90 protein-coding genes, 1 tRNA gene and 2 pseudogenes (1 of these 93 running past the window's edge) are annotated in these 115343 nt (G+C 66.3%); 53 read left to right on the top strand and 40 right to left on the bottom strand.

The window, feature by feature from the left end; genetic code table 11:
* The 4 genes from mqo to V3B30_RS10315 form a co-directional block, all read right to left on the bottom strand.
* Positions 1 to 1409 carry the 5' portion of a malate dehydrogenase (quinone) gene (gene mqo / locus V3B30_RS10330; RefSeq protein ID WP_262084604.1) on the bottom strand. 292 nt of this gene lie to the left of the window's left edge, so 1409 of the gene's 1701 nt are visible here — the first part of the coding sequence; it begins with the start codon at positions 1407 to 1409; its stop codon lies off the left edge, out of view.
* A 182-nt stretch (positions 1410 to 1591) separates the two neighbouring features.
* Positions 1592 to 2038 (bottom strand): GNAT family N-acetyltransferase, encoded by a 447-nt coding sequence (locus V3B30_RS10325; protein WP_262084603.1) that lies wholly within the window; start codon positions 2036 to 2038, stop codon positions 1592 to 1594.
* A 99-nt stretch (positions 2039 to 2137) separates the two neighbouring features.
* Positions 2138 to 2722, bottom strand: coding sequence for a hypothetical protein (locus tag V3B30_RS10320; RefSeq protein WP_087921858.1), 585 nt, complete (start codon positions 2720 to 2722; stop codon positions 2138 to 2140).
* Positions 2723 to 2892: 170 nt separating this feature from the next.
* A complete protein-coding gene (locus tag V3B30_RS10315; RefSeq protein WP_010483397.1) occupies positions 2893 to 3798 on the bottom strand; it encodes a LysR family transcriptional regulator ArgP in 906 nt (301 codons plus the stop codon).
* A gap of 138 nt (positions 3799 to 3936) precedes the next feature.
* Here V3B30_RS10315 and V3B30_RS10310 point away from each other — a divergent pair, with 138 nt between their 5' ends.
* Both V3B30_RS10310 and V3B30_RS10305 read left to right on the top strand, forming a co-directional pair.
* Positions 3937 to 4572, top strand: coding sequence for a LysE family transporter (locus V3B30_RS10310; protein ID WP_049422777.1), 636 nt, complete (start codon positions 3937 to 3939; stop codon positions 4570 to 4572).
* 163 nt (positions 4573 to 4735) lie between these two features.
* On the top strand, positions 4736 to 6724 hold the full coding sequence (locus tag V3B30_RS10305) for a prolyl oligopeptidase family serine peptidase (protein WP_262084602.1): 1989 nt from the start codon (positions 4736 to 4738) through the stop codon (positions 6722 to 6724).
* A gap of 56 nt (positions 6725 to 6780) precedes the next feature.
* Here the strand turns inward: V3B30_RS10305 and V3B30_RS10300 are convergent, their stop codons facing one another.
* Positions 6781 to 8535, bottom strand: coding sequence for an oligopeptide:H+ symporter (locus V3B30_RS10300; protein ID WP_262084601.1), 1755 nt, complete (start codon positions 8533 to 8535; stop codon positions 6781 to 6783).
* A 106-nt stretch (positions 8536 to 8641) separates the two neighbouring features.
* A complete protein-coding gene (locus V3B30_RS10295; RefSeq protein ID WP_100471617.1) occupies positions 8642 to 9790 on the bottom strand; it encodes a heparan-alpha-glucosaminide N-acetyltransferase domain-containing protein in 1149 nt (382 codons plus the stop codon).
* A 198-nt stretch (positions 9791 to 9988) separates the two neighbouring features.
* On the opposite strand from V3B30_RS10295, the gene V3B30_RS10290 reads away from it, so the two are divergent.
* The 3 genes from V3B30_RS10290 (at position 9989) to V3B30_RS10280 (ending at position 15676) form a co-directional block, all read left to right on the top strand.
* Positions 9989 to 11953, top strand: coding sequence for an oligopeptide transporter, OPT family (locus tag V3B30_RS10290; protein WP_262084600.1), 1965 nt, complete (start codon positions 9989 to 9991; stop codon positions 11951 to 11953).
* Positions 11954 to 12198: 245 nt separating this feature from the next.
* Positions 12199 to 14277, top strand: coding sequence for a S9 family peptidase (locus V3B30_RS10285; protein WP_262084599.1), 2079 nt, complete (start codon positions 12199 to 12201; stop codon positions 14275 to 14277).
* A gap of 154 nt (positions 14278 to 14431) precedes the next feature.
* Positions 14432 to 15676: a DUF819 family protein gene (locus V3B30_RS10280; RefSeq protein ID WP_100471620.1), complete on the top strand. Its 1245-nt coding sequence runs from the start codon at positions 14432 to 14434 to the stop codon at positions 15674 to 15676.
* A 61-nt stretch (positions 15677 to 15737) separates the two neighbouring features.
* On the opposite strand, the gene V3B30_RS10275 is transcribed toward V3B30_RS10280, so the two are convergent.
* From V3B30_RS10275 to V3B30_RS10255, 5 genes are read right to left on the bottom strand one after another with little or no spacing between them, the layout of a single operon-like run.
* Positions 15738 to 16217 carry a hypothetical protein gene (locus V3B30_RS10275; protein WP_032961355.1) on the bottom strand — a complete coding sequence of 160 codons (480 nt, stop codon included), beginning with the start codon at positions 16215 to 16217 and terminating at the stop codon, positions 15738 to 15740.
* 45 nt (positions 16218 to 16262) lie between these two features.
* Positions 16263 to 16523, bottom strand: a complete 261-nt coding sequence (minE, locus tag V3B30_RS10270; RefSeq protein WP_005408532.1) for a cell division topological specificity factor MinE — start codon at positions 16521 to 16523, stop codon at positions 16263 to 16265.
* A gap of 2 nt (positions 16524 to 16525) precedes the next feature.
* Positions 16526 to 17335: a septum site-determining protein MinD gene (gene minD, locus V3B30_RS10265; protein WP_005415682.1), complete on the bottom strand. Its 810-nt coding sequence runs from the start codon at positions 17333 to 17335 to the stop codon at positions 16526 to 16528.
* Between the two features lie 35 nt (positions 17336 to 17370).
* Complete coding sequence (gene minC / locus V3B30_RS10260; RefSeq protein WP_262084598.1) at positions 17371 to 18216, bottom strand: septum site-determining protein MinC; 846 nt, start codon at positions 18214 to 18216, stop codon at positions 17371 to 17373.
* The gene (locus tag V3B30_RS10255; RefSeq protein WP_014036357.1) at positions 18162 to 18758 is read right to left on the bottom strand and encodes a GNAT family N-acetyltransferase; all 597 of its coding nucleotides are present in this window, start codon (positions 18756 to 18758) and stop codon (positions 18162 to 18164) included. The genes minC and V3B30_RS10255 overlap by 55 nt, the downstream gene beginning before the upstream one ends.
* 150 nt (positions 18759 to 18908) lie before the next feature.
* Between V3B30_RS10255 and V3B30_RS10250 the strand changes: the two genes are divergently transcribed.
* The 4 genes from V3B30_RS10250 to V3B30_RS10235 all read left to right on the top strand — a co-directional run bounded on the left by V3B30_RS10250 (position 18909) and on the right by V3B30_RS10235 (position 22530).
* Positions 18909 to 20105, top strand: a complete 1197-nt coding sequence (locus V3B30_RS10250) for a sensor histidine kinase (protein ID WP_100471622.1) — start codon at positions 18909 to 18911, stop codon at positions 20103 to 20105.
* Positions 20105 to 20746 carry a response regulator transcription factor gene (locus tag V3B30_RS10245; protein WP_100471623.1) on the top strand — a complete coding sequence of 214 codons (642 nt, stop codon included), beginning with the start codon at positions 20105 to 20107 and terminating at the stop codon, positions 20744 to 20746. Before V3B30_RS10250 ends, V3B30_RS10245 begins: the two co-directional genes overlap by 1 nt.
* A 234-nt stretch (positions 20747 to 20980) precedes the next feature.
* Positions 20981 to 22054, top strand: coding sequence for an SRPBCC family protein (locus tag V3B30_RS10240; RefSeq protein ID WP_100471624.1), 1074 nt, complete (start codon positions 20981 to 20983; stop codon positions 22052 to 22054).
* Between the two features lie 104 nt (positions 22055 to 22158).
* On the top strand, positions 22159 to 22530 hold the full coding sequence (locus V3B30_RS10235; RefSeq protein ID WP_100471625.1) for a DUF423 domain-containing protein: 372 nt from the start codon (positions 22159 to 22161) through the stop codon (positions 22528 to 22530).
* A 373-nt stretch (positions 22531 to 22903) separates the two neighbouring features.
* Here the strand turns inward: V3B30_RS10235 and V3B30_RS10230 are convergent, their stop codons facing one another.
* Genes V3B30_RS10230 through V3B30_RS10210 form a run of 5 tightly spaced genes read right to left on the bottom strand, consistent with a single transcriptional unit; the run spans position 22904 to position 25602 of the window.
* Positions 22904 to 23713, bottom strand: coding sequence for a M15 family metallopeptidase (locus tag V3B30_RS10230; protein ID WP_100471626.1), 810 nt, complete (start codon positions 23711 to 23713; stop codon positions 22904 to 22906).
* A 9-nt stretch (positions 23714 to 23722) separates the two neighbouring features.
* Positions 23723 to 24316, bottom strand: coding sequence for a PH domain-containing protein (locus V3B30_RS10225; protein WP_262084597.1), 594 nt, complete (start codon positions 24314 to 24316; stop codon positions 23723 to 23725).
* A 3-nt stretch (positions 24317 to 24319) separates the two neighbouring features.
* Positions 24320 to 24499, bottom strand: coding sequence for a DUF4177 domain-containing protein (locus tag V3B30_RS10220; protein WP_100471628.1), 180 nt, complete (start codon positions 24497 to 24499; stop codon positions 24320 to 24322).
* The gene (locus V3B30_RS10215) at positions 24496 to 24675 is read right to left on the bottom strand and encodes an Arc family DNA binding domain-containing protein (RefSeq protein WP_100471629.1); all 180 of its coding nucleotides are present in this window, start codon (positions 24673 to 24675) and stop codon (positions 24496 to 24498) included. Before V3B30_RS10215 ends, V3B30_RS10220 begins: the two co-directional genes overlap by 4 nt.
* A gap of 45 nt (positions 24676 to 24720) precedes the next feature.
* The gene (locus tag V3B30_RS10210) at positions 24721 to 25602 is read right to left on the bottom strand and encodes an SPFH domain-containing protein (RefSeq protein ID WP_100471630.1); all 882 of its coding nucleotides are present in this window, start codon (positions 25600 to 25602) and stop codon (positions 24721 to 24723) included.
* A gap of 137 nt (positions 25603 to 25739) precedes the next feature.
* Here V3B30_RS10210 and purT point away from each other — a divergent pair, with 137 nt between their 5' ends.
* Positions 25740 to 26927: a formate-dependent phosphoribosylglycinamide formyltransferase gene (purT, locus tag V3B30_RS10205; protein ID WP_262084596.1), complete on the top strand. Its 1188-nt coding sequence runs from the start codon at positions 25740 to 25742 to the stop codon at positions 26925 to 26927.
* 80 nt (positions 26928 to 27007) lie between these two features.
* Here the strand turns inward: purT and V3B30_RS10200 are convergent, their stop codons facing one another.
* A complete protein-coding gene (locus V3B30_RS10200) occupies positions 27008 to 28216 on the bottom strand; it encodes an endonuclease/exonuclease/phosphatase family protein (RefSeq protein ID WP_262084595.1) in 1209 nt (402 codons plus the stop codon).
* A gap of 38 nt (positions 28217 to 28254) precedes the next feature.
* Complete coding sequence (locus tag V3B30_RS10195; protein ID WP_262084594.1) at positions 28255 to 29010, bottom strand: arginyltransferase; 756 nt, start codon at positions 29008 to 29010, stop codon at positions 28255 to 28257.
* A gap of 156 nt (positions 29011 to 29166) precedes the next feature.
* Here V3B30_RS10195 and V3B30_RS10190 point away from each other — a divergent pair, with 156 nt between their 5' ends.
* Positions 29167 to 29727, top strand: coding sequence for an EF-hand domain-containing protein (locus tag V3B30_RS10190; protein ID WP_262084593.1), 561 nt, complete (start codon positions 29167 to 29169; stop codon positions 29725 to 29727).
* Between the two features lie 51 nt (positions 29728 to 29778).
* Here the strand turns inward: V3B30_RS10190 and V3B30_RS10185 are convergent, their stop codons facing one another.
* The 4 genes from V3B30_RS10185 to V3B30_RS10170 all read right to left on the bottom strand — a co-directional run bounded on the left by V3B30_RS10185 (position 29779) and on the right by V3B30_RS10170 (position 33516).
* Positions 29779 to 30996, bottom strand: a complete 1218-nt coding sequence (locus tag V3B30_RS10185) for a sigma-70 family RNA polymerase sigma factor (protein WP_262084592.1) — start codon at positions 30994 to 30996, stop codon at positions 29779 to 29781.
* A 221-nt stretch (positions 30997 to 31217) separates the two neighbouring features.
* Positions 31218 to 31727, bottom strand: coding sequence for a pathogenicity-like protein (locus V3B30_RS10180; RefSeq protein ID WP_100471635.1), 510 nt, complete (start codon positions 31725 to 31727; stop codon positions 31218 to 31220).
* Positions 31728 to 31731: 4 nt separating this feature from the next.
* Positions 31732 to 32640, bottom strand: a complete 909-nt coding sequence (gene tesB, locus V3B30_RS10175; protein ID WP_008265305.1) for an acyl-CoA thioesterase II — start codon at positions 32638 to 32640, stop codon at positions 31732 to 31734.
* 99 nt (positions 32641 to 32739) lie between these two features.
* On the bottom strand, positions 32740 to 33516 hold the full coding sequence (locus V3B30_RS10170) for an enoyl-CoA hydratase/isomerase family protein (RefSeq protein ID WP_262084591.1): 777 nt from the start codon (positions 33514 to 33516) through the stop codon (positions 32740 to 32742).
* A 34-nt stretch (positions 33517 to 33550) separates the two neighbouring features.
* On the opposite strand from V3B30_RS10170, the gene V3B30_RS10165 reads away from it, so the two are divergent.
* The gene (locus tag V3B30_RS10165; protein WP_100471637.1) at positions 33551 to 33997 is read left to right on the top strand and encodes a copper chaperone PCu(A)C; all 447 of its coding nucleotides are present in this window, start codon (positions 33551 to 33553) and stop codon (positions 33995 to 33997) included.
* Between the two features lie 43 nt (positions 33998 to 34040).
* Here V3B30_RS10165 and V3B30_RS10160 read toward each other — a convergent pair whose 3' ends face one another.
* The 3 genes from V3B30_RS10160 to uvrA form a co-directional block, all read right to left on the bottom strand.
* On the bottom strand, positions 34041 to 34766 hold the full coding sequence (locus tag V3B30_RS10160) for an enolase (protein ID WP_262084590.1): 726 nt from the start codon (positions 34764 to 34766) through the stop codon (positions 34041 to 34043).
* 85 nt (positions 34767 to 34851) lie between these two features.
* Complete coding sequence (locus V3B30_RS10155; protein WP_025873855.1) at positions 34852 to 35259, bottom strand: thioesterase family protein; 408 nt, start codon at positions 35257 to 35259, stop codon at positions 34852 to 34854.
* Positions 35259 to 38252 carry an excinuclease ABC subunit UvrA gene (gene uvrA / locus V3B30_RS10150; protein WP_262084589.1) on the bottom strand — a complete coding sequence of 998 codons (2994 nt, stop codon included), beginning with the start codon at positions 38250 to 38252 and terminating at the stop codon, positions 35259 to 35261. Before uvrA ends, V3B30_RS10155 begins: the two co-directional genes overlap by 1 nt.
* A gap of 316 nt (positions 38253 to 38568) precedes the next feature.
* Here uvrA and rplU point away from each other — a divergent pair, with 316 nt between their 5' ends.
* The 3 genes from rplU (at position 38569) to cgtA (ending at position 40405) form a co-directional block, all read left to right on the top strand.
* Positions 38569 to 38877 (top strand): 50S ribosomal protein L21, encoded by a 309-nt coding sequence (rplU, locus tag V3B30_RS10145; protein WP_005408557.1) that lies wholly within the window; start codon positions 38569 to 38571, stop codon positions 38875 to 38877.
* 18 nt (positions 38878 to 38895) lie between these two features.
* Positions 38896 to 39159 (top strand): 50S ribosomal protein L27, encoded by a 264-nt coding sequence (gene rpmA / locus V3B30_RS10140; protein ID WP_005415704.1) that lies wholly within the window; start codon positions 38896 to 38898, stop codon positions 39157 to 39159.
* Between the two features lie 193 nt (positions 39160 to 39352).
* Positions 39353 to 40405, top strand: a complete 1053-nt coding sequence (cgtA, locus tag V3B30_RS10135; RefSeq protein WP_014036376.1) for an Obg family GTPase CgtA — start codon at positions 39353 to 39355, stop codon at positions 40403 to 40405.
* Between the two features lie 178 nt (positions 40406 to 40583).
* Here cgtA and rpsT read toward each other — a convergent pair whose 3' ends face one another.
* A complete protein-coding gene (gene rpsT, locus V3B30_RS10130) occupies positions 40584 to 40853 on the bottom strand; it encodes a 30S ribosomal protein S20 (protein WP_005408560.1) in 270 nt (89 codons plus the stop codon).
* Positions 40854 to 40970: 117 nt separating this feature from the next.
* Here rpsT and murJ point away from each other — a divergent pair, with 117 nt between their 5' ends.
* From murJ to V3B30_RS10095, 7 genes are all read left to right on the top strand, one after another.
* Entirely contained in the window at positions 40971 to 42575 is a 1605-nt protein-coding gene (gene murJ, locus V3B30_RS10125; RefSeq protein ID WP_262084680.1) for a murein biosynthesis integral membrane protein MurJ, read from the top strand.
* A 75-nt stretch (positions 42576 to 42650) separates the two neighbouring features.
* Positions 42651 to 43598, top strand: coding sequence for a bifunctional riboflavin kinase/FAD synthetase (locus tag V3B30_RS10120; RefSeq protein ID WP_100471641.1), 948 nt, complete (start codon positions 42651 to 42653; stop codon positions 43596 to 43598).
* Entirely contained in the window at positions 43595 to 46426 is a 2832-nt protein-coding gene (gene ileS / locus V3B30_RS10115) for an isoleucine--tRNA ligase (RefSeq protein ID WP_100471642.1), read from the top strand. The genes V3B30_RS10120 and ileS overlap by 4 nt, the downstream gene beginning before the upstream one ends.
* On the top strand, positions 46426 to 46950 hold the full coding sequence (lspA, locus tag V3B30_RS10110; RefSeq protein ID WP_100471643.1) for a signal peptidase II: 525 nt from the start codon (positions 46426 to 46428) through the stop codon (positions 46948 to 46950). Before ileS ends, lspA begins: the two co-directional genes overlap by 1 nt.
* A 27-nt stretch (positions 46951 to 46977) precedes the next feature.
* Complete coding sequence (gene ispH, locus V3B30_RS10105) at positions 46978 to 47928, top strand: 4-hydroxy-3-methylbut-2-enyl diphosphate reductase (protein ID WP_014036381.1); 951 nt, start codon at positions 46978 to 46980, stop codon at positions 47926 to 47928.
* 146 nt (positions 47929 to 48074) lie between these two features.
* Positions 48075 to 49958, top strand: coding sequence for a peptidase M61 (locus tag V3B30_RS10100; protein WP_262084588.1), 1884 nt, complete (start codon positions 48075 to 48077; stop codon positions 49956 to 49958).
* The gene (locus V3B30_RS10095) at positions 49955 to 50644 is read left to right on the top strand and encodes a lysoplasmalogenase (RefSeq protein ID WP_262084587.1); all 690 of its coding nucleotides are present in this window, start codon (positions 49955 to 49957) and stop codon (positions 50642 to 50644) included. Before V3B30_RS10100 ends, V3B30_RS10095 begins: the two co-directional genes overlap by 4 nt.
* Before the next feature lie 60 nt (positions 50645 to 50704).
* On the opposite strand, the gene V3B30_RS10090 is transcribed toward V3B30_RS10095, so the two are convergent.
* From V3B30_RS10090 to V3B30_RS10070, 5 genes are read right to left on the bottom strand one after another with little or no spacing between them, the layout of a single operon-like run.
* Entirely contained in the window at positions 50705 to 51424 is a 720-nt protein-coding gene (locus V3B30_RS10090; RefSeq protein WP_100471646.1) for a hypothetical protein, read from the bottom strand.
* A complete protein-coding gene (locus tag V3B30_RS10085; RefSeq protein ID WP_100471647.1) occupies positions 51421 to 52377 on the bottom strand; it encodes a hypothetical protein in 957 nt (318 codons plus the stop codon). Before V3B30_RS10085 ends, V3B30_RS10090 begins: the two co-directional genes overlap by 4 nt.
* A gap of 45 nt (positions 52378 to 52422) precedes the next feature.
* Positions 52423 to 55218, bottom strand: a complete 2796-nt coding sequence (locus V3B30_RS10080; protein ID WP_262084679.1) for a TonB-dependent receptor — start codon at positions 55216 to 55218, stop codon at positions 52423 to 52425.
* Between the two features lie 14 nt (positions 55219 to 55232).
* On the bottom strand, positions 55233 to 56201 hold the full coding sequence (locus V3B30_RS10075; RefSeq protein WP_262084586.1) for a FecR domain-containing protein: 969 nt from the start codon (positions 56199 to 56201) through the stop codon (positions 55233 to 55235).
* The gene (locus V3B30_RS10070) at positions 56198 to 56725 is read right to left on the bottom strand and encodes a sigma-70 family RNA polymerase sigma factor (RefSeq protein ID WP_100471650.1); all 528 of its coding nucleotides are present in this window, start codon (positions 56723 to 56725) and stop codon (positions 56198 to 56200) included. The genes V3B30_RS10075 and V3B30_RS10070 overlap by 4 nt, the downstream gene beginning before the upstream one ends.
* 236 nt (positions 56726 to 56961) lie before the next feature.
* Here V3B30_RS10070 and V3B30_RS10065 point away from each other — a divergent pair, with 236 nt between their 5' ends.
* The 7 genes and pseudogenes from V3B30_RS10065 (at position 56962) to V3B30_RS10035 (ending at position 68213) form a co-directional block, all read left to right on the top strand.
* The gene (locus V3B30_RS10065; protein WP_262084585.1) at positions 56962 to 59835 is read left to right on the top strand and encodes an autotransporter domain-containing protein; all 2874 of its coding nucleotides are present in this window, start codon (positions 56962 to 56964) and stop codon (positions 59833 to 59835) included.
* 97 nt (positions 59836 to 59932) lie between these two features.
* Positions 59933 to 60934 (top strand): 2-hydroxyacid dehydrogenase, encoded by a 1002-nt coding sequence (locus tag V3B30_RS10060; RefSeq protein WP_262084584.1) that lies wholly within the window; start codon positions 59933 to 59935, stop codon positions 60932 to 60934.
* A 224-nt stretch (positions 60935 to 61158) separates the two neighbouring features.
* Positions 61159 to 66546 carry a hypothetical protein gene (locus V3B30_RS10055; protein ID WP_262084583.1) on the top strand — a complete coding sequence of 1796 codons (5388 nt, stop codon included), beginning with the start codon at positions 61159 to 61161 and terminating at the stop codon, positions 66544 to 66546.
* Positions 66515 to 66904: pseudogene (locus V3B30_RS10050) on the top strand (RHS repeat-associated core domain-containing protein); the annotation flags it as partial. The gene V3B30_RS10055 and the pseudogene V3B30_RS10050, both read left to right, overlap by 32 nt.
* A gap of 25 nt (positions 66905 to 66929) precedes the next feature.
* A complete protein-coding gene (locus V3B30_RS10045) occupies positions 66930 to 67154 on the top strand; it encodes a hypothetical protein (RefSeq protein WP_262084681.1) in 225 nt (74 codons plus the stop codon).
* Between the two features lie 346 nt (positions 67155 to 67500).
* Positions 67501 to 67842 (top strand): hypothetical protein, encoded by a 342-nt coding sequence (locus tag V3B30_RS10040; protein WP_262084582.1) that lies wholly within the window; start codon positions 67501 to 67503, stop codon positions 67840 to 67842.
* Between the two features lie 295 nt (positions 67843 to 68137).
* A tRNA-Thr gene (locus V3B30_RS10035) sits at positions 68138 to 68213 on the top strand.
* A 65-nt stretch (positions 68214 to 68278) separates the two neighbouring features.
* On the opposite strand, the gene V3B30_RS10030 is transcribed toward V3B30_RS10035, so the two are convergent.
* Together V3B30_RS10030 and V3B30_RS10025 are read right to left on the bottom strand one after the other, a co-directional pair.
* Positions 68279 to 68611 carry a hypothetical protein gene (locus tag V3B30_RS10030; RefSeq protein ID WP_262084581.1) on the bottom strand — a complete coding sequence of 111 codons (333 nt, stop codon included), beginning with the start codon at positions 68609 to 68611 and terminating at the stop codon, positions 68279 to 68281.
* A gap of 13 nt (positions 68612 to 68624) precedes the next feature.
* Positions 68625 to 69260, bottom strand: coding sequence for a GyrI-like domain-containing protein (locus V3B30_RS10025; protein ID WP_262084580.1), 636 nt, complete (start codon positions 69258 to 69260; stop codon positions 68625 to 68627).
* Between the two features lie 352 nt (positions 69261 to 69612).
* Between V3B30_RS10025 and cyoA the strand changes: the two genes are divergently transcribed.
* Genes cyoA through cyoD form a run of 4 tightly spaced genes read left to right on the top strand, consistent with a single transcriptional unit; the run spans position 69613 to position 73629 of the window.
* Positions 69613 to 70653 (top strand): ubiquinol oxidase subunit II, encoded by a 1041-nt coding sequence (gene cyoA / locus V3B30_RS10020; protein ID WP_049446433.1) that lies wholly within the window; start codon positions 69613 to 69615, stop codon positions 70651 to 70653.
* A gap of 2 nt (positions 70654 to 70655) precedes the next feature.
* Positions 70656 to 72653, top strand: coding sequence for a cytochrome o ubiquinol oxidase subunit I (gene cyoB / locus V3B30_RS10015; protein WP_100471656.1), 1998 nt, complete (start codon positions 70656 to 70658; stop codon positions 72651 to 72653).
* Positions 72650 to 73288, top strand: coding sequence for a cytochrome o ubiquinol oxidase subunit III (cyoC, locus tag V3B30_RS10010; protein WP_005408583.1), 639 nt, complete (start codon positions 72650 to 72652; stop codon positions 73286 to 73288). Before cyoB ends, cyoC begins: the two co-directional genes overlap by 4 nt.
* Positions 73288 to 73629, top strand: a complete 342-nt coding sequence (gene cyoD, locus V3B30_RS10005; protein WP_100471657.1) for a cytochrome o ubiquinol oxidase subunit IV — start codon at positions 73288 to 73290, stop codon at positions 73627 to 73629. Before cyoC ends, cyoD begins: the two co-directional genes overlap by 1 nt.
* A gap of 199 nt (positions 73630 to 73828) precedes the next feature.
* Here the strand turns inward: cyoD and V3B30_RS10000 are convergent, their stop codons facing one another.
* Positions 73829 to 75886: a bifunctional diguanylate cyclase/phosphodiesterase gene (locus V3B30_RS10000; protein WP_262084579.1), complete on the bottom strand. Its 2058-nt coding sequence runs from the start codon at positions 75884 to 75886 to the stop codon at positions 73829 to 73831.
* Positions 75887 to 76034: 148 nt separating this feature from the next.
* On the opposite strand from V3B30_RS10000, the gene radA reads away from it, so the two are divergent.
* The 4 genes from radA (at position 76035) to V3B30_RS09980 (ending at position 82364) form a co-directional block, all read left to right on the top strand.
* Positions 76035 to 77411: a DNA repair protein RadA gene (radA, locus tag V3B30_RS09995; protein WP_014646395.1), complete on the top strand. Its 1377-nt coding sequence runs from the start codon at positions 76035 to 76037 to the stop codon at positions 77409 to 77411.
* Positions 77412 to 77531: 120 nt separating this feature from the next.
* A complete protein-coding gene (locus V3B30_RS09990; protein ID WP_262084578.1) occupies positions 77532 to 79391 on the top strand; it encodes an ATP-binding protein in 1860 nt (619 codons plus the stop codon).
* Positions 79392 to 79439: 48 nt separating this feature from the next.
* Positions 79440 to 81746: a tetratricopeptide repeat protein gene (locus tag V3B30_RS09985; protein WP_100471661.1), complete on the top strand. Its 2307-nt coding sequence runs from the start codon at positions 79440 to 79442 to the stop codon at positions 81744 to 81746.
* Between the two features lie 153 nt (positions 81747 to 81899).
* Positions 81900 to 82364, top strand: coding sequence for a YbjP/YqhG family protein (locus V3B30_RS09980; RefSeq protein WP_262084577.1), 465 nt, complete (start codon positions 81900 to 81902; stop codon positions 82362 to 82364).
* A gap of 90 nt (positions 82365 to 82454) precedes the next feature.
* On the opposite strand, the gene ccsA is transcribed toward V3B30_RS09980, so the two are convergent.
* Complete coding sequence (gene ccsA, locus V3B30_RS09975; protein WP_075675019.1) at positions 82455 to 83249, bottom strand: cytochrome c biogenesis protein CcsA; 795 nt, start codon at positions 83247 to 83249, stop codon at positions 82455 to 82457.
* A gap of 122 nt (positions 83250 to 83371) precedes the next feature.
* Between ccsA and ffh the strand changes: the two genes are divergently transcribed.
* The 10 genes from ffh (at position 83372) to V3B30_RS09925 (ending at position 90440) form a co-directional block, all read left to right on the top strand.
* A complete protein-coding gene (gene ffh, locus V3B30_RS09970; RefSeq protein WP_005408591.1) occupies positions 83372 to 84748 on the top strand; it encodes a signal recognition particle protein in 1377 nt (458 codons plus the stop codon).
* Positions 84749 to 84892: 144 nt separating this feature from the next.
* Complete coding sequence (locus V3B30_RS09965) at positions 84893 to 85969, top strand: nitronate monooxygenase (protein ID WP_262084576.1); 1077 nt, start codon at positions 84893 to 84895, stop codon at positions 85967 to 85969.
* On the top strand, positions 85966 to 86778 hold the full coding sequence (locus V3B30_RS09960) for an aminotransferase class IV family protein (RefSeq protein WP_262084575.1): 813 nt from the start codon (positions 85966 to 85968) through the stop codon (positions 86776 to 86778). Before V3B30_RS09965 ends, V3B30_RS09960 begins: the two co-directional genes overlap by 4 nt.
* Positions 86779 to 86875: 97 nt before the next feature.
* Positions 86876 to 87136: a 30S ribosomal protein S16 gene (rpsP, locus tag V3B30_RS09955; protein WP_005415733.1), complete on the top strand. Its 261-nt coding sequence runs from the start codon at positions 86876 to 86878 to the stop codon at positions 87134 to 87136.
* A gap of 44 nt (positions 87137 to 87180) precedes the next feature.
* Positions 87181 to 87693 carry a ribosome maturation factor RimM gene (rimM, locus tag V3B30_RS09950; protein WP_262084574.1) on the top strand — a complete coding sequence of 171 codons (513 nt, stop codon included), beginning with the start codon at positions 87181 to 87183 and terminating at the stop codon, positions 87691 to 87693.
* 8 nt (positions 87694 to 87701) lie between these two features.
* Positions 87702 to 88460 (top strand): tRNA (guanosine(37)-N1)-methyltransferase TrmD, encoded by a 759-nt coding sequence (trmD, locus tag V3B30_RS09945; protein WP_262084573.1) that lies wholly within the window; start codon positions 87702 to 87704, stop codon positions 88458 to 88460.
* Between the two features lie 154 nt (positions 88461 to 88614).
* Positions 88615 to 89016, top strand: coding sequence for a 50S ribosomal protein L19 (gene rplS / locus V3B30_RS09940; protein WP_005408597.1), 402 nt, complete (start codon positions 88615 to 88617; stop codon positions 89014 to 89016).
* An 82-nt stretch (positions 89017 to 89098) separates the two neighbouring features.
* The gene (locus V3B30_RS09935) at positions 89099 to 89479 is read left to right on the top strand and encodes a DUF6404 family protein (RefSeq protein ID WP_262084572.1); all 381 of its coding nucleotides are present in this window, start codon (positions 89099 to 89101) and stop codon (positions 89477 to 89479) included.
* Positions 89480 to 89558: 79 nt separating this feature from the next.
* Positions 89559 to 89993, top strand: a complete 435-nt coding sequence (locus tag V3B30_RS09930; protein WP_100471666.1) for a DUF1801 domain-containing protein — start codon at positions 89559 to 89561, stop codon at positions 89991 to 89993.
* Positions 89994 to 90032: 39 nt separating this feature from the next.
* Entirely contained in the window at positions 90033 to 90440 is a 408-nt protein-coding gene (locus V3B30_RS09925; protein ID WP_100475166.1) for a DUF1801 domain-containing protein, read from the top strand.
* A gap of 68 nt (positions 90441 to 90508) precedes the next feature.
* Here the strand turns inward: V3B30_RS09925 and V3B30_RS09920 are convergent, their stop codons facing one another.
* On the bottom strand, positions 90509 to 91981 hold the full coding sequence (locus V3B30_RS09920; protein WP_262084571.1) for an MATE family efflux transporter: 1473 nt from the start codon (positions 91979 to 91981) through the stop codon (positions 90509 to 90511).
* Positions 91982 to 92043: 62 nt separating this feature from the next.
* On the opposite strand from V3B30_RS09920, the gene V3B30_RS09915 reads away from it, so the two are divergent.
* Both V3B30_RS09915 and V3B30_RS09910 read left to right on the top strand, forming a co-directional pair.
* The gene (locus V3B30_RS09915; protein WP_262084570.1) at positions 92044 to 92283 is read left to right on the top strand and encodes a hypothetical protein; all 240 of its coding nucleotides are present in this window, start codon (positions 92044 to 92046) and stop codon (positions 92281 to 92283) included.
* A gap of 9 nt (positions 92284 to 92292) precedes the next feature.
* Positions 92293 to 92700 (top strand): RNA-binding S4 domain-containing protein, encoded by a 408-nt coding sequence (locus V3B30_RS09910; protein ID WP_100471669.1) that lies wholly within the window; start codon positions 92293 to 92295, stop codon positions 92698 to 92700.
* 33 nt (positions 92701 to 92733) lie between these two features.
* Here the strand turns inward: V3B30_RS09910 and V3B30_RS09905 are convergent, their stop codons facing one another.
* The 4 genes from V3B30_RS09905 to V3B30_RS09890 form a co-directional block, all read right to left on the bottom strand.
* Positions 92734 to 93336 (bottom strand): DUF937 domain-containing protein, encoded by a 603-nt coding sequence (locus tag V3B30_RS09905; RefSeq protein WP_262084569.1) that lies wholly within the window; start codon positions 93334 to 93336, stop codon positions 92734 to 92736.
* Between the two features lie 108 nt (positions 93337 to 93444).
* Positions 93445 to 94956, bottom strand: coding sequence for a catalase (locus V3B30_RS09900; RefSeq protein WP_182474429.1), 1512 nt, complete (start codon positions 94954 to 94956; stop codon positions 93445 to 93447).
* Between the two features lie 322 nt (positions 94957 to 95278).
* Positions 95279 to 97870 (bottom strand): DNA mismatch repair protein MutS, encoded by a 2592-nt coding sequence (gene mutS, locus V3B30_RS09895; RefSeq protein ID WP_262084568.1) that lies wholly within the window; start codon positions 97868 to 97870, stop codon positions 95279 to 95281.
* A 124-nt stretch (positions 97871 to 97994) separates the two neighbouring features.
* On the bottom strand, positions 97995 to 98387 hold the full coding sequence (locus tag V3B30_RS09890; RefSeq protein WP_262084567.1) for a ribonuclease inhibitor: 393 nt from the start codon (positions 98385 to 98387) through the stop codon (positions 97995 to 97997).
* A 353-nt stretch (positions 98388 to 98740) separates the two neighbouring features.
* Between V3B30_RS09890 and V3B30_RS09885 the strand changes: the two genes are divergently transcribed.
* The 4 genes and pseudogenes from V3B30_RS09885 to V3B30_RS09870 form a co-directional block, all read left to right on the top strand.
* Positions 98741 to 100417, top strand: a complete 1677-nt coding sequence (locus V3B30_RS09885) for a ShlB/FhaC/HecB family hemolysin secretion/activation protein (protein WP_262084566.1) — start codon at positions 98741 to 98743, stop codon at positions 100415 to 100417.
* Between the two features lie 21 nt (positions 100418 to 100438).
* On the top strand, positions 100439 to 111682 hold the full coding sequence (locus V3B30_RS09880; RefSeq protein ID WP_262084565.1) for a hemagglutinin repeat-containing protein: 11244 nt from the start codon (positions 100439 to 100441) through the stop codon (positions 111680 to 111682).
* The gene (locus tag V3B30_RS09875) at positions 111679 to 112227 is read left to right on the top strand and encodes a hypothetical protein (RefSeq protein WP_262084564.1); all 549 of its coding nucleotides are present in this window, start codon (positions 111679 to 111681) and stop codon (positions 112225 to 112227) included. The genes V3B30_RS09880 and V3B30_RS09875 overlap by 4 nt, the downstream gene beginning before the upstream one ends.
* A gap of 922 nt (positions 112228 to 113149) precedes the next feature.
* Positions 113150 to 115343 (top strand): annotated as a pseudogene (locus tag V3B30_RS09870) (hemagglutinin repeat-containing protein); the annotation flags it as partial.

Raw genomic sequence — 115343 nt, 5'->3', positions numbered from 1 at the left:
GTCGACGCACCCGGCGATGCGCCGAGCAGGGCGGCGAGGGTGTGGTCCTTGTCGGTCACGATCTCGGTACCGAACTGCAGCACCGGGCCCTTCAGCGGATCACGCTTGATGATCTGCACGCGCTGGCCGGCGGTGACCAGCTTCCAGTCGCCCGGCTTGGCATTGGGGAAGTACTTGACCAGTTCGGCCTGGCGATCGGCATCGTTCAGGCGTGCCTGGCCCATCAGGTACTGCACCAGGTCCAGGTTGTCCTTGCCCACTTCCAGCATCGGGCCGACGTTGTTGTGGGTGACCGAGGAGTACAGGTCCCACCACGAGCCGTGCTTGAGGAACTTGGTGCTGTACAGCGCGAACGGCCCGAACAGCACCACCGGCTTGCCGTCCAGCTTGCGTGCATCCAGGTGCGGCACTGACATCGGCGGCGAACCGGTCTCGGCCATGCCGTAGGCCTTCACGCCGTGGCGCGAGGTCACGTCCTGGCCCTGGAAGGCAAGGAACTGGCCACCGACCGGGAAGCCGGCGTAGTCCTTCGATTCCGGGATGCCCGACATCTGCAGCAGCTTCAGCGCAGCGCCACCGGCACCGATGAACACGAAGCGGGCGTGGGTGGTGGACTCGGTGCCGGCCTTGAGATCCTTAACCGTCACGTTCCAGCTCTTGTCGGCGTTCTGCCGCAGCGCGCTCACTTCGTGGTTCAGGTGCAGGCTGAAGTTCGGGCTGCGCTGCAGGCCGGCGGCCAGCTGGCGGGTGATCACGCCAAAGTTGACGTCGGTGCCGAGCGGCATCCAGGTCGCGGCGACCTTCTGCTTCGGGTCACGTCCTTCCATCAGCAGGGGGGCCCACTGCTTGATCTGCGCCGGATCCTCGGAGTACTGCATGCCGTAGAACAGCGGGTTCTTCACCAGGGCCTGCTGGCGCTTGTGCAGGTAGGCAATGTTGTCATCGCCCCAGACGAAGCTCATGTGCGGGGTCGGGTTGATGAAGTCGCTGGGCTGGCTCAACCGGCCTTGCTTCACCTGGTGCGACCAGAACTGGCGCGAGACCTCGAACGATTCGGCGATGCCGACCGCGCGCTTGGTCTCGATGCTGCCGTCGGGCAGTTCCGGGGTGTAGTTCAGTTCGGCGAACGCCGAATGGCCGGTGCCGGCGTTGTTCCAGCCGTCGGAGCTTTCGCCGGCGACGCCGTCGAGGCGTTCGTAGACCTGGATGTTCCAGTCCGGCTGCAGTTCCTGCAGGTAGGTGGCCAGAGTGATGCTCATGATGCCGGCGCCGACCAGCACAACATCGACGGGCTTGTCGTTGCTGGCGGCGGGCACCGAGCGCTGGGTCAGCGGCCAGTACAGGAACAGCGCGGCGGCCAGCAACAGCAGCACGAGCAGGGCGAGCAGGGCCTTGCCAAATTTCTTCATGGGGGCGGGATCGTTGGCGGAGGGGAAGGGGTCAGGATGCGCGTGGGGCAGGGAAAGGGCGTGAAGAAACAACGCCTTGCAGCATCCATCCGCAATTCTAACCGGATCCGGTCCGTTTTTGATGCAACGCAGCATCCGACGTTTCGCGGCCCCGTCAGGCGAAGCGCCGGGCCACGCCCGGCTCAGACCAGCTCAAGAATCTCGTCGCCGGCCTCGTCGACCTCCCCGGTCGGGCGCCAGCCCAGGCGCCGGTAGAAGCCATGCGAGCGTGACCGCGGGTCGGCCGAGCAGGCCAGGAACAGCCGGGTATGGCCGGCATCGCGGGTCAGGCTGACCACTTCCTGCAGCAGCTGGCGGCCGATGCCACGGCCCTCGTACTCCGGCAGCAGGGCCAGCACCAGCACCTCGCCGCTGTCGCGGTCGGCGAAGCAGTAGCCGGCCATGCGTTCGCCGTCCCAGGCGACGCGGCCGATCGAATCGCCCTGGGCGATGCCGGTCGCCCAACTTTCCGGCGTGATGCCCAGCTCCGCCAACTGCGCGGCACTGAAGGCGTTCTCGCGGGTGCGCCCGCGCAGGTCGATGCAGGCAGCGGCATCCTCGGGGCGCGCATCGCGGACGAATACAGGCATGCAGGGCATCCTTGCAGTGATCGGCCGGCCAGTATCCGCATCGCGCATGGACCCGGTGTGTAGGCCTGATGGAGAGTGTATGGAGCGCCTGCACCCGGGTCAGTCACTGCCAACGGTGAAGTACTCCACGACGAAGTAGCCGATCTGGTAGGCCAGCGTTGCCAGCACAAGGCGCAGCTGTGCGCGGCGGCTGCGCAGCCACCCGCCGAGCACCGCCACCGCCAGCATCAGCACGGCATGCAACGGGTACGCGGTTCCCAGCAGCTTCCAGCGGCTGCTGCCCTTGATGCCGGTATCGATCAGGTCGAGCAGGGTCAGCGCAGCAATCACGCTGAAGATCCAGCGCCGGCGCTGCATCAGGTAGTTTCCGTAGCTGCCGTATTCGCGCAGATCGTCGGGAAACAGCAGCGCGCACAGCAGGAACCAGGTCGCGCAGTAGACGATCACGAACAGGTAGGTTTCGAACGTCCAGCGGTGCACCTCGATGAGGCGGAATTCCCACCACCAGAAGGTCACCAGCGATATCAGCGTCCATGCCACCCAGCCAAGGTGCAGTGCAGAGCAGCCGCGGCGCTGGGGATGCTCGATGATCTGTGCCAGGCCCTTGAGCACGGTAGTGATCGACAGGCCGAGGATGATGCCCATCACCACCCGGATGTGCAGGAACAGCGGATCGGTCTGCATCGCGGCGCTCCGTGTCGGATGCCTCGATGCTGGCACAACAGGGCAGCCAGGAACGGACCCCGGTCACGCGGAGAAAAAAGGGGACGGAGGGGATTAAGTCGTATAAGGCCAATACGACCTGTAGGGCAGAAGCGACTTAATCCCCTCCGTCCCTTTTTTGCTGATCACCGTCAGCGCTTGCGCCGCACCAGGGCCGAGGAGGCGTCCAGCACGGCGCGGGTCAGCAGGGCCATGGTCTGCACGTCGCCCTTCCAGTGCTGCCAGTACAGCGGCACGTCTTCCCACGCGCGCTGGCGTACGTACACCAGGCGACCGGCATCCAGGTGCCGCTTGACCAGCGGCAGGGGGTTCATGGTCCAGCCCATGCCGCCCAGGTTGGCCTGCACGAAGGCGCGGGTGGAGGGAATCCACCAGGTCGGCGCGGTGCTGGGCAGGTCGTCGCCGGCCATGCGCCGGGCGAAGCGCGACTGCATTTCGTCCTTGCGGTTGAACACCAGTACCGGTGCCTGGGCCAGCGCCTGCGCGGTCACGCCCTTGGCAAAATGGCGCTCGCGGAACTCGGGGGTACAGGTCGCTGCGTAGCGGATGCTGCCCAGCGCGTGGATCTGGCAGCCCTGCACCGGCTCGTCCAGCGTGGTCACCGCGCCCAGCACCGTGCCCTGGCGCAGCAGTTCGACAGTGTGGTCCTGGTCCTCCACGCGCAGGTCCAGGGTGGTGCCGGTGCTCTGTGCGAACTGCGAGGCGGCCTGCGGAAACCAGGTTTCCAGGCTGTCGTGGTTCACCGCCACCGGGATGCTGGCCTGGGGCAGGTCTTCGTCGGCCAGGCCCATCCGGTGCAGGGCATCGTGTTCGAGCAGGGCGGTCTGCTCGGCCAGCTGCACCAGTACCTGGCCCTCGGCGGTGGCTGTGGCCGGGGTGCCGCGCTTGACCAGCAGGCGCCCGACCCGGTCCTCAAGCGCCTTGACCCGCTGCGAGATGGCCGAGGGCGTGACATTCAGCGACTGTGCGGCGCGGTCGAAGCTGCCTTCGCGGATCACCGCGGCCAAGGCGCGCAGCTGGGCATGGTCGATACGCATCGGATTAAGTTCCGCTAATGTTGGTTTAGGAAGTTTAGCTCGTCTTTTCCATGTTGCGGCGCGACAATAGCGCTCGTTCCGGTGCTGTCCGCCTTCGCGAGGCACCGTCCCCCCAAGCAATACAAGGCAGTGAATCCCATGTTCTCGGTCATCTCCGCCAGCACCGGCCTCGGTGCCTGGTTCTCTGGTGCAGCCACCGGCATCGGCCTGTTCGCCGTGGTCGGGGCCCAGAGCGCCTTCATTCTGCGCCAGGGCATCCTGCGCAAGCACATCGTGCCGGTGGTCGCCACCTGCGCGGCCATCGATGCCATCTTCATCTTCGCCAGCGTGGCCGGCCTGCGCACGCTCACCTCGGCGCTGCCGTGGCTGACCTCCGCCGTGCTGTGGACCGGCGTCGCGTTCCTGGCCTGGTATGCGATGAAGTCGGCACGCCGTGCGATCGCCGGTGGCGGTGGCATGGGCGAGGCCGACAGCGATGACGGCAGCCGCCGCGCGGTGCTGATGGCCGCGGTCGGCTTCTCGCTGATCAATCCGCACTTCTGGCTGGACATGATGGTGATCGGTTCCATCGCCGAGAACTTCGGCAACGCCCGCATGGCCTTCGCCGCCGGCGTGGTCACCGCCAGCTGCCTGTGGCTGACCGCGCAGGGCCTGGGCGCACGCCTGCTGGCGCCGCTGTTCACCAAGCCCGGCACCTGGCGCGTGCTTGACGGCACCATCGCCGTGATCCTCAGCATCCTGGCCCTCATGTTGGCGGTGCGCGGGGTCCACTGACCCGGCGCACGCCCCCCGAACCCACGTCCTGACTCTCTCTCCAAGGTAGTGGCAACGACGGCACCGGCAACGGTGCCGTCGTCTTTTCCGGCTCTGGCGGGAAGCGCATGGTGCTGCCTAGAATCGGCGACCAGGACAAGGTGTCCACAGGAGCAGGGGAAGGATGAACAAGACGATTCTGGCGGCTGCACTGGCCGTCATCGGGGGCGTTGCCGCAGGCAGCGTGGGCGCGGTGGACCTGACGCAGTACCTGCGTCGCGAGACCTTCACCGATATCAAGATTTCGCCGGGGGGCGAGTACGTGGCGGCAACGGTGCCGATGGAGGATGCCACCGCGATCGCCGTGCTTCGGTTGAAGGACAAGCAGATGGTCGGCAGTTTCCGGCCCCCCAGCCGCAACCACGCGCAGGAATTCGACTGGGTCAGCAACGAGCGCCTGCTGATCGGCCTGGCCCAGAAGTGGGGCTCGCTCGACCAGCCCAATCCCACCGGCGAACTGTACGCCATCGATGCCAATGGCAATCGCGGCGAGTTGCTGGTGGGCTACCGCGTGGAGAGCAACGGTCCGGGAACCCGCATGCAGCCGAAGAAGGTCGAGGCGGTTGCCGCCTTCCTGGCCGACGACCTGCCGGGCGATGAGCGCAACGTGCTGGTCACTGTGTGGCCGCTGGCCGAGGATCCGTTCACCCGCGTCGATCGCATGGACGTAACCAGCGGTCGTCGCTCGCGGGTGGCATCCTCGCCGGTACGGCGCGGCGAGTTCACCACCGACGGCGCGGGCGAGGTCCGCTTCGTGCACGGCTCGGGCAGCGACAACATCAACAAGCTGTATTTCCGCGAGCGCTCCGGCGACACCTGGAAGCTGATCAACGACGAGGCGGTCAGCAAGCGCATCGAAACCGCCATCGGCTTCTCGGCTGACGACAGCCTTGCCTATCTCAACGTCGAGCAGACCGAGGGGCCGGATGCGATCGTCAGCTGGAACTCGAAGACCGGCGAGCGCGCCACGCTGCTGCGCGACGAGGTGGTCAATCCGTACCGCATCATCCACCGGCCCGGCACCCATGTGCCGGTCGGCGCGCTGTACCTGGGCGATAAGCCGCGCACCCGCTTCTTCGATGAAGGCTCGGCCGATGCGCGCCTTTACCGCAGTCTTGAAGCGGCCTTCGGCGGCGCGGTCTACATCACGTCCAGTACCCGCGATGGCCGTGTCGTGCTCGTGGAGACCTGGTCGGGCTCGAACCCGGGCGACTTCTACGTGTATGACACCGTCGCGCGCAAGGCCGACCACCTGATCAGCCGCAGCGACTGGATCGACGTGGACCGCAGCGCCAGCGTGAAGCCGATTGCACTGAAAGCGCGCGACGGGCTGCCGCTGCATGGCTTCCTGACCCTGCCGGCCGGCAGCGACGGGCGCAACCTGCCGATGGTGGTGATGCCGCATGGCGGCCCGTTCGACATCTTCGATTCGGGCCAGTACGACCGCGAAACGCAGATGCTGGCCGCCGCCGGTTATGCCGTGCTGCAGGTCAACTTCCGCGGCTCGGGCAATTATGGCCGGGCCCACACCCAGGCTGGAGCGCAGCAATGGGGCGCGGCGATGCAGGACGACGTCACCGATGCCACCCGCTGGGCGATCAGCGAAGGCATCGCTGATGGCCGCCGCATCTGCATCTATGGCGCCAGCTACGGGGCCTACTCGGCGATGATGGGCGCCGCCCGCGAACCCGGGTTGTACCAGTGCGCGGCGGGCTATGTCGGGGTCTACGACCTGCCGATGATGTATACCCGCGGCGACATCCAGGACCGCGGTTCAGGCGTGACCTACCTGCGCGAATGGCTGGGGGATCCGGCCAAGCTGGGCGCGGTGTCGCCGGTGAACCTGGCCGAGCGGATCAAGGTGCCGGTGTTCCTCGCGGCCGGTGGCGAAGACAAGCGCGCGCCGATCCAGCATACCGAGCGCATGGAAGCGGCGCTCAAGCGTGCCGGCACGCCGGTGGAAAGCCTGTACTACAAGACCGAAGGCCACGGCTTCTACACCGAGGCCCATCGCAGCGAGTACTACGACAAGCTGCTGGCGTTCCTGGCGCGCAGCCTGGGGGGCAAGACCGCAACGACCGCACCTGCGGCCGGCAAGGACAAGGCGCCCTGAACTGGCGGGGCGGCGGATGATCCTTCCGCCGCCCTGGTTTTCCGCAGGCGCGGGGCTTACTTCACCCCGTGCATCATCTTCTTCAGCAGCGGCGCGGCGATGAAGGCGGTCAGCGCGCAGCCCAGGCCGATCCACATCAGCAGCCAGAACAGGTGCGCATAGGCGCCGGCCGCAGCCACCATGTCCAGCGATTCGCCTTCCGGCACCTCGATCGCGGCCAGCTTGCCGAACAGCGCGGCCAGCGTTTCCGAGAACGCGGTGGCCAGGAACCAGGTGCCCATCATCAGGCTCATCACCCGCGGCACGGCCAGCTGGGTCACCGCCGACAGGCCGACCGGCGACAGGCACATCTCGCCGCTGGCCAGCAGGAAGTAGGCCAGCACCAGCCACCACACGCTGGCCATCTCACCGGTGGCGCCGACCTGCTGTGCGGCCAATGCCAGTGGCACGAACGACAGCGCACCGATCACCAGGCCCCAGGCCGACTTCACCGGCTTGCCCGGCTCCCAGCCGCGGCGGTCCATCCACGTCCAGAGCGCGGCAAAGGCCGGGGCGAGCAGCACCAGGAACAGGCCGCCGAGGTAGGTCAGCGAGCCGGCCGTCTGCGGAATCACCAGGCAGTCGCGCACCAGCAGCACCAGCATCAGCACGACGATGGCGGCGAAGAACGTGCGCGGTGCCGACGAGCCCGGACGACGCTCGGACAACCGCGCGCTGACCACGAAGCCCAGCGGTGCCAGCAGCAGCGAGATGATCGACCACGGCAGTGGCGTGCCGCCGGTGATCACCAGCGAGGGCACGATGTCCTTGGTCAGCAGGCGGTCGGTGAAGGTCACCCACGAGCCGTAGGACTGCTCGTACATCGTGAAGAACACCAGCGCCATGAAGATCAGCACCATCAGCGCGATCATCTGCTGGCGCTGCACCGGCGTGCACTTGCTGCCGGTGAACCAGGCGAACCAGACCAGCACGCCGCCCAGCACCACCAGCATCAGCATCAGCGCCAGGCTGATTTCACCGCCCAGCGCGAACGCGCCGTTGCCGGCCGCCCACATCAGCCACGCCACTGGCAGCACACCGAGCACCGCGCACAGATAGATGAGCCATTCGCGCGGCAGGCCCAGCACCTTCTGCTTCAACGCCGCCGGTTGCGGTGGTTCGGCATGGCCCTGCAGGTACTTCTGGCCCCACAGGAACATCGCCAGCCCGGCCAGCATGCCGATGCCGGCCGCGCCGAACCCGTACTTCCAGCCATAGGCCTCGCCGAGGAAGCCACACACCAGCGACGAGAACAACGCGCCGAGGTTGATGCCGGCGTAGAACAGCGAGAAGCCCGAGTCGCGGCGCGGATCGTCCTTGGCGTACAGCTTGCCGACGATGGTGGAGATGTTCGGCTTCAGGAAGCCCACGCCCATGATGATCAGCGCCAGCGACAGGTAGGTCACCGCCAGCGCCGAGGTGTCGCGCACCACTTCGCCGTTCACCCGGTACGCCGCGTGGCCTTCGAAGGCCATGCCCAGGTGGCCGAGCACCAGCAGGGTGCCGCCGAACAGCACCGCCCGGCGCATGCCCAGCCAGCGGTCGGCCAGCATGCCGCCGAACACCGGGATGCAGTACACCAGGCCGCCGTAGGCACCGAGCAGGTCAAGGCCGGCCTTGTCGCCGAACAGGTGGTACTTGGTGAGATACAGCAGCAACAGCGCCTTCATGCCGTAGAAGGAGAAGCGCTCCCACATCTCGGTGAAGAAGCAGACGTAGACGCCCTTGGGATGGCCCAGGAAGTCGTCGGAAGCAGGAGCGGCAACGGTCATCGACGGCGGGGACAGCGGAAAGGGCGCGATTATAGGCCCCTGGGCCGGGGTGGGCAGCCCACGGTAGATCTACGCCATGCGTGGATGGACGATCCCGCCCAAGCGCTCACAGGTACCGCAACCACGCCAGATCACGCCGTCGTGCCTTGAACCGCGCGAACGCCCGCGTCGGCGGATACAGCACCACTGCAAGTGCGCACGCCACCAGCAGCAGGCCGCTGACCGAATCCAGCGCATACAGCCCGCCGTGGGTCGGCCCCCAGATCGCCAGTGCGCCCAGGTACAGCCCCTTCAGCACATACAGATGCAGCAGGTAGAAGAACATCGGTGCTGCACCAATGTCGGCCAACGGCCGCAGCGCACGCGCCACTGGCGGCCACTCGTACAGGCGCAGCAGCAACAGTCCCACGCCCAGGGTCAACAGCAGGAACTGCAATGACGGCGGGTACTTGGTGACGTTGAAAATGCTCAACCACGTGCGCAGCGGAGTGGCCTGGTACGACCAGGGAGCATCCCCGTACTGGTTTGCGAACCGCAGCAGCGCGAACAGGACCAGCGCACCGATGCCTGCGCACAGCAGCCAGTGCCGACGCTGCTCGGGCGCGCGATCACGGGCGAACCAGGGGCCCATCAGATAGCCCAGTGCGATCACCCCGATCCATGGCAGCACCGGATAGGAGGTGCGCAGGCGCAGGCCGCCGGCCTCGATCCAGTCGCGCTGGTGCAGCACCTTCCACAGCACCGCCAGCAGGCTGTTGCCTTCCACGTGCAGGCCATCGAACAGGTTGTGCCCGGCCACCAGCAGCACCGCCAGCACCAGCAAGGCCGGGCGCGGCAGCCACAGCAGGGCGGCCAGCGCGATCATGCTGAGGCCGATGGCCCAGATCACCTGCAGATAGATCGTGTCCGGCGGCAACTGGAAGGTCCAGGCGAAGTTCACCAGGGTCAGTTCCAGCACCACCAGGAACAGGCCGCGCTTGAGCAGGAAGGCGGCGGTGGCCCGGCGCGGGTCCGCCTGGCGCTGGCCGTACAGCCAGGCCGACAGACCGGTGAGCAGCACGAACACCGGCGCACACAGGTGGGCCAGCAGGCGGCAGGCGAACAGGGCGGGGGACACACTGGCCGCGTCCATCGGATCGCCCACCTGGTGCTGCAGGAAGAAGGTCTCGCGCACGTGGTCGAGCAGCATCAGCAGCATCACGGTGCCGCGCAGCTGGTCGATGGAGGCCAGGCGAAGTGAGGGGGAAGGGGGCATGCGATGCGGTGGGAACAGGTAATATTAAGATATAACATATCGTTTGCGACGGGCCCAGCCGCAGTTTGCCGGGTCGGTCGGTTGCCGGTTCACGTACGCGCCCATTGCGCTGCAGCACACGCCCCATCCTTTGGCACGCTGGACTTGATCTGCCCTGAACGCTAGCGTGGCAGGGATTTTTTGCCAGCAGGGGCTTCCATGAACCATGACGCTGCGCCCAAGCAGCTCACCTTCCGCGCAGTGGCCCTGGCCATCGTGCTGGCGGTGGTGCTGTCGGCGGCCAACGCCTATCTCGGTCTGTTCGCAGGCCTGACCATCGCCACCGCCATTCCCGCCGCGGTGATTTCCATGGGCGTGCTGCGCCTGCTGGGCGGTGGCTCCATCCTCGAAAACAACATCGTGCAGACCGGCGCCTCGGCCGGTTCGTCGATCGCCGCCGGTGTGATCTTCACCATCCCCGCGCTGGTGATCATGGGCTACTGGCCGGACTTCAAGTACTGGTGGGTGCTGGGCATCGCCGGCCTCGGTGGCCTGCTGGGCGTGCTGTTCTCGGTGCCGCTGCGCCGTTCGATGATCGTCGAAGACCCGCTGCCGTTCCCGGAAGGCAAGGCTGCGGCCGAAGTGCTCAAGGCCGGCGAGAACCCGGGCCCGGGCCTGAAGATCCTTGCCATCTCGGCCGTGATCGGCGCCTTCGTGAAGCTGGCCGCGGAAAGCGGCATGCGCCTGATTCCCGACGCCTGGGCCACCTCGGCCTATGTCGGCAGCTCCAAGGTCACCGCCTTCATCGGCACCAACCTGTCGCCGGCACTGCTGGGCGTGGGCTACATCGTCGGCCTCAACGTTGGCATCGTGGTGGTGTCCGGCTCGATCCTGACCTGGCACATCGCCATCCCGATCTACCAGGCCTTCTTCATGAACACCGATCCGGCGCTGGCCGCGTCGGTTGCCACGGCTTCCTCCACCGAGGCGGCGTTCGCCATCTGGGGCGCGAAGATGCGCTACCTGGGTGTCGGCGCGATGCTGATCGGTGGCATCTGGACCCTGATCTCGCTGCGCAAGTCGCTGCTCAACGGCGTCAAGAGTGGCTTCGCCGCTGCGCGCAAGAGCGGTGGCCCGGTGCTGGCGCACACTGAGCGCGACCTGCCGATGAAGTGGATGCTGGTCGCCCTGGTGGTCTTCGTGCTGCCGCTGCTGGCCCTGTACCAGGCCATCGTGGGCCAGTGGCACGTGTCGATCCCGATGACCCTCATCATGATCGTCGCCGGCTTCCTGTTCGTCTCGGTCTCGGCCTACCTGGCCGGCCTGATCGGTTCGTCCAACAACCCGGTCTCGGGCATCACCATCTCCACCATCCTGTTCGCCTCGGCCGTGCTGGTCGTGCTGCTGGGCAAGGATGGCCTGCAGCCGGTCGGCGCCTTCGGCGCGCCGCTGGGTGCGGTGGCTGCGATCATGATCGGCGCGGTGGTGTGCTGTGCTGCAGCGGTCGGCGGTGACAACCTGCAGGACCTCAAGGCCGGCTACATCGTCGGTGCCACTCCGTGGAAGCAGCAGCTGATGCTGGGCATCGGTGCGTTCTCGTGCGCGCTGATCATGGCGCCGGTGCTGAACCTGCTGGCCACCGCCTACGGCATCGGCGTGAAGTCCGAGCTGCACCCCAACGCGCTGGCCGCACCGCAGGCCAACCTGATGGCCTCGGTGGCCAAGGGCCTGTTTGGTGGTGAACTGCCCTGGACCTTCATCGGCATCGGTGCCGTGGTCGGTGCCGCCATCATTGCTTTCGACAGCTGGTTGAAGTCGCGCAACGCGCGCTTCCGCGTGCCGGTGCTGGCCGCCGCCATCGGCATCTACCTGCCGCTGGAACTGATGGTGCCGATCTTCCTCGGCGGCCTGATCGCCTATCTGGTCGAGCGCTTCCACAAGGTGCGCGCCGATGACGAAGAAGGCCGCGACCGCGTGCACAAGCCGGGCGTGCTGTTCGCTGCCGGCCTGATCACCGGCGAGGCACTGATGGGTATCGCCATCGCGATTCCGATCGTGGTCAGCAGCCGCGCCGACGTGCTGGCCGTGCCGTTCCATCTGCCGGGCGCACAGTGGATCGGCCTGGCCGTGCTGTTCCTGGTCGGCTGGCTGATCTACCGCACCGGCAAGCGCGCCGTGGCGTAAGGGTCATGGGGTCGGATCCCTTCCCACCGGGAAGGGCGCTGACCCCACGTTGACAGCGGTTGGGGTCAGAGCCGATTCCGGTGGAATCGGATCCGACCCCGGCGTCCCCCCACAAACCCCGCTTCGGCGGGGTTTGCTCGTTGTGGCGGCGCAGCCAACCGCCGCCGGCAGCCATGACCGATGGCCTTGGCAGCCCCGGCCGCCCGGGCCTACCATCGGTTTTTTGCCGTCCTGCGGAGACCCCGATGAAACTGCGTCATGCCCTGCTGCCACTGAGCCTGCTGGCCGCCCTGCCCAGCGTCGCCGCTGCCCGTGGCCTGGAAGTCCGCGACATGGTGGCCATGGACCGCGTCTCCGCGCCGGTACTGACCGCTGACGGCGGCACCGTGGTGTTCGCCAAGCGCAGCGTGGATGCCAACCTGAAGGCCTCCACCGCGCTGTTCGCGCGCAACCTGCGCACCCGCGATGCGGCGCCGCCGAAGCAGATCACCCCGGCCGGCTGGAGCGTCAATTCCGCTTCGCTGTCGGCCGATGGCCAGACCGTGTACTTCCTCAGCGCCAAGAACGGCAGCCAGCAGCTGTACGCGCAGCCGATCAACGGCGGCACCCCGCGCCAGCTGACCGACTTCCCGGTCGACGTGGACAGCTACCACGTGTCGCCGCAGGACGACCGCGTGCTGTTCAGTGCCGGCGTGTTCCAGGCCTGTGCCTCGGACCTGGCATGCACCGAGAAGAAGCTGAAGGAAAAGAAGGACGCCAAGGCCAGCGGCCAGGTGTGGGATTCGCTGTTCGTGCGCCACTGGGATACCTGGAACGACGGCCGCCGCAACACCCTGTTCGTCGCACCGCTGCCGACGGCCAAGGCCGGCGCGGTCAAGGGCGCTTCGGCGCTGAGCGCGACCATCGATGGGGATGCGCCGTCCAAGCCGTTCGGTGGCAATGATGATTTCGCGTGGTCGCCGGATGGCGCCAGCGTGGTGGCCAGCATCCGCGTGGCCGGCAAGCAGGAGCCGTGGTCGACCAACTTCGACCTGTACCGCTTCGACGCCGCCGGCAAGCAGGCGCCGGTCAACCTGACTGCCGCCAACCCGGCCTGGGATGCCGGCCCGGTGTTCAGCGCCGACGGCAAGACCCTGTTCTACCGTGCGATGAAGCGCCCGGGCTTCGAGGCCGACCGCTTCGGCCTGATGGCGATGGACGTGGCCAGCGGCAAGACCCGCGAGATCGCCCCGCAGTGGGATCGTTCGGCCGGCGGCATCACCCTGTCTGCCGATGGCGCCAGCATCTTCACCACCGCCGATGACCTCGGCGAGCACCCGCTGTTCCAGATCGACGTGGCCAGCGGCAAGGCCACCAAGCTGATCGGCGACGGCAGCGTGACCTCGGTCGACGTGGCCGGCAACAGCGTGGCGATCACCCGCAACAGCCTGAAGAGCAACGACCAGGTGCTGGTCGGCCTGCTGCCGGCCGCGGGCGAAGCCATCGGTGAACTGCGCGCGCTGACCCCGGCCGCCGGTGAGGTGCTCAAGGACGTGAGCTTCGGCGATTACGAACAGTTCGAGTTCAAGGGCTGGAACAACGACACCGTGCATGGCTACGTGGTCAAGCCGTACAACTACCAGGAAGGCAAGTCGTACCCGGTCGCGTTCCTGATCCACGGCGGCCCGCAGGGCAGCTTCGGCAACGGCTGGAGCTACCGCTGGAACCCGCAGACCTATGCGGGCCAGGGCTACGCCGTGGTGATGATCGACTTCCACGGTTCCACCGGCTATGGCCAGGCCTTCACCGATGCGATCAGCCAGCACTGGGGCGACCGCCCGCTGGAAGACCTGCAGAAGGGCTGGGACGCGGCGCTGAAGAAGTATTCCTTCCTCAACGGTGACAAGGCCTGTGCGCTGGGTGCCAGCTACGGCGGCTTCATGGTCAACTGGATCGCCGGCAACTGGAACAGCCCGTTCAAGTGCCTGGTCAACCATGACGGCGTGTTCGACCAGCGCATGATGGGTTATGCCACCGAAGAACTGTGGTTCACCGAGTGGGAGCAGGGCGGTACGCCGTACCAGAAGGCGGCGAACTACGAGAAGTTCAATCCGGTCAACCACGTGGCGGACTGGAAGAAGCCGATCCTGGTCATCCATGGCCAGCAGGACTTCCGCATTCCGGTCGAGCAGGGCCTGGCCGCGTTCACCGCCGCCCAGCGCCAGGGCATCGAATCGAAATTCCTGTACTTCCCGGACGAGAACCACTGGGTGCTGAAGCCGAACAACAGCATCCTGTGGCATGACACCGTCAATGCCTGGCTGAAGCAGCACATCGGCAACTGATGACTGCAGCGCCGCCCTCCGGGGCGGCGCTTTTGTTTCACCATCTGCTTTACCGGTGGGTGCAGATGTTCCCGCCGGTGGGCGCCGACCGTTGGTCGGCACACCTCCAGCCAACAGCAGCCGAGCATGGCTCGGCTCTACCCAGAGCGCCTGCATGCCCTCGACCGCCCTGATCCAGAACGACATCGTCGTCTTCGGTTTGATCGCCGCCACCCTCGGCGCCGTGTTCTGGACCGCCTCGCGCGAGCAGGGGCTGTGGAAACGCGTCTACACCTTCGTGCCGGCGCTGCTGCTGTGCTACCTGATTCCCGGCATCTACAACACCGTCGGCCTGATCGACGGCCAGAACACCCGGCTCTACAACCCGATCGCGCGCGACATCCTGTTGCCGGCGGCGCTGATCCTGCTGACCCTGGCGGTGGACATCAAGGGCATCCTGCGGCTCGGCCCGAAGCTGGTGCTGATGTACCTGGGCGCCTCGGCCAGCATCATGCTCGGCGCGGTGGTGGCGTTCCTGCTGATGCGCGCGATCCATCCCGACACCGTGGCCGGTGATACCTGGGCCGGCATGGCCGCGCTGGCGGGCAGCTGGATCGGCGGCGGCGCCAACATGCTGGCGATGCGCGAAGTGTTCGACGTCAACGCGACCACCTTTGGCCAGTTCGCGGTGGTCGATGTCGGTGTCGGTTACGTGTGGATGGCCGCGCTGATCTTCCTGGCCGGGCGCGCAGCGAAGATCGACGCGCGCAGCGGTGCCGATACCTCGGCCATCGATGAACTGAAGGAACGCATCGCGCGCTTCCAGGCCGAACATGAGCGCATTCCCAGCCTCACCGACCTGATGCTGATCGTTGCCGTGGCCTTCGGTGGCGTCGGCCTGTCGCACGCGATCGGCGCGCCGCTGGCGGCCTGGTTCAAGGCCAACGTCAGTTGGGCCCCGCAGTTCAGCCTGGATGCGCCGTTCGTGTGGGTGGTGGTGCTGTCGACCACATTGGGCCTGAGCCTGAGCTTCACCCGTGCCCGCAATCTGGAAGGCGCAGGCGCGTCGCGGCTGGGCTCGCTGCTGCTGTACTTCCTGATCGCCTGCATCGGCATGCAGATGGATCTGCTGGCGCTGCTGGACCGGCCGTGGTTGTTCCTGCTCGGCCTGATCTGGATCGCCGTGCACATCGTGCTGCTGTGGTGCCTGGGCAAGCTGCTGAAGGTACCGTTCTTCTATTTCGCCATCGGTTCGCAGTCGAACATCGGTGGACCGGCCTCGGCGCCGGTGGTGGCCGCGGCGTTCCATCCGGCGCTGGCGCCGGTCGGCGTGCTGCTGGGGACGATGGGCTACGCCACCGGCACCTACCTGGCCTACATCGTCGGCATCACCCTGCGCGCGTTGGCAGGGCAGGGGTGATGGGTATTGGGGTCAGATCCCTTTTGCGCAGCAAAAGGGATCTGACCCGGTTCACGGTGGATCACGCCACCGGCAGGCCGCGTTCGATCAGCCAGGCCTTCGCGTCTTCGGCGTCCTGCTCGAACCACGCCTGTGTAGACCCCAGCCGATACGTATACCCCCAGGCATCCATGTCGGCCATCAGCCGCTGGCTGCCGACGCCGGGCAGCTGCCCGGCCAGCACGATCTGCAGGTAGCAGGTCGCGTCTTCCTCGGCTACCGAGTCGGTGGCATCGGTATGCACCTGCGCACGCCGCTCCGGCGGCAGCACGATCAGGTGGCAGGCTTCGTGCAGCATCGAGTGCACGGGAGTGTCATCGCGCACGTACACGTTGCTGGCGATGATGCCGGCCTCGGGTTCGCCCCAGTAGCTGCCGGGAATCGGTTCACCGGCCGCCACGTGGTGCAGCCGAAGGCCATGCGCGGCGAGCAGGCACTGCGCATCGGCGAAGGCGATGTCGCCCACGCAGGTGATGTCCACGGCGGTTGTCGTATCGGTCATGCAGGTCAGGCAGCCCGCCCATGCAGGCACGGGCGGGGCAGGGCATCAGGGTTTGTCCGGGCCTTCAGGCAGCGCCACGGAGATGTCCAGCACGTCGTGCTGGCCATCCTTCACCAGGTCGACCTTCACTGCATCGACGTCGATGTTCACGTACTTCTTGATCACTTCCAGCAGCTCGCGCTGCAGCAGCGGCAGGTAGTCCGGGCCACCGCGGTGGCTGCGTTCCTGCGCAATGATGATCTGCAGGCGGTTCTTGGCGGTTTCGGCGGTGGTCTTCTTCGCTTTGAGGAAATCAAACAGGCCCATGCTTACCCTCCGAACAGCTTGCTGAAGAAGCCCTTCTTCTCGACGTTGGTGAAGCGCATCGGGCGTTCTTCGCCGAGGATGCGCGCGACGGCGTCTTCGTAGGCCTGGCCGGCAGCGGATTCGACATCCAGGATGACCGGTTCGCCCTTGTTGGAGGCGTTGAGCACGTCACCCGATTCCGGAATCACGCCGATCGCCTTCAGGCCGAGGACTTCCTCGACGTCGGCGATGCTCAGCATTTCGCCGCTTTCCACGCGCAGCGGGGTGTAGCGGGTCAGCAGCAGGAAGGCCGGCACGTCCTGGCCGGACTCGGCCTTGTGGGTCTTCGAGTCGAGCAGGCCGATGATGCGGTCGGAGTCGCGCACCGACGACACTTCCGGGTTCACCACCACCACCGCGCGGTCGGCGAAGTACATCGCCAGGAAGGCGCCCTTCTCGATGCCGGCCGGGGAGTCGCAGATGATGTAGTCGAAGCCGTCGGCGGCCAGGTCCTTCAGGACCTTGCCCACGCCTTCCTGGGTCAGTGCGTCCTTGTCGCGGGTCTGCGAGGCGGCCAGCACGTACAGGTTGTCGAAGCGCTTGTCCTTGATCAGGGCCTGCTTGAGGGTGGCTTCGCCGTGCACGACGTTGACGAAGTCGTACACCACGCGGCGTTCGCAGCCCATGATCAGGTCGAGGTTGCGCAGGCCGACGTCGAAGTCGATCACCGCCACCTTCTTGCCGCGCCGTGCCAGGCCGCAGGCCAGGCTCGCACTGGAAGTGGTCTTGCCGACGCCGCCCTTGCCGGAGGTGACTACGATGATTTCAGCCAAAGGACTTCTCCTGATGATTCTGTTTGGGTGCTGCGTCAGTCCAGCGCAGCGATCTTGATCTGGTCCTGTTCCAGCCACACCTGGACGGCCTTGCCGCGCAGGTTGTCCGGGACATCGTCCAGTACCTTGTAATGGCCTGCAATGGCGACCAGTTCCGCATGGAAATCACGGCAGAAAATACGCGCCGCGGTGTTGCCCTGGGCCCCTGCCAGCGCGCGGCCGCGCAGGGTGCCGTAGATATGGATGCTGCCATCGGCGATGACCTCAGCGCCGGCGCCGACGGTGGCCATCACGGTCAGGTCGCAGTTTTCCGCGTACAGCTGCTGGCCCGAACGCACGTTGCCCAGCTGCATGCGGCCCGGCTGCGGTGCAGCAGCGTCGGCCACCTTGGCCACCGGCGTTGCCGGGGCCGGCTTCGGTTCGGCACGGGCCGCGCGGCGCGGTTCCGGCGCGCGCGGCGGCGGGGCCGGTTCGGCCTCGGCACGCTCGTACTGCGCGCGGAACTTGGCCAGCAGCGGCAGGCCGAGCTGCTGCGAGAGCAGGTCGACCGCGCTGGTGCCATAGGCCAGTGCCACCGGCAGCACGCCGGCGCTGCGCAGGCCATCAACCAGCGCCTGCGCGGTGGCCACGTCCGGCACCTGGCTCAGGCCGCCGAAGTCGAGGATCACCGCGGCGCGGCCGAACAGCTTCGGTGCGCGGGTCACGCGCTCGCGCATTTCCTGCACGAGGCGCTCGACATCAAGGGTGCGGATGCGCAGGTTGGCGATGCCCACCTGGCCGATCTTCAGTTCACCGGCCTGTTCGTAATCGAAATTCACCGCCACGCTCAGGTCCCCGTCGGCCGCTGTGCCTGCGCCGGCAGCTGCCGGGCGCGTGTCCATGCCACATCCGGCAGCTTGTCGCCGTAGGTCTCCTGGACCCATGGGTAGCTGCACAGTTCCTTGGCCAGCATGCTGGCACGCACATCGACCTGCGGCATGGTGTTCTGGCCCAGCTCGCGGAAGCCGAAGCTGCCGTGGAAGAGCAGGGCGGCATCGGCGCCATGGTCGAGGAAGACTTCGCAGGTCATCTGCGGGTAGCGCAGCTCGGCGAAGCTCTGCGCGTCGGCATAGAACGCACGGCCGACGCCACCGCCACGGCGGCGGCTGGCGACCACGATGCGGTCGATGTAGAAGAACGGGGTGTCCAGCTGCTGCTTGAACCAGGCGAAATTGCTGCTGTCGTGCTGGCTGTCGCTGCCGAAGCCGATCAGGAAGCCGGCCAGGTTGCCGTCGCGCTCGGCGACGCGGAAATACTCAGCGGTTTCATAGAACAGGCGCAGGCGGGCCGCATCCAGGGGAAGGATGGCCAGGCCAGCGTTGTTGTTCAAAGCCAGGACGGAATCGAGCTCGTGCTCGCGCACGTCGCGGATGACAATCGACATTGTGACTCCGTGGGGTAACGCGGTTGGTCCATCGAGGGACCCTGCGCACGATTATTGCATGCCCGGGGTGGGCTGCGGCATGAACAGGCGACCGGGCGGGCATGACTTCCGTGGGGTGCGGTGCGCAGGCGTGCCCCGTAGAGTGCTGGCATGTTGGGAGTCCTCAGCCATACCCGCGTCCTCCGCCTGGCCGGCCTGTTCACCTGGGTCATGGTCGGCCTGCCCCTGGCTTACTCGCAGTTCGAGAACCTGCACAGCCGCAATGACATGGGCGGCTGGGCGATCCTGCTGTTCGTCGCCTACCTGTCCTTCGGTACCGCCTATTACTGGCTGACCCGCATCCTGCGCAGCGACAGCCATACCAGCTGGCTGGACCGCGGCCTGCTGCTGTTGCTGACGGTCTCCGCGCTGGGGGTCAGCTTCCTCAGCGGATCGGGCCTGGGCAGCATCCTGATGATGGTGGCAGCCGGGGTCATTCCGTGGATGCTGTCGGTACGGCTGGGGGTGCTGTGGCTGCTGGTCAGCCAGCTGGCGGTGGCGCCGGTCTACTACATGCTGCTGCGCTTCCCGCTGTTTGAGGCAGTGATGCAGTCGCTGCTGTACGGCGGCTTTTCCATGTTCATCTTCGTGACCAGCTTGGTCGCGCGGCAGCAGACCGAGGCCCGCGACGAGCAGCGCCGGCTCAATTCGGAACTGCGGGCCACCCGCGCGCTGCTGGCCGAGAGCGCGCGGGTCAACGAGCGCACCCGCATTTCGCGTGAGCTGCATGACCTGCTGGGCCACCAGCTGACTGCGCTGACCCTGAACCTGGAGGTCGCCGGCCACCTGGCCGAGGGCCAGGCGCTGGATCACGTGAAGCGCTCGCACGCGCTGGCCAAGCTGCTGCTGGGCAACGTGCGCGAAGTGGTCAGCCAGCTGCGCGAGACCGGCGCCATCGATCTGGCCGCCGCGTTGCGCCCGCTGACCGAGAACGTGCCCTCGCTGGACATCCAGCTGGAGATCGAGGATCCACTGAACGTGGAGGACCCGCAGCGGGCCCATGTGCTGCTGCGCTGTACCCAGGAGATCATCACCAACGCGGTGCGCCACGCCGGCGCCCGCCACCTGTGGATCAAGGTGTACCGTGAAGCCCCCGACCGGGTGGTGGTGGAGGCCCGCGACGACGGCGTCGGCGCGGATATGGTCAATGTAGGCAATGGCTTGCGCGGCATGCGCGAGCGCCTGCAACAATGTGGTGGCCAGCTGCAGATCGAAACCCGTCCCGGCGAAGGCTTCCGGCTGCGGGCGACGGTGCCGGCAACGGTGCTGGTGGCCGCCCTTACCAAGGTTCCTGAAGGAGTGCGTTGATGATTCGCGTCTGCCTGGTCGACGACCAAACCCTGGTGCGGCAGGGAATCCGCTCCCTGCTGGCGCTCGACGACGGCATCGAGGTGGTGGCCGAGGCCGGCGACGGCCGGCAGGCGGTCGAGCTGATACCGCAGGTGCGCCCCGACGTGGTGCTGATGGACATGCGCATGCCGGTGATGTCCGGCCTGGAGGCGCTGCAGCTGCTGTCGCGGCAGGAACAGCTGCCGCCGACCATCATCCTGACCACGTTCGACGACGACCAGCTGGTGCTGGCCGGGCTCAAGGCCGGTGCCAAGGGCTACCTGCTCAAGGATGTCACCCTGGCGCAGCTGGTCGGTGCCATCCGCACCGTGGCCGATGGGGGATCGCTGGTGCAGCCGGCGGTGACCCAGCGCCTGCTGTCCGGCCTGGAGCACATGCGCAACGAGTTCGTCAGCCTGGACCGGCCGGACCCGCTGACCGACCGCGAGACCGAGATCCTGCGGCTGATGGCCAGCGGCTTCTCCAACAAGGAGATCGCCAATTCGCTGGGCGTGGCCGAGGGCACCATCAAGAACCACGTGTCCAACATCCTCTCCAAGCTGGGCGTGCGCGACCGTACGCGCGCCGTCCTGAAGGCGTTCGAACTCCAGCTGGTCTGAGGAAAATCCTTCAGGTACAACGACTTGGATGGTTGCCGAGGGTTCCCGCCAAGGTTGCCCCCTACTTGCCGGGCAGCGGTATGCGTTACCCTTCAAATTCTTTGTCCATACAAATACGCAGCCGGCAGGGAAACCGGTGCGCCAATCCCGATAAACAATGCCTGCGAAGCCTGCTAGGATTGGCGCTTCGCTTCAATCAACCCGGCCGTGGGATCGGCCCCGGAGACTCTCTGAATGACCCGTATTATCGAGTTCCTGATCGCCTTGGGGATCGTGGCTGGCCTGTTCGTCATCATTGGCGTATGTCTGCCGGGCGAGCGTCACATCACCGAAAGCATCGAGACCAACCGCAAGATGACGATCGTGTACGACACGGTCAGCAGCCTGCGCCGCTTCAAGGACTGGAACCCGCTGGTACTGCGCGATCCCGCCGTTGAACTGAAGCTGTCCGGCCCGGCCTCCGGTACCGGTGCCACCCTCGACTTCACCTCCAAGGACCTGGGCACCGGTTCCTGGAAGATCACCGAAGCCGAAGAGAACAAGCGTGTTGTGATCGCCATCGAAGACGCCACCAAGGGTCACGACAAGGTCACCACCTTCAACCTGGAGCCGACCGGCAAGGGCGGTCGCAACGTCAAGATCACCCAGGACTACTCGGTGAAGTACGGCTTCGACCTGTTCGGTCGTTACGCCGGCCTGTATGTCAGCCGCCAGATCGGCGACGACATCAAGATGGGCCTGTCGCGCATGGCCAACATGCTCGCCACCGTGCCGAACGTGGACTACCGCACGCCGGAAGCCCCGCTGACCGACCTGGCCATCGTCGACGTGCCGGCCGAGAACCTGCTGGTCGTCAACGCCGGCAACGTGGACCGCGGCCAGGACAGCATCACCAAGTCCATCAAGGACAACCAGGAGTGGATCAAGCGCGTGATGGAGGCCAATGGCCTTGAAGCCGCCGGTCCGTTCCGCATCATCACCACCGACTTCGGCCAGGAGAAGTACGCCTTCGACATCGCCCAGCCGGTGAAGAAGAAGGGTGCCGAAGGTGCCACCGCTGAGGAGCTGACCGTCAAGATCGATGGCGGCGCACCGGTCAAGTACGTGCACGTGGCTCCGCACCGTTCGGCGCATGCGGCCTACACCGGCCACATGGCCGGCCTGGACGTGGCCCGCAACGGCCTGCGCGCCTGGGCCGTGACCTCGGGCAACGAAGTCATCGACCGTCCGTACGAAACCTGGAAGGACGGCATCGACAAGTCGTTCACCCCGGAAGCGACCTACGACATCTACTGGGCCGTCAAGTAAGCCTCGGCTGACCCATGTAGTGTTGGACACGAAAACGCGCCGCTCATTGCGGCGCGTTTTTTTTCATCTGGCGCCCGGCAAGGGGCGCTGCGCAAGGAGCCCTCATGTTCAATCTCGAACGTCGCGCACGCAAGCCTTCCCTGCTGGCCTGCCTGGGTGCGCTGTTGGCCGCTGCCTCGATCGGCCTGTCTGCCTATGCGTCGCACGGTGTGGCCGATCCGCTGGCGCAGCAGCATCTGAACATGGCGGCGCTGTATGCGTTCGCGCATGGTGCAGTACTGGTGGCACTCGGGCCGCGCGCACAAGGGGCGATCGCGCACCTGGCGCTGTATGTGCTGCTGCTGGGCGTACTGCTGTTTTCCGGCAGCCTGGCAGGCGGGGCGCTGTGGCAGTGGCCGACGCGGATGGCGCCGATCGGTGGCACCAGCATGATGGCCGGCTGGGTGCTGCTGGCGATCAATGCGTTGAGGCGGTGAGGGTCGCAGTGCTCTCGCTCCGATCCATGCCGATGCGATCGTGATGGTTCATGGGCGTTACTTTTCTTTTCGCGCGAAAAGAAAAGTAACCAAAAGAAACGCGCCGCCGACCGCGAGCCGGTGCTGCGCACCGGTGTCCTGTGCTCCTCGGCCCATCGAGGGGCGGTGCGGGAACTCGCTGCGCTCAGACACCCGCACCTCTTCGCCCTCGCCGGACCTGCGGTGCTCGGCTCGCTTGAAGGCGGACCCAACAGCTGCACGCTGATCCGTTGCAGAGGCTTCGAGCGAAGCGACCCGCTTTTTTCTTTGCTCTCTTGTTCCATTCCGTGGCGGACAGCTCCAAAGCGTTTGCTTTGCAGCCGCCAAGCGGGGCTCAGCCGTTGGCCGGTCCCCAGCACCAGTGCCACGGTTCGTAGACGATCCCGTGCGGGTTGTCGCGCGGGTAGCTCAGCTGGAAGCCGTGCGTGCTGGCATGGGCCCGCAGCCACGCGAAGGCGTCAGTGGCTTCGAACGATTCTTCGGCCGGGGCATCGCCCGGTGTGCCGATGTCCAGCGCATGGCCGCTGTGGTGTTCACTGAAACCTGGCGCGGCATTGACCTTCAGGATTTCCGCCACGCTCAGCCCACGCGCCCGTTTCCGTTCGAAGATGCCCAGCTGGTAGGCATGGCTGCGGAAGCCAGAGATTGCATCCAGCGCCACGCCATCGCGCGCGGCGTGCAGGCGCATCCGCCGCCAGCCCTGCGCGGCGCCACGGCGTAGCCAGAGCGGGCGGGCGAAGCGATCGCGGCCGGCGAAGTGCAGCAGGCACGGTTCGGGTTCCAGCGGAAGGCCGCTGTCGTCGGCATAGCGCTGGGCATCCAGGCCGAGCTGCTGCAGGTGCTGCTGCAGGCCGGCCAGTGGAAGCCATTGTTCTTCCAGCGCAGCGCCGAACGGACGTGCCGCCGCTGCATCCAGCAGCGCCAGTGCGTCCTCGACCCCGGGCTCGCGTGGCAGGCGCGGCACCATCGAATGCACGCCGTGCGGTAGCACGGCTGCCAGGTAGCGGCCATCGCGCTTGCGTCGCAGCACCCATCGCGCCTGTGACAGCAGGCGCGCGTCCAGGTTGCTGCGCGCGCGCAGCAGGTCCGCGGGCCACAGTTCGATGGTCTCGGTATTGATCAGCAGGGGCGGGCGTCGTTGCATCGGCGCAGCTTACTGCCGCAGCGCCGGCGCGGCCACCTTGCGCAGTGCGTCCAGCAGCACGTGCGGCCGGTCCAGGCTGAGCAGCAGCGTGCTGCCATCGCTGACCGGAAGAGCGAGAACACGCGCACGGTCGGTGACCAGGGCGAACCCCTTGCCGCCGCCCTGCAGGCGGAAGTGGCCGGAGTAGAAGCCCGGCATCGCATAGCCGTTGGTCTTGAAGCGGATGCCATAGCGGCGGTCGCGGCTGAGATCGACCACCTCGGCCTGGTCCAGCCGCAGTTGCGCGACCGGCACGCGCCGACGGTACATCGTCGAGCGCACGTCCAGCACGTCGTCGGCCAGTTCCACCCGGCGCCGGAAGAAGGCCGCGCCCAGCCCGATGCCGAGCGCGGCGATTACCACCAGGCTCCAGGCGGCGCTGCCGCCCATCCGGAACCAGGGCGGCGACAGCGTTACTTCGATCCAGGGCGCCGTCGCCGGTGCCTTGTACAGCTGCGCATACAGGCAGGCCCCGAAGGCGGCGAGCAGGGGCAGCACGATCCACAGCACGCGCAACGGCGAACTCTCCGCTACCTCGTACTGTTTCGGGTCGCTGGCGCCCATGGTTCAGGCTTCCTTCTTGAACACCAGCATCGCCGGGCACATCGGCGCCGGGATGATGACGTTCACCAGCTCCCAGCCCAGCTGGCCCTGGCGGCTGAGTTCTGTCTGCACGTCTTCTGGCTTGAGCACGCCCATCATGGACGTCTTGACCTCGATGGTCTGGTAGCTCCAGCGCTTGCTCATTCCTTGTCCTCCGGCGGTGGGGTGGGTTTCGGCAGGCGTCCTGCCCTGCGCAGGGCGTCGCGCAGCACGTATTCGATCTGCGCGTTGAGGCTGCGCAGCTCGTCGTCAGCCCAGCGCTGCGCGGCGGCCAGGACCTCGGCGTTGATCCGCAGCGGGTAGGCTTTCTTCTCACTCATGCAAGCTCCTGGCGGGGCGGTGGGGCGCCCCGTTGCGAGGGTGGTTCAGTACAGCGAACCGGCGTTGACGATCGGCTGGGTGCCGCGGTCCGAACACAGCACGGTCAGCAGGTTGCTGACCATGTGTGCCTTGCGTTCCTCGTCCAGCTGCACCACGCCGTTCTTCTGCAGTTCGGCCAGCGCCATCTCGACCATGCCCACCGCACCGGCGACGATGCGCGTGCGTGCGGCGATCACCGCGTTGGCCTGCTGGCGCTGCAGCATCGCCTGGGCGATTTCGGCGGCGTAGGCGAGGTGGCTGATGCGCGCGTCTATCACCTGCACGCCGGCATCGGCCAGGCGCTCGGCCAGTTCGTTCTTCAGGTGCTGGGAGATCTCGCTGGCGTGGCTGCGAAGGGCCAGCTGGCCTTCCTCATGCTGGTCGTACGGATAGCTGGTGGCCATCGCGCGTAGCGCCGATTCGGACTGGATGTGCACGAAGCTCTCGTAATCATCCACGTTGTAGACCGCCTCGGAGGCATCGACCACCTGCCAGACGATCACCGCGGCGATTTCGATCGGGCTGCCATCGAGCTCGTTGACCTTCAGCTTGCCGCTCTCGAAGTTGCGCACGCGCTGGCTGACCCGGCGCTTGGCATAGAAGGGGTTGTTCCAGCGCAGGCCGTTGTCCTTCACCGTGCCCACGTACTTGCCGAACAGGCTCAGCACCGCCGCCTGGTTGGGCTGGATGGTGTACAGGCCGGCCAGGATGAACACGCCCAGCGCCACCAGCAGGGCGCCCAGCAGCATCAGCAGCAGGTTGGGCGAGCCGGTGCTGGCATTGGCCGCAACGCCGACCACGAACAGGGCGGCGCCGGCGAGGCCGACGAGCAGGGCGCCGGCCAGCGTGCCGAGGCCGTTGAGCGAAGACAGCGACTTCTCTTTCATGGCGGTACGTCCTTGAGGGTTCGTAATGAAGATATCAAAGTGATATCAGTTTTCGACTACCGTTCGTCGGATGCCATGGCCGGGGTGCCCGGCCAGCTAGAATGCCCACCCGCCTTCACATCGCTGCTGGAACCGCCATGGCCAAGCTTGGAACTCCGTTGTCCCCCTCCGCCACCCGCGTGCTGCTGCTGGGCTCGGGCGAACTCGGCAAGGAGGTGGCCATCGAGCTGCAGCGGCTGGGCGTGGAAGTGATCGCCGCCGACCGCTATGCCGATGCCCCGGCCATGCAGGTCGCGCACCGCTCGCATGTGATCGACATGCTCGATGCGATGGCCCTGCGCGCGCTGATCGCCCAGGAGCAGCCGCACCTGGTGGTGCCGGAGATCGAGGCCATCCATACCGAGACCCTGGTCCAGCTGGAGCAGGAGCAGGGCCTGCGGGTGATCCCGACCGCGCGCGCCGCACGCCTGACCATGGATCGCGAAGGCATCCGTCGCCTGGCCGCCGAAACCCTGGGCCTGCCGACCTCGCCGTACCGCTTCGTCGATACCGAGGCCGAGTACCGCGCCGCCGTGGCCGCCATCGGCCTGCCGTGCGTGGTCAAGCCGGTGATGTCGTCCTCGGGCAAGGGCCAAAGCACCCTGCGCAGCGAGGCGGACATCGCCCCCGCCTGGGAGTACGCGCAGACCGGTGGTCGTGCCGGTGCGGGTCGCTGCATCGTCGAAGGCTTCATCGATTTTGATTACGAGATCACTCTGCTGACCGTGCGCCATGCCGGCGGCACCTCGTTCTGCGCGCCGATCGGCCATCTGCAGAAGGACGGCGATTACCGCGAGAGCTGGCAGCCGCAGCCGATGTCGGGCAAGGCGCTGGCGCGTGCCGAAGAGATCTCGCGTGCGATCACCGATGACCTCGGCGGCTGGGGCCTGTTCGGCGTCGAGCTGTTCGTGAAGGGCGACGAGGTGTGGTTCAGCGAAGTGTCGCCGCGCCCGCACGACACCGGCCTGGTGACGCTTGTTTCGCAGGAACTGAGCGAGTTCGCGCTGCACGCCCGCGCCATCCTCGGCCTGCCGATCCCGGTGATCCGCCAGAGTGGCCCGTCGGCTTCGTGCGCGCTGCTGGCACACGGTGAAGGCGTGCCTTACTTCAACAACGTCGCCGCCGCCCTGCAGGTGCGGGACACCGCCGTGCGCCTGTTCGGCAAGCCCAGCGTGCATGGCCATCGCCGCGTCGGCGTGACCCTGGCGCGCGCGGAAACCATCGACGAAGCCCGCGCCATCGCGCGTGACGCCGCCGACGCCATCGGCGTCGAACTGCGCCCCTGAAAAAGGAGCGACGACCAACGGTCGTCGCCTACCGCATTCCGGTGGGTACCGACCGTTGGTCGGTACTCCCTCATCATCGGTTACGGCTTCACATCCACCCACACCAGATGGTGGTCGCTGCCGTCGGCGATCTTCGCTTCCGGGCTTTCGTTGGCCGGCCAGAAGATGCCGCTGCCCACGTATTCGAAACCGGTCGAGGGCAGCACGTAGTCCAGGCGCATGGTGCCGGACTTCGGGCCAAAATCGCCGGTGGCATGGAACGGTGCGCCCTTGCGCTCGATGCCCTTGGCGGCATAGGCCAGGCTGGTCTGCTCACCACCGACGCTGCGCGGGGTGGGGTAGCGCAGCACGCGGGCGTTCTCGATCAGCTCGACGATCGCCTCATGGCGGCCATCGCCATCGACCGGGTCGTTGTTGAGGTCGCCGAGGATCACGAAGCGCGCGTCCTGCGCCAGCCCGCCGCACTGGCCCTTGTCGTCGCACAGCCACGGCTTTTCACCCTTGGACAGGTATTCCTGCCACAGGCGCAGTTCGTCGTGGTTGCGCGCGGCGTTGCGCTTTTCCGGGCCGTCGAACACCGGCGGGGTCGGGTGCGAGACCAGCGCGTGGACCACACCGGCCGGGGTCTTCACCGGCACGTCCCAATGCGACTTCGACGACAGCCGCAGCTGCGACCACACATGATCGTTGTAGAAGCTCTTGCCGGTGCGCGGATCGACCGGGCGGATCGCACCGGGCATCGCGCTCCACTTCAGCAGCTGGAAGCTGCGCACCCTGGCTTCATCGATCGGGTAGCGCGACAGCACCAGCATGCCGTACTGGCCCGGGTGCAGGCCGTAGCCCCAGGCATCGTTGCCGCGGCTGCGGCCTTCGCCGCCGACCACGCCGTTGTTGTCCAGGTCCAGGCCGCTCGGCACGCCCGTATTGACCGGCGCCAGGTAGCGGTAGGCGAAGTGCAGCGGCTTGCCGCCACCGGGCTGGGCCACTTCCAGGTAGCGCTTCTGGAACAGGTCGGCGGCGCGATGCGCATCGTCGAAGTCGAATTCGTTCAGCAGCACCAGGTCCGGGCGCACCTGCTGCAGTACCGCAGCGATCTTGCGTGCGTGCTCGCTGTCACCTTCCAGTTCCTTGATCAGGCCACCGGTCTCATCGGAGTACAGCGAGGTGTTGTAGGTGGCCAGGCGCAGCGCAGCGGACGGCTTTTCGGTCATCGCAGGGGACGTGGCGAAGGCGGGGGCGGTGGCGCCGCAGAGCAGGGCCAGGGCGAGAATCAGGGGTTTGGCGTTCATGGGCCGTATTGTGCACCCGGCCCGGTGTCAGCGGTTTGTCAGCGCCCGTCCAGATCCTTGTCGAAATCGTGCCAGCGGCGGCCGTCGTAGGCCTCCAGCGGATGGAAGCGGCGCTTGTAGTCCATCTTCTGGTGGCCGCGGATCCAATAGCCCAGGTACACGTGCGGGAGCCCCTCGCGACGCGCCCACTCGATCTGCTGCAGGATCGCGAAGGTGCCCAGCCCGCGCGCGGCGTGGTCCGGGTCGAAGAACGTGTAGACCGCCGACAGGCCGTGCTCGGTGACGTCGGTCACCGCCACCCCCAGCAGCTGGCTGGGCTGGCCGTCGTGGCCGGGCAGGCGCATCTCCATGAAGCGGGTGTGCGACCAGCTGCCGATCAGGAACTGCTCGAACTCGTGCGGGCCGTGGTCGTCCATGCCGCCGTTGGCGTGGCGGTGGGTCAGGTAGCGGTGGTACAGCGCGAACAGGTCGTCGCGGGCGGTGGCGGCGGTGATCCGCACCTCCAGGTCTTCATTGCGGGCGGCACAGCGGCGCTGGCTGCGATCCGGGGCGAAGCGCGCCACCGGGATGCGCACCGCCACGCAGGCCTGGCAGTGTGCGCAATGCGGCCGGTAGACCAGGTCGCCGCTGCGGCGGAAGCCCCAGCTCAGTGCCAGCGGGTACAGACCGCCCAGGCGGCGATCGTTCGGGTCCAGCACCAGGTCACGCGCCACCCGGTCCGACCAGTACCCGCAGGGGTGCTCGCCGGTCTGGAAAAGTCGCAGTTCGTCGTCTCTGTCGCCGTGCATCGCCATGGGCACAGCATAGCCCCAGCCTGTCGCAGTGGCGGCGACTGTCCGCCGGATGAATGGAACCGGCAGCGGCGTCAACCGATGTCGCGCCGGGGCGTTGTTGTCTCCCGAGGGTGAAGTGATCACCCCGACGCAATTCCCATCCCCAGGAGTGACCCCATGATCCGTACCCCCCTGCTGCTGGCCCTGCTGCTCGGCACCTCCGCTTCCGGTATCGCGCTGGCGGCCGACACCCCGACCACGCCGGCGCAGCGCCCGGCCAAGCTGGACACCAACGGCGACGGCGTCATCGACCGCAGCGAGGCGGCTGCCAACCCGCGCCTGGCCGCGAAGTTCGACGAGCTGGACAAGAACAAGGATGGCAAGCTGTCGCGCGATGAGATGCCGCGCTGGCAGCATGGCCGCCGTGGCCACGGCGGCGAGCGCTGGACCAAGCTGGACGTCAACAAGGACGGCCGCATCAGCCGCGAGGAAGCCAAGGCCGACCCGCGCCTGGCCGCGCGCTTCGACCAGCTTGATCTCAACAAGGATGGCTACCTGGACAAGGCCGACCGCGAGCTGCGCATGAAGCAGCGTCGTGATGCCTGGTTCGCTGCCGCCGACACCAACAAGGACGGCCAGCTGAGCAAGGCCGAGTTCGATGCCGCCAAGGGCCCGATGCACGCTGGCCCGCGCCACGGCGGCCCGCGCGATGGCGCCGCGCCGAAGCCGCAGCGCTGAGGTTCAACGCAGTGAATGAGGACAACGCCGGCGCACTGCCGGCGTTGCCCGTTACAGGCGGCCGCTGCGCATCAGTGAGTACGCCACCAGCGCGATGACCATCAGGTTCATGGCGATGATGCCGGTGCGGCCGTACATCGATTCGAACTTCCAGTTGATGCCGGTTCGCCCGCGCCGCGCCGAATCGCGCGCGATCATCGGCGCCATTACTCGCTGCAGCGGCACCAGGCACTGGTAGTTGACCACGCCCAGCCCGACCGCCAGCACCGCCAGCTGCGCCCAGACCGGCGCCTGCAGCATCACGGCCAGCAGGATCGCCAGGCACCAGAACATGCCGGTGACGATGTTGAGATAGAGGAAACGGCGCACATCGGTGCGCTCGGACGCCGTTTCGGTGTACGACATCAGGAAGCGCCCGCCCAGATAGCTGCCGATCGCACCACCGACCACGCCACCGATCACCGCCGCCCAGCTTTCGGCCGGCAGTACGTGCAGCTGGCCCAGCGTCGCGGTCAACGATCCCATCGCGGTACCGCCGGCAGCACTGGCACCGCCGAGGCCGAGCTTGCTGCCGCCGATGCCGACGCCGGTGCCGAGCAGGATTGCGGCGCTGGCGGTGCCGGGCGCCGCCACCAGCACCATCGACACCACCGCCGTAGCGAATGCCGCGCTCGGGGCACTGCTGCGCGCGAATTCGCCGAAGCGCTGCAGCAGGCCGTCGCGCACGAGGGCGCGGGCGCGTGACAGGCGCTTGCGCACGGCCGCATCGCTGAGCCCGAGCAGGTCGGCGACCTGCTGCGAGCGCTGGCCTTCACGGTAGTACAGCAGCAGCACTTCGCGGCTGTCGGCGGGCAACGCGGAAATGATGTCCTCGGCGGCGATTTCTTCTTCCACCCGCTGCAGGCGGTCGGCCGCGCCTGGGGCCGGATCGGCGGCCATGCCCATCGCTACCTCGGCGGCCTCACCGGTCAGCGGTCGGCCGCGCTGCGCGCGCAGCCAGTCGCGGGCCAGGTTGCGGGTGATCTGCCGCAGCCAGGGCAGGAAGCTGGTCGAACTGCGCAGTTGGTGCAGCTGCTGCCAGCCCTTCACGAAGGCCTCCTGGGCGATGTCCTCGCTGGCCTGGCGGTCGCGGGTGATAGCCAGCGCGATGGCGGTGACCGTGTTCTGGCAGGCCAGCACGATGCGGCCGTAGGCATGCTGGCAACCGCCAGCGGCCGCAGGCAGTTCGCGTTCCAGGGTCTGGTCGATCGATGCGGCGAACGTCGTCATGGCGGCGGCTCTCCTGCTGGGATTGTGTCCCATGACGGCGCCGCGCGCGAAGTGTGACCGCAGATGCCGATGCATCTGCGGTCCGCGCATTCCACCTCATCCCCGCGCCGCTGGCGCGCCCCCTTGAACAACAAGGGGGCTCCAATCCTGACGGGTTACGGTGAAATCGTGGCCTTGCTGCCAGGCTGCTGTGCTCGCCGGGCATGGCCCGGCACCGCCTCTTACTTGGAGGGCTGGATGCGGACCCGGACTTCTTCCTCTTCCGGTGCGGCCTGCGGGGCCGGTTGCGCCGGCTGCGGCTGCGCCTGCGGGGTAGGGGCCGGAGCCGTCGGAGCCGGGGCACCGCGATGGCGCAGGCCGATCACCAGCGCCACGCCGGCGATCACCACCAGCAGGGCGATGCGGATGCGCCAGGCCCAGCTGCGGCCGCTGTTGCCCTGTTCCGGCGTGTCGCGGAAGGCGAACTCGGCGGTTGGGTGGTCGCGACGGGTGGTATCGAGCAGGCGCGCCTCGCGCAGGATTTCGCGCGCGCGCGGCTGGTCGTCGGCGCGCACGATCCACACCGCCGGGTAAGCATTGGCGTTGCCCAGGTCGGTATAGCTGAACTGACCGCGGCGGCGGGTCTTGTATGAGCGCCCGTTGGTCACCTTGACGTCGATGCCATGCTCGCGCAGGAGCTCGGCGACGCCTTCGACGGTTTCCACGCGCTGGCTGCTGAAGATCTGGCGCATCGGATCAATCCTTGGCCGGCACGGCAGCGGCCGCTGCCTGGTCGGGAACCACGCGGATCAGGCCTTCCTGCGCGGTGCTGGCCACCAGCACGCCATTGCGGGTGAAGAACTGGCCGCGGGCCAGGCCGCGCGAATCCTGCGCGCTGGGGCTGTCCAGCGAGTACAGCAGCCAGTCGTCGGCGCGGAACGGGCGGTGGAACCAGATCGCATGGTCGAGCGAGGCCATCTGCACGTGCGGGTGGTAGTAGCTGATGCCGTGCGGGAAGGTCGCCGTGCCCAGCAGGTGGAAGTCGGAGGCATAGGCCAGCAGCGCCTGGTGCAGCTCCGGGGCATCGCCGACCGGCTCGCTCAGGCGCAGCCACACCTGGTGGTACGGCGGGCGCTTGGGCGGGTTGAGTTCATCGCGCGGGTACACATGGCGGAATTCGAACGGGCCGCCGCGCGACAGCCAGCGCTGCACCTTGATCGGAAGGCGTTCCAACACTTCGGCCGGTAGCGGCCGGTTCGGCTCGATGTCTTCCGGCTGCGGCACTTCGGGCATCTTGTGCTGGTGTTCGGCGCCGGTCTCGGCCTGCTGGAACGAGGCCGCGCAGAAGAAGATCACCTTGCCGTGCTGGATCGCGGTGACCCGGCGCACCGAGAAGCTGCCGCCATCGCGGGTGCGGTCCACGTCGTAGACGATCGGGTGGTCGATGTTGCCGGCGCGCAGGAAATACGCGTGCAGCGAGTGCACGTGGCGGCCGTTGTCGACCGTAGCCTGTGCCGCGGCCAGCGCCTGGCCCAGCACCTGCCCGCCGAACACGTACTTGGTGCCGATGTCGCGGCTCTGCCCGCGGAACAGGTTGTCCTCCAGCCGCTCCAGCGTGAGCAGGTCGATCAGCTCGGAGACGACGGGTTCGGGCGTGTCGTTCAAGGGGGCGGCCACAGCAGTGAAGAGGGCCCGATTATACCGGTCAGGGGTCGGATCCCTTCCGCATTGCGAAAGGGATCCGACCCCGGGCGCGGGCAAACCTTACTTGCCCAGCCGGGCGGCCAGTGCCTGCAGGGCGTTCTGCGCATCCGGGGCGAACCAGGACTCGACGAAACGGTCGAGCTGGATCAGGTCCGGCTGCAGCGCCACGTGCAGGTCGGCACGGGCAATCGCGCGGGTCAGCAGCATCGGCTGGCGCGGCTGCTTGAGCAGGTTCTGCAGCCAGGCAACGGCACGCGCCACCACCAGATCGCCCTCGGCCAGCTCATCCACCAGGCCGATCTGCAGCGCCTGTTCGGCCGGTACCAGCGAACCGGTGGTCAGCAGGACGCCGGCGCGGTGCACGCCCACCGCACGGCGCAGCAGGCGCTGGATGCCCTCCGGTGCAATCAGGCCCACCTGCACCTCGTTCAGGCCGATGGCATAGGGGCGCGACGGATCGGCGCTGCGCGCCATCACCCGGTAGTCGCAGCACAGGGCCAGCACGCAGCCGCCGGCCGGGGCGTGGCCGGTAATCGCCGCGACCACCGGGATGCGGCTCTCGGCCAGCGTGCGCACGGCGCCAAAGAAGGCATTCCAGGTGTCCAGCAGCTTGTGCTTGTCATCGCCATGCGAGAGCAGGTGCGGCACGTCCATGCCGCCGGTGAAGATGCGCTCGCTGCCCGACAGCACGATGCCGTGCGCGTCTTCGGCCATGGCCTGCTCGATGGCATGGATCAACTGACGGCACAGTTCGGTGTCCAGTGCGTTGACCGGCGGGCGCGCCAGGCGCAGTTCGCGGATGGGGCCATGGTTGATCACCTCGATGAGCGTCGTCATGCTGCGGTCTCGTTGCGAAGAAGGAACCTGGGCGATGATAACCAAACCATTCGTTGGCGTACTGTTGGTGCTGTGTGCGTTTGCAGCATCGGCCTCGGCTGCCGAGACCAAGTGCGTCACCGTCGAGCAGGGCTGGGTACGGTTGCTGCCCAACCCGAAGATGGCAATGACTGCCGGTTATGCGGTGATCCGCAATGGCTGCGCCACTGCGGTGGCGATCACCGGTGCACGCAGTGCGAGCTTCGGCGATGTGTCGCTGCATGAGACCACGATCGTCGATGGGGTCAGCAGGATGCGTGAGGTCCGGCGCCTGCCATTGGCACCCGGCGCCAGGGCCGTACTCAAGCCCGGTGGCCTGCACCTGATGCTGATGGACGGCTACCGCACCCTGGAAGAGGGGCAGCCGGTGTGGCTGCAGCTGCAGCTGGAGGATGGCACCGAAGTCAGCGCGGTGTTGAACGCGCGCAGGGCGGCGCCGTAACGCGATGGTGGTGCCGGCCAGCGGACGGCACCACCGACGGGTCTTACGACCAGTCGTAGGAGAACAGCACCGTGCGGCTTTCCGGCTCGTACAACATCACGATCGCATCGGCGCCGGTGGCACACCAGTTGTAGCCGGCCACTTCTGCCACCGCGAAGAACGCGTTGCCATCGCGGCGGATGATTGCCCGCTCCGCATCATCCGGTGCATGCCGGTCGTTGGCGGCGTCGGTGAATTCCAGGGTGAAGGCGCCCGGGATGTCAGCCGTCTCGATCCAGTTGCCACAGGAAATCTGTCCGCCCAGCGTATCCAGGTAATCGCGCTCGCTGGCCTCGCCCTTGCCGTAGCGCGAGTAGCAGGCGAGGCGGCCATGCATGGCGTGGTAGTCGCGTGCCTTGGCGTAGCTGTCGCGCATCTGCGCGATGTGCTCCTGCGCGTCCTTGTCCTGCACCGCGTCGCCGATGAAATAGCCCTCGTTGCCGAGGAAGCGCATCTCGTTGCCGGCGGTCAGTTCGAAGGCGATCCAGTTGGTGCCGGTGAAATCGTTGTGGTGTTCTTCGGTGGTCTCGCCGATGCAGCCGTCATACGGTTCGATCGGGCACAGCATCGTCGCCACCTGGCCGGCCAGTTCCGGGCGCAGCACGCCCAGGTCGATCTTCAGCAGCGGCAGCAGGTGCTGGCTGAGCCAGGCCTGGTCGGCGGGGAAGACCTCGGTGGGGAAGGCGACCATGCCGGGCAGCAGGTCGCTCAGTTCGGTCTGGTGGATCATGTCAGTCCTTTGAACGAAAACGGCAGCGCCGGGCCATGCCCGACGGGGCCAATGCCGACCAAGGTCGGCATCTACCGAGGACGCGTCAGGTAGACGCGCTGCGGATTGCGTCCGGCAGCGGCGCGCTCTTGCCGGTCTGCGTATCCATCCACACCACCACCACGTTGCCGTCGGAATACAGCTTCGACTCATCCTGCTGGTCGACGATGCGGTGGCCGATGGTCACGCTGCTGTTGCCCAGGCGCTCGACGAACAGTTCCACCAGGATGTCGTTGGGCCACACGATCGGCAGCCGGTAATTGACGTTGGTCGCGGCCACCACCGGTGCGATGCGGTCGGTCATCGACACGCCTTCCACGCCCAGCATCCAGCGCACGCGCGCTTCTTCCAGGTAGGAAATGTACTTGGCGTTGTTGACGTGGCCCATGCTGTCCATGTCACGCCAGCGCACGCTGATCGGGATGCGGGCCAGGATCTTGTGTTCGCTGCTCATCAGGCGTCCTTCTTCTTCGTCGTGCTCTTGCTGGCCTTGCCGGTGCTCTTGGCGGCCACGGCTTTCTTCGCCACCTTGGCAGGCTTTTCAGGCTTCACCTTGCGCGGCGGGCGCGCATCGGGCTTGTTGGCCACGGCGGCCGGCTGTTCCGGGCGCGCGCTGGTGGAGGGCAGCATGCGGGCCAGGAACTGGCCGGTGTACGACTGCGGGCAGGCCGCCACGTCTTCCGGCGTGCCGGTGACCAGGATGGTGCCACCGCGGTGGCCACCTTCCGGGCCCAGGTCGACGATCCAGTCGGCGGTCTTGATCACGTCGAGATTGTGTTCGATCACCACCACCGTGTTGCCTTCGTCGCGCAGCTTGTGCAGCACGCCCAGCAGCGCTTCGATGTCGTGGAAGTGCAGGCCGGTGGTCGGTTCGTCGAGGATGTACAGGGTGCGGCCGGTATCGCGGCGCGACAGTTCCTTGGACAGCTTCACGCGCTGTGCTTCGCCGCCGGACAGCGTGGTCGCGCTCTGGCCCAGCTTGATGTAGCTGAGGCCGACATCGACCAGCGTTTCCAGCTTGCGCGCGATCGACGGCACCGGCTCGAACAGCTTCAGCGCATCCTCGACAGTCATTTCCAGCACGTCGTTGATGTTGAAGCCCTTGTAGAGGATCTCCAGCGTCTCGCGGTTGTAGCGCTTGCCATGGCAGACATCGCACGGCACGTATACGTCCGGCAGGAAATGCATCTCGACCTTGATCAGGCCGTCGCCCTGGCAGGCTTCGCAGCGGCCACCACGTACGTTGAAGCTGAAGCGGCCCGGCGAGTAGCCACGTGCACGCGCTTCGGGCACCTGTGCGAACAATTCGCGCAGCGGGGTGAACAGGCCGGTGTAGGTGGCCGGGTTCGAACGCGGGGTGCGGCCGATCGGCGACTGGTCGATGTCCACCACCTTGTCGAACAGGTCCAGGCCATCGATTTCCTTGTACGGGGCGATCGGGTGCGAGGAACCGTTGATCTCGTTGGCGGCCAGCGAGAACAGGGTGTCGTTGATCAGGGTCGACTTGCCGGAGCCGGACACGCCGGTCACGCAGGTCAGCAGGCCCGACGGAATCGCCAGGTCCACGCCCTTGAGGTTGTTGCCGCTGGCGCCGCGCAGGTGCAGCGTCATCTTCGGGTTCGGCTTGTGCCGGCGCGCGGGGATCTCGATCGCACGCTTGCCCGACAGGTACTGGCCGGTCAGCGAACGCGGTGCCTCCAGGATGTCCTGCAGGGTGCCCTGGCCGACGATCTCGCCGCCATGCACGCCCGCGCCCGGGCCGATGTCCAGCACGTAGTCGGCCAGGCGGATTGCATCCTCGTCATGCTCGACCACGATCACCGTGTTGCCGAGGTCGCGCAGGCGGGTAAGGGTGCCGAGCAGGCGCTCGTTGTCGCGCTGGTGCAGGCCGATCGACGGCTCGTCGAGCACGTACATCACGCCGACCAGGCCGGCGCCGATCTGGCTGGCCAGGCGGATGCGCTGTGCCTCGCCACCGGACAGGGTGTCGGCCTTGCGCTCCAGGGTCAGGTAATCCAGGCCCACATCGACCAGGAAGCCGAGACGTTCGCCGATTTCCTTGACGATCTTCGAGGCGATCTCGCCACGCCAGCCCGGCAGGCTCAGTTCGCTGAAGAACTTCAGCGCCTCGTCGATCGGCAGCACCACCAGGTCCGGCAGCGGGCGGTCGGCCACGAACACATTGCGTGCCGCCTTGTTCAGGCGCGCGCCATGGCATTCCGGGCACGGCTGTTCGCTGATGTACTTGGACAGCTCCTCGCGCACCGCCGGCGATTCGGTTTCCTTGTAGCGGCGCTCGAGGTTGGGAATGATGCCCTCGAAGCGGTGCTTGCGCTGGGTGCGGCCGCCGGCTTCGGTGAAGTAGGTGAAAGTGATCGCTTCATCGCCACTGCCGTACAGCACGGCCTGCTGCACGTTCTGCGGCAGCGAGTTCCAGGCCGCGTCGACATCGAATCTGTAGTGCTTGGCCAGCGATGCGATCAGCTGGAAGTAGTAGGCATTGCGGCGATCCCAGCCGCGCACCGCACCGGCGGCCAGCGACAGCTCGGGGTGCACCACCACGCGCGAAGGATCGAAGAATTCGGCCATGCCCAGGCCATCGCAGCCGGGGCAGGCGCCCATCGGTGCATTGAACGAGAACAGGCGCGGTTCCAGCTCCGGCAGCGAATAGTCGCAGACCGGGCAGGAGTACTTGGAGGAGAACAGGGTCGGCGCGGCGTCGGCCGTGTCCAGGCTCTGCACCGAGGCCATGCCGTCGCCGAGTTTCAGCGCGGTCTCGAAGCTCTCGGCCAGGCGCTGCTTGATGTCCTCGCGCGGGCGGAAGCGGTCGATCACCGCCTCGATGGTGTGCTTCTGGCGCAACGCCAGCGGCGGCACCGCGTCGATCTCGTGCAGCTCGCCGTCCACGCGCACGCGCACGAAACCCTGCGCGCGCAGCTGGTCGAACACCTGGGCATGCTCGCCCTTGCGGTCGCGGATGACCGGGGCCAGCAGCATGTAGCGCTGTTCCGGGTCCAGGGTCAGTACCTGGTCGACCATCTGGCTGACCGTCTGCGCTTCCAGCGGATAGCCGTGATCCGGGCAGCGCGGGGTGCCGACGCGGGCGTACAGCAGGCGCAGGTAGTCGTAGATCTCGGTGATCGTGCCGACCGTCGAACGCGGGTTGTGCGAGGTCGACTTCTGCTCGATCGAGATCGCCGGAGACAGGCCCTCGATGTGGTCCAGGTCCGGCTTTTCCATCACGCTCAGGAACTGGCGCGCGTAGGCCGACAGCGACTCGACGTAGCGGCGCTGGCCTTCTGCATAGATGGTGTCGAACGCCAGCGATGACTTGCCCGAACCGGACAGGCCGGTGATCACGATCAGCTTGTCGCGGGGCAGGTCGAGGTCGAGGTTCTTCAGGTTGTGCGTCCGCGCGCCGCGGATGCGGATGAAATCCATCGCCATGGGGGATCCGGTTGTGGGGGCGTTGGCTGGGTGCCGGGCCAGCAGGGAACGGCAATCGGTCAGCCTACCGAGGTGACCAGATGGGGGCAATGGGCGACAATGCCAGCCCGGGGTCTCACCTGATGAGACAGGCTGACAGGCAGGGGTCAGATCCCTTTTAACCACGTGAAAAGGGATCTGACCCCGTTCCGGCCCGGCCTCCAGGCCGTTCAGGGGTTGACTTGACCCGCGCCCGCTGATCTGCGTACAATCCCGCTCCTGTCCGCCCTCGATGGCGGCAGCTCAGACCACAATAACTACAGAGGAAGGCCTGGTCATGTACGCAGTACTGGTCACCGGCGGTAAGCAATACCGCGTGGCGCAGGGCGAAAAGCTCCGCATTGAAAAGCTCGAAGTCGAAGTCGGCAGCGAGATCAAGTTTGACAACATCCTGATGCTGGGTGACAGCGATGGCGTGAAGCTGGGCGATGCGCTGAAGGGCGCTGCCGTCACCGCCAAGGTCCTGTCCCAGGGTCGTGCTGACAAGGTCCGGATCATCAAGTTCCGTCGCCGCAAGCACCACATGAAGCGTCAGGGTCACCGTCAGTACTACACCGAAATCGAGATCACCGGCATCGCCGGCTAAGCATCAGGAGAAGCAGTCATGGCACATAAAAAGGGCGTAGGCTCCTCGCGCAACGGTCGCGACTCCAACCCGAAGTACCTGGGCGTCAAGATCTTCGGCGGCCAGGCCATCGAAGCCGGCAACATCATCGTGCGTCAGCGCGGCACCCAGTTCCACCCGGGTTCGGGCGTTGGCCTGGGCCGTGACCACACCCTGTTCGCCCTCGTGGACGGCAAGGTGGAGTTCTCGGTCAAGGGCGCCAAGAAGCGTCGCACCGTCAGCATCGTCTCGGCCGACGCCTGATCCAGGCATCGCCGGCACCCGTGCCCAGGCATGGCCGTGCTGGATGAAGAGCACGCTGCATGGAAAGCCCCGCTTCGGCGGGGCTTTTCGTTAGAGTGAACGCAAGACCGGCCAGGCCGGGCTGCCGGCCATCGGCAGGCATAACATTCAAGGCGACGGCAGGCAGGCCGCGCCCATCGTAGGCATCGAAACAATGAAACTGGTAGACGAAGCAGAAATCGAAGTGTTCGCCGGCAACGGCGGCAACGGCTGCATTGGCTTCCGTCGCGAGAAGTTCATTCCGCTCGGCGGCCCGGACGGCGGCGACGGCGGTGCGGGCGGCAGCGTGTACATCCGCGCCGACGAAAACCTGAACACCCTGGTCGACTTCCGCCATGACCGCATCTTCAAGGCGCAGCGCGGCGAGAACGGCATGGGCCGGCAGGCCTATGGCAAGGGTGGCGAAGACCTGACCATCACCGTGCCGGTGGGCACCGTGGTCATCAATGTCGCCACCGATGAAGTCATCGGCGACCTGACCCAGCACAACGACCGGCTGCTGGTGGCCAAAGGTGGCCGCGGCGGCCTGGGCAACATGCACTTCAAGAGTTCGACCAACCGCTCGCCGCGCCAGGCGCTGCCGGGTGAGCCGGGCGAGGAGCGCACGCTGAAGCTGGAGCTGAAGCTGCTGGCCGACGTCGGCCTGCTGGGCTTCCCCAACGCCGGCAAGAGCACCCTGATCCGTGCCGTTTCGGCGGCAACGCCGAAGGTGGCCGATTACCCGTTCACCACGCTGTACCCGAACCTGGGCGTGGTGAAGGTGGAGAACTACCGCAGCTTCGTGATTGCCGACATTCCCGGCCTGATCGAGGGCGCGGCGGATGGTGCCGGCCTCGGCGCGCAGTTCCTGCGCCACCTGCAGCGCACCCGCCTGCTGCTGCACCTGGTGGACATCTCGCCGATGGAAGGCGGCGTGGAAGGCATTTCGCCGGTGGAGCAGGTGCGGGCGATCGAGCGTGAGCTGGAGAAGCACGATCCGGAGCTGCTGAACAAGCCGCGCTGGCTGGTGCTGAACAAGGCCGACCTGATGTTCGAGGACGAGGCGCAGGCGGCGGCCGAGCAGATCGTCGCCGAGCTGGGCTGGAAGGAGCCGTGGTTCCTGGTCTCCGCGTTGGGTCGCGAAGGCACTTTCCCGATCATGAGCCGGATCATGGCGTTCTTTGATCGCCAGAAGGAAGATGAGCTGGAAGCCCGCAACGCGCAGTGATGCTGTTGTGGTTCCGCGCGAAAAACCCGGCTTCGGCCGGGTTTTCTGTTGTTGCGGTCAGATCCCTTTTCCGCTGGGAAGGGATCTGGCCCCGGGGCGAGCAGGCAACAAAAAACCCGGCCAGGGGCCGGGCTTTTGTCTGCAGCCCAGCCCCGAGGGGCTAGGCGGCAACGCCGGATCAGGCGGCCTTGAGAGCCTTGATGCGGTCGTTCAGGCGGCTCTTGTGGCGAGCAGCCTTGTTCTTGTGGATCAGGCCACGCGCGCTGAAGCGATCCAGGATCGGCTGGGCAACGGCGAAGGCGGCTTCGGCGCCGGCGGCATCGTTGGCGTCCAGCGCCTTGATCACTTTCTTGACAGCGGTGCGCAGCATCGAGCGCTGAGCCACGTTGCGCGCGTTGCGCACGACGGTCTGCTTGGCGCGCTTCTTGGCGGACTTGATATTGGCCACGGTGGTGGTTTCCTGAAAAAATCGGTGTTATGGGAACAGCAAGCTAGCTAGTATGATGGCGTAAGAAATGCACGTCAAGTCGATTGTCAAGAGGGACGCTGAGTGAGTTCACCCAAGTTGTTGCGGGGCCTGCTGTCGTTCAGCAGCATGACCATGGTCTCGCGCGTTCTCGGACTTGTCCGGGACTTCGTGGTGACCACCACGTTCGGCACCAACGCCATCACTGATGCTTTCTGGGTCGCCTTCAGGGTACCCAATTTCCTGCGCCGGTTGTTCGCCGAAGGGTCTTTCGCCACCGCTTTCGTGCCGGTGTTCACGGAAGTGAAGGAAACCCGCAGCCACGCCGAGCTGCGTGAACTGATGGCCCGGACCGCCGGCACCCTGGGTGGGGTGCTGATGCTGGTCACCGCACTGGCGCTGATCTTCGCGCCGCAGCTGGCCTCGGTCTTCTCAAGTGGCGTTGATACGGATCCGGTGAAGCAGGGCCTGCTGGTCGACCTGTTCCGCCTGACCTTCCCGTTCCTGCTGTTCGTCTCGCTGACCGCACTGGCTGGCGGCGCGCTCAACAGCTTCCAGCGCTTCGCGATGCCCGCGCTGACCCCGGTCATCCTCAACCTCTGCATGATCGCCGGCGCGCTGTGGCTGGCGCCGCGGCTGGGCGGCACCCCGGAAAAGCAGATCCTGGCGCTGGGCTGGGCGGTACTCGCCGCTGGCATCCTGCAGCTGCTGTTCCAGCTGCCGTCGCTGAAGGGCATCAACCTGCTGACCCTGCCGCGCTGGGGCTGGAGCCATCCGGGCGTGCGCAAGGTGATGACGCTGATGGTGCCGACGCTGTTCGGTTCCTCGGTGGCGCAGATCAACCTGTTGCTGGATACGGTGATCGCGGCCAAGCTGACCGACGGCTCGCAGTCCTGGCTGTCGCTGGCCGATCGCTTCCTTGAGCTGCCGCTGGGCGTGTTCGGCGTGGCCCTGGGCACGGTGATCCTGCCGGCGCTGGCCCGCCACCACGTCAGCACCGACCGCGAGGGTTTCTCGCGCTCGCTGGACTGGGGCCTGCGCATGACCTTGCTGATCTCGGTGCCGGCCATGCTGGGCCTGCTGCTGCTGGCCGAGCCGCTGATCGCGACCATCTTCCAGCACGGCCAGTTCAGTGCTTTCGATACCCGCATGACCGCGTTGTCGGTGTACGGCCTGAGCTTCGGCCTGCCGGCGTTCGCCCTGCTGAAGGTAGTGCTGCCGGCCTTCTACGCCCGCCAGGACACCAAGACCCCGGTGCGCGCAGGCGTTGCCGCGCTGGTGGCCAACATGGCGTTCAACTTCATCCTGCTGGCGGTGCTGTACCAGGTAATGGTGCCGGACGCGCTGAAGGCGCAGGGGGTGATGGCGGCCATCGGCAAGCAGCCGGGCCTGCACCTGGCGCTGGGCATCGCCAGTGCGCTGTCCAGTTACCTGAACCTGGGCCTGCTCTGGTACTGGCTGGGCAAGACCGATGTCTACCAGCGCCGGCCGGGTTGGGGCGGCTATCTGCTGCGCCTGCTGCTGGCCTGCGCGGCCATGGTCGGTGTGCTGCTGGCCCTGCTGCATTGGCTGCCCGGCTTCCCGGCGATGGGGGTGTGGGAGCGGATCGGCGCACTGGCGCTGCTGGTCGGCGGCGGTGGCGCGACCTATGCGGTGGCCATGGTGGCGATGGGCTTCCGCCCGCGCGACCTGCGCGGGCATTGATCGCGGCCCGTGGCGGCTATACTTCAGGGTTACACCATTGAAGCGGCGGCCCCGGTCGGGCCGGAACGAGAGTTGATGAGCAGGCTGTTCAGAAGCGTCGAGGGCGGGGAGCTGTTCCCCAACGGAAGCGTGGTCTGTATCGGTGCATTCGACGGCCTCCACCTGGGCCATCGTGCGCTGGTCCGCCACGCGGTTGCCCGCGCGCGCGCCTTGGGCGTGGCCGCAGTGGCCGTGGCATTCGAGCCGCTGCCGCGTGAATTCTTCGCCCAGGGCACGCCGCCGCCGCGGCTGACCCTGGCGCGCAGCAAGGTCGAGATCCTGCGCGAGCTGGGCGTCGATGCGATCGGCCTGCTGCGTTTCGACGCGGCGATGGCGGCGATGCCGGCCGAGACCTTCGTGCGCCAGCTGCTGGCGCACCGGCTGGGCGCGCGTGAGGTCTGGATCGGGCCGGAGTTCTGCTTCGGCAACCGCCGCCGCGGCGATCTGGCCCTGCTGCAGAAGATGGGCGCCGAACTCGGCTTCACCGCGGGCGAGATCGAAGCGGTGGACCTGCATGGTGAGCGCATCTCCAGCACCCGCATCCGCCAGCTGCTGCAGGACGGCGATTTCGCCCGCGCCAACGACCTGCTCGGCCGTCCGTACGCGATCAGCGGGCGTGTGGTGCGCGGGCGCCAGCTCGGCCGTACGCTGGGCTTCCCCACCGCCAACCTGCGCTTCCCGAAGACCCCGGCACTGTCGGGCATCTACGCGACCTGGGTGCACGGCGTGTTCGACCAGCCGTGGCCGTCGGTGTCCAGCTTCGGCACGCGGCCGACGGTGGACGGCGTGGAGCCGCTGCTGGAAGCCCACCTGTTCGATTTCCAGGGCGACCTTTACGGGCGCCACATCGACGTGGAGTTCGTCGCCAAGCTGCGCGACGAAGAGAAATTCAATGATCTGGCGGCGCTGACCGACCAGATGCACCGCGACGCCGAACAGGCGCGCGCCATCCTTTCCGAACATAGATTGCGAGCCACTGCGTGAGCCAGGACTACAAGACCACCCTGAACCTGCCAGCCACCGAATTCCCGATGCGCGGCGACCTGCCCAAGCGCGAACCGGGCATTCTGGCGCGGTGGGAAGCGCAGGGGCTCTACCAGCAGCTGCGCGACAACGCCGCCGGCCGCCCGCTGTTCGTGCTGCACGACGGCCCGCCGTATGCGAACGGCCGCATCCACCTGGGCCACGCGGTCAACAAGATCCTGAAGGACATCATCGTCAAGTCGCGCTACCTGGCCGGCTTCGATGCGCCCTACGTGCCGGGCTGGGACTGCCACGGCCTGCCGATCGAGATCGCGGTCGAGAAAAAGTGGGGCAAGGTCGGCACCAAGCTCGACGCCGTCGAGTTCCGCCAGAAGTGCCGCGAGTTCGCCGAGGAGCAGATCAACATCCAGCGCGTGGACTTCAAGCGCCTGGGCGTGACCGGCGACTGGGACAACCCGTACAAGACCCTGAGCTTCGACTTCGAAGCCAACGAGATCCGCGCGCTGGCCAAGGTCGTGGCCAACGGCCACCTGGTGCGTGGCGCCAAGCCGGTGTACTGGTGCTTCGACTGTGGCTCGGCGCTGGCCGAAGCCGAGATCGAGTACCAGGAAAAGGAATCGCCGGCGATCGACGTGGCCTACGCCGCGCGTGATGCGCAGGCCATCGGCCAGGCCTTCGGTGTGAGCGTGCCGGCCGATGTGGAAGTGGCTGTACCGATCTGGACCACCACGCCGTGGACGCTGCCGGCTTCGCTGGCGGTGTCGCTGGGCGCGGAGATCAACTACGTGCTGGCCGAGGGCCCGGCCCACAACGGCAAGCGCCGTTGGCTGGTGCTGGCCGCGGCCTTGGCCGAGCGCGCGCTGCAGCGCTACGGCGTGGACGAAGTGGTGCTGCACGGTGAAACCACCGGCGCGGCGCTGGAAAACCAGCTGCTGGCGCATCCGTTCTACCCGGAACGCGAGATCCTGGTGCTCAACGGCGACCATGTGTCCGACGAGGACGGTACCGGTGCGGTGCACACCGCCCCCGGCCACGGCCAGGAAGACTTCGTGGTCAGCCAGAAGTACGGCCTGCTGGACAAGTACAACGCCGGCCAGGTGACTCCGATCGACGGCCGTGGCGTGTACCTGGAATCGACCCCGCCGGCCGGTGACGTGGTGCTGGCTGGCCAGCACCTGTGGAAGGCGCAGGAGGCTATCGTCGGCGTGCTGCGCGACAACGGTTCGCTGCTGGCCTTCCACCCGATCCGCCACAGCTACCCGCATTGCTGGCGCCACAAGACGCCGGTGGTGTTCCGCGCCACCCCGCAGTGGTTCATCTCGATGGACAAGGCCAACCTGCGCAACGATGCGCTGGCCGCCATCGACACCGTCGGCTGGTTCCCGACCTGGGGCAAGGCGCGCATCCAGAGCATGGTCGACGGTCGCCCGGACTGGACCATCTCGCGCCAGCGCACCTGGGGCGTGCCGATCGCACTGTTCACCCATCGCCAGACCGGCGAGATCCACCCGCGTTCGGTGGAGCTGATGCAGCAGGTCGCCGACCGCGTCGAAGCCGAGGGCATCGACGTGTGGTACTCGCTGGATGCCGCCGAACTGCTGGGCACCGAAGCGGCCGACTACGAGAAGGTCACCGACATCCTCGACGTCTGGTTCGATTCGGGCGTCACCCATGAGGGCGTGCTTGCCGCGCGTGGTTTCGGCAAGCCGGCCGACCTGTACCTGGAAGGTTCGGATCAGCACCGCGGCTGGTTCCAGTCCTCGCTGCTGACCGGCGTGGCGATCGACAAGCGCGCCCCGTACAAGCAGTGCCTGACCCATGGCTTCACCGTGGACGAGCACGGCCGCAAGATGTCCAAGTCGCTGGGCAACGGCATCGAGCCGCAGGACATCATGAACAAGCTGGGCGCGGACATCCTGCGCCTGTGGATCGCCTCGGCCGACTACAGCAACGAGATGTCGCTGTCGCAGGAGATCCTCAAGCGCAACGCCGACGCCTACCGTCGCCTGCGCAACACCGCACGCTTCCTGCTCGGCAACCTGGACGGTTTCGATCCGGCCCAGCACCTGCAACCGCTCGAGCAGATGGTCGCACTGGACCGCTGGATCGTGCATCGCGCGTGGGAGCTGCAGGAGAAGATCAAGGCGGCCTACGACGGCTACAACATGGCCGAGATCGTGCAGCTGCTGCTGAACTTCTGCAGCGTTGACCTGGGCTCGCTGTACCTGGACGTGACCAAGGACCGCCTGTACACGATGCCGACCGATTCCAGCGGTCGCCGTTCGGCACAGAGCGCGATGTACCACATCGCCGAAGCATTCACCCGCTGGGTGGCGCCGATCCTGACCTTCACCGCCGACGAGCTGTGGGGCTACCTGCCGGGCGAACGCGCCGAGCATGTGCTGTTCACCACCTGGTACGACGGCCTGGCGCCGCTGCCGGCCGATGCCCAGCTCAACGCCGCTGACTTCGACCAGTTGCTGGCTGTGCGTGAGCAGGTGGCCAAGGTGCTCGAGCCGATGCGCGCCAACGGCGCCATCGGTGCCGCGCTGGAAGCGGAAATCACCATCGCCGCCAGCGAAGAGCAGGCCGCGCGCTGGCAGCCGCTGGCCGATGAACTGCGCTTCCTGTTCATCAGCGGCGACGTGCAGGTGCGCCCGGCGACCACCGATGAGGTGTTCGTCAGCGCCCAGCCGACCACCAAGGCCAAGTGCGTGCGCTGCTGGCACCACCGCGCCGACGTCGGCAGCAACGCGGACCATCCGGAACTGTGCGGCCGCTGCGTGAGCAACGTCACCGGCGCCGGCGAACTGCGGAGCTGGTTCTGATGAGCGCCGCACGTCCGCATCCGAACGCCCTGGTCTGGCTGCTGCTGTCGGCCGCCATCATCGGCCTGGACCAGTGGTCCAAGGCCTGGGTGCTGTCGAGCCTGCCGGAGTTCCAACCGGTGGTGGTCATCGACGGCTTCTGGAACTGGTACCGCACCTACAACACCGGTGCGGCGTTCAGCTTCCTGAGCGACGCTGGTGGCTGGCAGAAGCACTTCTTCACCGCGCTGGCGATCGCCATCAGCGGCCTGATGGCCTGGTGGCTGCGCGGCACCGCCCGCAGCAACTGGAAGGCGGCCGTGCCGTATGCGCTGATCATCGGCGGCGCCATCGGCAACGTGATCGACCGCCAGGTGCATGGTCATGTGGTCGATTTCATCCAGTGGTACGTGGGCAGCTACACCTGGCCCTCGTTCAACATCGCCGACTCGGCCATCGTGGTGGGTGCCATCGGCATCGCCCTGTTTGGCCTGTTCGACGGCAAGTCCGCCAAAAAGGCGGATAATGCCAACCCGAAACCGTAAGCCGGCCGCTGCCGGGAGATTGAACTGATGGATGTGCTGCTCGCCAACCCGCGTGGTTTCTGTGCCGGTGTCGATCGTGCGATCGAGATCGTCAAGCGCGCGATCGAAACGCTGGGCGCGCCCATCTACGTCCGCCATGAAGTGGTGCACAACCGCTTCGTGGTCGACGACCTGAAGCAGCGCGGCGCAATCTTCGTCGAGGAACTCGACGAAGTGCCGGACAACAACACGGTGATCTTCAGTGCCCATGGCGTGTCCCAGGCCGTGCGCCAGGAAGCCGAGCGCCGTGGCCTGAAGGTGTTCGATGCCACCTGCCCGCTGGTGACCAAGGTCCACTTCGAAGTGGCCCGCCACTGCCGTGCCGGCCGTGACGTGGTGCTGATCGGCCATGCCGGTCACCCGGAAGTGGAAGGCACCATGGGCCAGTGGAACCGCGAAGCCGGCACCGGCCAGATCTACCTGGTGGAGGATGTCGAGCAGGTCGCCACGCTGCACATCAACCAGCCGGAAAACTTCGCCTACACCACCCAGACCACTCTGTCGGTGGATGACACGCGCGGCATCATCGATGCGCTGCGCGAGCGTTTCCCGGCGATGCAGGGCCCGAAGAACGACGACATCTGCTATGCCACGCAGAACCGCCAGGACGCCGTGCGCGACCTGGCCAAGCGCTGCGATCTGGTGCTGGTGGTCGGTTCGCCGAACAGCTCCAACTCCAACCGCTTGAGCGAGCTGGCCCGTCGTGAGGGCGTGGAGTCGTACCTGATCGACGGCGCGCACGAGATCGACCCGCGCTGGGTGGAAGGCAAGCAGCACATCGGCGTGACCGCCGGTGCCTCGGCACCGCAGGTGCTGGTCGATGGCGTGCTGGCGCGCCTGGCCGAGCTGGGCGCGACCGGCGTCGGCGAGCTGGACGGCGAACCGGAATCGATGGTGTTCGCGCTGCCGAAGGAACTGCGCCTGCGCCTGGTCGACTGACCGAGCCTGACTCTTGTGGGTGCGAACCTTGGTTCGCACGCTTTTTGGCAGGCGCGGATGGGCGGTCCGCCCATGACCTTTGGCCATGGGGCAGGGCACTCTACAGGCCTAGCATCGGAGGATTCTCCGTTGTTGGAACCTGCCCGATGAAGACCCGTGCCCTGGCCATGTCGTTGCTGTTCGCGCTGACCGCCACGCCTGCACTGGCGCAGACCTCGCCACCGGCGAACGCGGCCGCTCCCGGCCTGCTGCGCATCGATGTGGACGCACGCGACCTGGCCCGGCGCATCTTCAAGGTGACCGCCAGCGTGCCGGCCAAGCCCGGCCCGATGACCCTGCTGTACCCACAGTGGATTCCCGGCAATCACTCACCCACCGGCCCGATCGACAAGCTGGCCGGCCTGCGCGTGACCGCCAACGGCAAACCGTTGGCTTGGCAGCGCGACCAGTACAACGTCTATGCGTTCAAGGTGGACGTACCCGAGGGCGTGACTGAAATCGTCGCCCACTTCGACTTCCTGTCCTCGCAGGGTGGCAGCCAGGGGCGGGTGGTGATGACCCCGGAAATGCTCAACCTGCAGTGGAACGCCAACTCGCTGTACCCGGCCGGGGTGGATGCACGCAACCTGCAGGCGCAGGCCAGCGTGACCCTGCCCAAGGGCTGGTCGTTCGCCACTGCGCTTGAAACCGCGCGCCGCGATGGCGATACCGTGGTGTTCAAGCCGATCTCGTATGACCACCTGGTCGATTCACCGTTGTTCGCCGGCGAGCATTACCAGCGCATCGATCTCGACCCGGGTGCGAAGGTGCCGGTGCACCTCAATGTGTTCGCCGACGACGCCAAGTCACTGAAGCCGAGCGAGGCGCAGATCTCGATGCACCGTGCATTGGTGCAGCAGGCCGACAAGCTCTACGGTGCGCGCCACTACAACCACTATGAATTCCTGCTGGCGCTGACCGACCGCCTCGGCGGCATCGGCCTGGAGCATCATCGCTCCAGCGAGAACAGTGCCGACCCGGGCTACTTCACCGAGTGGGACAGCAACGCGTGGATGCGCGATCTGCTGCCGCATGAGTACACCCATTCCTGGAACGGCAAGTACCGTCGCGGCGCGGATCTGGCCACCGCCAACTTCAACGTGCCGATGGGCGACAGCCTGCTGTGGGTCTACGAAGGCCAGACCCAGTTCTGGGGACAGGTGCTGGCGGCGCGTTCGGGCCTGTGGTCGACCGCGCAGGCGCGCGACATGCTGGCCAACGTGGCCGCGACCTATGATCGTGGCCGGCCGGGCCTGGCCTGGCGCCCGCTGCAGGACACCACCAACGATCCGACCATCGCGCAGCGCCGCACGCTGCCTTACCGCAACTACCAGATGAGCGAGGACTACTACTCCGGCGGCCAGATGCTGTGGCTGGAAGTGGAGGGCAAGCTGCGCGAACTGAGCGGCAACCGGCGCAGCCTAGACGATTTCGCGCGCGCCTTCTTCGGCGTCGGCAATGGCGACTGGGAGGTCAACCCGTACACCTTCGATGACGTGGTCACGACCTTGAACGGCATCGCGCCGTATGACTGGGCGACGTTCCTGCGCGGGCGCCTGGATGGCCATGGTTCGTTGACCGGTGGCCTGGAACTAGCGGGCTGGAAGCTGGCCTACCGCGATACCCCGAACGACGCCTACAAGGCGCAGGAAAAGCGCGCGAAGGCGGCGCTGCTGGCGTACTCGCTGGGCGCGACCGTGCTCGACAGCGGCGTGGTCGGCGACGTGATCTGGGACAGCCCGGCGTTCAATGCCGGCCTGGCGCCGGGCATGAAGGTGATTGCCGTTGGCGGCCGCGAGTACAGCAGCCAGCGCTTGAAGGACGCCGTCGCCGGCGCGGCGAAGGACAAGGCGCCGATCGTGCTGCTGGTGAAGCGGTTCGACCGCATTGAAACAATGAACATCGACTATCACGGTGGCCTGCAGTATCCGGTGCTGGAGCGCATCGCCGGCAAACCTGACCGCCTTGCGGATCTGTGGAAGGCACGATGAAGCCGCGCGCCCGCGATGGCGTGATCCTGTTGATGGCGATTCTCGCCATCGTGGGTGCATTCCTGCACGGCGATGGGCGCTGGCTGCACTGGCTGGCCAAGCCGGCCGCCACGCTGCTGATCGCCGCCATCGCCTGGCGCGTGCACGATCCCGCACAGCCGTTCTATCGGCGTGCTGTGCTGGCCGGCATGCTGCTCTCATGCGTGGGTGACATCGCGCTGATGCTGCCGATGGACGCGTTCGTACCGGGGCTGGTGGCGTTCCTGCTGGCGCATCTCTGCTACATCGTCGCCTTCCGCGATGGCCTGCGTGCCGGACGCGTCCTGCTCGCCGCCGGCGTCCTGCTCGGCGCGTTCGCTGTACTCAATGTACTGGGCCTGTGGCCGCACCTGCCTGCACCGATGCGTATTCCGGTGCTGGCGTACGTGATAGTGCTGGCCTCGATGGCGGTGTTGGCACTGGCACGCCAGTGGCGCCGGCCGCAGTCCGGAGCCGTGGAAGACAGCAGTGCGCGCTGGGCTGCCGCCGGTGCGCTGCTGTTCGTCGCCAGCGATTCGTTGCTGGCCTGGGACCGCTTCGCCGGCGGCCTGCCGCTGGCCAGCCTGCTGGTGTTGTCCACCTACTACGGCGCGCAGTACGCCATCGCCCGCTCGGTGAAACAGCAAAAAGGGGACGGAGGGGATTAAGTCGCAGACGGCACCATGGCATAAACGACTTAATCCCCTCCGTCCCCTTTTTTGCGTTGACTATCGGTGGCTCGTGCCGCGCAGGGCACCCTGTGCGTCGAACGAGAGGCGTACGGACTGGCGGTCACCGGCGACCTCGTCCGGCAGCCAGACCAGAGTGCCACCCTTGCGCACGATCACATAGACGTGACCGACTTCACCCGGTGTGCCCATCAACGCGTTTCGCTGCGCCTGCAGCGCCTGGGCGACGCGTGGCACCGCCTCGAAATCGATATTGGCCAGCGCCGTGCTGCTGCGGCGCAGGGTGATGGTGGGGGCGAAGCGTTGCGGATCGACCGGGCTGCCCCTGCGCCACTGGCCGCGCTCGAAGTGGTAGCTGTCAACGCGCGAGGGGTGCTGCGGATCGACCAGGTCCAGGTTGATGCGGCCATCATCGTAGAAGTGGATGCTGTGGAACACCGTCAGCCGATGCCCGGCCAGCGCCGGCAGTTCCTCGAGCGCCTGGCGTGCGGCCAGCAGGTGGTCGGCATCGAACAGGCGATTGCTTCGCGCGGGAATCGGGGCAGGCTGCGGTCCAGCAGCCACAGTAACGCCGGGCGCAAGCGATGCAGGCTGTTCGCGCGGCGGTTGCGACGAAACGAAGGGTGGCAACCGATCGGCCTGCACTGAATGGCCCAGCGTTTCGCCCAGCGTCTGCAGCGCACCCCCTGCCACGGCAACGCCGGCCAGCGCCAGCAACACCACGCAGAACACCAGCCGGGTCGAGGGCGGCTGCTTCATATTCCCTCCAGGCGAACGTTGCCGCGATCTTCCGGGTCGTACAGCAGCGTGACCTGCTCGCGCGGAAGGTTGGCCAGTTCGATCAGTGGGATGAAGCGACGTACGCTGGCCTGTTGCACGGCACCCTCGCGGTCGGTGTATTCCAGCTGGAACTCCACCTGTGGCTGCTCGTTGAGATAGGTGCCGGTCTGGCGCAGCTTCAGCACCTTCGCCTCCACGCCGATGCCGCGGTACTTCAGCGCGTCACCGCGGGCATCGGCCTGCAGCAGGCGGCCGAGCAGGCGCAGGCCCAGCGCATAGCCGCACAACACCAGCGGACACACCAGCAGTGGATGGCCGAACGACAGGAAGGTCCAGCCCAGGCCTTCGCTCTGCAGCCGATAGGCGAACACGTAGGCACTGGCAACCGCGACGATGCCGATCGCCGCACCGATGCCACGGCGCCAGAGGCTGCCGACATCCAGTTCCGGCTGGGCGCCGTCGAGCACCACGTTGGGGAACTCGCCCGGCGCACGGCTCAGGCGAGCCTCGATACGCTTGCCGGCAATGAAGCGTTGCAGTTGTGGCTTGCTGTCCACCACCAGCATCTGTTCGCTGACCGGTGTGCCGGACAGGTTCTGGAAGCGCAACTGCAGCTTCCACTGTGGGAAGCCACGTACCTGTATGCCGGTCTGTTCGGCCTGTTCGATCAAGGCATCACGCGGCTCACCGTCGGCCAAGATCGAACGCACCCGATGCAGGGCGCGCGGTGGACCCAGCAGCAGGTAGTGCAGGAAGGCGAGCAGCAACGCCAGCCACAGGGCCAGCGATACGGCGAGCAACAGCAGTGCCAGCCACGGTGCGCTGCGGTCGGCCAGCTGCACCGGCCACGACGTGCCGAGGTAGAGGATGCACGGAAAGGGTAACGCGAAGAACAGCAGGAACGCGCCCCAGAACCAGAGATAGGCCTTCATGGGGTGGTGGGGGACCGATGGAACAGGGCGCGTAGGGTACTACGCTCAGCGGATCTGCAGGGTCAGCAGGAAGTAGCGGCCGAGTGGGTCATCCAGACCCGGCATCTGGCCACCATTGCCGACCAGATAGTTCACCGGTTGCGTGTCGAGCACATTGTGCACGTCCAGCGCGGCGACCACGCGCGGCCCCAGGCGCCGTGCGAGATGCAGGTTCCAGCGCAGCTGCCGGGGGTTCATGCAGTGGTTCTGCCCGCGCTGATCCTCCGGGCACTCTGCACCGGGCAACCAGGCGCGCGTGCGTCCGACCTGGTTGCCGCGCAGGGCGATGTCCCAGTTGCTGTTCTGCCACTGCACATTGAGCACGGCAGCCATCGTGGGTGTGACATGGCCACGCAGGTCCACCGTGGCATCGTGGCCACGTTCGCGGCGCAGTTCCTGCTGTTTCAGTGCATCGAGCGAGAACAGCCACTGGCCGGTGTTGCCGGTGTCGATGTGGTACTCCCCGCGCAGTACCCAGTTGCGCGACGTGGTGCGGCCGATGTTGTCGAAGGACAGGCGCAGGTTGCGCAGGTGGCCGTCCTCGTCCAGCTCCCAGGTGCTGCGGTTCCACACTGCGTCGGCCGGTTGCAGGGCCAGGATCTCGTTGCGCAGCTCGACGATGTTGTGGGTCAGTGACAGCGAGAACGTATCGGTCGGCGTCCAGGTGGCGGCCAGGGAATGACTGAGCGACCGTTCTGCCTTCAGCGCATCGTTCTCCACCACGTCCACGGTAACGTTGCAGCGTCCGTTGCCAGTGCTCTGCGCGCAGTCCGGCAGCGCGCTGGAGGCGGGCAGTTCGATCGCGCCGAAGTAGCCCGGTGGACGCCGCTGCTCGAACAGGCTGGGGGCACGGTAGCCGCGCCCGCTGGCAAGCAGGAATGACCACTGTGGCGTGGGACTCCAGCGTAGGCCCACACGGGGCGAGAAGGCCTGGTAGTCGCCGTCGCGGTCCCAGCGTGCTGCCAGGTCCATGCGCAGCGTGTGCGCCAGGGGCAGGCCGAGTTCGGCGTAGGCGCCGCCACTGCGGCGCGACAGGTGGCGCTGCTCCTGCGGCAGGCCCAGCGCCAGGTCACCTTGGCTCAGCAGTGCGTCGGGATGCGAGGTCCAGCGTTCCTGGCGCAGGTCGATGCCGGTGGCCAGCTGTGCGTGGCCACCGGCCAGCGGCATCAACTCGCGCTGCATGCCCCACCAGCCCTGCCATTGTTCAGTGCGGCCGCGGTTGCGGATCGACGGGAACAACTGCTCGGCCGCGCCTGCCGGCAGCGACGTGAAGCCGGGCAGGAAGTCCAGCGTCTCCGCCGCACGCAGCAGCGGCTCGGCGCGCACGGTGCCCGACGTGGACAGGGTGACATCGCTGCGCTGTGCGCTGATGCCGGCATCCCAGCTGCGCCGGCCCTGGTCGCGGCCGATGCCGAAGGTGACGTCGGCATCGGTGGCACGTACATGCGGACGCACGTTGCCGGCTTCGCGCAGCACGCTGTTGAAGGTGAACCCATACAGGCCGATGGCAACGGCGGTCGGGCCGAGGTCGAAGCGCTGCCGGTTGTGGCTGGCCCGCGCCTCGGCGTAGGCATAGCGACCTTCGCCACGTTCATGCCGGTAGCGCAGGTAGGCCGAGGCCGTATCCGAGGCAGGTTGCAGCGAACGCGGGCGCGCGCTGTCGAACCAGCAGGCACCATCGCGCCGTTTCAATGGCCCTTCGCAGCGTTTTGCCGGCCAGTAGAGGCCATCGCGGAACGCGCCGATCAGGTACTGCGAAGTTTCCGCATGCCATTGGCGGCGATCACCGGCCACGTGATCGATGCGGTGCAGGTCGATGCCGGCGAACCAGCGGTCCCCTCCGTCGCGCACACCGCCGGTGGCCGCCTGCAGGCGATACTGGCCGGCGTCACCGCGTCCGCTCAGGCCGGTCTGCAGCATGGCTTCCGGGCCATCGGCCTGGTCGCGCAGGATGATGTTGACCACGCCGGACATCGCGTCGGCACCATAGATGGCCGAGGCGCCGCCGCGTACCAGTTCGATGCGTTCGACGAAACTGAGCGGAATTCCACCAAGATCGGTGAGCCCCCCCTGTTCCAGCGACACCATGGGATAGCGTGGCAGGCGCCGGCCGTTGACCAGGAACAAGGTCGCACGCGGACCCATGCCGTCCAGGCTGGTGGTGGTGGCCGCACCCACCGGCAGGTACTGCGAATCGCCACTGCGCGAGGTGCTCATCGCCGGGTGGCCGTTCATGCCCGGCAAGTGCCGCAACAGGTCGAACAGGCTGCCGTAGCCGCTGCGCAGGATGTCATCGCGGTCGATGATGGTGACCGGCAGCGTGGTTTGCACGGAGGTGCGTGGCAGCCGGCTGCCGGTGACATGGATCGGCGCCAGTTCCACCTGCGGCGGAGCGTTGGCGGCCTTGTGTGGCGAAGGTGCTGCGGGCATGGCGCGTGCAGCGACCGACGGTGGCGATGGCGGCGCGGGGTGGGTGCGGCGGACGACGAATCCGCCAGCAGGCGTACGCAGGATGTTCACCGGCATGCCGGCGACCAGGTCCTTCAGGGCCGTGGCCGCATCGCGGTGGCCATGGGTGCCGGCCGTGCGCAGGCCATCCAGCTCACGCGCATCGAACAGCAGGGCGATGCCGCTCTGTCGCGCCCAATGCTGCAGGGCGGGTGCCAGCGGGCCTGAATCAACATGGATCTCCAGGGTGCCCGCCTGCTCGGCCGCACCGGCAGACGGCAGCGCGGGGATGCTCAGCGCGAAGCAGAACAGGGTGCGGAGCAGCCCTCCCTGCAGCGCGCCCGGTACTGCCATCACCGCAGGCCTCCTCAGTACGTGCGGCGCAGTTCCAGCGCGCCATCCGGTCGCGTCTGGCCAGCCACCGACCAACCCAGTTCCAGTGCCGACAGCAGCTCCTGCGCGTCGCCGGCACGGAAAGTGCCACTCACCGCCAGGCTGGCGATCTCGGGATCGGCGATCACCAGCGGCGTGCGGCCGTAGCGGTTCATGCGCTCGACAACGATCGACAGCGGCGTGGCATCGAACACCAGCTGCCCCTGCAGCCAGCCTTCGGCAGCGGCATTGGACGACAGTGCCGGACCTGGCTGGATGCGGCCCGACGGCAGCACCTGCAATTGCTGGCCGGGCGTCAGCGTGTGCTGGGTCCCGCCATTGCTGACTTCTACCGCACCTTCCAGCAGCGCAACTTCGACCAGGCCGTCGTGCAGGCGTTCCACCTGGAAGGTGGTACCGATGTCGCGGATGGTGCTGTCGCCGGCGCGCAGCTGCAGCGCCTTGCCCGACGGTGCGACCTGCAGCTGCACGCGGCCACGTTCCAGTACCAGGTTGCGATGGCGCCAGCCGAAACGGGCGTGCAGGGTGGTGCCGGCATCCAGCGTGGCCACGCTGCCATCGGCCAGCGTCTGTTGCCGGGGCTGGTGGGAATCGTTGGCATAGCGAAGTGGGGTGGGGTTGCCATCGACCGCCACCATCCAGCCGATCCCGATGGCCAGGCAGACGCCTGCGGCAGCGGCCAGCGCCGGCAGCCAGCGGCGCCGCACCGGCCGCGCCACGCGTGCCGCGGCAGTGCGCAGCCACGGGTCGGTGGCCAATACTTCGCCCTGCTGGAACAGCGTCTCGGCCTGGATCCAGGCTTTGACATGGGCCGGATCTTCGGCCAGCCAGTCCTCGAACGTCTCGCGCTCGCCCGGCGTACAGTCCGGAGCTTCCAGCCGCGCTACCCAGGCGCTGGCGCGTTCGAACAGCTGGGTGTCTTCCCGGGGCCTCGCCTGACTCATCCGTTGTCCCTGTCGTTGTGCAGCGGATCCGATCCGAGTTCCTGGCGCAGGCCCTGCAGGGCGCGGGCGATATGTTTTTCCACGGTCTTGGCGGTAATTCCACAGTGGCGCGCGATCTGCGTATAGCTCATGCCGGTGATCCGGTTGAGCAGGTACACCTCGCGCGCGCGCTCGGGCAGCTTGAACAGGGCCTGCCGCAGCAGGGACAGCATCTGCCCGGACTCGGCCTGGCGCAATGGATCGGGCGACGTGCTGGAAGGCTCGTTGCCGCCATCGTGCTCGGCCAGGGACAGATGCGGTCGCGACTGCGACGAACGCCCGCGATCTGCCAGGCGGTTGCGGGCGATACGATACAGCAGCAGCCGCAACTCGTCGGCACTGTGCGTGCGATAGCGGATCAGCCGCTCCATGCAGTCCTGCGCGATGTCCTCGGCATCCTCCGGCCCAACACCGCGCGTGCGCAGGAAGGCGCACAACGGCGCGCGTTCCTCCCGCACGAACGCAATGAACGCGTCCGCCGGCACGGACAGGTCCGGCGCGCGATGGATCAGAGGAGAGGGGGCGGACAGGGCTGGCCTCGGGCGTCGGTGGCGGGTACGTCTTCGAGTTTTACGCGACGATGACCGGATGGGGAAGAGTGGGCGTGGTCCATGATTTCATTGTGAATGCATTCATGTTTCGAGGGCCGGTGCGCTGGGGGAGATCGCGCCACCCGGACGTTGAACTCCTGACCCGTGTGTTGCGGGTGGAGAGAGAACACATGAAGCATTCGAAGTTGAGCCTGGCCCTGGCAGGGCTGATGGGCATCACCGCCATGGCGGCGGTTGATGACGTCATGGCAATGAATTATCACGTGCAGGACGATCGCGTCTTCCTCAGCGGCGGCGTCACCGTTGCCGATGTGGTGGCGCTGCCTGCACTGCTGGCCAAGGCGCAGGCTGAAGGCCGTCCGATCCGTGAAGTCGTGCTGCGTACGTCCAACGGTGGCGCGCTGATCGCCGGCGAGTGGCTGCAGGCAGTGATCCGCACCCAGGGCCTGGACACCATCGTGTCCGGTCACTGCATTTCGTCCTGCTCGATCATGCAGTCCGGCGGCGTCAACCGTTATCTCGGCGGCGATCTGCCGCTGGTCGATTCGGTGCAGATCCATGCTGCCAGCAGTGGTGGCAGGATCACCTACGCTCCGTCGCCGCGCATGACCCAGATCTACACCGGCAACTATGGCGGCGGCATGGATGCCGGCCTGTTGCACAAGGCCATGTACGAAGTGGTGGCGCCCAACGGCCTGCTGGTGTTCCGCGACCCGGCGCGTACCACGGGTACATCGGTCACCTTCGATCCGGATGGCAGCGGCAGCAAGCTGGAGTCGTTCCCGGGCCAGGACATCCGCGGCAACAACATCATCAACACGGCAGGCTACCGTGATCCGGGCGACACCCTCCGTATCACCAGTAACGTCAGTGGCGACATCAACCCGGGCTACCTGCGCACCGCGCGTCAGCTGCAGGCCTTCGTCGATGACGATTTCGCGCGCTGGAACACCGACTGGGCCAGCACCTACATCAATTACGCGGTGAGCCTGTACAACGTCTCCACGCGGGGGCCGAACGGCATCGGCGCACAGTCGCTGCAGCAGCTGCTCGGCGACCCCGACCTCCAGGATGAGCTGCGCGGCCAGCTGCGGCTGGCCGATCTGGACGTTTCGACCCTGGCCAATTCCGCCGGCGTGATCCGTGTCAGCAATGGCGCCACGTGGCGCACCGCCGAAACCACCGGCGCCGATTTCATGCTGGTCGATAACGGCACCATCGCACTGGAGGGCGGTGCGCTGCGCACCCCCGAGCTGCGGGTGATGCCGGGCAGCGTCGTGGTCGGTCACGGTGATATCGCATCGGTGGGCATCGACACCGATGCACTGCTGGATGGCACCGGCCCCTCCTGGCGCGAGGACGGCTTCAACCGCCTGCGCGTGTTCGGCACGTTGATGCCGCGCGGCGGTGATCTGGTGACCCACGGCTACGTCAACATCATGCCCGGCGGCCAGCTGCTGTTCGACGTTACCGAGGCCGGTGGCACCGGCAGTGGCCGCCTGCGCGTCGGCAGCTTCTACGATGACGGTGCCGAGGAGGGCGCGCTGGTGATCGCGCAGGGTGCACACCTGGCGTTGAATGTTGCCCAGGGCTTCTATGCCGGTGCCTACCGCCGCGACCTGGTGGAAGGGCCGATCTACCAGGGCGGCTTCCAGGATGTCGTGCGGCTGGGCGATGCCGGCTACAGCGCCAGCATCACCGGCGGTGAAGTGTTCCGCCCGCGCCACAATTCGCTGCTCAGCTTCAACGTCAACCAGACGGCCGATGGCCTGTGGCTGACCGCCAACCCGGGCTTCGACCAGCTGGGGCTGTTTGCCAACGGCACCTCCGGCGACGGGCTGGGGCGCGCGCTGGCAGCCGCATCGGACCGCCAGGACAGCGGCCTGAAGTCGCTGCTCGGCGCGCTGCAGTTCACCGACCGCGATGTGATCGCACAGCAGGCCGGCGCCCTGCGCGGTGATGCCCATGCCAGCCTGCGCCTGGCCGACAACGCACTGCTGGGCAGCATCGGCAACGTGGTGCAGCAGCACCAGGCGGCGATGCGCAGTGGCGGCGATGCCGATGGACTGGCTTCGCAGGCGGCGCAGTCGGTGTCGGCGCAGCCGGGCATGCGTCATGGCAGCCTGTTCAACCAGTTGGCCATGCATCTGGTCGAACCGGCCGGCGAGGGGACTGGCGGTGGCGGTGCGACGGGACGCAGCCATGGCCTGTGGGCACGCGGTTTCGCCAGCCATGGCCGCATCGACGCCGACGGTGGCGTGGGCGGCCTGAGCCACAACATCGGTGGCATCGTGGTCGGTGCCGACACCCGCCTGGCCGATGACCGCGTCACCCTGGGTGCCAGCGTGGCCGCGGCCGACATGTCGACCAAGGCCAGCGATGGCTCCGGCTTCAGCGGCGACGTGCGCGCGCTGGACGTGGGCGGCTACCTGGACGCGACCTATTCGCGTGGCTACCTGTCAGCGGCCGTGCGCTACACCGATCTGCGCCATGACACCCGCCGCAGCCTCTCCGCCATCGAGGGCCTGCAGCAGCCGCTGCGTGCCCGATACAGCAACGATGCGATCTCGGCGCGGGTCGAACATGCCTTCTCCTTCACCACTGGCAAGGGGCTGGTGATCCAGCCGCTGCTGCCGGTGGTGGACTACGCACGGACGTCGGCAACCCGCTTCAACGAAGGGCAGGGTGCCGGTGCGCTGGCCGGTCGCAGCGGCAGCCTGGAAAGTATCCGCGTGGGTGCCGGCCTGCAGTTGTTCAAGACCTTCGAGGGCAACAACGGCGAGCGCATCACTCCGCGTGCCCGCGTGGTCTGGCAGAAGGAGCTGGGCGATTCGCAGGCGCGCTACAGCACCGGTTTCGCCGCAGCCCCGGACCTGGTGTTTGGTGCCAGCAGCCAGGCCGTGGGCGAGCAGGTGCTGGCCTGGAACGTGGGCGTGACCAGTCGCGCCAGCGAGCGCCTGTCGATCATGGCCGACTACGTGGGCGAGCGCCGCGACGGGCAGATCCAGAACGGCGTGATGCTGGGCCTGGGCTACCGGTTCTAAGGGGTACTCGGCCCCGGCGATATCCGTATCGCCGGGGCCATCCCATCAGGGCAGGTGCTGCGGTATGGTCGGCAGGGAACTCCAGCCAGGCCCGTCCATGCAGATCGCCGTTTTCAGTGCCCGCCCCTACGATCGTCGCTTCCTGGACGAGGCCAACCAGCGCGATGCGGCCGGGCAGGGCTTTGCGTTCGTGTACTTCGATGCCGCGCTGGACGTGCATACCGCCGCGCTTGCGCAGGACTGCGCCGCCGTCTGCGTGTTCGTCAATGACCGCCTCGACGCGCCGGTTCTGCACGCGCTGCATGCGTTGGGCGTGCGCGCCGTACTGCTGCGCTGCGCCGGCTTCAACAATGTGGATCTGGCCGCCGCGACAGCGCTGGACCTGTTCGTCGCACGGGTGCCGGCCTATTCCCCCGAAGCCGTGGCCGAGCACGCGCTGGCGCTGGTGATGACGCTCAACCGGCAGACCCATCGCGCCTACAACCGCGTGCGCGAGGGCAACTTCATGCTCGATGGCCTGCTCGGGCGCACCCTGCATGGGCGCACGGTCGGCATCGTCGGCACCGGCAAGATCGGCCTGGCCACCGCGCGCATCTTCAACGGCATGGGCTGTACCGTGCTGGGGCACGACCCGTACCCGTCGCCGGCCTTCGCCGGCGTGGGCGACATGGTTGGACTGGATGAAATGCTGGCGCGCGCCGACATCGTCTCGCTGCATTGCCCGCTGACGCCCGATACCCAGCACCTGATCAACGACGCCTCGCTGGCGCGGATGAAAACCGGCGCGATGCTGGTCAACACCTCGCGCGGCGCACTTGTCGATACCCATGCGGTGATCCGAGCGCTGAAGTCACGGCGGCTGGGCCACCTGGCCATTGATGTCTACGAGCAGGAAAGCGCGTTGTTCTTCCAGGACCTCTCCGGCGAGATCATCGACGACGAGGCCTTCCAGCGCCTGATGACCTTCCCCAACGTGCTGGTGACCGGCCACCAGGGCTTCTTCACCGTGGAGGCGCTGCAGGAGATCTCGGCGATCACGCTGGGGAACCTGCAGGATTTCGCCGAAGGGCGGGTGTGTGCGAACCGGGTGGAGGCGTAGTAGACACGCTGCGGAAATAGGCCTCGCCCAGTCCCCACCTGGAGTATTTACTTTGGGTGAATATCATATGAAGCTGTCGTGAAGGGGGGGGCTTGTGCCCCTGAGGGTACAGGGGGCGCAAGGGACGGCGCAGCTGCTTTCGGGCCGGATCATGACGCCAGCACACGTCGGTCGATTACCGAACGTCTGGTGATTGCCGACGCATTTGGACAAAGGGACGTTCCATGCGTATCTGGCAGTGGCAGGCGTTGTTAGGCGCGGCATTGGTCATGTCATTCGGCTCGAGCTGGGCGAGCAGCCCCGTCACGCCGCATACCGAGTACTACAAGAGGATCAAGGCGGGTGAGGGGCTGGCGCCACTGACCTCGAGTCTGTTCGGGGATAGCATCAGTCCCAGCTCTGGATCGACAGAATTTGTCGTTACTGACATTGACCTGCCAGGCAACAACGCGCTGCCGGTGCGATTGCAACGTCGTCTCGCTGTGCAGTCCTTCAAGGACCGGCAGCCATTGGGGGGATTCGGCAGCTGGGACATCGAAGTCCCTTTCATGCACGCCACCTTCGACTCCATCTGGAAATGGAACGAGTCGGGTAACGGCGCTACCCAACGCTGCTCGCAGACGTTCTATCCGAAGACACGTACCGGCGTAGGCACCTTCGAGATATGGACCGGCGTGCAGGTGCGTGTCCCCGATCAGGGCGAGCAGGAAATGCTGCTGATCGCCAACGCCTCCAACCCGAAACCCACCAATGGTGAAACCTATCGTTGGGGCACTCGAGGCAACATGCGCCTCAGTTGCCTGGGATCCACGGCAAATGGCTATCCCGGTGAGGGATTCCTGGGCGTGGATGCTTCGGGGAATCGCTACTTCTTCAATGTGGGTATTGAACGAACAGCGGGTTTCATGGATCTCGGCCAGGGCGTAGGTTCCAAGCTGGTGCGCGTTCTGCTGATGGCCAGCCGGGTCGAAGATCGCCACGGCAACTGGGTGGCCTACGACTATTCGGGCGACAAGCTGGTTGGCATTCGCGGCAGTGATGGCCGCGCCATCTCCATTGCCTATGCCGGGGATCGCATTGCCAGTGCGACAGCCAATGGCCGTACCTGGAGCTACGAATACAACGAGGGCTCCGGTGCAATGGGTTTCGCGCGCTGGCCTGCGCTGCGCGCCGTGCAGCAGCCGGATGGTGCTCGCTTCGGCTATGAGTACAGCTGGCAGGATGGCGGATTCGGTGGCCTGAACCCGGAGTATCAGAGCTGGGATGGTGAACCGAAGCTCTGCATCAAGCCCACGTTCGAGCAGTCTGGATTTACCCTGATCGCGACCCACCCATCGGGGACGCGCGGGCAGTTTGAATTCAAGTACCTGCGCCGCACCCGCCTGGGTGTAAAAAGTACGGCTTGCGCGGACATGGGCGGGGGGCGCTACGCGCAACGCGCCTCCAATGCGTTCGACCTCTTCGCGATCACCAGCAAGACGCTGACGGGGCCCGGGTTGGGCAATCTGACCTGGACGTACGAGTCGGGCGGATATGACTCGGGCCTGGCCAACTCCGCAGTGTCGACGATCGTGGAGCCGGATGGTACGCGCCGTCACAGTGTGTTCGGACGAAAACTCGACGAGAACGAGGGGCAGTTGCTGCAGGAGGCGGTGCGTGCGCCGGACGGTCAGATCGTCCAGGTCACCACCAATACCTATATGAGTTCGGACGAGGTCCAGGCCGGACCGTTCCCGGACAGCTACGGTTCGATGACCGCAGCCGATGATCCCTTCGCCGTCAAGATTCGTCCCCTGAAGCAATCTGTGCTCAGCCAGGATGGCGTCAACTTCGTCAATACGACCGATCAGTTCGACGCGCACGTGCGGCCGGTGGTGCAGACCGAGAGCAACTCGTTGGGGCGCGCACGGACGCTGAGGACTATGTACTTCGACGACACCGGCCGCTGGATACTGGGCCAGGTCGGGCGCAGCACACAGAGCGTTGGCGGCGTTGAAATCGAGACCGAGCGCACCGAGTTCGACTCGATGGCGCGCCCGCAACGTACCTACGCCTTCGGCGTGCTGCAGCAGACGCTGGGCTATCACGCCGATGGCACGCTCGCCTCCGTGGCCGATGGCAAGGATAATGCCATTGCGCTGGGCAGCTGGAAGCGTGGCCTGCCGCAGAGTGTTGCGTACCCGGACGGCAGCAGTGCCTCGCTGCAGGTGGATGACAATGGCTGGGTGCGCGCGGCAGTGGAGCCCAATGGTGCCAGCCGGAGCTTCGATTACGACGGGATGGGCCGGATTGTGCTGGCGACCCAGGCCGCCAATGACAGCGTGGCATGGAATCCTTCTACAACGCGATTCTTCCAGGTGCCGGGAGCGGAGATCGGGCTGGAAGCGGGACATTGGAAGCGCGAGTCCAGTACCGGCAACGCACGCGCGGTGACGTACTACGATGGGTTGTGGCGCCCAGTATTGGAAGAGTCGTTCGACGCTGCGGACCGTGGCGGTACATTGCGCCAGACGGTGACCCGTTATGACAGCAATGGGCGCCTGGTTTTCACCTCCTATCCGACGCGTGTCGCATCGGACTTCCGTTCGGCGCTGCCCGGCACCTACACAGGTTATGACGCGCTGGGGCGACCCACCCGCAGCGAGCAGGACAGTGAACTGGGGCGCCTGGTCACTACGACCGAGCAGCTCGGCGGAGGCAGCGTAAGGGTGACCAATCCGCGCGGCATTGCCACCACCACCGACTACCTGATGTACGGCAAGCCCAGCCAGGACACGCCCATCCGGATTCTCCATGCGGAGGGGGTGGTGACGGAAATTCAGCGCGACACGCTGGGCAAGCCGCTGTCGATCCTGCGGCGCAACTACGATGGCAGCGTCAGTGTGCGGCGCCAGTACGTCTATGACGGCGCCCAGCGCCTGTGCAAGAGCATGGAGCCTGAGACCGGTGCAACCGGCATGGGCTACGATGCCGCAGGCAATCTGCTCTGGTCTGCCTCGGGCCTGACGTTGCTGGGCCCTCAATGTGAGAGCGAGGCTGCCTATGCGTCGCCTTCGCGGGCTGACCGGACCTACGACAGCATGAATCGCTTGCTGACGCTGCGCTTCTCCGATGGCCAGGGCGACCAGGACTGGAACTATTGGCCTGGCGGGAAAGTGAAGCGTGTGCAGACCCGCAACAACGGCGCCATCACCACCAACGACTACACCTACAACCTGCGCGGACTGCCCACGTCCGAGAGCGTGGCCTACGACGGTGGCGAGGCCTGGGCGCTGGGCTATGGCTACGATGCGAACGGTGCCCTGGCAACCCATGTGCAGCCGTCCGGCCTGACGATCGACTATGGCCCGAATGCGCTGGGGCAGCCGACGCGAGCCGGAGCCTTCGCCACCAACGTGCGCTATTACGCGAACGGCGGCATGAGCGGCTTCACCTATGGTAACGGCGTCGTGCATCAGATGACGCAGAACGCGCGCGGCCTTCCCGATCGCAGCACCGACAGTGGTGCCGGTGGCAAGGTCATCGATGATGGCTACGACTACGATGCCAATGGCAATGTGGCGGCCATCAGTGACGGCCTGCCGGCAGCCCCTGGAAACCGCGACATGCGCTATGACGGCCTGGATCGTCTGACCGCGGTGACGGCGGCCAGCTTCGGAAACGCAAGCTATGCGTACAACGTTCTGGATAACATCGTCGCCGCCAACGTCGGCGCGCGGCGGCAGTCATTTGAATACGACTTCAACAATCGGTTGACGAACGTGCGGGATGCCGCCAGTGGCGCGACCGTGACCGGGCTCGGGTATGACGCACAGGGCAACCTGAAGATCCGCAATGGCGTCGCGTTCAGGTTCGACTACGGCAATCGCCTGCGCGAGGTCGATGGCAAGGAGGCCTATCAGTACGACGCGCATGGACGCCGCACCCTGGCCAGTGCGCCCAATGGCAACATTCGTTCCCTCTATGGGCAGGATGGCGTGCTGCGCTATCAGCACGACCAGCGCCAGGCCAAGGGCTTTGACTACATCCAGCTCAACGGCAGCCTCGTTGCCAAGCGTGCCGTGGATATCGCGCCTGCAGCATTGGTCGTAACGGCCCCGGGCTACAGTGCGGACGGTGCGTTTGCCGTGCAGTGGGCGGCCGTTGCCGGTGCGCAGCGTTACGAGGTGCAGGAGTCGAGTGGCGGTGAATGGCAGGCCGTCTATCAAGGGCCCGCGCTGAACGTTTCGCTGGCCGGGCGAAGCTCCGGCGTCTATCGCTATCGTGGCCGTGCCTGCAATGGCACTGTCTGCGGCGCTTGGGGTGTGGAAGCCTCCATCCAGGTGGAGCTTGCTCCCACCGCTGCGCCGGTGATCACCGCACCGGCACAAGGTATCAACGGAGCCTATTCCCTGAGCTGGTCTGCGGTGCAGGGTGCCGCCCGCTTTGTGCTTGAAGAGGCCGTGGGTGGTGGATGGAGCGTGGTCTTTGATGGTTCTGGCCGCACCTATCAAGTGACCAGCAAGCCGGCAGGCACCTATCGCTATCGGGTCAAAGCATGCAATCCACAGGGCTGCGGCGCCTACTCGGCCGAAGCGATGATCACGGCGTTGTACGCTCCATCCGTGCCGACGTTGTCAGTACCCGTTGCGAGCTACAACGGCAGCTACGCCGTCTCTGTTTCGAGCGTGGCCCAGGCCAGTAGCTATCGCATTGAAGAACAATTCAACGGAGCGGCGTGGACTGAGATCAACCGGATCAGTGGGAATCAACTGGCCATCACTGGACGAATCGCCGGCAGCTATGCCTATCGTGCCTTTGCATGCAATGACGCAGGGTGCAGCGCGGCGAGCGCCGCAGGCGCGATCATCGTGACATTGCCACCGGTCCAAGCCACGGGGATCAATCTCGGGGGTGTGAGCTACAGTTCAACCGTGAGCATGTGGTGGGGCGCAATCCCCGCCGCGACGAGTTACCAGTTGATGGAACAGCTCAATGGCGGTGGCTTCGGACTCGCCCAGGAAGACGGTGCGACCGCCGTGGCCCGAGGCGGCCGCTGGCCGGGTCAGTGGGACTACCAGGTGCGTGGCTGCAATGTCGCAGGTTGCGGACCGTGGTCCGCGGTAGCGGGCGTGCGCGTGATTGGTCCTCCGGCGACCCCGGTTCTGCGCGTGCCGGATGGGGTGGGAATCGGCGCGGCTTACTCGATCTCCCTGCTGGAAGTGGCGGACGCGACGCGCTATGAAATCGACGAAAGTACTGACGGCGCCAACTGGTCGCTGATTGCGGGAGATCGAGCCGTTTCCCTCAGCAAGGGCGGCGGAGGCAACTTCTACTACCGTGGTCGTGCTTGCAATCCCGCAGGCTGCAGTCCCAGTTCTGCTGCTGGCCTGGTTGCGATTTCCAGTGCGCCGGCCGTACCCACGGGTGTGAGGATCGTAAAGAGCGGTCCCAACATCTGTTCGGTCATCTGGAATGCGTCGCCGGGTGCTACCTACTACAACATGCGATCAAGCAGCGGCGGCGCGACCTACAAGGCGGAAGGCATCGGGTACGACCTCGATACACGCTGCCAGGGTGGCTACAAGGTGCGTGCCTGCAATGCGCAGGCGTGCTCGGCCTGGTCGAACTGAGGTGGGCGCGATGAACGCAGGAATGAAGATGCTGGTGAGTCGAACCGTAGGTGGGGCCGCGCTGATTCTGGGTGGACTGTTCAATCAGGCTGCTGCGGAGACGATTACCTATATCCATACCGATGCGTTAGGGTCACCGGTCGCTGAGACTGACTCGGCTGGCATCGTTATCCGACGTACCACCTATGAGCCCTATGGTGCTGTGATTGGTGGGTCCGTCGCTGATGGGCCTGGTTATACCGGGCATGTGACCGATGCCTCGACAGGCTTGAGCTACATGCAGCAACGGTACATGGATTCACAGTTGGGTGTGTTTCTAAGTGTGGATCCTGTGACGGCCTATGGGGGGACTATGGCGCAGTTCAACAGGTACAGGTATGGAAATGGAAGTCCGTATCGATTCGTTGACCCAGATGGACGTATCGGATGCACTGGAACCAGAATCCAAGGCGTCTGCGATTCTGGCGGTGTCGCGGGTTTGCGAACGTCCGCGCGAAGCCCTGTCGACGATAAGCGAGAAACTGGCGCTCCGAGGATGGCAATATCCAATGCATCATCCAGGGAGTACAAGGAATCCGATTCAAATGGCGAGAAAAAGCAGATTGTGAATGCAATCGGTCTGCTGCCCACGTGGAAAGCCAAGTCTGCAGCCGACAGAGCACTGGCTGCGGCGGTGGAGTCAGGCCTCCCAGGGCAGCACAATGGCAAGGGAGACGCATTTCGACATTGTCTTTGGTCATGTGACATGGCGAACACAATTGGTCAGAACAGCGCTAAGTCTGTTGGCGACATACACGAAGCATGGAGTAGCGGCCCAAGACGCGAGGTGCTTATGGACCTTTTCAATAATGAAGTTGGACGAAGGTATAGTGGTTCTGGACGCACGTGCGCGGCCGCATGCATGTCAGGAGTTGGAGACGGGTCGCTCAGCACCGACGTAGAGGAGTGGGGAAAATGAGAGGTTTGATCTTGCTGGCGGCGGGGCTGTTGTCCCTCATTGGCTGCAGTTCGCCACCGGGTCTCGGGGTAAGTTTGAGCAATGAATCTGGTGAGGCGATCTATCAGGTCAGATTGCAGGCCGGAGGAAGCACGTTTGGCACCGACCAGTTGCCGGCGGGTGAGAAGGCGTCTGGCAGTCTGGACGTTGTCACGGATTCGGCGGCGGAAGTTGTGTATCGGCGATCACCTCAGTCGGAGGAGATCCATTGCGGCGGGGATGTTTATGTTGCTGCCGGTGCTCGTCAGACATTGGTCGTTGTCGTGGGCAAGGATGGATGCGCGTTCAGGATCCAGTAGATGGGGGGAAAGCAAGTGGATGTGGGAGGGCGGCCAAGATTGTTAAAGGTAGAGCGATGGGTTGGAAGAACATGGTGCTGCCTGGCTGCTGTCTGCCCTAGAAGACTCCCGTCGCGCCAATGCTCAGGTACTTCTGGAACACGCCCGATGTGACACCGCGCCAGCTGAAGAATTGAGGAGGATGCGGCAGACGACCCGCTCGCAGCGGAAATCCCGAGGGTGTAGCAGATCGTCTTGGCTGTGCCCTCAAGGCAATTGACCTTGGCGCCTGACAGCCACTAGAATAGTCAGCTAAGCCGGAATAGCTCAGTTGGTAGAGCGGCGCATTCGTAATGCGTAGGTCGCAGGTTCGACTCCTGTTTCCGGCACCAGTTGTAGAAAAGCCCCGGCCTTTGGTCGGGGCTTTTTTGTTTGGCCGATTAGCGGCGCGACGCTATCAACGCCGCGCCATCCCCGCATCCTTCGCCAGCCACCACGCCAGCTGCCGGAGATATCCACCTGCCGCTCCCGCCAATGCGCCCATCATCAGGCGTGCAAGCACCCTGGTCCCGCGCGCGGCATGCTCCCGCGCCCAAGGCAGTACCGCCACCACCTGTGCACCCAGCAACAGCATCAGTACATCCAGCCCCAGCGCGTCCACCACCGGCAGCAACGGCAGCAGATCCGGATTGCAGGCCAGCACGATCACCAGCGCAGCACCCAGCACGGCCATCAGGCGGCGCCCGGCGGGCAGGGTAGTCCAGTGCAGCAGTCGGCTGATCAGGCGCATGGCATTCCTTGTGTCACGTGTGGGAGTCCTCATCAGGCTCAATCGGCCGCACCGGCTGCCGCAGCACGGTTTTCAACCGCGCCGCGTCGGTCCTGCGCGGGTCGCTCAGGTAGATCTCATGATGGGGGCCGGCAAAGGTGTATCCCAATGCGGGCATCAGTTCGTCATGCAGATGCGCCAGGGTGGGCCCTTCGTCATCGTAGGCGCCCACGTGCAAGGTCTGCAGGCTGGGGCCCTCGGCAAGGACTTCATGGCGAAGGCTGGGCGGAGCCTCTCCCAGCTTGGTGCGCGCCTTGCTGATCGCGGCCTGCCACTGTGCAGGGGCGATGCCCTCGGGCGTGCGGATCATTACGGTCCAGGCCCACTCATCCTTCCGCCGCGCGACGAAGCTGGCCGGATCCTCGGCGCTCCACAGTGCTTCCAGCGGCGGCACCACGTAGTCCTGTCCTTCGGCCTTCAGCGCGAACTTCAGTGCATAGCTCACCGAATACAGCCACTGCACGGCCTGCAGGTAGGCGGGGGCCGTGTTCGGGTCGCCGCGACCATCGACCATCACGTAGGGCAGGGGGGGTACATCGATCCGTACGAACCTGCCGGCGGGCGGTTGATAGAGCGTTCGGTCGCGCTTCCTGAAGTCGATCTTGTCCAAGGGCCTTCCTCCTGCGCCGAGCATCCCATGCCGGCTACCCGCCAGCACGCCTGAACAGGTTCAGACGACTTTGCCGAACGAGTCCGGACCGCCGGCCAGCACCCGATGCTAGGATGCCGCCCCCGGGTGTTCTGCCCGCCGCGCCTGCGCGGTGCGACAACGTGTCGCAGCCAGAATCGGGCCTTTCCTGCGCTCGATCATTGTCAATGCCTTTCTTAAATGGTGGGTGACGGCCTAAAATTGAAAGGCTGACTCGACCCCACCTCCCTGCCTGTCTTCCGGACCGGTGGGACCGGCTTTGGCCGGAACAGGCAGGACGGGGAACGGCATTCCCTCGCAATTGGATCGACCGATGATTCCGTTGAAAACCCTTGGGCGCTGGTTGCGCCCGGGCCTGCTGCTGTCGTTGCTGGTGATGCTCACCGGTTGCGATGCGGTGGCCATCCTCAGTCCGAAGGGCCAGATCGGCCAGGATGAGAAGACCCTGCTGATCACGGCCACCGTGCTCATGCTGCTGGTCGTCATCCCGGTCATCATCATGACCCTGACGTTCGCGTGGAAGTATCGCGCCTCCAACACCAAGGCCCGCTACGAGCCGAAGTGGTCCCACTCGACGGCGATCGAGGTGGTGGTGTGGTCCATTCCCTGCATGATCGTGCTGGTGCTGGCGGTCCTGACCTGGCGCTCGTCGCACGCACTGGACCCGTATCGTCCGCTGGATTCGGACGTCAAGCCGGTCACCATCGAGGCGATCTCGCTGGACTGGAAGTGGCTGTTCATCTATCCGGAAGAGAAGGTGGCGGTCGTCAACGAAATCAAGTTCCCGGTCAACACGCCGCTGAACTTCAAGATCACGTCCGATTCGGTGATGAATGCCTTCTTCATCCCGCACCTGGGCAGCATGATCTACTCGATGGCTGCGATGGAGACCAAGCTCCACCTGATCGCCAACGAGACCGGTGAATTCCCGGGCATGTCCTCGCACTACAGCGGCGCGGGCTTCGCCAAGATGCACTTCACCGCCTACTCGGTCACCGATGCCGAATACCGCCAGTGGCTGGACCAGGTCCGCGCCGGCGAGCAGACCCTGGACAAGGCTTCGTTCAAGGCGCTGGGTGAAGCACGCAACGCCGAGTGGTACCCGGTCACCTACTTCGGCAAGACCGAAGAAGGCCTGTTCGACTGGGTCATCGCCAAGCACATGGGTGACAACAAGCATTACGGCATGAAGCACTCGCACGCCGGTGCCGCCGCTGCCGATGCCGCCAGCCATGAAGCGCACGAGGGCCATGCCCCCAGTGACGCGCATGATTCCAAGGAATCGGGTGAAAACCTGGATGCCAACGAACACGAACACGCAGGCCATGCCGGCCACGCGGGTTCGGGAGAATGAACATGTTGGGAAAACTCTCTCTTGAGTCGATCCCCCACGATCCGATCGTGCTGACCACCCTGGTCGGCGCGGTGCTGGGTGGCCTGGGCGTCATGGCCCTGATCACCAAGTTCAAGCTGTGGGGCTACCTGTGGAAGGAGTGGTTCACCTCGGTGGACCACAAGAAGATCGGCGTGATGTACCTCATCGTCGCCTTCGTCATGCTGCTGCGCGGTTTCTCCGACGCCATCATGATGCGTACCCAGCAGGCCATCGCCGTCGGTGGTTCCGAGGGTTACCTGCCGCCGCACCACTACGACCAGATCTTCACCGCCCACGGCGTGATCATGATCTTCTTCGTGGCGATGCCGCTGATCACCGGCCTGATGAACCTGGCCGTGCCGTTGCAGATCGGTGCGCGCGACGTCGCGTTCCCGTTCGTCAACTCGCTCAGCTTCTGGCTGTTCGTGTCCGGTGCGGTGCTGATCATGCTGTCGCTGTGGATCGGTGAGTTCGCTGCCACCGGCTGGCTGGCGTTCCCGCCGCTGTCGGGCATCGAATACAGTCCAAGCGTCGGCATGGACTATTACATCTGGGGTCTACAGGTGGCGGGTTTGGGTACCACGCTCAGTGGTATCAACTTCTTCATCACCATCCTCAAGATGCGCACCCCGAGCATGAAGCTGATGCAGATGCCGGTGTTCACCTGGACCGCCCTGGTGACCAACGTGCTGATCGTCGCGGCCTTCCCGGTGCTGACCATCACCCTGGTGCTGCTGACCCTGGACCGTTACCTGGGTACGCACTTCTTCACCAATGACGGTGGCGGCAACGCCATGCTGTACATCAACCTGATCTGGATCTGGGGCCACCCGGAGGTGTACATCCTGGTCCTGCCGGCGTTCGGTGTGTTCTCCGAAGTCATCGCGACCTTCTCGCGCAAGGCGCTGTTCGGCTACAAGGGCATGGTCTACGCCACCGCCTGCATCGGCGTGCTGTCGTTCATCGTGTGGCTGCACCACTTCTTCACCATGGGTTCGGGCGCCAACGTCAATGCCTTCTTCGGCATCACGACGATGATCATCTCGATCCCGACCGGTGTGAAGATCTTCAACTGGCTGTTCACCATGTTCCGCGGCCGCGTGCACTTCACCACCCCGGTGCTGTGGACCATCGGCTTCATGGTCACCTTCGTCATCGGCGGCATGACCGGCGTGATGCTGGCGATCCCGGCCATCGACTTCGTGCTGCACAACAGCCTGTTCCTGATCGCCCACTTCCACAACGTCATCATCGGCGGCGTGGTGTTCGGCATGTTCGCCGGCATCACCTACTGGTGGCCGAAGATGTTCGGCTTCCGCCTCAACGAGTTCTGGGGCAAGTGCGCGTTCTGGTGCTGGTTCATCGGCTTCTACGTGACCTTCATGCCGATGTACGTGCTGGGCTTCATGGGCATGACCCGTCGTCTGCAGAGCACGGTCAACCCGGCCTATGAGCCGCTGCTGCTGGTCGCAGCTGCAGGTGCCTTCATCGTCGGCGCCGGCATCCTGTGCCAGATCATCCAGGTGGCCGTGTCGATCCGCGACCGCAAGAAGACCGTCGACCTGACCGGCGACCCGTGGGATGCCCGTACGCTGGAGTGGGAAACCTCTTCGCCGCCGGCCTTCTACAACTTCGGCACCCTGCCGGAAGTCACCGAACTGGACGATTTCTGGGAGCGCAAGCAGCGTGGTGAAGCCTGGCCGAAGCCGGCCAAGTACACCGACATCCACATGCCGCGCAATACCGGCACGGGCGTTGTCATCGGTGCCTTCAGCCTGGTGTTCGGCTTCGCGATGATCTGGCACATCTGGTGGCTGGCCATCGTCGGCTTCGTCGGCATGATCGCCACGTTCATCTACCGCACCTTCGACCAGGACGTGGACTACTGGGTCCCGGCCGCCGAGGTGGAACGCATCGAGAACGAACACCGCAAGCACCTGGAAGCCCAGGGGCTGGTGAAGTCGGAGCTGAAGGCATGAGCACCAATACCTCGACCCTGAGCCACGGGCACGCCGCGCACGCGGCGGCCCATGGCCATGACGACCACGAGCACCACGACACCGGCGGCAATACCGTCTTCGGTTTCTGGGTGTACCTGATGAGCGACTGCCTCATCTTCGCCTCGCTGTTCGCCACCTACGTGGTGCTGGCCGGCGGAACCGATGGTGGCCCCACCGCGAAGGACCTGTTCGAGCTGCCGTTCGTGGCGTGGGAAACCGCGCTGCTGCTGACCTCGTCGCTGACCTTCGGCCTGGGCATGATCGCCATGCACCGCAAGCAGATGGGCCAGATGTACCTGTGGCTGGGCATCACCTGGCTGCTGGGCTTCGGCTTCATGTGCATGGAAGTGTGGGAATTCCAGCACCTGATCCACCAGGGCTACGGTCCGGACCGCAGTGCCTTCCTGTCGGCGTTCTTCGCCCTGGTCGGTACCCACGGCCTGCACGTCAGCGCCGGCCTGCTGTGGCTGCTGGTGATGTTCGTGCAGCTGAAGAAGTACGGCCTGACCCCGACCAACAAGACCCGCATGGCGTGCCTGAGCCTGTTCTGGCACTTCCTGGACCTGATCTGGATCGGCGTGTTCTCCGTCGTCTACCTCAATGGAGCGCTGTAATGGCACATGACAACCATGCACACGATCACGGCACCGGCGGCGAAAGCCACGGCAGCGTGAAGTCGTACCTGATCGGCTTCGTGCTGGCGGTGGTGCTGACCGTCATCCCGTTCTGGATGGTGATGTCGGGTGACTTCTCGCGCACCGTCAACGGTGTGGTGATCGCGGTCACCGCGGTGCTGCAGATGCTGGTCCACCTGGTGTTCTTCCTGCACCTGGACCGCTCTTCGGAAAGCCGCTGGAACGTCAACGCTGCGGCCTTCACCGTCGTGGTGATCGGCATCATCGTGGCCGGCACCCTGTGGGTCATGCACAACATGAACGTGCACATGATGCACTGACGTCCTCGCGACGTTGCCACGCAGAAAGGCCGCCCTCGGGCGGCCTTTTTGTTGGCGGCTGGATGGGGTCGGATCCCTGGCCGCAGGCCAGGGCTCTGACCCCGGGGCCCGGTAGATTCAGGCCACGCGTGGATGGGGTTGCGTGGATGGGGTCAGAGCCCTTGCCTGCGGCCAGGGCCCCGACCCCGAAACTGGGGCCTCAGCCCACCCGGCGCAGGAATTCCTCGGCGTCCATCGGCCGGCCCAGGTGGTAGCCCTGCAGCTGGTCGCAGCCAAGTTCGCTCAGGTACTCGCGCTGCGCCTGCGTTTCCACGCCCTCGGCGACCACCTGCAGCTGCAGGGTGCGGCCCAGCGCGATGATCGACGAGACGATGGCGGCGTCTTCGTCATTGCGCTCCAGGTCGTGCACGAACGCACGGTCGATCTTCAGTTCGGTGGCCGGCATGCGCTTGAGGTACAGCAGGCTGGAATAGCCGGTGCCGAAATCATCGATGGCGATGTGCACGCCCATCGCGGTCAGGTCGTTGAGTATCGCCAGGCTGGCATCGACGTCCTTCATCGCCGTGGTCTCGGTGATCTCCAGGGTCAGCCGGGCCGGCTCGATCCGGTGCCGCTCCAGCACTTCGCGCACGCTGTCCAGCAGCACCGGCGAGGCGAACTGCAGCGGCGACAGGTTCACCGCCATCGACCATTCCGCATGCCCGGCCTCGTGCCATGCGCGCAGCTGCGCGCAGGCGCGGTCCAGTACCCAGTCGCCGATCGGCAGGATCAGGCCGCTGCGCTCGGCGATGGGAATGAACACATCCGGTGCGAGCAGGCCGAGCTCCGGGTGCTGCCAGCGCAGCAGCGCTTCGGCGCCGGTGGCCGGTGCGCCCGCGGCGGGGAACTTGGGCTGGTAGTGCAGGACCAGTTCGTCGCGGGCGATGGCCTTGCGCAGGTCCTGCAGCAGGCGCAGCTGGCGGTTGGCACTGAGCTGCATCGACGGGGTGAAGAAGGTGTAGCCGTTCCGGCCGGTTTCCTTGGTGTGGTACATCGCCGCATCGGCATGCGCCATCAGCTCGCGCTCATTGCTGGCATCGTCCGGGTACAGGGCAATGCCGAGGCTGGCACTGACCTGCAGTTCGGCCGCGTCCAGCGTGAACGGTTCGCCGGCGGCGGCGATGATGCGCTCGGCCACCACCACCGCATCGTCGGGAATATCGATGGCCAGCACGATCACGAACTCGTCGCCGCCGAGGCGGGCGAACGTATCCTGGGGCCGCAGCAGGCCGCCGATGCGCTGCGCCACCGCCACCAGCAGGCGGTCGCCGAGCTGGTGGCCATAGGCATCATTGACCGCCTTGAAACCGTCCAGGTCGCAGAACATCACCGCCACCGCATGGTTGCGGCGCCGCGCCTTCTCGATGGCCTGCTCGATGCGGTCCTGCAGGAGCATGCGGTTGGGCAGCTGGGTCAACGGGTCATGCAGTGCGGCCTGGATCAGCTTGTTGTTGGCGTGCGCCAGCGAGTCGGCCAGCAGCCCGGTGCGCACGCGCATCTGCCGGTCGAACAGCGAGGCCACCAGGGCGATGCCCAGCGTGGCCACGGTGGTGACGATCACCAGCACCGCCAGCCAGCGCGTGTCGATGCCGCCACTGCCGACGGCGCCACAGATGCTGCCCTCGGCGAAGCGCGCCGCGGCCATGCCGGTGTAGTGCATGCCGACGATGGCCAGGCCCATCACCAGCGATGCAAGCGCGCGCAGGAGCAGCGTATGGCGGTGCTCGGCGCGCAGGCGGAAGGCGATCCACAGGGCGGCGCCGGCGGCACCGATGGCCACCGCGATGGAGGCGGCAAACCAACCCGGGTGGTAGTCGATGCCGGGCTGCATGCGCATCGCTGCCATGCCCAGGTAGTGCATGGTGGCGATGCCCAGGCCCATCAGCACGGCCCCGGCCAGCAGCCGTCGCCACGGCAGGCTGGGCCGCGACACCAGCCACAGCGCATAGGCGGAAGCACCGATCGACACCGCCAGCGAGTACAGGGTGATGCCAAGGTCGTAACCCACCGGGATCGGCAGGTCGAAGGCGAGCATGCCGATGAAGTGCATCGACCAGATGCCCAGCCCCATGGCCGCCGCGCCCCCGGCCAGCCACCAGCGGGCCACGCGGCCCTCGGCCGTGGCCAGTCGCCCGGCCATGTCCAGCGCTGTGTACGAAGCAAGAATGGCCACCAACAGGGAGATGATGACCAGGCTCTGACTGTAACTGCCAGTCATGTTGAATCCAGTGGGGAGGGAGGGGCGCCCGCAAGGCGCACGCCCGCGACCCCTATCGGCGCGGGTGGGCAGGACTTGAGCGGTCGCAGCACCTGCGACCCGGCTCGGCTATCCTGCCACGCCTGTTCCCGTTGCTGGAAATCATCCGATGGCAAAAGCCCGCACCGCCTATGTCTGCAATGAATGCGGCGCCGAATTCAGCAAGTGGCAGGGCCAGTGCACCGAGTGCAACGCCTGGAACTCGCTGTCGGAAATCGTGCTGGAAAGCGCGGCGGCGGCCAAGGCGCCGGCCTCGCGCCGGGCGGGCTGGGCCGGCAAGATCGACCCGCCGAAGATCACCGCCCTGAAGGACGTGGAGCAGACCGAGCATCGCCGGGTCTCCACCGGCATCGGCGAGTTCGACCGCGTGCTGGGCGGTGGTCTTGTCGAGGGCGCGGTGGTGCTGGTCGGTGGCGATCCGGGCATCGGCAAGTCGACCCTGCTGCTGCAGGCGGTAGCGAAGATGGCCGCCGAGCTGCCGGTGCTGTACGTCACCGGCGAGGAATCACTGGCGCAGGTGGCCGGCCGCGCGCACCGGCTGGAGCTGCCGTTGGACGGGGTCAACGCACTGGCCGAAACCGGGGTCGAATCGATCCTGCAGCATGCGTCCAAGGCCGGCCCGCGGCTGATCGTGGCCGACTCCGTGCAGACCCTGTGGACCGAGAGCCTGACCGCTGCGCCGGGCTCGGTCAGCCAGGTGCGCGAGAGCGCGGCGCGGCTGGTGCGTTTTGCGAAGGAGACCGGGACCGCCGTGTTCCTGGTTGGCCACGTCACCAAGGAGGGCGGCATCGCTGGCCCGCGCGTGCTCGAGCACATGGTCGACGCGGTGCTGTACTTCGAGGGTGAGAGCGGCAGCCGCTTCCGCCTGCTGCGTGCGTTCAAGAACCGCTTCGGCGCGGTCAACGAACTGGGCGTGTTCGCGATGGGCGACAAGGGCCTGAAGGAGGTCTCCAATCCGTCGGCGATCTTCCTGTCCGGCGGCAGCACCCACCAGCCGGGCAGCTGCGTGATGGTCACCCGCGAGGGCACCCGGCCGCTGCTGGTGGAGGTGCAGGCACTGGTCGATGCGTCGCCGCTGTCAAACCCGCGCCGTGTCGCGGTCGGCCTGGAGCAGAACCGCTTGGCCATGCTGCTGGCGGTACTGCATCGCCACGGCGGCGTGCTGGTCGGCGACCAGGACGTGTTCGTCAACGTGGTCGGTGGCATCCGCGTGCAGGAGACCGCCGCCGACCTGCCGGTGCTGCTGGCGGTGCTGTCCTCGCTGCAGGATCGGCCGTTGGCGGAAAAGACCATTGCCTTCGGCGAGGTAGGCCTGTCCGGCGAGATCCGTCCGGTGCCCAATGGCGAAGACCGCCTGCGCGAGGCCGCCACCCATGGCTTCAAGCGCGCCATCGTGCCCAAGGCCAATGCGCCCAAGGGGGGCTCGGTGAAAGGCATGGAAGTGATCGCGGTGGAGCGCCTGTCCGAGGCCATCGACGCGGCGTGATGCCCTTGCTGTAGGCGCACAGACGTCAAACACGGCAAGGGTCAGCTTCCCTGTGCTAGTTTTTCCCGCTCGACGAAGACGCCCCCTGGCGTCTTTCCGTGCCCAGGAGTAAACGATTACATGCAGGACACCGCGTTCACCACGCCCGACGCCGAGATCCGGCGTGCCGGCGTCGATCTCAATGGACTGATGACGGTGCTGGGCAAGCACCTGTATTCCACCCCGGTGGTGGCGCTGCGTGAGCTGGTGCAGAACGCGCACGACTCGATCATCCGCCGCCGCATCGAACAGCCTGGCATCGAGGTGCCTTCGCGCATTTCGGTGCAGGTCGATGCCGGTGCCGGCGTGCTGCGCATCACCGATACCGGTGCCGGCCTGACCCGCCAGGAGATCCACGATTACCTGGCCACCGTCGGCGTTGGTTATACCCGTGGCCTGCGCCAGGGCGGCGAGGATGATGAGGGCCTGATCGGCATGTTCGGCCTCGGCTTCCTGTCGGCCTTCGTGCTGGCGCGCCGGGTCAGCGTGCGTACCACCTCGTACCAGGCGCCGGATCTAGGCCATCTGTACGTGTCCAGCAACGCCGAGCAGTACACCGTCAGCGAGGTGCCGGCACGCGCGGTGGGGACCGAGGTGGAGCTGGAGCTGCATCCGGACTTCCTGCCGCTGGCCAACGAGGCGCGCCTGCACGAGGTGCTGGGCCGCTACTGCGCGTTGCTGACCGAGCCGATCTTCATTGGCGCTGCGAACGAGGCGATCAATCCCGAGCCGCCGCCGTGGCGCGGCCAGGGGGATGTCGCCGTGCATCCGGTGCAGGCGCGTCGCCAGGCGCTGCAGTTCGCTGCGCGCTTCGAGCACGACTTCGAGCCGATCGTCACCGTGCCGCTGCGCGCCGATGGCAGCAGCGATGCCACCGGCCTGCTGTGGGTGCAGGACGGCGCCACCTATGGCACCAGCGACAACCGCAACCTGTCGGTGTTCGTGCGCGGCATGCTGCTGGACGACGACGCGCGTGACCTGCTGCCGCCGTGGGCCGGCTTCATCGGCGGGGTGATCGAATCCTCGCGGCTGACCCCCACCGCCAGCCGCGAAGACCTGCAGCGCGATGACCAGTACCGCGCCGTGCAGCATGCCTTGCTGGAGGCGCTGATCGAAGGCCTGGCCGACGTTGCGAAGCAGCAACCGGAAGCGTGGCGGCGCGTGTTGAGCCGCCACAACGAGGCGCTGCTGGGCGCGGCGCTGTGCGATGACCGCCTGTTCGACCTGCTGCTGGAGCACGTGCGCGTGCCGACCTCGCAGGGCGACCTGCCGGCCAGCGCATTGCCGGCGCGTGGCGCGGTGCACGTCATCCTCGACAATGGCGGTGGTTTCGAAGAGATGCTGTTCCGCGCGATGGGCGTACCGGTCGCGCATGGTCATCGCTATGCGGTGGTGCCGTTCCTGCGGCGCTGGGCCCAGGCCAAGGGCCTGCGCCTGGTCGAACTCGGCACCGAGCAGGGCAACCGCGCGCTGTTCCGTACGGATGACAGCCTTGATGAGACGCAGCTGGCGTGGCTGCGCGAGCAGCTGGGTGACGGCGAGCAGCTGCTGCCGGCGCGCTTCAGCCCGGAGGCGCTGCCCGTGGTGGTGGTGCCCGACCGCGAAGCCGAATTGAAGCAGCGCCTGGAGGATGACGAGAACGACAAGCGCGTATCGATGGCGGCGCTGCGCCTGGCCCGGCAGTTCACCGCGCGCATCGAATCGCGTGCACCCTCGCGGTTGTATCTCAATCTCGACAACCCGGCGGTGCAGGCGCTGCTGCGCGCCCAGCGCGAGGGCCATCCACAGGCCGAAGCCGCAGCGCGCCTGCTGCGCTCGCTGAAGATCATCGTCGCTGCGCAGGGCCGTCCCCTGGCCCGGGCAGCGACCGCCACGCCAGGCCCGGATCTCAATGGCGCCTTTACCGACATCGCCGGTGCCCTGCAGCAGATGCTGCGCTGAGCACCGCACCCTCTCATCCAGCCTTCGCTAGACAGGAGCACTTACCCCATGGACATCTGGAACTGGGTCGAAAAACTGCAGGGAGACCTGCGCCAGGCCGGCCAGGCGCAGAACGCGCACCTGCTGAACCGCCTCGCCGACGAGGTCAGTGAGCTGCAGATCGATCGCGTCGATGCACTGCTGCCCGAAGCGCGTGCGCTGGGCAAGGCGCTCGACAACCCCTGGGTCGATGTCTACGTCGGCCACTGGGCGCTGCGCAACCGCGTCGGCAACCGCGTGGAAGGCGAGAGTGCACTTGGCGAAGCCGTAGCGCTGTTCGAGCGCGCACACCGCGAGGACACGCTGGAATGCCCGCAGTCGATCTGCGTGACCCAGGACCTGGCGGCCTGCTACGGCAACATCGATGGCCCGGGCTGGGTGCCCGAGCGCATCGAGGTGTGCGACGAGACCCTCGGCCGCATCGATCCCAGCTGGGCCTGCTTCCAGTGCCTGAGCTGCGAGAAAGCCGATGCGCTGCTCGACGACGGCCGTGGCCAGGAGGCGCTGGATTACCTGCAGGTGCAGTCCGATGCGATCGAGGCCTGTGGCAAGGAAGTGTTCGACAGCTTCCCGGAGATGCAGATCAAGATCCTGCTCGCGGTCGGCCGGGCCGAAGAGGCGCTGGCGCTGATCGAGAAACGCGAGGCCGAAGTGGCGGCTTCGGGTGAGTACGAACCGGCCAACTGCACGGTGCCGCGCCGCCTGTCCAAGGCGTGGGCGCTGGCCCAGCTGGGTCGCGATGAAGCGGCGCTGCAGCAGCTGGTGCCGTGGAGCGAGCTGACCCCGAACTACTGGCGGCTGTGGGCGAACACCGCCGCAGCGCTGTGCCAGCGCGACCCTGCACGCAATACGTGGGACCTGGGAACGCGCTTCAACACGATCATCGAACACTTCGCCCGGGTCGGTTCGCATCGCCTGCTGATCGAAGTCGCGGCGCTCAGCCTGGAGCTGGCGTTGCAGCGGGGGGCGCGCTGGGTAGCACAGCGCCAGCTGGAACTGGCCCGCACCCATCTTGCGCAGCTGCGGCAGGACCGTGGCGCAGCTGCCCTGGTGGCCGGCCTGGCCGCACGCATCGACGCCTTGCCGGATGTCGCACCGCTGCCGGTGCCGGCCGCCGAACTGCTGGCATGGCTGGAGGCGCAGGGGGAGCAGAACCAGGCGCGCGACCCGGAGCGTGAGGCGCAGTGGCTGCTGCAGGCACAGGCGCAGCTGCCCGATGACGAGGCCTTGGCCGAGATGGCCGCCTCTGCGCTGAGCGCCTGTGGTGCACAGACCGAAGCGCGTGCATTGCTGTGGCGCTTCGTGCGCGCACACACGCAGGATGACGGTCCGGCCGCCTATACGTTGATGCGCTGGCTGGCCGAGCAGGGCGACGACGATGGCCTGCGCCAGTTGGCCGACCTCTATCGCGGCAGCGTGCCGGTGTTCGCGCACTGGTGCGACGTGCAGCGCGCCCGTCGGGTGTCCGACTGGCCGGCGCTGGAGCGGGCCGCGCAGGCGCTGCTGGCGGCATCGCCGGGTTCGCACGGTGCACGTGGCACGTTGGCACGGATGTACATGGAAACCGGCCGCTTCAGCGAGGCCCAGGCCTGCTATGCGCAGCTGGTGGAGTTGCTGGAAGAACCCAACGCGGCACATTGGGACCATATGAGTGCAGCCAGCGCGGCACGCGACTGGGATGCGGTGCGCCGCTCGGCGGCAGCGATCGGCATGGAGCTGTCCAGCCAGGACGGTGTGGTCGAGGAGCCATGGGGCTGGGTGATCATCCGCAGCGAAGAGAACGGCGAGCCGATGGAGTACTACGCCCGTCGCAGCGGCCCGGTCACCGCGCGCATCGTCGAGAACGCGCCGGCCAACCGTGCCCAGCAGGTCGGCGACTGGGTGGTGTTCGATGCCGCGCTGGTGCACCCGGCGCCGGAGGAGGAAGAAGCGCGCGAGCATTTCATCCCGACCTATGCGCAGGTACATGTGCTGGAGCGCGGCGGCTTCGCCCGCAGCTGGCTGGTCGACGGCGCGCACCCGGGCGAAGACGCGTGGAATGCCTTCGTCGAAGCCGCCGAGGCGCAGGGCTGGAAGGTGTGGTCGCACAGCCGCCCGGACTACACGGTCACCGACCCCGGCATGGAGGAAGGCACCCTGCCGGGCCTGCTGTTCACCGTCGCCCAGCCGCAGGACCATGCGCCGCTGGCACTGCACCGCTTCCTGCAGCAGGAGACCGCGAAGTGGCCGCATCCGCATTGCTGGCTGCGATTGGCCGAAGCCTGTGATCAGGACCGCCAGCCGCATCTGGATGTGATCGAGCGTTACGGGTTGTAAGCCGGGTATCGGGTAGTGGCGGGGGCGGGGCGGGCGCCCCGCGCGAGCCGGGAGTAGGGGCGCGCCGCGCGGGTTCGCGCCGCCCGGGCCCCCCCCGCGCCGGTATATCCTGAATTGCCGCCCAGCGGCCGGCACTACCTCAAGGAGAAATACATGCGGAAAACAGGGATGTTCATGATCGCCGGGCTGCTGCTGGCCGCCAACGCGCAGGCCGCACAGGCCTGCCAGGAACCCGTGGCTGTGGCCCGCGCCTTCTACCAGGCAACGACGGGCGATGGCGACCTGCTGGAACCGCCCCCGGCGCTGGTCAGCCCCGCCTTCGGCAAGGCACTGCGCGGCGAGCGCGCCTGCCAACAGCGGGAAGAAGGCATCTGCATGATCGATTCCGATCCGTGGCTGGATGCGCAGGACGGCGACATCGAAACCCCGGTGCGTTACAGCTGGAAAGAGGCGTCGGCCACCGCCGGCCGGGTCGAGATGCGCTATTCGGTATGGAAGAAGGCCTACGTGACCCACCTGCCGATGGTGCGCCAGGGGCAGGGCTGCTGGCAGGTCGATGACATCCTCACCAACAGCGGCCGCTCGGTGCGGAAGATTCTGGCCCAGACGGCGCCCTGAACCGCCTGCGGCATCCACGCAGGGTGCGGCCCAGTTGCGGGCCAGCGGCCGGCACTACCGGGGCGGGGGCCGACCGTTGGTCGGCATGCCTTATCGCGTATGCCCGAACACCAGTTCGATCACGAACTGGCTGCCGAAGAATGCCAGCAGCAGCAACAGCATCGCCGCCAGCGTCCAGTGCACCGCCTTCATGCCGCGCCAGCCGTAGCGCCGGCGGCCGATCAGCAGCACGCCGAACACGATCCACGACAGCACGCTCAGCACGGTCTTGTGCACCAGCTTCTGCGCCAGCAGGTCGTCGACGAACAGCACGCCGGTGACCAGGGTCAGGGTCAGCAGTGCGAAGCCGACGGTGATCACCCGGAACAGCAGTGATTCCAGGTCTGCCAGCGGTGGCAGTGCGCGCAACCACGGGCGGAATTCGCGGCGGCGCAGGGCGCGTTCCTGCAGCCACAGCATGATCGCCAGCAGCGCGGCGATGCTCAGCGTGGCGTAGGCCAGCAACGCCAGCCAGGCGTGGCTGGCCAGGCGCCAGCCCAGCACCTTGCTCGGTTCGTGGCCGTAGCCGTGGTAGGCCAGCAGCAGGACCGCGGCCAGCGGAAACACCACCACGCCCAGCGCCGACATCCGCCCGCGCGCGCCGACCAGCGAGGTCAGCCAGGCCATGCCCAGGCCGACCAGCGACAGCGCGGCGAAGAAATGCATGTCCGGCCCGCCGTTGGTGCGCATCGCTACCATCACGTGGTAGCCACCATGCAGCAGCATCGCCGGCAGGGCCGGCCACAGCCAGGTGGGGGAGCCGGTGGTTTCATCGCGGCCAAGCGCGCGCACCAGCAGGGCACTGGCGGCCAGATAGAGCAGGACGGCGATGAGAACGATTGTCATCGTTGCAGTTTCGCATACCCCCGGGATGCTGGCGACGGCCCCGTGGTCGCAGTCCGGGCAGACAGCCGGACCCGTTATACTGTCTGCCTTATTGTCCCCCGCTTTCAGACAGGTTGCGCCGCATGTTCGAGTCCCTGACCCAGCGCCTTTCCGGCACCATCGAGCGCCTGCGTGGCCGCGGCCGCCTGACCGAGGAGAACATCCGCGAGGCGACCCGCGAAGTGCGCATCGCGCTGCTCGAAGCCGACGTTGCGCTGCCGGTGGTGCAGGCCCTGATCGAGCGCATCAAGGTGCGTGCGGTCGGCCAGGAAGTGCTGAAGTCGCTGACCCCGGGCCAGGCCCTGATCAAGGTCGTGCGCGACGAGCTGACCGCGGTGATGGGCGCCGAAGCCAGCGACCTGAACCTCAACGTACCCGCCCCGGCGATCATCCTGATGGCGGGCCTGCAGGGTGCCGGCAAGACCACCACCGTGGGCAAGCTGGCCAAGCACCTGAAGGAAAAGCGCAAGAAGAAGGTGATGGTGGTTTCGGCCGACGTCTACCGCCCGGCCGCGATCGAGCAGCTGAAGACCCTGGCCGAGCAGGTCGGTGTGCTGTTCTTCCCGTCCAGCGCCGACCAGAAGCCGGAAGCCATCGTCCGCGCCGCCATCGACGATGCGCGCAAGTCGTTCGTCGACGTGCTGCTGGTCGATACCGCCGGTCGCCTGGCCATCGACGAAGCGATGATGGCCGAGATCAAGGCCCTGCACGCTGCCGTGAACCCGGCCGAAACCCTGTTCGTGGTCGACGCCATGACCGGCCAGGACGCGGCCAACACCGCCAAGGCCTTCGGTGATGCGCTGCCGCTGACCGGCGTGGTGCTGACCAAGACCGACGGCGACGCCCGCGGCGGTGCCGCGCTGAGCGTGCGCTACATCACCGGCAAGCCGATCAAGTTCGTCGGTGTCAGCGAAAAGCCGGAAGGCCTGGACGTGTTCCACCCGGACCGTATCGCCAGCCGCATCCTCGACATGGGCGACGTGCTGTCGCTGGTCGAGCAGGTCGAGCAGCAGGTTGACAAGGACAAGGCCGCCAAGCTGGCCGAGAAGGTTGCCAAGGGCAAGAAGTTCGACCTGAACGACATGCGTGACCAGCTCGAGCAGATGCAGAACATGGGCGGCATCGGCGGCCTGATGGACAAGCTGCCGGGCCTGGGCAACATCCCGGACCATCTGAAGCAGCAGGTCAGCCAGGGCAAGGAGGTGCCGCGCATGATCGCCATCATCAGCTCGATGACGAAGAAGGAACGGCGCAACCCGAACCTGCTTAATGGCTCGCGCCGCGCGCGCATCGCCAAGGGCTCGGGCGTGACCCCGGCCGACGTCAACAAGCTGATGAAGCAGTACATGCAGATGGAAAAGATGATGAGCAAGATGGCCGGCGGCGGCATGAAGGGCATGTTGCGCAGCATGAAGGGCATGATGGGCGCCATGGGCGGCCGCGGCATGCCGTTCCGTTGAAACTGGCCCCTTCGCACTCTGATGCAGCACCCGGGCCCATGCTCGGGTGACGGCGTAGAAGCGCCGCATCCAGCAGTCGAGCAAGCTCGACGCCACCCCCATCCTGCGCGCACCATGGGGGCCTGTCCGAAACGATGGGCCGTCATGCAGAGTTCCGCTGTATCTTCCCGCGCCGAGGCGTTCTGCCGGCGCTTTGGCGTTTCCGTTCCGATCCTGCTGGCACCGATGGCCGGTGCCTGTCCGGTGCCGTTGTCGGCCGCGCTGGCTAATGCCGGCAGCATGGGCGCAATGGGCGCGGTGCTGTCGTCGTCGGCCGATATCGGTCGCTGGATGGAGGACTTCCGCGCGGCCTCCACCGGCCCGGCGCAGGTGAACCTGTGGGTGCCGGACCCCGCACCGACCCGGGATGTCGCTGCCGAGGCCGCCAGCCGCGCCTTCCTCGCGCAGTGGGGCCCGGACGTGCCGGCCAGCGCCGCCGATGCCACGCCCGCCGACTTCGAAGAACAGTTCGCCGCGCTGCTGGCGGCACGCCCGGCGGTGGCCTCGACCATCATGGGCGTGCTGCTGCCGCGCCACGTGCAGCAGTTGAAGGACGCCGGCATTGCCTGGATCGCCTGTGCGACCACCTTGTCCGAAGCACGCGCGGCACAGGATGCCGGCGCCGATGCAGTGGTTGCGCAGGGCGTGGAAGCCGGTGGACATCGCGGTTCCTTTGATCCGGCGATGGCCGAACGCCAGCTGGTCGGCCTGTTCGCGCTGTTGCCGCGCCTGGCCGATCACCTGCAGATTCCGGTGATCGCCGCCGGTGGCATCGCCGATGGCCGCGGCATCGCTGCCGCACTCACCCTGGGGGCCAGCGCCGTGCAGATCGGCACCGCCTTCCTGCGCACACCCGAAGCGGCGATCGCTTCGGCGTGGGCCGATGGATTGGCGGCCAGCGAACCGGAAGACACCTGGCCGACCCGCGCCTTCAGCGGTCGCCTGGGCCGTGGCCTGGCGACACCCTATGTGCGCGCCGCCGCCGCAGAGGGTGCCCCGGCGCCGCGCCCGTACCCGGTACAGCGCGGCCTGACCGCGCCGATGCGCAGGCAGGCGGCGCAGGAAAACCGCCTGGCCGCGATGCAGGCCTGGGCCGGGCAATCGGCGTGGATGGCGCCAGCGCAACCGGCCGCCGACGTGCTGCGCGACATGTGGCAACAGGCGCAGGCACTGCTGCGATGACGCTGACCTGCAACGGCCAGCCGGTGCAGGTGAAGGATCTGCTGCCGGCGCTGGTGAACTACGGCCACTTCACCTCGCTGCAGGTGCGGGGCGGAGCGGTGCAGGGGCTGGACCTGCATCTGGCGCGGCTGTCGCAGGCGACCCGCGAACTGTTCGGCAGCGAACTTGATACGGCGCAGGTGCGGGGTTGGATGGCGCAGGCCCTGCAGCAGGCGGCGCTGTCCGATGCCTCGCTGCGGGTGACGGTGTACTCGCGCCACTTCGATTTCCGCAACCCGCTGGCGGCGGTGCCGGTGGATGTGCTGGTGGCGGTGTCCGCGCCGGTGACGCTGACCGCCTCCAAGCGCGTTCGCAGCGTGACCTGGCAGCGTGAACTGCCGCAGATCAAGCATGTCGGCACCTTCGGCCTGTTTGCCGAACGCCGTGCTGCGATGGCGGAAGGATTTGACGATGTGCTGTTCGTGACCGCCGATGGCGAGGTGAGTGAAGGCAGCACCTGGAACCTGGCCGTGCACGATGGTGACCGGCTGCTCTGGCCTCAGGCGTCGGCCCTGCGCGGGACCGCCGAAGCGCTGCTGAAGCAGCATTGGCCGGGGGCGCAGGCCACGCAGCCGTTGCGGCTGGCGGACCTGATCGGTATGAACGCCGCTTTTGCCTGCAACGCCAGCGGCCTGTGGGCGCTGGAGGCCATTGACGGGCATGTCCTGCCCGGCTCGCAGGCCTTGGCTGAACAGGGAAGGGCGGTGCTGGCGGCGGTGGCCTGGCAGGGATTGGGGTCAGATCCCTTTTGCGGCGCAAAAGGGATCTGACCCCCGGCATGCCCCTGGGCTTGGCTCGGCCGGGCTCTGCCGCTATAATCGCCCGCTTACCTCGCCATCCTGGCGACTGGGCAATAGGAAAAACACCATGGTCAAGATTCGACTGACCCGCGGCGGCGCCAAGAAGCGTCCGTTCTACCACATCATCGTGACCGACGTGCGCAGCGCGCGCGACGGCCGCAACATCGAGCGCGTTGGCTTCTACAACCCGGTCGCCCAGGGCGCCGAGAAGCGCATCGAGCTGGACCTGGCCCGCGTTGACCATTGGGTCAAGAACGGCGCCCAGCCGACCGACAAGGTCCGCAACCTGATCAAGGAAGCGACCAAGTCCCAGGCCGCTGCGGCCTGATCCTGACGGGCCACGCTTCGGCGTGGCCCTCTTGGTTGAAGCAGATGAAAGATATCGAGCGCCGCATCCTGCTGGGCAGGGTTGTCGGCGCTTTTGGTGTGCGCGGCGAGATCAAGCTCGAGTCCTGGACCGAGCCACGTTCCGCCATTTTCCGTTACCAGCCGTGGATCGTGCGCAGCCCGTCCGGCGTGGAAACCACGATTGAAGGTGTGCGTGGCCGCGACAGCGGCAAGCACCTGGTCGCCCGTTTCCCCGGCGTCGAGGACCGCGATACCGTCGAAGCGATGCGCGGCACCGAGATCTACGTGGCCCGCAGTGCACTGCCGCCGCCGAAGCCCGACGAGTACTACTGGGTGGATCTGGAAGGCCTGGACGTGAAGACCACCGAGGGCGTTGCCCTGGGCCAGGTCTCGCATCTGTTCAGCACCGGTGCCAACGACGTGGTGGTGGTCCGGGGTGACCGCGAGCGGATGATTCCGTTCGTGCAGCCGGACTTCGTCACATCGGTCGACTTCGAGGCCAACCTGGTCGTGGTCGACTGGGATCCCGAGTTCTGAGTGTGAGCATGCGCTTCGACGTCATCACCCTGTTCCCCGAGTTCCTCGCCCAGTCCGCTGGACTGGGCGTGGTCGGGCGCGCGCAGGAGAAGGGCCTGTTCAGCCTGCACGGCTGGAACCCCCGTGATTACGCCGAAGGCAACTACCGCCGGGTGGACGACCGCCCGTTCGGTGGTGGCCCGGGCATGGTGATGCTGATCGAGCCGCTGCAGGCCTGCCTGCAGGCGATCCGTGATGCTGATCCGACCCCGGCGCGGGTGATCCATCTCAGCCCGCAGGGGGCGCCGTTGACCCAGGCCAAGGTGCGGGAACTGGCGGCGCTGCCGCGCATGGTCCTGCTCTGTGGCCGCTACGAAGGCATCGACGAGCGTTTCCTGGAGGCCAATGTCGACGAGGAGATTTCCCTCGGCGACTACGTGCTGTCCGGTGGCGAGCTCGGCGCGGCGGTGATCATCGACGCCGTGGCCCGCCTGCAGGACGGTGCCCTGAACGACGCGGAATCGGCGGCGCAGGACAGCTTCGAGGGCGACCTCGGCCTGCTCGATTGCCCGCACTACAGCCAGCCGGCCCAGCACCCGCTGGGTGACGTGCCGGACGTGCTGCGCTCGGGCAACCACGCGGCCATCGCGGCCTGGCGTCGCCAGCAGTCCTTGCTCCGTACCGCGCAGCGGCGCCCGGACCTGCTGGATGAACAGGCGCTGGGCAAGGCCGACCGCAGGCTGCTGGAGGAGGGCCGCCAGGCCCAGAAACACAAGGCGAGCCCCTAGCGCAGGGCTGGCGTTATCGGCTATCATGGCCAATTCCCGTCGGCCCCGGCCGGCGCGCGCAGTACCCAAAACAAACGTGCAGCACAGTCCGGTGACTGCATGAGCCTACGTTGTCGATACGACACGCCCACCCGAACAAGAATCGGTGTAACCCATGAGCAAGCTGAACAAGTCCATCGTCGCGGAATTCGAATCCGCCCAGATCACCCGTGAACTGCCGAAGTTCAGCCAGGGCGACACCGTTGTCGTCAACGTGAAGGTGAAGGAAGGCAGCCGCGAGCGCGTGCAGGCCTACGAAGGCGTTGTCATCGCCACCAAGAACGCCGGCCTGAACTCCTCGTTCACCGTCCGCAAGATCTCGCACGGCTACGGCGTCGAGCGCGTTTTCCAGACCCACAGCGCCATCATCGACTCGGTCGAAGTGAAGCGTCGTGGTAAGGTCCGCGCCGGCAAGCTGTACTACCTGCGTGGCCTGGAAGGCAAGGCTGCCCGCATCAAGGAAGACCTGGCTGCCGCTGCTGCCGCCAAGGCTGCCCGTCTGGCCGAAAAGGCCTGATAAACAACTTCGGTTGTTGCCGCGACGGCCACCTTCGGGTGGCCGTTTGCGTTTCCGGCACCGCATCGGCCACGATCAGGTGATGAATGACATCAACCCGCGCTATCCGGCCGTGATCCAGTCGGCGCTGCGCTTCCTCGACGGCAAGGGGCTGGCACGCGTGCAGTCGGCACCGCTGCTGCATCGCCTGCTGTGGCGCGCGGGCATCGCGCTGCCGCCGCCGATCCTGGCCGGCTTCGGCACCAATGCGCTGGTGCAGGGCCTGCTGTTCGGGCTGTTCTGGACCGCGCTGATGTGGCTGATGTTGTGGCAGGGCAGCGAGCGCCCGCTGGCCTTGCTGCTGGTGGCCGGGCTGTTGGCCGGCGCCCTGTTCGGTGTGGTGATGGCGGCGCTGATGCGCTCGCTGCGCCGCCACCGCAAGCTGCCGGACTGGCAGCAGTTCCGGGCGCGGCAAGCGGACTGAGCCGATGGCGCACTGCGCCGTGACCGACAGGCACGCACCGCGCTAGGCTGCGGCTTCATCCCGTTGGACGTACCGTGCGATGCCTGCCAAGCGAACCGCACCTTCCACCGCGCCCACGCTGCTGTCCGGCGGCAACCCGCAGATCGCCAAGGGCGAGGGCGACGCTCCGGTGCAGGCGTACATCGCCGCCATGCCGGACTGGAAACGTCCGATCGGCGCACAATTGGATGCGCTGGTCGAACAGGCCGTACCTGGCGTGCACAAGGCGGTGAAGTGGAACTCGCCGATGTATGCGGTTGCGCCGGGCGCGGGCTGGTTCCTCAGCTTCCATTGCTTCACCCGCTACATCAAGGTGGCGTTCTTCCGCGGTGCTGCGCTGAAGCCGGTGCCGCCCGAGCCGTCCAGAAGTGCCGATACGCGCTACCTGCACATTCCGCAGGATGGCGCGCTGGATGAAGCACAGTTCCTCGACTGGGTGCGCCAGGCTGCCGCCTTGCCCGGCGAGCAGATGTAAGCCCGACCTTCCGACTTCTTTCCCGACGAGAGCCCCATGATGGCCACGCATGCACCGAACCCTGCCGATGCCGGGACACCGGCGGCTCAACTGATTGATGCGCGCATTGCCGAGCTGGGTGACTGGCGTGGCGAAACGCTGGCACGCGTGCGTGCGTTGATCCATGAAGCACTGCCCGACGTGCAGGAAACCTGGAAGTGGCGCGGCACGCCGGTGTGGGAGCAAGACGGCATCCTGTGCACTGGCGAAACCTACAAGCAGGCGGTGAAGTTGACCTTTGCCCACGGTGCAGCGCTGGCGGACCCGAAGGGTCTGTTCAACGCCAGCCTGGAGGGCAATACGCGGCGCGCGATCGACATCCATGAAGGCGCGATGCCCAATGCGGCGGCGTTGAAGGCGCTGCTGCGCGAGGCGGCGACGTTCAACGCGGCGAAAAAGAAGCGCTGACCGTCTTCTGTAGCGGCGAGCCCATGCTCGGCTGACAGGCCTGTGCGGACCAACCGTCCGCACCCACCTCAACGTGGCGGGGCTGGCTCCAGCGCCGCATCCGGGTCGGCCACCGGCGAAGGTGGGCAGGCAGGAATCTCCGAGGGCGTGGCCAGTTCCTCGGCGTGCGAGGGCTTGCCCATCATCTTCGCCTTGCGCCAGCCGCCCCAGCGGTAATAGGCCAGCGACAGCAGCATCGACACCAGCGAGCTGACCGGGAAGCTCCACCAGATCGCATCGGCGCCCCAGTACGGCTGCAGCAGTTCGGCGAACGGCACGCGTACGCCCCACAGCGAACCGGCCAGGATCAGCAGCGGCGGAATCACTGCGCCGGTGGAGCGCACCACGCCGGAGATGACGAAGCTGACGCCGAAGAACAGGAACGAGCCGATCACTACGTGGTTGAGGTGGCGGGCGATGTCCAGCGCCTGGCTGGCCGGTGGCAGGAACAGCGCCAGCAGCTGGCGATCGAACACCACCAGCGGCAGGATCAGCGCGCCGGTGAGCAGGAAGTTGAACAGCACGCCCTGGCGCGCGGTGCCGCGCACGCGGTCCCAGCGTTGCGCACCGACGTTCTGCGCGGCCATCGACGAGCACGCCGCACCGATCGCCATCGCCGGCATCTGCAGGTAGTTCCACAGCTGCAGGGCCGCGCCGTAACCCGCACCGGTGTCGGTGCCGTACTGGTTGACCATCGTCATCAACAGGATCACCGACAGCGAGATCAGCACCATCTGCAGGCCCATCGGCACGCCCTTGACCACCAGCGACTTGAGGATGGTCATGTCGAGCTTGAACAGGCGCATGTCGGCGCGGCCCAGCCACAGCGTGTGGCGCTTGTGCCGCATGTACAGCAGCAGGCCGGCCAGCGACAGTGTCTGCGCGACCAGCGTGGCCCAGGCCGAGCCGGCGATGCCCAGCGCAGGGAGCGGCCCCATGCCGAAGATCAGCACCGGATTCAGCACGATGTCCAGTGCCACCGACACCATCAGGAAACGGAACGGCGTGCGCGAGTCACCGGCACCGCGCAGTGCGGCGGTGAGGAAGGCGAACGCGTACAGCGTCGGCATCGCCAGGAAGATGATCTGCAGGTAGGCCTCGGCCAGCGGCAGCGACGCGGCCGGCGTGCCCATCGCCGCCAGCAGCGGATGGGCCATGAACCAGCCGGCGATGGCGATGATCACCGACAGGCCGATGAAGAAGGTGGCGCTGGTGCCGACCACGCGCCGCGCCTGCGCGATATCGCGCGCGCCGATCGCCTGGCCGATCAGGATGGTCGAGGCCATGCCGAAGCCGAACACCGAGCCGATCAGGAAGAACATGATGTTGTTGGCGTTCGCGGTGGCGGTCAGCGCCGCCTCGCCGAGGAAGCGCCCGACCCAGACCGCATTCACCGAACCGTTCAGCGACTGCGCGATGTTGCCCGCCAGGATCGGCAGGGAAAACAGCAGAAGATTGCGGCCGATCGGGCCGGAGGTCAGGTCAAGCGGCGCTTTGGCCATGGAGTGGTGATCGAATCCCGGGAGGCGCACACTAGCACCAAGCCGGTTTGCAGGATGTGGCAATGCATCAACGACCGCAGGTGAAATGGAGCATGGCGTTGGCCTTGATCGGCGCCGTACTGGCCGCATGTTCGACAGGTGACCGGCTGGGCGATACCCAGGTGCGGCCAACCGACCGCCCCGAGTGCCTGGTCGGCAGCCAGCGCCAGGATCTTTCCGCCGGCGTTCCCACCCTGATCGGGGGCAGCGGCTGCCGCACCGACCCCGACAACCCGCAGCCCCTGAACAAGCGAACGGAGTAGTTCCTGCCGATGACCGAGCTTTCCCCGCTGTCGCCCAGTGTCCGCCTGGACATCTGGCTGTGGGCGGCCCGTTTCTTCAAGACCCGCAGCCTGGCCAAGCAGGCCATCGAGACCGGCAAGGTCAGCGTCGCCGGGCAGCGCCCGAAATCCTCGCGCGCGGTGCGTGTCGGCGAGCAGTTGCAGGTCCACCGTGGCGAGGAACATTTCGAGATCCAGGTGCTGGGGCTGAGCGACCAGCGCGGGCCGGCGCCGACGGCGCAGCAGCTGTATGCCGAGAGTGAGGCCTCCAGGGCCCGTCGCGCCGAGCAGCGTGCGCTGCGCATCGCTGCACGCGATGGTTTCCAGCCGCCGGAGCACAAGCCTGACAAACGCGCGCGACGGTTGATCCGCGCGCTGGGCGATATCGACGCGTTGTAGCGGGCGCCGGCGTGCTCCCGGCGCCCGCCGGCCTCAGCGCTTGCCGCCCAGCAGGCTGCCGCCCATCTTCAGCAGGTCGCCCACACCGAGCTGGCCGTCACCGTCCTGGTCCAGCAGGCTGCCGAGCAGGCCACCGGCAAGACCGCCCTGTTGCTGCACCTGCTGCTTTTCCTGGCCGAGCGCCTGGCTGAGCGAGCCGGCATCGGCCTGGCCGCCGCCGAGGCGCTGGGCGAGGAAGGCCATGACGATTGGTGCGAGGATCTGCAGCAGTTGGCTGGTACGGCCGCTGTCGAGCTGGGTGGCCTGGGCCAGGCCGGTTTCCACCTTCTGCTGGTTGCCGCCGAAGATGTGGCCGAGGATGCCGGCGCCGTCGCTGGCGGCACCACCGCCACCGCCGCCCAGCACTGAGCCGAGCACGCTGCCCAGGTCCAGGCCGCTGTGGTTGTTCTGCAAGGCGCCGAGCAGCGCCTGCGCGCCCTGCGGCTGCGAGGCGTTGTTGCCCAGCGCGCCCATCAGCACCGGCAGCGCGGCACTGATCGCGCCGGACGCCTGGGTATCGCTGATGCCGAGCTGCTGCGATACCTGCTGCAGCGGAGCGCCCTGCAATTTGGCGAGAAGTTCGTCGGTCAGGCTCATCTGCGGAATCCTTGATTGGGGTTGGGCGTGCAGAAGGTACGACGCGGACCGTTAAAACGGCGACGCCGCCTCACGGGGAGGCGGCGTGCCGTTCATGGGGGAGGGCGATCAGAGCTCGATGTCTTCGGCGCCCGGGGTGGCGGTGGGGAAGTCCGCTTCCGGCTGCGCCGGCTTGAACGGATCCGACGGCTGGCTGGCCAACGCCTTCAGCGCCGCGGCGACGCCGGCGCCGTAGGCCGGGTCGGCCTTGCTGCAGTTGTCGATGTGGCGCTGCTTGATGAAGTCCGGCGCATCGCCCAGGGCACGGGCGGTGTTGGCGAACAGGCGGTCCTTCTGTGCCTGGTTGTAGCTGCGGAACAGCGCACCGGGCTGGCTGAAGTAGTCGGCGTCGTCTTCGCGGAAGTTCCAGAAGTCGGCGTCGCCCCGGATCTTCATCGGCGGTTCGCGGTACTGCGGCTGCTCCTGCCACTGGCCGTAGCTGTTCGGCTCATAGTGCGGCAGGCCGCCGTAGTTGCCGTCCACGCGCATCGCACCGTCGCGGTGGTTGCTGTGCACCGGGCAGCGCGCTGCGTTCACCGGAATCTGGTGGTGGTTCACGCCCAGGCGGTAGCGCTGCGCATCGGAATAGGCGAACAGGCGTGCCTGCAGCATCTTGTCCGGCGACGGGCCGATGCCCGGCACCAGGTTGCTCGGCGCGAACGCCGACTGCTCCACGTCCTGGTACCAGTTGACCGGGTTGCGGTTCAGTTCGAACTGGCCCACTTCGATCAGCGGGTAGTCGCTCTTCGGCCACACCTTGGTCAGGTCGAACGGATGCACGCGGTAGGTTTCCGCATCCAGCTCCGGCATGACCTGGATGAACAGCTTCCACTTCGGGAAGTCGCCCTTCTCGATCGCGGCGAACAGGTCGCGGCCGTGGCTTTCGCGGTCATGGCCGACCAGGATCTGCGCCTGCGCGTCGGTCAGCGATTCGATGCCCTGCTGGCTGACGAAGTGGAACTTCACCCAGAAACGTTCGCTGTCGGCGTTGGTGAAGCTGTAGGTGTGCGAGCCGAAACCGTGCATGTGGCGGAAGCTGCGCGGAATGCCGCGGTCGCTCATCACCACGGTCACCTGGAGCAGCGCTTCGGGCAGCAGCGTCCAGAAGTCCCAGTTGTTGCGCGCGCTGCGCAGGTTGGTGTGCGGGTCGCGCTTGACCGCCTTGTTGAGGTCGGCGAACTTGCGCGGGTCGCGCAGGAAGAACACCGGGGTGTTGTTGCCGACCAGGTCCCAGTTGCCTTCTTCGGTGTAGAACTTCAGCGCGAAACCGCGGATGTCGCGCTCGGCGTCGGCGGCGCCACGCTCGCCGGCCACCGTGGTGAAGCGGGCGAACATCTCGGTCTGCTTGCCGACCTTCTCGAACAGCTTGGCGCGGGTGTACTTGCTGATGTCGTGGGTGACGGTGAAGGTACCGAACGCGCCCGAGCCCTTGGCGTGCATGCGGCGCTCGGGAATGATCTCGCGATTGAGGTTGGCCAGCTTTTCCAGCAGCCAGACGTCTTCCATCAGCAGCGGGCCACGCGGGCCGGCGGTCTTGCTGTTCTGGTTGTCCACCACCGGCGCGCCGAAGGCCGTGGTCATCGGCGTGACCGGATCATCGCCGTGCTTCTGCTTCGGCGTGGTGCTCAGCTCGCGCTGCTGCTCGGCGCCTTCCGCAGGCGAGGGCGCGGTGTGGTACGGGCATTTGGCACTGTTGTTATCGGACTGGCTCATGGCTGGCTCCTGCGGGTGAAGACGGGGTGGAACATCTTCACTCGACTTTAGCTAGGGCCAGATGAAATGAATAATCGAATGATCCATTCATGATGATAGATTCTGTCAATTGAAAATCAGAAACGGATTTGCAGAACCTTTCGATGGGCCTCCCGCAAGGTAGGCGGGAGGCCTTGGGCGTGCGCTGCGGTTACAGCAGCGCCTTCAACCGGTACAGGGCTTCCAGCGCCTGCTTCGGGGTCAGCTCGTCCGGGTCGATGGCGGCCAGCGCTTCCTGGGCCTTGTTCGACGGTGCTGCGAACAGCCCGAACTGCTGTGGCGCATCCAGCGCCTGCGGCGCCAGTTCGGCGGCATGGCTTTCACCGCCACGTTGCTCCAGCTCGGCCAGGCGACGACGCGCCTGCGCCACGGTGGCGCGCGGCAGGCCGGCCAGTGCGGCCACCTGCAGGCCGAAGCTGCGGTTGGCGGGGCCGTCCTTCACTGCGTGCATGAACACCAGCGCTTCGCCGTGCTCGACCGCATCCAGGTGCACGTTGGCGATGCCGCTGCGGCCGCCCTCGTGCTGCTCGTCGGCCAGCGCGGTCAGCTCGAAGTAGTGGGTGGCAAACAGCGTGTAGCAGCGGTTCTGGTAGGCCAGGTGGCGGGCCACTGCATCGGCCAGCGCCAGGCCGTCGTAGGTGGAGGTGCCACGGCCGATCTCATCCATCAGCACCAGCGAATGCGCGGTGGCGTGGTGCAGGATGTAGCTGGTCTCGGCCATTTCGACCATGAAGGTCGACTGCCCGCGCGCGAGGTCATCGCCGGCGCCGATGCGGGTGAGGATGCGGTCGATCGGCCCGATCAGCGCACGGCTGGCCGGCACGAAGCTGCCGATGTGGGCCAGCAGCACGATCAGCGCGTTCTGCCGCATATAGGTCGATTTACCGCCCATGTTCGGGCCGGTGATGACCAGCATGCGGCGGTCCGGATGCAGGTCCAGATCGTTCGGTTCGAACGGCTGCTCGCGTACCGCCTCGACCACCGGGTGGCGGCCGCGCTCGATCTTCAGGCACGGCTCTGCCTGCAGCTCCGGGCGCGCCCAGTCCAGCGCCTGCGCGCGTTCGGCGAAGGCGGCCAGCACATCCAGTTCGCTCAGCGCAGCGGCGCACTGCTTCAGCGGTTCCAGCTGCCCGCCAAGGGTATCCAGCAGCTGTTCGTACAGGTACTTCTCGCGCGACAGCGAACGGTCACGCGCGGACAGCACCTTGTCCTCGAACGCCTTCAGTTCCTCGGTGATGTAGCGCTCGGCATTGGTCAGCGTCTGGCGGCGCGTGTAGTGCACCGGCGCACGGTCGGACTGGCCCTTGCTGATTTCGATGTAGTAGCCGTGCACGCGGTTGTAGCCCACCTTCAGGGTGGGAATGCCGCTGCTCTCGCGCTCGCGAAGTTCCAGGTCGACCAGGAACTGGTCGGCATGGGTGGACAGGCGGCGCAGCTCGTCCAGCTCTTCATCGAAGCCATCGGCGAGCACGCCGCCGTCGCTCAGCTTCAGCGGCGGCATTTCGGCGATGGCGCTGGCCAGCAGCTGCGCGCACTCATCGTGTTCGCCCAGCGCGGCATGCAGGGCCTGCAGGCGCGGCGAATCCAGCGGCGCCAGCACGTCGCGCACCGCCGGCAGCAGGCCCAGGCCATCGCGCAGGGTGGAGAAATCGCGCGGACGCGCCGAGCGCAGTGCGACGCGGGTGAGGATGCGCTCCAGGTCGCCGAGGCGGCGGAACTGCTCGCGGATATCGGCGTCGCTGCCGCGGTCGATGAGGGTTTCCACTGCATGGTGGCGCTGCACCAGCACCTCGCGCAGGCGCAGCGGGCGGTGCAGCCAGCGCCGCAGCAGGCGGCCGCCCATCGGCGTCACCGTGCTGTCGAGCACGCCCAGCAGGGTGTTGCGGGTATCGCCGTCGACACGCGTATCCAGTTCCAGGTGGCGGCGGGTGGCGGCGTTCATCGCGATCGCTTCGCCTGCGGTTTCCATCGCGATCGAGGTCAGGTGCGGCAGGCGCTGCTTCTGGGTTTCCTCGACATAGCCGAGCAGGGCACCGGCGGCAGCGGTCGCGCGTGGCTTGTCGTCGATGCCGAAGCCGCTCAGGTCATGCAGCTTGAAGAAGCCCAGCAGCTGGCGGCGGCCGCTGTCGGCGTCGAACAGCCACGGCGCACGGCGGCGCACGCCGGTGCGCTGGCGCAGGAACTCCGGCCAGTTCTCTTCGTCGGGCACCAGCAGCTCGGCCGGCTCCAGACGGGCCAGTTCGGCTTCCAGCGCGTCGTCGGTCTCGACTTCGTTGACCAGGAAGCGGCCACCGGCCAGGTCGGCCCAGGCCAGGCCGTAGCCCTGCTTGCTGCGCGAGAGCGCCATCAGCAGGGTGTCGCGGCGCTCGTCCAGCAGCGCTTCGTCGGTGACGGTGCCGGGGGTGACGATGCGCACCACCTTGCGTTCGACCAGGCCCTTGGCCAGCGCCGGGTCACCGATCTGTTCGCAGATCGCCACCGATTCGCCCAGCGCCACCAGCCGTGCCAGGTAGCCTTCATACGCGTGCACCGGCACGCCGGCCATCGGGATCGGCGCGCCGCCGGAGCTGCCGCGCTGGGTCAGGGTGATGTCGAGCAGGCGCGCGGCCTTGCGCGCGTCGTCGTAGAACAGCTCGTAGAAGTCGCCCATGCGGAAGAACAGCAGCAGGTCCGGATAGTCGGACTTGGCTGCGAAGAACTGCTTCATCAGCGGGGTGTGTTCGGCGGACTTGTCTTTGGACATGGGGCTCGTGGATCTGGGGCATGCGCCCGCGCCGGTCGGCGGCAGGCTGCAGCGGGTACAGGGCCGCCCATGGTAACGGCTGGAGGCGGGTCGGCGGGCACCCGATGCAGGTGCCGCGTGGCTTTCAGGCCGGCACCAGCCTGATCCGGGGATGCCCGGCGAAGATCTCCATCACGATCTCGAAATAGGTCTGGCCATTGCCGCGCGCCAGTGCGTCACGCTGACGGCTGATCGCATCGGCGTTGAAGGTGCCGGGTTGCTCCAGCTTCGCGTCCAGCCATGCCAGGGTGGCATCCACGCCGAGCGACGCACGGCTGTGTTCGATGTCGCGCCAGACCACGGTGGCCGTTGCATGCCCGGCCAGGGCGCCGTAGCCGCCGTAAAGGAGGTCGTCCAGCGCATCCAGGCTGGGCCCCAGTTGCCAGTCCTCGCCGGTCATGAATACGCGGTTGATCTCGGCATAGAGGCTGGGAATGTCGCCAATGGCCGCGCCTTCGATCTGCAGGTGGAGGGTCATGGGCGGACTATAGCGTTGGCGGGAGAAAGCCCGTGTGCTGGAGAGGCCCGGCTGGCGCTTGCCTGTCGCGGTCGCCGGAGGGGGCTGGCATCCGTGTATCGGTGCGGCTTTGAATTTGCCCCTATAGAAATTCCCTGGGTGGCCGATTACGGTTCCGCCACTTCGCGCTTCGCGCGGTGGCGTGCTGTCGCTTGTGTGCCGGCAGACCTCATTCAAGCTGATGTGCCGGCTCCCTCACTCCCGGGAAAGGGCGGCCGGCGCGTAGCGTCAAGACTCAGGGACAGATTGTGCAATCAGGGAAGAAGCAGGGGCGGCATGCATGCCGTCGTGGTGGGTGCCTGGTGCTGCTTGGCATGGCCTTCAATGTTGCCGCCCAGCAGGGGGGCGATCCAGCCGCGCAGGAACTGCTGCGGCAACAGGAACGCGAACGCGTGCTGCGCGAGCAGCAGGAAAGCCGACCCGACGTACGCCTTGAGCGCAGCGAGGAAGCGCAGGGCGATCGTCTGCCCGTGCAGGAAGCGCCCTGCGTACGCGTGGATCACATCGTGCTGCAGGGCGATGACGCGGCGCGCTTCCAGTGGGCGTTGGCCGCGGCCGACCCCGCACATGATCCGGCCAGCGGGCGCTGCCTCGGCACCGAGGGCATCAACGTGGTGATGAAGCGCGTGCAGAACGCGATCATCGCCCGTGGCTATGTCACCACGCGGGTGCTGTCTGCACCGCAGGACCTCAACCAGGGCACGCTGACGCTGTCGGTGGTGCCGGGCCGGTTCCGCGAGGCCGTGTTCTCCGATCCGCAGGGCCGGCATCCGGCCATCGCCAATGCGCTGCCGATCCGCAGCGGCGGCCTGCTCAACCTGCGTGACATCGAGCAGGGGCTGGAGAACCTGCAGCGCGTGCCCACGGTCAGCGCCGACATCAAGATCGCGCCGGCCGACGGCGAGGGTGCGGCGCCGGGCCAGAGTGACCTGCAGATCGACTGGAAGCAGCGCTCACCGGTACGCGCCAGCGTCACCCTGGACGATGCCGGCAGCCGCGGAACCGGCAAGCTGCAAGCCAACGCGACGCTGTCGCTGGACAATCCGCTGGGCCTGAACGAGCTGTTCTACGTCAGCGCGGGCCGTGGCGTGTTCAATGGCCGGGGAAAGGACACCAACAGCTGGACCGTACACTACGACGTGCCCTACGGCTACTGGCTGTTCGGCGCCACCGCCAGCGCCTACGACTACAGCCAGAACGTGGTGGGCGCGTACGAAAGCTATGACTACAGCGGCCGCAGCGGCAACGCCGAGGCACGCGTGGATCACCTGCTGCTGCGCAACGCCAAGACCAAGCTGGGCATCTACGGCCGCGGTTGGCAGCGCACGTCGAAGAACTACATCGACGATACCGAGATCGAGGTGCAGCGTCGCCGTACCTCGGGCTGGGAGCTCGGCCTGACCCACAAGCAGTTCATCGGCAGTGCCACGCTCGATGCCAGCGTGGCCTACCGGCGTGGCACGGGCGCCTTCCACGCCCTGCGCTCGCCGGAAGAGAGGGCGCAGCAGTGGGACCCGACGCTGCCGCTGGAAGGCACCTCGCGGATGAAGCTGATCACCGCCGACGCGCAGTTCAGCGTGCCGTTCCAGCTGGGCACGCAGCGCCTGCGCTACACCGCCGCCTGGCGCGCGCAGTGGAACCGCACGCCACTCTCGCCGCAGGACCGCTTCGCCATCGGTGGCCGCTACACCGTGCGCGGTTTCGACGGTGAAAGCTCGCTCAGCGGTGAGCGTGGCTGGTCGCTGCGCAACGATCTTTCGCTGGGCATCGGTGGCGGCCAGGAATTCTACGTGGCCGCCGACTACGGCCGCATCGGCGGGCCTTCGGCGCAATGGCAATCCGGCCGGGATCTGGCCGGCATGGCGTTGGGCCTGCGCGGCGGCTGGCAGCAGCTTTCCTGGGACGGCTTCGTGGGCTCGGCCCTGCACAAGCCCTCCAACTTCCCGACTGACTACACCACCTTCGGCTTCAGCCTGGCGTGGCGCTACTGATCTGGCACAAGGATTCGTGAAATGAACAGCATCTATCGCTTGGTTTTCAACCGCGCGCTGCGCGTGTGGCAGGTCGCCTCGGAACTGGTGAAAGGCGGTGGTGGGCTGGTCGGCCAGGTTGCCGGGCGGCAGACGGCGGCCGTGTCGCCGCTTGGCTTCGCGCTGATGTGCGCGTTGGGATGGGTCAGCCTGGTACCCGTGGCTGCGGCGCAATCGGTCGGCCACATCGCGTCCGATCCCAATGCGCCCGGTCGTGAGCGTCCCACCGTGGTCACCGCGCCGAACGGTGTGCCGATGGTCAACATCACCACGCCGTCGGCCGGTGGTGTTTCGCGCAACCGTTACTCGCAGTTCGATGTCGGCCGCGAGGGCGTGATCCTCAACAACGCGCGTGGCCAGGTGCAGACGCAGCTGGGCGGTTGGGTGCAGGGCAATCCATGGCTGGCCACCGGCAGCGCACGGGTCATCCTCAACGAGGTCAACGGCCCGGCGAGCCGACTCAATGGCTACGTGGAAGTGGCCGGACAGCGCGCCGAGGTGATCATCGCCAATCCGGCCGGCATCCAGGTCAACGGGGGGGGCTTCCTCAATGCCAGCCGGGTGACCCTGACCACCGGCACCCCGATGTTCAGCGGCAGCGGCTCGCTGGAAGGTTATCGGGTCAGTGCTGGGGCAATCGAGGTCAACGGCGATGGCCTCGATGCCAGTCGTGCCGACTACACCGACCTGATCACCCGTTCGTTGAAGGTCAATGCCGGCATCTGGGCCAACCAGCTGCAGGCGACGCTGGGCAGCAACGTGGTCAGCGCCGACCACAGCCAGGCCAGCGCGAGCGCGGCCAGTGGCGAAGCGCCGACCTTCGCGCTGGACGTGGGCGCGCTGGGCGGCATGTTCGCCAACAAGATCTGGCTGGTCGGCAACGAGCACGGCGTGGGCGTGCGCAATGCCGGCAGCATTGGCGCGCAGGCCGGCGAACTCGTGGTCACGGTGGACGGCCGGCTGGAGAACACCGGCGCGCTGCAGTCACTGCAGAACGTGCGCGTGCAGGCGAGCGGGGATCTGGCCAATGCCGGCACCATCGCTGCCACGCATGAAGCGGCGATCATCTCCGGCGGCACGCTGGACAACAGTGGCGGCAAGCTCAATGCACAGCGCCTGCAGCTGCAGGCGCAGGCCCTGCGCAACCGTGGCGGCGCCATCGAGCAGGCCGGCGTGCAGGCGTTGAGCCTCACCGCTGGCAGCGTGAGCAATCGCAGTGAAGGCCTGATCGGTGCGCTGGATGCGGTGGCGTCGGGCGGCACCGGTGGTACCCCTGGCAGTGGCACCTCGCCGGGAAGCGGTGGAACGCCAGGTACCGGTACGCCCGGAACCGGCATGCCCGGTACGGGTACTCCGGGTACGGGCGCAGGCGGTGCGCCGGTGACGCCGGCTGTTCCGTTGGCCGCCGGTGTGCTGGACATCGCCGGCACGCTCGACAACAACGGCGGCAGCATCAGCAACGGCGGTCGTGTTTCGCTGGTTGCGGGCAATGGCCTGGACAACAGCGGAGGCCGCCTTGGTGTGGCCTCGCTGCGCGCCACGGGCGATCTGAACAACGATGGCGGCACTCTGCAGGTGCACGGTGACGCTGCGCTGCAGCTGGGCACGCTGTCCAACCAGAAGGGCGCGCTGAGTGTGGCCGGTGCGCTGCAGCTGCAGACACAGTCGCTGGACAACCGGGCAGGCGAGCTGCGCCATGCCGGCAGTGCCGAGTCGGCATGGACAGTGCAAGGCGCGTTCAACAACGAGGGCGGCCTGTTGGCGACCAATGCCGAGCGCCTGACGCTGGGGGCAGGTCGGGTCTTCAATGCCGGTGGCCGCATCGAGCATGCCGGTAACGGCGGCCTGTCGCTGACCACGGGCAACTGGACCGGTGCCGGCGGTCGCCTGAGCACGCTCGGTCGCCTGGACTGGACGGTGGGCAACGCGGACGTGCGCAATGGCACGCTCAGCGCAGCGCTGTTCCAGATCGCCGCCGGCACGCTGGACAACCGCGGCGGCAGCCTGCTGTCGCTGGGCAACCAGGGCAGCATGCTGCGGGCCGGTATGCTGGACAACAGTGCCGGTGGCACCGTGGCCGGCAATGGTGAACTGACCGTCTCGGCGACCACGCTGGATAACAGCAAGGGCCTGCTGCAGCAGGCAGGCAACGGCGCGTTGCGTGTTCACGCCGATACGCTGCGTGGCAGCGAAGGCCGCCTGCTCAGCAACGGCGACCTGTCGCTGACCGGTGGCCAGCTGGATGTGAGTGGCGGCACCACCTCGGCGCAGCGCGTGCAGATCCAGGCAGACGGCCTGCGCAACGCCGGTGGCCAGATCGTTTCGCTGAGCAATTCCGAGCTGGCGCTGGAGGTACGTGGCACCTTCGACAACAACGGCGGGCAGGTGCTTGGCAATGCGGGCCTGCGCATCGATGCGGGCCGCATCGACAACCAGAAGGGCACGCTGCAGTCGGCTGGTAGCCAGGGCGCGACCCTGACCGTGCGCGACGATCTGGACAACAGCGCCGGTGCGATCTCTGGCAACGGCCAGTTGCAGCTGCACGTCGGCAGCCTGCTCAACCAGGGCGGCAAGGTACTTGCTGCGGGGAGCGGCCTGTTGCAGGTACAGGCCCGCGAACTGCTGGATAATCGCGATGGCGGCCGCTTGGCGGGCAGCGGCAACGTGCTGTTGCAGGCGGCGCGGCTGGACAACCGCAGCGGTGCAATCGAACACGCCGGCAGCGGCACGCTGCAGATCCGTGCCGATGCGTTGCAGGGCGCGGCGGGGCGGATCCTCAGCCAGTCCACGCTGACGCTCGATGGCGGCGAGCTGGTGCTGGGTGCCGGCAGTATCACCCAGGCAGAGCACATTGCGATCAATGCCGAACGCCTGGACAACGCCGGCGGCAACCTCAGCGCCACCGGCAGCGATGCACTGCAGTTGCTCGTGGCACAGAGCGTGGACAACAGCGGCGGCACGATCGCAGGCAACGGTGCCCTGGATGTGCAGGCCGGTGAACTGCTCAACCGCAAGGGCACGCTCAGTGCTGCCGGTACAGCCGGCAGCACGTTGCAGGTCAACGGTACGCTGGACAACCATGAAGGCACCATCGCCAGCAATGCCAACCGGCTGACCATTGCTGCCGCGCGGGTCGACAACACCGCCGGTGCCATCCGCCACGCCGGCAACCGGGGCTTGGATATCACCACGACCCGCCTGGATGGAAGCAAGGGCACGCTGGTCTCTGCGGCTACGCTCACCCTGCGCGCGGATGAGGTAGACCATCGCGACGCAACGCTGGGGGCGGATCGCTTCGACATCGAGGCCGGAACGCTGGACAACGCCGGTGGCCGCATCGTCGCCAGTGGCGAGGGTGCCAGCCGCATCCATGCCACCACGCTGGGCAATGCCGGCGGCACGCTGGCCAGCAATGGTGACCTGACGCTGCAGGCGCAGGCGCTGGACAACAGCGCAGGCAAGATCCAGCACGCCGGCAGCGGCCGGTTGCAGGTGCTCGCGCAGACCCTGCTGGGTGCAAGCGGCAGCGTGCTCAGCAATGGCACGTTGGTGCTGGAGGGCAAAACGCTTGACCTGTCGAAGGCGACCACCTCGGCGCGACGCATCGACGTCATTGCCGATAGCCTGATCACGGCCGGAGGTGCACTCACTGCCACCGGCGACGAGGCGCTGCGCCTGCGGGTACAGGGGCTGCTGGACAATCGCGGCGGTTCGCTGGCCAGCAATGGCGTGCTCGACGTTTCCGCGCGGCAGCTGATCAATGCGCAGGGCATCCTGCAGGGTGCCGGCAGCGGCCGTTCCACCCTGGCCATCGGCCAGGCACTGGACAACCAGGGCGGGCGCATCCTGCTGGGTGGCGCGGGCACGCTCAATGCCGCCAGCCTCGACAACCTCGGCGGTACCATCCACGCCGGTGGCAGCGAGCTGGTACTGGGCATCGACGGTCGCCTCGACAATGGCAGCCAGGGGCTGCTGTCCAGCGCTGGTGCGATGACGCTGAACGCCGCGAGCCTCGACAACCGGCACGGCACGGTGGTGGCAGGCAAGGACCTGCTGCTGACCACGGTTGCAGGCGTGAACAACAGCGATGGCGCGATGCAGGCCGGCGAGCTGCTGCAGCTGCAGGCCAACGGCCTTGACAACCAGCGCGGCACGCTGCTGGGTGGCCAGCTGACCGTCGATACCCGCGGCCAGCGGCTGGACAACAGCGCAGGTACGCTGGGTACGCAGAAGGGTGCGCTGACCGTGCACAGCGGTGCGCTGGACAACCAGGGTGGCCGGGTGCGGTCGGCCGCCGATCTGCTGATCGATACCACAGGGCAAGCCATCGACAACCGCAGCACGGCCAGCAGTGGCGGCCTGTTGGCGGCGGGCAAGCTGCAGCTGGAAGGAGGCGCGCTGGACAACCGCGGTGGCACGCTGAACGCGCAGGGCGATGCGCGGCTGCTGCTGGCCAGTGCCGACAACAGCGCCGGCGGTACGCTTGTCAGCGCGGCAGGCCTGTCGCTGCAGGCCACGACGCTGGCCAACGGCGCGGGGCGCGTGCAGGCCGGGCGCAATCTCGACCTGACCCTGAGCGGGCACCTGGACAACGCTGCCGGTGCAATCGCCGCCGGCCAGCTGCTGACCCTCACCGCCGCCAGCGTCGACAACCGCAATACCCGCGGTGGCGATGGCACCCGCGGCCTGCAGGCGGGCGAGCTGCAGTTCGGCGCGCAGTGGCTGGACAACAGCCAGGGCCAGGTCGTCACCGATGGCGGGGCGCGGCTGCAGATCAACGGCCAGCTGCAGAACACCGGCGGCGTGATCAGCACCGGCGGCAACCTGGACAGCCGGGCGGACAACGTCGCCAACAGTGGCGGCCTGCTGCGGGCCGACGGCAGCCAGACCCTGGTGGCACGTGCGCTCAGCGAAGACGGCCAGGTGCATGCGCAGCGTGACCTCGGCCTCACCCTGCAGCAGGGCATGCGCCAACGTGGCGAATGGATCGCCAACGGCACGCTGTCGCTGAACCTGTCCGGCGACCTCGACAACCAGGGTGTGGTGCGCGGTGGCAACCTCGACCTCAACGCCCAGAACATCACCAATGCTGCCTCGGGTGAGATCTCCAGCCAGGGCACGACCCACCTCAACGCCCGTGGCCAGCTGACCAACCGCGGCCTGATCGATGGCGCGCTGACGCACCTGGAGGCCGGCGAGATCGACAATCTCGGCACCGGGCGCATCTACGGCGATCGCGTAGCGATCTCCACCGGCGTGCTGAAGAACCGCGCCGAAGAGGCCGGTGGTGCCACCCGCGTCGGCACCGTGGCCGCACGCGAGCGGCTGGACCTGGGCGTGCGCGAACTGCAGAACACCGGCAAGGGCCTGATCTACAGCGGCGGTGATGCGGCCATCGGTGGATCGCTGGGGGCCGACCGGATCGCCAGCGGCATTGCCGGGCGGATCGACAACATCAGCTCGGTCATCGATGTGACCGGCACCCTGTCCATCGATGCGCAGGTGGTCAACAACATCCGCGAGAACGTGGTCATCACACAGGCCACGACCGTGAATGCCCCGGTGCGCATGGAGCGGCCCGCATGGTGGCGCAACGGCAAGAACGCTACCGAGAACATCCGCAGTACCAGCCATTACTCCGCGCACGAGGTGTACTACCTCAACCCGGCCGACATCCTGGAGGACACACCGCACATCACGCCGGACGGCTTCACCGTGCACCGTGCCGTGGTGCGGCTGACCGCGCAGACCAGCGCGTACTTCTTCGGGCGTGGTGGACTGTATGCCGCGCTGGGAGAGCGATCGCGCCTGAACTTGCAGGATGGCACGGTGGTGATGTACTACGTCGGCCGCCAGGACAACCAGGTCAATCCGGACCAGGTTGCCGGTGGTGCCGACGATCCCTTTGCCGAGCTGAGCACCCTGCATCCCGATTCGCCGGCATTCCGCTACGTCGATGACAGACTCACCTATTCCTCGGCGTATGGCACCTGCACGACCAATTGCGTGCAGTTGTGGACCTTCAAGGACTACGATCCCGACCGCATTCTGACCAGCCCACAGTTTGCGGGCGGCAATTCAACCAGTGCCAACGAGCAGTACCGCCTGGCCACGCGCACGGTGACCGAAGATGTGTTGCAGCCGGGCGTCGGTGCCGATGCGGTCATCCGGTCCGGGCGCGCGATGCGCATCCGCACCGATGACCTGCGCAACCACTACGGCAGCATCGCCGCCGGCGGCGATCTGGACATTGTCGGCCTGAGCGGCGCGGCGAAGGTGGAAAACCTGGCGGCCACGTTGTATCGCACGCATCAGTTCTCCAACGTCAGCCATACCTTCGGCGGTGACGTAATGACCTGGAGCACGCCGGCCATTTCCGAGGTGACAGGTAAAATTGGCGGCAGCATTGTCAGCGGCGGCTCGTTGAGCATCGACGTCGGTGACCTGAGCAACCTCAACCAGGGACGAAACGCGCCGAACGTGCAGAACGGTTCGGCCATGGCCAACCTCAACGTGCAGGGTCCCAAGACCCTGCCGGATGGGCCGGGCCACGGCGGTGCGCAGGGGCCCGGCCAGTCCACCGGCACCGGTGCCGAACGCGCGCTGGCACAGGCGGCCGATGCCGCCGGCACCCAGCAGGGCGGCAGCGTCGGCGGCGTGAGCGGCAACAGCAGCAGCTCCGGGCCGCGCGTGGTCGCGGCCAGTGGTGGATCGCCGGACCGGATCGCGATGGGCGCACCGGACACGCGCGCGCCGAGCGCCAGCCTGTTCAACGTCAATCCCAACGGTGGCCACTACCTGGTCGAGACCGATCCGCGCTTTACCGACCACAAGACCTGGCTGAGCTCGGACCACCTGCTGGGTCAGATGGGCTACTCGCCCGATACCGTGCACAAGCGCCTGGGTGACGGCTACTACGAGCAGAAGCTGGTGCGCGAGCAGATCGGCCAGCTGACCGGTCGACGCTTCCTCGACGGCTACGCCAGTGACGAGGCGCAGTACCGCGCGCTGCTGGAGGCCGGTGCCACGGTGGCCAGCGAATGGGGCCTGCGCCCTGGCGTGGCGCTGACCGAAGCACAGATGGCACAGCTGACCAGTGACATCGTCTGGCTGGTCGAGCAGACCGTCACCCTGGCCGATGGCAGCACCACCACCGCGCTGGTGCCGCAGGTCTACCTGCGCCTGCGACCGGGCGACCTGGACGGCAACGGTGCACTGCTGGCCGGCGCCAATGTCGATATCAAACTGGGCAATGGCCTGGTCAACACCGGCAATATCGCCGGCCGCAAGCTGGTGACCATCGATGCCGGCAACATCGAGCATCTGGGCGGCAGCATTTCCGGCCAGTACGTCGGGCTGTCGTCGGACAAGGACATCCGCGTTGTCGGTGCCGCCGTGACGGCCACCGATGCGCTGTCGGTCAAGGCGGCGGGCAACGTCTCGGTGGCCTCCACGGTGGAGACACAGCGGGGCGGTGGCACCTACCAGTACGAAACCAATCGCATCGATCGGGTCGCCGGCCTGTATGTAACCAACCCCAGTGGCGACGGCATGCTGTCGGTGGTGGCTGGCGGGGACATCAGCCTGCAGGCCGCACAGCTCCGCAACGCTGGCACTGACGGCCTGACCCAGCTGGCCGCAGGCGGCAATCTGGATGTTGGCGCTATTGCGCTGGAAGAACGCCGCGACGCCACCTTCGATGAGCGCAACCACCAGCGCAGCAGCAGGACGACACACGCTGCCTCGTCGGTACAGGGCGCTGGCGATGTGGTGCTGGCCGCTGGCAAGGACATCACCCTGGCCGCCGCGCAGATCAAGGCGGGGGGCGGCCTGGCACTGCAGGCCGGTGGGGACATCAACAGCCAGGCGCTGGTGGACAGCGAGAGCCGCGATTTTGCCAATGCAGGCAAGCGCAGCTCGCTGCAGGTCAGCCAGCGTGATGAGACGGTGCGGGGTAGCCAGTTGTCTGCTGACGGCGGAATCGCACTCAGTGCAGGCCGCGATGCGAACCTGGTAGCCGCGGAGGTACGAAGCGAAAAGGACGCGATCAGTATTGGTGCTGGCCGTGATGTGAATCTGACATCCGCGCAGGAAGAGCACACCTGGGAGCAAGACACCCAGCGCAAGAAGCGTGGACTAACGTCCACTACGCGTACCGCAACGCACGATGCGACCCAAGACATCCTGGTCGTTGGCACGGTTTTGTCGGGTGAGCGGATCAGCATCGGCGCAGGTCGTGACATCACAGCCGAGGGCGCCAAGATTGCGGCCACTGGCGATGTAGTGATGGCCGCCAAGGGCAATCTCAGTATTGTTGCTGCGGAGTCCATTCATTCCGAACAGCACAGTAGCGATCGCAAGAAGTCCGGGCTGCTTGGGGGGATGAATGGCAGCTTCGGAGTTACCTTCGGCAGCCGAAGTGCCGGCAACAGCAGCTCCCTGACCGAAACGGTCGCGGAAGGAAGCATCGTCGGCAGCGCGCTGGGCAGCGTGACACTAACGGCGGGAGAAACGCTGCACATCGGCGGATCCGATGTTCTCTCCAAGAACGGAATGACGTTGCTTGGCAAGGATGTACGCATCGATTCAGCAGAACAGCACTCGGAGTACAACGACAGGAACTACTTCAGGCAGTCAGGTCTGAACGTCGCCGTGGGCGGTGCGACCGTTGATACGATTCAAGGTGCACGCGCCGTGTACGCCTTAGCCAAGCGCGCAGACGAGGTCGAAGACGATCGCCTCAAGGCGCTCTATGCGTACAAGGCGGCCCAGGGGGCAATCGCTGTGGCCCAGGCTGCGGGGCAGCAGTCGGGCGATGGAGGTGGCGGCGCCGGATTGAACGTCCGGGTGACCGCAGGAACCCAGCGATCCCAGTCGGAAACGACGATGGAGCAGACGACCCATCGTGGCAGCACATTGCACAGTGATGGCGATGTGGTGATCGCAGCCACGGGCGGTGATCTGACCGTGGTGGGCAGTAGCGTGTCGGGTCGCAACGTAGATCTTGCGGCGGCCAAGGATCTGATGATCAGAAGCAGCGAGGATCGCTACGCCCAGGACAGCAGAAACCAGTCCCAGGGTGGAGAGATCGGTGTTGCGATCAGTGGAAGCAGCGGCGGCGGTGCAGCGATCGGTGTGTATGTTGGCGCCAATGCCGCGCGTGGCAAGGCCGACGGGAACGGCACCGTCCACAACGAAAGTATCATCAAGGCCGGGGATCGCCTTACGTTTGCGAGTGGTGGAGACACGACTCTGCAGGGCGCACAGCTGGTTGCCAACCAGGTGATTGGCCAAGTGGCGGGCAATCTGGCGGTGCGCACAGAGCAGGACACGGATAGATACAAGAGTCAGCAGCTTGCGGCAAAAGGTGAAGCCACGATTGGCTATGGCTTCGAGGGTAGTGCCAGCGGCAGCGCCGCCTTGATTGACAGTGACTACCGCAGTGTCCGTGAGCAGACGGGAATCGCCGCTGGTGATGGGGGCTTCCAGTTGCAGGTTGGGGGCAACACGCATCTGGCCGGAGCCGTCATCGCAAGTACCGCGGATCCGTCGAAGAATCTGCTGTCGACGGGTAGCTTGACGGTTGAGGATCTCAAGAACCGGGCGGAGTTCCTTTCTGCATCGATCAGTGGCGGTACCAGCGGCGGTGGGAGCCCCTCGGACGGGTTCAATTTCAACCCGTCGGTGATGCCGGGCCTGCCAACGGGTGACCGCAAGAGCACCACCACGCGGAGCGGCGTAGCCGACGGCACGATCGATATTAGAAACGGAGACAGCAGCACGCTGGCAGACCTGCAGCGCGGCGTAACCAGTCTGGACAACGCCAACGGGTTTGCGCCCATCTTTGACGAGAAGAAGGTTCAGGAGCGGCAGGAACTCACGCATATCCTGGGAGAGATCGGTTTCAAGGCCGTTGGCAATCTGGCCTCCAAGAAGAGTGCCCAGGCCAAGGTGGACCTGGAAGTTGCGCGCGCCAATGGTGATGCCGAGGCCGAGGCCGACGCGCTGCGGCGGATCAGCGAGTGGGGTGAAAGCGGGCGCAATAAGGTCCTGCTGCATGGCCTGACAGGCGCTGCCGTTGCGGCATTGAGTGGCGGCGATATTAGTGGCGCCGCTGCGGGTGCCACCGGTGCAGCGCTGGCCAAGGAGGCAATGACGCGTTTCCTCACAGGCCAGGGCATGGATCCGCGAAGTGGTGAGTTCAACAGCTTGATCGAACTCGCCAGTGCTGCGCTGGGCGGGGTCGTGGGTGGTACCGATGGTTCGGGCACGGCGCTGCTGGGAGATCAGTTCAACCGTCAGATGCACTGGGACCAGTACCTGGAAGCTCTGGATGTCTGCAAGGCAAACCCCGCTGTGCGAGGCTGTTCCACCATTCTTGAGATGTCGGACAACACCAAGGCGGTTGTTATTTCCGACAGTAGTGATGAGGTTGCCTATAAAGTCATAGCGAATCAGAACAAGGAAACTGGCGAGACTGTCAGCTTCACGCTGACAGAGTCAGACGGAACTCCTCGGCTCATCATGCAGAAGGATGAGTACAACGATTTCGTTGTATCTGGACTGCCTCCGCCGCTTTGGGGCATGACGCCTGGTTACGCATTGGATCTGGGTTCCTATTTTTCACACGGCTTGAGAGGGAATTTCGGCCAAGCGTTTGGTGATATGTCCAACATCTTCACCAGTGGCGAGTACTGGCAGGATCTTGCGGTTTCGATGACCCTCGGATTGGCCGGGATGCCGCAGGGCAGGATGGTGCCTGCAAGTTCAGCGACCGCAAGAGTTGGGTTGCGCGAAAGTTTGGCGGGGCAGGCGGGAATTCCAAGGGATATTCTTAAGGCTCCAGCCAATATATGGGGAAAGTCAATTGATCTGATTCGGCAGTCATTTAGTATGGATGGTGCGACGTTGGTGCGAATTCCTGCGAAAGCGAATAGCTCTGGCAATGCTCAGGTATATAGGGTTAGCGGCGGGGCAACGGGCATCAGAGAGATTCAATACAGTCCCTCAACAGCAGGGTCGGCGCAAAAATCGGTGCACGTTGGGGAATATTACAAGTTGACCTATTTCGATGGGAGTAAGGTTAAGGTTATTGATCCTTCGGGGTACCGTCCTAAGTTCCGTGGTCCCGGTGATCCGATTTACGACAACAATACGATATACTTGAATCCGCAGGGTCAGAAAGTTAAATTTAATCATTCAACGAATACTTGGATTCCAGAATGAATATCTCCATTAGTTTCTCCATTGCGTGGGATGCACCTATTGTTCCTGGTGTATCGATGGCAGCTATACCTCTGCATGCGTCATACGGTGATCTGGACGCGGTTCTCGCCGCATATCTGATTGACGCGGATGCTCAGCTGTACAGGTTTGAGGGCGGGCCTGATCTTCGTCTGGAAAGATATGGTCCTGACGAGCACGGTAATGGCGGGCTCCTGTTCTCCCTGCCTGGCGGTGATCGCGCTGGTGACATGGCTGCGCTCTCTATTACGATCGAGGGCTGGGTTGTGCGGGCGCTCAAGGTTTACGCATTGGGGATGCCGTGGGATGTTGTTGCACGTAAGTCCTATCGTGGACTTGCGGCAGGATCAATTGGCCTGGGTAGTCTGGTTTCTGATTTTCTTGTTTTTAGCGAGTTGCATTTCGATGAGGCGGAGGAGTGGTTCTGTAGCGGAGGTGATTACGGGGTCCTCGAAATTTCCGGTTGGGGTGTGCCGCTCGAGGATGAGCCGGAGCAGGTCGTGACTGCAATCTGCGTTGTGGCTTGAGGGTGTTTCTGGTCGTTGCATTGAGTTCGTGAAAAGCCGCGCTTGACAGGCAAGCGCACCTCAATGGCCGGGATGCTGCGGGATGGGCTCTATACATGGAAATCGTATCAAGTACATATTGGCACATACGGTTCAAAACCCCGCAAAGGCCACGCATTCGGTTTTCGTTGAGGATAGATCCAAGTTGATCTCTCTTATCGACGAGGCTTGGAGGATGAAGGGCGTGCGGTGCCTGGAGATCCGGGGACGTTCATCGTCCCAATGGGGCGAGTGATTGGCACTGCCGGCGAGAAGAACATAAGAATTATTGTTAAGCCTGGCGCCAATAAAATAATGTCTGCGTATCCCGTGCAGTGAGGTGTTTCGTGATTTGTCCGCGTTGTGAGCAAGGTGAGATACTTGAGGCTCGCGTCAAGGAGAGTGTGGCTCAGATTTTTGTCTGCGACGAATGTGATGCTGTATGGTTTTCTTTGAGTGACATCGGCGTTTCTCCGTTCCGGGATCTTGAAACCTATCTTGAGGAGAATTCAATTGCTCCATCTTGGGAGTCAATTTCCGTGGAGGCGCCTGTGATGCCTTGATGCACGCGACGGTTTATATCTGGTGAAACAGCAGGAGCATGGGTCGGCACTGATACAGGGTGGGCCATTTGACAGTGGCTGGATGCAGCAAGCCGCAAGCCGCGTATGAGCAAGAAGTAGGTACGACCTCAGATGGAGTCCTGTGTGCTTCATCAAGTGCTACGCCGTGACGTGCGGGTTCCGCTTTGTGCTCTCCTTCCAGTTCGAGAGTACCTATGCAGCAAGGCTCGGGAAGAATCTGGTCTTCCCGGGGCCTGCTGCCCGTAACGCCCGACAACCCGGTCGCAGCTCCTAGCCTGATTTCACCTCGCTTCACGTGGCGATATACCTTATGAATATAAGGCGCAGCCTCCGGCCTGCGCGCGGCCACGACTTCGACCGTGGTGACTGCCGGCAGCCAGCGCACCAACAGCGAACAGAGCCATTCGACCAGTGATGCCCGCGTCAGCCAGTTGGCTGCAGGCGGCGATCTCACGTTGATTGCCAATGGGGGCTCGATCCTCAGCCAGGGCACGCAGATGTCGGCCGAGGGCAACGCTGTGCTGCTGGCCACCAAGGACATCGTGTTCGACGTGGCCCACAACACCGAGCGCAGCGACAGCAGCAGCCGCGGCAAGGGCTGGGGCTTTGCCAACAACACCAGCGGCCTGCCGTTCGGTACCAACAACTCGCAGAGCCAGGGCAGCGGCAGCAGTGACACCATCACCGGCACGCAGCTGTCGGTCGGCGGCGGCGTGCGCATGGCCACCACCGAGGGCAACATCAGCCTGACCGCAGCCAATATCGCCGCCGAGAAAGACGTCAGCATCCGTGCGGCCGGTGATCTGCTGGTCCGCAGCGGGCAGGATACGGTCAGCAACGCCAATACGTCGGACAGCAAGGCGATCGGCACGGTACAGATATCGGATACCGAGAAGTTCTCCGGCTGGCACCGCGAGCAGCACCAGGACGAAAGCGCGCAGGTGTCACAGGTGGCCAGCAGCATCGGCAGTCTGGGCGGCAGCGTGAACCTGACCGCCGGTGGCAAGTACACGCAGACGGCCAGCAACGTGGTGGCGGCCAAGGACGTGAACATCACCGCCGCCGAAATCGAGCTGCTGACCGCCGATGAGAGCGGTCACTACTCGCAGAGCGACAAGGACCTGAAGATCGGCGTGTTCGCGCGGGTGAAGTCGCCGTTGATCGACCTGATCAACAACGTGGACGCGGCCCGTCAGTCCGATGATCGCCTGCAGAAGATGCAGGGCATGGCGGCGGGCGCCAACGCGTACCAGGCAGCCAGTGCGATCTCGGCACTGTCCGGCCGTGGCGGCAGTGGCGAACTGTTCCGTGCTGAAGCAGGCATCGGCTTCAAGACCGCCAACAGCAGTGCCGATGGCAGCAGCAGGGTGTCGCGTGGTTCGACCATCCAGGGTGGTGGAAACGTGAACCTGACCAGCACCCAGGGCGACATCCATGTGGTGCAGGGCAATTTGAGTGCAGGCAACACGCTCAGCCTGGATTCGGCCGGAGATATCCTGCTGGAAGCTGGCAAGGCGCATGTGGCCGACCGCAGCAAGAGCAGCAATGCAGGTGCCGAAGTCGGCGTGGGGGTCTCTGTAGGCGCGCAGACCGGCGTGTACGTGTACGCCGAAGCCAGTGTTGGCAGCAGCAAGGCCAATGCCGAGAGCAGCACCTGGCAGAACACCACGCTGACCGGCAAGAACATTTCGATGAAGGCCGAGGGCGATACCACCCTGCGTGGCGCCACGGCGACCGCTGACCGCATCGACGTCAAGACCGGCGGCACGCTGACGATCGAGTCGCTGCAGGACATCGCCGAGAGCATGTCCAGGAACAGCCAGGTGGGTGGCCGCGTGCAGGTGTCGTTCGGTACCGCGTGGAATGCCGACGGTTACGCCAGTGCAGGCAGGGCCAGCGGCAGCTATCAGGGTGTTGGCCAGCAGAGCGGCCTGTTTGCCGGCAGTGGCGGGTACCACGTCGATGCCCGCCACGTGAATCTGGTGGGTGGTGCGATTGCCAGCACCCATGCGGGCAACAGTGAACTGACTACGGACTCGCTGTCGTTCACCGACCTGCAGAACCACATGGACTACACGGCCAGCTCCGGCAGCATCAGTGGTGGTGCGGGCGGGCAGATGGATGGCTGGACGCCCAAGCCGGGAACGGCCGCACCCCGAGGTGGTCCGGGCCTGCCGATGATGGAAAAGGGCAGCGACAGCAGCTCCACCCTTGCCACCTTGACCGAGGGCAACATCACCATCGGTGGCAAGCAGACGTCGGCGGCTGAGCTGGGCATCAATACCGACGCCAGTGGAGCGCATCGTGCGCTGGAGGCATTGCCGGATGCGAGCAAGCTGCTGGCGGACCAGCAGGCGATGGCGGCTGCGGCGGGGACGGTGATGGCCACCAGCCAGCAGATTGCCTGGGACGTTCAAGCCTATCAGAGCAAGAAGGCAACCCAGGCATACTACGATGGCCTGTCAACCGACGATAAAAAAGCATTTAATGCACTTAGCGCAGCGCAACGCGATA

The organism is Stenotrophomonas sp. SMYL41 (assembly GCF_036319965.1).
Taxonomy (GTDB): Bacteria; Pseudomonadota; Gammaproteobacteria; order Xanthomonadales; family Xanthomonadaceae; genus Stenotrophomonas; species Stenotrophomonas maltophilia_R.
This window is presented reverse-complemented; position numbering and strand designations above follow the sequence as displayed.

Bases quoted from the DNA above. Each gene is read 5' to 3' on its own strand.
- V3B30_RS10325 (WP_262084603.1), bottom strand. From the start codon at position 2,038: ATGCCTGTATTCGTCCGCGATGCGCGCCCCGAGGATGCCGCTGCCTGC.
- V3B30_RS10320 (WP_087921858.1), bottom strand. From the start codon at position 2,722: ATGCAGACCGATCCGCTGTTCCTGCACATCCGGGTGGTGATGGGCATC.
- V3B30_RS10315 (WP_010483397.1), bottom strand. From the start codon at position 3,798: ATGCGTATCGACCATGCCCAGCTGCGCGCCTTGGCCGCGGTGATCCGC.
- V3B30_RS10310 (WP_049422777.1), top strand. From the start codon at position 3,937: ATGTTCTCGGTCATCTCCGCCAGCACCGGCCTCGGTGCCTGGTTCTCT.
- V3B30_RS10305 (WP_262084602.1), top strand. From the start codon at position 4,736: ATGAACAAGACGATTCTGGCGGCTGCACTGGCCGTCATCGGGGGCGTT.
- V3B30_RS10300 (WP_262084601.1), bottom strand. From the start codon at position 8,535: ATGACCGTTGCCGCTCCTGCTTCCGACGACTTCCTGGGCCATCCCAAG.
- V3B30_RS10295 (WP_100471617.1), bottom strand. From the start codon at position 9,790: ATGCCCCCTTCCCCCTCACTTCGCCTGGCCTCCATCGACCAGCTGCGC.
- V3B30_RS10290 (WP_262084600.1), top strand. From the start codon at position 9,989: ATGAACCATGACGCTGCGCCCAAGCAGCTCACCTTCCGCGCAGTGGCC.
- V3B30_RS10285 (WP_262084599.1), top strand. From the start codon at position 12,199: ATGAAACTGCGTCATGCCCTGCTGCCACTGAGCCTGCTGGCCGCCCTG.
- V3B30_RS10280 (WP_100471620.1), top strand. From the start codon at position 14,432: ATGCCCTCGACCGCCCTGATCCAGAACGACATCGTCGTCTTCGGTTTG.
- V3B30_RS10275 (WP_032961355.1), bottom strand. From the start codon at position 16,217: ATGACCGATACGACAACCGCCGTGGACATCACCTGCGTGGGCGACATC.
- minE (WP_005408532.1), bottom strand. From the start codon at position 16,523: ATGGGCCTGTTTGATTTCCTCAAAGCGAAGAAGACCACCGCCGAAACC.
- minC (WP_262084598.1), bottom strand. From the start codon at position 18,216: ATGGACACGCGCCCGGCAGCTGCCGGCGCAGGCACAGCGGCCGACGGG.
- V3B30_RS10255 (WP_014036357.1), bottom strand. From the start codon at position 18,758: ATGTCGATTGTCATCCGCGACGTGCGCGAGCACGAGCTCGATTCCGTC.
- V3B30_RS10250 (WP_100471622.1), top strand. From the start codon at position 18,909: ATGTTGGGAGTCCTCAGCCATACCCGCGTCCTCCGCCTGGCCGGCCTG.
- V3B30_RS10245 (WP_100471623.1), top strand. From the start codon at position 20,105: ATGATTCGCGTCTGCCTGGTCGACGACCAAACCCTGGTGCGGCAGGGA.
- V3B30_RS10240 (WP_100471624.1), top strand. From the start codon at position 20,981: ATGACCCGTATTATCGAGTTCCTGATCGCCTTGGGGATCGTGGCTGGC.
- V3B30_RS10235 (WP_100471625.1), top strand. From the start codon at position 22,159: ATGTTCAATCTCGAACGTCGCGCACGCAAGCCTTCCCTGCTGGCCTGC.
- V3B30_RS10230 (WP_100471626.1), bottom strand. From the start codon at position 23,713: ATGCAACGACGCCCGCCCCTGCTGATCAATACCGAGACCATCGAACTG.
- V3B30_RS10225 (WP_262084597.1), bottom strand. From the start codon at position 24,316: ATGGGCGCCAGCGACCCGAAACAGTACGAGGTAGCGGAGAGTTCGCCG.
- V3B30_RS10220 (WP_100471628.1), bottom strand. From the start codon at position 24,499: ATGAGCAAGCGCTGGAGCTACCAGACCATCGAGGTCAAGACGTCCATG.
- V3B30_RS10215 (WP_100471629.1), bottom strand. From the start codon at position 24,675: ATGAGTGAGAAGAAAGCCTACCCGCTGCGGATCAACGCCGAGGTCCTG.
- V3B30_RS10210 (WP_100471630.1), bottom strand. From the start codon at position 25,602: ATGAAAGAGAAGTCGCTGTCTTCGCTCAACGGCCTCGGCACGCTGGCC.
- purT (WP_262084596.1), top strand. From the start codon at position 25,740: ATGGCCAAGCTTGGAACTCCGTTGTCCCCCTCCGCCACCCGCGTGCTG.
- V3B30_RS10200 (WP_262084595.1), bottom strand. From the start codon at position 28,216: ATGAACGCCAAACCCCTGATTCTCGCCCTGGCCCTGCTCTGCGGCGCC.
- V3B30_RS10195 (WP_262084594.1), bottom strand. From the start codon at position 29,010: ATGGCGATGCACGGCGACAGAGACGACGAACTGCGACTTTTCCAGACC.
- V3B30_RS10190 (WP_262084593.1), top strand. From the start codon at position 29,167: ATGATCCGTACCCCCCTGCTGCTGGCCCTGCTGCTCGGCACCTCCGCT.
- V3B30_RS10185 (WP_262084592.1), bottom strand. From the start codon at position 30,996: ATGACGACGTTCGCCGCATCGATCGACCAGACCCTGGAACGCGAACTG.
- V3B30_RS10180 (WP_100471635.1), bottom strand. From the start codon at position 31,727: ATGCGCCAGATCTTCAGCAGCCAGCGCGTGGAAACCGTCGAAGGCGTC.
- V3B30_RS10170 (WP_262084591.1), bottom strand. From the start codon at position 33,516: ATGACGACGCTCATCGAGGTGATCAACCATGGCCCCATCCGCGAACTG.
- V3B30_RS10165 (WP_100471637.1), top strand. From the start codon at position 33,551: ATGATAACCAAACCATTCGTTGGCGTACTGTTGGTGCTGTGTGCGTTT.
- V3B30_RS10160 (WP_262084590.1), bottom strand. From the start codon at position 34,766: ATGATCCACCAGACCGAACTGAGCGACCTGCTGCCCGGCATGGTCGCC.
- V3B30_RS10155 (WP_025873855.1), bottom strand. From the start codon at position 35,259: ATGAGCAGCGAACACAAGATCCTGGCCCGCATCCCGATCAGCGTGCGC.
- uvrA (WP_262084589.1), bottom strand. From the start codon at position 38,252: ATGGCGATGGATTTCATCCGCATCCGCGGCGCGCGGACGCACAACCTG.
- rplU (WP_005408557.1), top strand. From the start codon at position 38,569: ATGTACGCAGTACTGGTCACCGGCGGTAAGCAATACCGCGTGGCGCAG.
- rpmA (WP_005415704.1), top strand. From the start codon at position 38,896: ATGGCACATAAAAAGGGCGTAGGCTCCTCGCGCAACGGTCGCGACTCC.
- cgtA (WP_014036376.1), top strand. From the start codon at position 39,353: ATGAAACTGGTAGACGAAGCAGAAATCGAAGTGTTCGCCGGCAACGGC.
- V3B30_RS10120 (WP_100471641.1), top strand. From the start codon at position 42,651: ATGAGCAGGCTGTTCAGAAGCGTCGAGGGCGGGGAGCTGTTCCCCAAC.
- lspA (WP_100471643.1), top strand. From the start codon at position 46,426: ATGAGCGCCGCACGTCCGCATCCGAACGCCCTGGTCTGGCTGCTGCTG.
- ispH (WP_014036381.1), top strand. From the start codon at position 46,978: ATGGATGTGCTGCTCGCCAACCCGCGTGGTTTCTGTGCCGGTGTCGAT.
- V3B30_RS10100 (WP_262084588.1), top strand. From the start codon at position 48,075: ATGAAGACCCGTGCCCTGGCCATGTCGTTGCTGTTCGCGCTGACCGCC.
- V3B30_RS10095 (WP_262084587.1), top strand. From the start codon at position 49,955: ATGAAGCCGCGCGCCCGCGATGGCGTGATCCTGTTGATGGCGATTCTC.
- V3B30_RS10090 (WP_100471646.1), bottom strand. From the start codon at position 51,424: ATGAAGCAGCCGCCCTCGACCCGGCTGGTGTTCTGCGTGGTGTTGCTG.
- V3B30_RS10085 (WP_100471647.1), bottom strand. From the start codon at position 52,377: ATGAAGGCCTATCTCTGGTTCTGGGGCGCGTTCCTGCTGTTCTTCGCG.
- V3B30_RS10080 (WP_262084679.1), bottom strand. From the start codon at position 55,218: ATGGCAGTACCGGGCGCGCTGCAGGGAGGGCTGCTCCGCACCCTGTTC.
- V3B30_RS10075 (WP_262084586.1), bottom strand. From the start codon at position 56,201: ATGAGTCAGGCGAGGCCCCGGGAAGACACCCAGCTGTTCGAACGCGCC.
- V3B30_RS10065 (WP_262084585.1), top strand. From the start codon at position 56,962: ATGAAGCATTCGAAGTTGAGCCTGGCCCTGGCAGGGCTGATGGGCATC.
- V3B30_RS10060 (WP_262084584.1), top strand. From the start codon at position 59,933: ATGCAGATCGCCGTTTTCAGTGCCCGCCCCTACGATCGTCGCTTCCTG.
- V3B30_RS10055 (WP_262084583.1), top strand. From the start codon at position 61,159: ATGCGTATCTGGCAGTGGCAGGCGTTGTTAGGCGCGGCATTGGTCATG.
- V3B30_RS10045 (WP_262084681.1), top strand. From the start codon at position 66,930: ATGGAAGTCCGTATCGATTCGTTGACCCAGATGGACGTATCGGATGCA.
- V3B30_RS10040 (WP_262084582.1), top strand. From the start codon at position 67,501: ATGAGAGGTTTGATCTTGCTGGCGGCGGGGCTGTTGTCCCTCATTGGC.
- V3B30_RS10030 (WP_262084581.1), bottom strand. From the start codon at position 68,611: ATGCGCCTGATCAGCCGACTGCTGCACTGGACTACCCTGCCCGCCGGG.
- cyoA (WP_049446433.1), top strand. From the start codon at position 69,613: ATGATTCCGTTGAAAACCCTTGGGCGCTGGTTGCGCCCGGGCCTGCTG.
- cyoB (WP_100471656.1), top strand. From the start codon at position 70,656: ATGTTGGGAAAACTCTCTCTTGAGTCGATCCCCCACGATCCGATCGTG.
- cyoC (WP_005408583.1), top strand. From the start codon at position 72,650: ATGAGCACCAATACCTCGACCCTGAGCCACGGGCACGCCGCGCACGCG.
- cyoD (WP_100471657.1), top strand. From the start codon at position 73,288: ATGGCACATGACAACCATGCACACGATCACGGCACCGGCGGCGAAAGC.
- V3B30_RS10000 (WP_262084579.1), bottom strand. From the start codon at position 75,886: ATGACTGGCAGTTACAGTCAGAGCCTGGTCATCATCTCCCTGTTGGTG.
- radA (WP_014646395.1), top strand. From the start codon at position 76,035: ATGGCAAAAGCCCGCACCGCCTATGTCTGCAATGAATGCGGCGCCGAA.
- V3B30_RS09990 (WP_262084578.1), top strand. From the start codon at position 77,532: ATGCAGGACACCGCGTTCACCACGCCCGACGCCGAGATCCGGCGTGCC.
- V3B30_RS09985 (WP_100471661.1), top strand. From the start codon at position 79,440: ATGGACATCTGGAACTGGGTCGAAAAACTGCAGGGAGACCTGCGCCAG.
- V3B30_RS09980 (WP_262084577.1), top strand. From the start codon at position 81,900: ATGCGGAAAACAGGGATGTTCATGATCGCCGGGCTGCTGCTGGCCGCC.
- ccsA (WP_075675019.1), bottom strand. From the start codon at position 83,249: ATGACAATCGTTCTCATCGCCGTCCTGCTCTATCTGGCCGCCAGTGCC.
- ffh (WP_005408591.1), top strand. From the start codon at position 83,372: ATGTTCGAGTCCCTGACCCAGCGCCTTTCCGGCACCATCGAGCGCCTG.
- V3B30_RS09965 (WP_262084576.1), top strand. From the start codon at position 84,893: ATGCAGAGTTCCGCTGTATCTTCCCGCGCCGAGGCGTTCTGCCGGCGC.
- V3B30_RS09960 (WP_262084575.1), top strand. From the start codon at position 85,966: ATGACGCTGACCTGCAACGGCCAGCCGGTGCAGGTGAAGGATCTGCTG.
- rpsP (WP_005415733.1), top strand. From the start codon at position 86,876: ATGGTCAAGATTCGACTGACCCGCGGCGGCGCCAAGAAGCGTCCGTTC.
- rimM (WP_262084574.1), top strand. From the start codon at position 87,181: ATGAAAGATATCGAGCGCCGCATCCTGCTGGGCAGGGTTGTCGGCGCT.
- trmD (WP_262084573.1), top strand. From the start codon at position 87,702: ATGCGCTTCGACGTCATCACCCTGTTCCCCGAGTTCCTCGCCCAGTCC.
- rplS (WP_005408597.1), top strand. From the start codon at position 88,615: ATGAGCAAGCTGAACAAGTCCATCGTCGCGGAATTCGAATCCGCCCAG.
- V3B30_RS09935 (WP_262084572.1), top strand. From the start codon at position 89,099: ATGAATGACATCAACCCGCGCTATCCGGCCGTGATCCAGTCGGCGCTG.
- V3B30_RS09930 (WP_100471666.1), top strand. From the start codon at position 89,559: ATGCCTGCCAAGCGAACCGCACCTTCCACCGCGCCCACGCTGCTGTCC.
- V3B30_RS09925 (WP_100475166.1), top strand. From the start codon at position 90,033: ATGGCCACGCATGCACCGAACCCTGCCGATGCCGGGACACCGGCGGCT.
- V3B30_RS09920 (WP_262084571.1), bottom strand. From the start codon at position 91,981: ATGGCCAAAGCGCCGCTTGACCTGACCTCCGGCCCGATCGGCCGCAAT.
- V3B30_RS09915 (WP_262084570.1), top strand. From the start codon at position 92,044: ATGCATCAACGACCGCAGGTGAAATGGAGCATGGCGTTGGCCTTGATC.
- V3B30_RS09910 (WP_100471669.1), top strand. From the start codon at position 92,293: ATGACCGAGCTTTCCCCGCTGTCGCCCAGTGTCCGCCTGGACATCTGG.
- V3B30_RS09905 (WP_262084569.1), bottom strand. From the start codon at position 93,336: ATGAGCCTGACCGACGAACTTCTCGCCAAATTGCAGGGCGCTCCGCTG.
- V3B30_RS09900 (WP_182474429.1), bottom strand. From the start codon at position 94,956: ATGACCACGGCCTTCGGCGCGCCGGTGGTGGACAACCAGAACAGCAAG.
- mutS (WP_262084568.1), bottom strand. From the start codon at position 97,870: ATGTCCAAAGACAAGTCCGCCGAACACACCCCGCTGATGAAGCAGTTC.
- V3B30_RS09890 (WP_262084567.1), bottom strand. From the start codon at position 98,387: ATGACCCTCCACCTGCAGATCGAAGGCGCGGCCATTGGCGACATTCCC.
- V3B30_RS09885 (WP_262084566.1), top strand. From the start codon at position 98,741: ATGGCCTTCAATGTTGCCGCCCAGCAGGGGGGCGATCCAGCCGCGCAG.
- V3B30_RS09880 (WP_262084565.1), top strand. From the start codon at position 100,439: ATGAACAGCATCTATCGCTTGGTTTTCAACCGCGCGCTGCGCGTGTGG.
- V3B30_RS09875 (WP_262084564.1), top strand. From the start codon at position 111,679: ATGAATATCTCCATTAGTTTCTCCATTGCGTGGGATGCACCTATTGTT.